Origin of the sequence: Sphingomonas melonis DAPP-PG 224 (genome assembly GCF_000379045.1) — a bacterium.
Classification (GTDB): Bacteria; Pseudomonadota; Alphaproteobacteria; order Sphingomonadales; family Sphingomonadaceae; genus Sphingomonas; species Sphingomonas aquatilis.
The window spans coordinates 2,051,363-2,163,708 of the sequence record NZ_KB900605.1 but is presented as its reverse complement, the minus strand read 5'-3'; the positions used below and the strand labels follow the sequence as shown (position 1 = coordinate 2,163,708).

The 112,346-nt window shown below is 67.5% G+C and carries 110 protein-coding genes and 4 tRNA genes (2 of these 114 running past the window's edge); 47 read left to right on the top strand and 67 right to left on the bottom strand.

What is annotated here, in order from left to right; translation table 11 throughout:
- The 8 genes from SPHME3_RS0110620 to relB all read right to left on the bottom strand — a co-directional run.
- Positions 1-791, bottom strand: partial view of an inositol monophosphatase family protein gene (locus SPHME3_RS0110620; RefSeq protein WP_017979185.1) — the 5' portion only. It extends 22 nt beyond the left edge of the window; only the first 791 of its 813 coding nucleotides appear in the window; its start codon is at positions 789-791; its stop codon lies off the left edge, out of view.
- Between the two features lie 148 nt (positions 792-939).
- The gene (gene efp, locus SPHME3_RS0110615) at positions 940-1,503 is read right to left on the bottom strand and encodes an elongation factor P (RefSeq protein WP_017979186.1); all 564 of its coding nucleotides are present in this window, start codon (positions 1,501-1,503) and stop codon (positions 940-942) included.
- Between the two features lie 63 nt (positions 1,504-1,566).
- The gene (locus SPHME3_RS0110610; protein ID WP_017979187.1) at positions 1,567-2,166 is read right to left on the bottom strand and encodes a M23 family metallopeptidase; all 600 of its coding nucleotides are present in this window, start codon (positions 2,164-2,166) and stop codon (positions 1,567-1,569) included.
- Between the two features lie 151 nt (positions 2,167-2,317).
- Positions 2,318-3,328 (bottom strand): L,D-transpeptidase family protein, encoded by a 1,011-nt coding sequence (locus SPHME3_RS0110605; RefSeq protein ID WP_017979188.1) that lies wholly within the window; start codon positions 3,326-3,328, stop codon positions 2,318-2,320.
- A gap of 141 nt (positions 3,329-3,469) precedes the next feature.
- Positions 3,470-4,153, bottom strand: coding sequence for a thiamine phosphate synthase (gene thiE / locus SPHME3_RS0110600; RefSeq protein WP_017979189.1), 684 nt, complete (start codon positions 4,151-4,153; stop codon positions 3,470-3,472).
- Positions 4,154-4,208: 55 nt separating this feature from the next.
- Positions 4,209-5,129, bottom strand: coding sequence for a class I fructose-bisphosphate aldolase (locus tag SPHME3_RS0110595; RefSeq protein WP_017979190.1), 921 nt, complete (start codon positions 5,127-5,129; stop codon positions 4,209-4,211).
- Between the two features lie 37 nt (positions 5,130-5,166).
- Positions 5,167-5,493, bottom strand: coding sequence for a type II toxin-antitoxin system PemK/MazF family toxin (locus SPHME3_RS0110590; protein ID WP_226341799.1), 327 nt, complete (start codon positions 5,491-5,493; stop codon positions 5,167-5,169).
- Positions 5,484-5,708: a type II toxin-antitoxin system RelB family antitoxin gene (relB, locus tag SPHME3_RS0110585; protein ID WP_029720425.1), complete on the bottom strand. Its 225-nt coding sequence runs from the start codon at positions 5,706-5,708 to the stop codon at positions 5,484-5,486. The genes SPHME3_RS0110590 and relB overlap by 10 nt, the downstream gene beginning before the upstream one ends.
- 116 nt (positions 5,709-5,824) lie before the next feature.
- On the opposite strand from relB, the gene SPHME3_RS0110580 reads away from it, so the two are divergent.
- Entirely contained in the window at positions 5,825-6,340 is a 516-nt protein-coding gene (locus SPHME3_RS0110580; protein WP_017979193.1) for a TlpA family protein disulfide reductase, read from the top strand.
- Between the two features lie 19 nt (positions 6,341-6,359).
- Here SPHME3_RS0110580 and SPHME3_RS0110575 read toward each other — a convergent pair whose 3' ends face one another.
- The 3 genes from SPHME3_RS0110575 to gap all read right to left on the bottom strand — a co-directional run bounded on the left by SPHME3_RS0110575 (position 6,360) and on the right by gap (position 9,160).
- Positions 6,360-7,550 carry a phosphoglycerate kinase gene (locus tag SPHME3_RS0110575; RefSeq protein ID WP_017979194.1) on the bottom strand — a complete coding sequence of 397 codons (1,191 nt, stop codon included), beginning with the start codon at positions 7,548-7,550 and terminating at the stop codon, positions 6,360-6,362.
- A gap of 18 nt (positions 7,551-7,568) precedes the next feature.
- A complete protein-coding gene (locus SPHME3_RS0110570) occupies positions 7,569-8,036 on the bottom strand; it encodes an MOSC domain-containing protein (RefSeq protein ID WP_017979195.1) in 468 nt (155 codons plus the stop codon).
- 113 nt (positions 8,037-8,149) lie between these two features.
- A complete protein-coding gene (gene gap / locus SPHME3_RS0110565; RefSeq protein WP_020486529.1) occupies positions 8,150-9,160 on the bottom strand; it encodes a type I glyceraldehyde-3-phosphate dehydrogenase in 1,011 nt (336 codons plus the stop codon).
- Positions 9,161-9,344: 184 nt separating this feature from the next.
- Between gap and SPHME3_RS0110560 the strand changes: the two genes are divergently transcribed.
- The 4 genes from SPHME3_RS0110560 to SPHME3_RS0110545 all read left to right on the top strand — a co-directional run bounded on the left by SPHME3_RS0110560 (position 9,345) and on the right by SPHME3_RS0110545 (position 10,840).
- Positions 9,345-9,551, top strand: a complete 207-nt coding sequence (locus SPHME3_RS0110560) for a hypothetical protein (protein ID WP_017979197.1) — start codon at positions 9,345-9,347, stop codon at positions 9,549-9,551.
- A complete protein-coding gene (locus tag SPHME3_RS0110555) occupies positions 9,551-9,859 on the top strand; it encodes a cell division protein ZapA (protein ID WP_017979198.1) in 309 nt (102 codons plus the stop codon). The genes SPHME3_RS0110560 and SPHME3_RS0110555 overlap by 1 nt, the downstream gene beginning before the upstream one ends.
- A gap of 241 nt (positions 9,860-10,100) precedes the next feature.
- Positions 10,101-10,637, top strand: coding sequence for a 5-formyltetrahydrofolate cyclo-ligase (locus SPHME3_RS0110550; protein ID WP_017979199.1), 537 nt, complete (start codon positions 10,101-10,103; stop codon positions 10,635-10,637).
- A complete protein-coding gene (locus SPHME3_RS0110545; protein WP_017979200.1) occupies positions 10,634-10,840 on the top strand; it encodes a DUF2842 domain-containing protein in 207 nt (68 codons plus the stop codon). The genes SPHME3_RS0110550 and SPHME3_RS0110545 overlap by 4 nt, the downstream gene beginning before the upstream one ends.
- Before the next feature lie 147 nt (positions 10,841-10,987).
- On the opposite strand, the gene SPHME3_RS0110540 is transcribed toward SPHME3_RS0110545, so the two are convergent.
- From SPHME3_RS0110540 to SPHME3_RS0110525, 4 genes are all read right to left on the bottom strand, one after another.
- A tRNA-Asp gene (locus SPHME3_RS0110540) sits at positions 10,988-11,064 on the bottom strand.
- 64 nt (positions 11,065-11,128) lie between these two features.
- Positions 11,129-11,205: transfer RNA gene (locus SPHME3_RS0110535), tRNA-Asp, on the bottom strand.
- 44 nt (positions 11,206-11,249) lie between these two features.
- Entirely contained in the window at positions 11,250-12,488 is a 1,239-nt protein-coding gene (locus tag SPHME3_RS0110530; RefSeq protein WP_017979201.1) for an AI-2E family transporter, read from the bottom strand.
- Between the two features lie 52 nt (positions 12,489-12,540).
- Positions 12,541-14,304 (bottom strand): class I adenylate-forming enzyme family protein, encoded by a 1,764-nt coding sequence (locus SPHME3_RS0110525; RefSeq protein ID WP_018250709.1) that lies wholly within the window; start codon positions 14,302-14,304, stop codon positions 12,541-12,543.
- A gap of 128 nt (positions 14,305-14,432) precedes the next feature.
- Here SPHME3_RS0110525 and SPHME3_RS0110520 point away from each other — a divergent pair, with 128 nt between their 5' ends.
- The 6 genes from SPHME3_RS0110520 to SPHME3_RS0110495 all read left to right on the top strand — a co-directional run bounded on the left by SPHME3_RS0110520 (position 14,433) and on the right by SPHME3_RS0110495 (position 22,568).
- Complete coding sequence (locus SPHME3_RS0110520) at positions 14,433-15,653, top strand: serine hydrolase domain-containing protein (RefSeq protein WP_017979203.1); 1,221 nt, start codon at positions 14,433-14,435, stop codon at positions 15,651-15,653.
- A gap of 53 nt (positions 15,654-15,706) precedes the next feature.
- A complete protein-coding gene (locus tag SPHME3_RS0110515) occupies positions 15,707-17,734 on the top strand; it encodes a 3-hydroxyacyl-CoA dehydrogenase NAD-binding domain-containing protein (RefSeq protein WP_017979204.1) in 2,028 nt (675 codons plus the stop codon).
- 151 nt (positions 17,735-17,885) lie between these two features.
- On the top strand, positions 17,886-19,205 hold the full coding sequence (locus SPHME3_RS0110510; protein ID WP_017979205.1) for an amidase family protein: 1,320 nt from the start codon (positions 17,886-17,888) through the stop codon (positions 19,203-19,205).
- Positions 19,202-20,392, top strand: a complete 1,191-nt coding sequence (locus SPHME3_RS0110505; protein ID WP_017979206.1) for an acyl-CoA dehydrogenase family protein — start codon at positions 19,202-19,204, stop codon at positions 20,390-20,392. The genes SPHME3_RS0110510 and SPHME3_RS0110505 overlap by 4 nt, the downstream gene beginning before the upstream one ends.
- Positions 20,393-20,532: 140 nt before the next feature.
- Entirely contained in the window at positions 20,533-21,660 is a 1,128-nt protein-coding gene (locus tag SPHME3_RS0110500) for an acyl-CoA dehydrogenase family protein (RefSeq protein ID WP_017979207.1), read from the top strand.
- Positions 21,660-22,568, top strand: a complete 909-nt coding sequence (locus tag SPHME3_RS0110495; RefSeq protein WP_017979208.1) for an acyl-CoA thioesterase — start codon at positions 21,660-21,662, stop codon at positions 22,566-22,568. The genes SPHME3_RS0110500 and SPHME3_RS0110495 overlap by 1 nt, the downstream gene beginning before the upstream one ends.
- On the opposite strand, the gene SPHME3_RS0110490 is transcribed toward SPHME3_RS0110495, so the two are convergent.
- From SPHME3_RS0110490 to SPHME3_RS0110465, 6 genes are all read right to left on the bottom strand, one after another.
- Positions 22,495-23,682, bottom strand: a complete 1,188-nt coding sequence (locus SPHME3_RS0110490) for an energy transducer TonB (RefSeq protein WP_017979209.1) — start codon at positions 23,680-23,682, stop codon at positions 22,495-22,497. The genes SPHME3_RS0110495 and SPHME3_RS0110490 overlap by 74 nt on opposite strands.
- 36 nt (positions 23,683-23,718) lie before the next feature.
- Positions 23,719-24,519, bottom strand: a complete 801-nt coding sequence (locus SPHME3_RS0110485; protein WP_017979210.1) for an SDR family NAD(P)-dependent oxidoreductase — start codon at positions 24,517-24,519, stop codon at positions 23,719-23,721.
- Entirely contained in the window at positions 24,519-25,283 is a 765-nt protein-coding gene (locus SPHME3_RS0110480) for an SDR family oxidoreductase (RefSeq protein WP_017979211.1), read from the bottom strand. The genes SPHME3_RS0110485 and SPHME3_RS0110480 overlap by 1 nt, the downstream gene beginning before the upstream one ends.
- 88 nt (positions 25,284-25,371) lie before the next feature.
- Positions 25,372-26,424 (bottom strand): phosphotransferase family protein, encoded by a 1,053-nt coding sequence (locus tag SPHME3_RS0110475; protein ID WP_017979212.1) that lies wholly within the window; start codon positions 26,422-26,424, stop codon positions 25,372-25,374.
- A gap of 166 nt (positions 26,425-26,590) precedes the next feature.
- Positions 26,591-27,673, bottom strand: coding sequence for a Zn-dependent alcohol dehydrogenase (locus SPHME3_RS0110470; protein WP_024310283.1), 1,083 nt, complete (start codon positions 27,671-27,673; stop codon positions 26,591-26,593).
- A gap of 142 nt (positions 27,674-27,815) precedes the next feature.
- Entirely contained in the window at positions 27,816-29,078 is a 1,263-nt protein-coding gene (locus tag SPHME3_RS0110465) for an acyl-CoA dehydrogenase family protein (RefSeq protein WP_017979214.1), read from the bottom strand.
- Positions 29,079-29,234: 156 nt separating this feature from the next.
- On the opposite strand from SPHME3_RS0110465, the gene SPHME3_RS0110460 reads away from it, so the two are divergent.
- Positions 29,235-30,494 carry a TetR/AcrR family transcriptional regulator gene (locus SPHME3_RS0110460; protein WP_017979215.1) on the top strand — a complete coding sequence of 420 codons (1,260 nt, stop codon included), beginning with the start codon at positions 29,235-29,237 and terminating at the stop codon, positions 30,492-30,494.
- Positions 30,495-30,592: 98 nt separating this feature from the next.
- Here SPHME3_RS0110460 and SPHME3_RS0110455 read toward each other — a convergent pair whose 3' ends face one another.
- Together SPHME3_RS0110455 and SPHME3_RS0110450 are read right to left on the bottom strand one after the other, a co-directional pair.
- Positions 30,593-31,657 carry an acyl-CoA dehydrogenase family protein gene (locus SPHME3_RS0110455; protein ID WP_017979216.1) on the bottom strand — a complete coding sequence of 355 codons (1,065 nt, stop codon included), beginning with the start codon at positions 31,655-31,657 and terminating at the stop codon, positions 30,593-30,595.
- Positions 31,658-31,712: 55 nt separating this feature from the next.
- The gene (locus tag SPHME3_RS0110450) at positions 31,713-32,933 is read right to left on the bottom strand and encodes an acyl-CoA dehydrogenase family protein (protein ID WP_024310284.1); all 1,221 of its coding nucleotides are present in this window, start codon (positions 32,931-32,933) and stop codon (positions 31,713-31,715) included.
- A gap of 140 nt (positions 32,934-33,073) precedes the next feature.
- Between SPHME3_RS0110450 and SPHME3_RS0110445 the strand changes: the two genes are divergently transcribed.
- From SPHME3_RS0110445 to SPHME3_RS0110420, 6 genes are all read left to right on the top strand, one after another.
- Positions 33,074-34,270: an MFS transporter gene (locus SPHME3_RS0110445; protein WP_172436179.1), complete on the top strand. Its 1,197-nt coding sequence runs from the start codon at positions 33,074-33,076 to the stop codon at positions 34,268-34,270.
- A 64-nt stretch (positions 34,271-34,334) separates the two neighbouring features.
- On the top strand, positions 34,335-35,129 hold the full coding sequence (locus SPHME3_RS0110440; RefSeq protein WP_017979219.1) for a thioesterase family protein: 795 nt from the start codon (positions 34,335-34,337) through the stop codon (positions 35,127-35,129).
- 205 nt (positions 35,130-35,334) lie between these two features.
- Positions 35,335-35,562: a hypothetical protein gene (locus tag SPHME3_RS0110435; RefSeq protein WP_017979220.1), complete on the top strand. Its 228-nt coding sequence runs from the start codon at positions 35,335-35,337 to the stop codon at positions 35,560-35,562.
- A gap of 116 nt (positions 35,563-35,678) precedes the next feature.
- Positions 35,679-36,197, top strand: a complete 519-nt coding sequence (locus tag SPHME3_RS0110430) for an EF-hand domain-containing protein (protein WP_231292025.1) — start codon at positions 35,679-35,681, stop codon at positions 36,195-36,197.
- Between the two features lie 85 nt (positions 36,198-36,282).
- Positions 36,283-37,002 (top strand): response regulator, encoded by a 720-nt coding sequence (locus SPHME3_RS0110425; protein ID WP_020486532.1) that lies wholly within the window; start codon positions 36,283-36,285, stop codon positions 37,000-37,002.
- Positions 36,999-38,396: a sensor histidine kinase gene (locus SPHME3_RS0110420; RefSeq protein WP_017979223.1), complete on the top strand. Its 1,398-nt coding sequence runs from the start codon at positions 36,999-37,001 to the stop codon at positions 38,394-38,396. The genes SPHME3_RS0110425 and SPHME3_RS0110420 overlap by 4 nt, the downstream gene beginning before the upstream one ends.
- A gap of 7 nt (positions 38,397-38,403) precedes the next feature.
- On the opposite strand, the gene SPHME3_RS0110415 is transcribed toward SPHME3_RS0110420, so the two are convergent.
- Positions 38,404-39,198 (bottom strand): Crp/Fnr family transcriptional regulator, encoded by a 795-nt coding sequence (locus tag SPHME3_RS0110415; protein ID WP_017979224.1) that lies wholly within the window; start codon positions 39,196-39,198, stop codon positions 38,404-38,406.
- Between the two features lie 167 nt (positions 39,199-39,365).
- Between SPHME3_RS0110415 and SPHME3_RS0110410 the strand changes: the two genes are divergently transcribed.
- The gene (locus SPHME3_RS0110410) at positions 39,366-40,805 is read left to right on the top strand and encodes a phospholipase D-like domain-containing protein (RefSeq protein WP_017979225.1); all 1,440 of its coding nucleotides are present in this window, start codon (positions 39,366-39,368) and stop codon (positions 40,803-40,805) included.
- On the opposite strand, the gene SPHME3_RS0110405 is transcribed toward SPHME3_RS0110410, so the two are convergent.
- The 20 genes from SPHME3_RS0110405 to SPHME3_RS0110305 form a co-directional block, all read right to left on the bottom strand.
- Complete coding sequence (locus SPHME3_RS0110405; RefSeq protein WP_017979226.1) at positions 40,802-41,434, bottom strand: tetratricopeptide repeat protein; 633 nt, start codon at positions 41,432-41,434, stop codon at positions 40,802-40,804. The genes SPHME3_RS0110410 and SPHME3_RS0110405 overlap by 4 nt on opposite strands.
- Positions 41,434-41,844: a cytochrome c-type biogenesis protein gene (locus tag SPHME3_RS0110400; RefSeq protein WP_017979227.1), complete on the bottom strand. Its 411-nt coding sequence runs from the start codon at positions 41,842-41,844 to the stop codon at positions 41,434-41,436. The genes SPHME3_RS0110405 and SPHME3_RS0110400 overlap by 1 nt, the downstream gene beginning before the upstream one ends.
- A complete protein-coding gene (locus tag SPHME3_RS0110395) occupies positions 41,841-42,359 on the bottom strand; it encodes a redoxin family protein (protein WP_017979228.1) in 519 nt (172 codons plus the stop codon). The genes SPHME3_RS0110400 and SPHME3_RS0110395 overlap by 4 nt, the downstream gene beginning before the upstream one ends.
- Positions 42,356-44,272 (bottom strand): heme lyase CcmF/NrfE family subunit, encoded by a 1,917-nt coding sequence (locus tag SPHME3_RS0110390; RefSeq protein WP_017979229.1) that lies wholly within the window; start codon positions 44,270-44,272, stop codon positions 42,356-42,358. The genes SPHME3_RS0110395 and SPHME3_RS0110390 overlap by 4 nt, the downstream gene beginning before the upstream one ends.
- Entirely contained in the window at positions 44,269-44,715 is a 447-nt protein-coding gene (gene ccmE, locus SPHME3_RS0110385; protein ID WP_017979230.1) for a cytochrome c maturation protein CcmE, read from the bottom strand. Before ccmE ends, SPHME3_RS0110390 begins: the two co-directional genes overlap by 4 nt.
- A gap of 97 nt (positions 44,716-44,812) precedes the next feature.
- Positions 44,813-45,538, bottom strand: coding sequence for a heme ABC transporter permease CcmC (gene ccmC, locus SPHME3_RS0110375; RefSeq protein WP_017979232.1), 726 nt, complete (start codon positions 45,536-45,538; stop codon positions 44,813-44,815).
- Positions 45,539-45,676: 138 nt separating this feature from the next.
- A complete protein-coding gene (locus SPHME3_RS0110370; protein ID WP_024310285.1) occupies positions 45,677-46,729 on the bottom strand; it encodes a Glu/Leu/Phe/Val dehydrogenase family protein in 1,053 nt (350 codons plus the stop codon).
- A 94-nt stretch (positions 46,730-46,823) separates the two neighbouring features.
- A tRNA-His gene (locus SPHME3_RS0110365) sits at positions 46,824-46,900 on the bottom strand.
- Positions 46,901-46,948: 48 nt separating this feature from the next.
- A complete protein-coding gene (gspN, locus tag SPHME3_RS0110360) occupies positions 46,949-47,662 on the bottom strand; it encodes a type II secretion system protein N (protein ID WP_017979234.1) in 714 nt (237 codons plus the stop codon).
- Positions 47,659-48,129, bottom strand: a complete 471-nt coding sequence (gspM, locus tag SPHME3_RS0110355; RefSeq protein ID WP_017979235.1) for a type II secretion system protein GspM — start codon at positions 48,127-48,129, stop codon at positions 47,659-47,661. The genes gspN and gspM overlap by 4 nt, the downstream gene beginning before the upstream one ends.
- Entirely contained in the window at positions 48,126-49,208 is a 1,083-nt protein-coding gene (gene gspL, locus SPHME3_RS0110350; RefSeq protein ID WP_017979236.1) for a type II secretion system protein GspL, read from the bottom strand. Before gspL ends, gspM begins: the two co-directional genes overlap by 4 nt.
- Positions 49,205-50,185, bottom strand: coding sequence for a type II secretion system minor pseudopilin GspK (gene gspK, locus SPHME3_RS0110345; RefSeq protein ID WP_017979237.1), 981 nt, complete (start codon positions 50,183-50,185; stop codon positions 49,205-49,207). Before gspK ends, gspL begins: the two co-directional genes overlap by 4 nt.
- Positions 50,175-50,834, bottom strand: coding sequence for a type II secretion system minor pseudopilin GspJ (gene gspJ, locus SPHME3_RS0110340; protein WP_081609158.1), 660 nt, complete (start codon positions 50,832-50,834; stop codon positions 50,175-50,177). The genes gspK and gspJ overlap by 11 nt, the downstream gene beginning before the upstream one ends.
- 140 nt (positions 50,835-50,974) lie before the next feature.
- Positions 50,975-51,355, bottom strand: a complete 381-nt coding sequence (gspI, locus tag SPHME3_RS0110335) for a type II secretion system minor pseudopilin GspI (RefSeq protein ID WP_017979239.1) — start codon at positions 51,353-51,355, stop codon at positions 50,975-50,977.
- Positions 51,355-51,816, bottom strand: coding sequence for a GspH/FimT family pseudopilin (locus SPHME3_RS0110330; RefSeq protein ID WP_026151825.1), 462 nt, complete (start codon positions 51,814-51,816; stop codon positions 51,355-51,357). The genes gspI and SPHME3_RS0110330 overlap by 1 nt, the downstream gene beginning before the upstream one ends.
- A 31-nt stretch (positions 51,817-51,847) precedes the next feature.
- Positions 51,848-52,288, bottom strand: coding sequence for a type II secretion system major pseudopilin GspG (gspG, locus tag SPHME3_RS0110325; RefSeq protein WP_017979241.1), 441 nt, complete (start codon positions 52,286-52,288; stop codon positions 51,848-51,850).
- An 8-nt stretch (positions 52,289-52,296) separates the two neighbouring features.
- The gene (gene gspF / locus SPHME3_RS0110320) at positions 52,297-53,520 is read right to left on the bottom strand and encodes a type II secretion system inner membrane protein GspF (protein WP_017979242.1); all 1,224 of its coding nucleotides are present in this window, start codon (positions 53,518-53,520) and stop codon (positions 52,297-52,299) included.
- Between the two features lie 95 nt (positions 53,521-53,615).
- Entirely contained in the window at positions 53,616-55,214 is a 1,599-nt protein-coding gene (locus SPHME3_RS0110315; RefSeq protein ID WP_017979243.1) for a GspE/PulE family protein, read from the bottom strand.
- Positions 55,215-55,350: 136 nt separating this feature from the next.
- Complete coding sequence (gspD, locus tag SPHME3_RS0110310; RefSeq protein WP_020486534.1) at positions 55,351-57,546, bottom strand: type II secretion system secretin GspD; 2,196 nt, start codon at positions 57,544-57,546, stop codon at positions 55,351-55,353.
- An 8-nt stretch (positions 57,547-57,554) separates the two neighbouring features.
- Positions 57,555-58,397: a type II secretion system protein N gene (locus SPHME3_RS0110305; RefSeq protein ID WP_017979245.1), complete on the bottom strand. Its 843-nt coding sequence runs from the start codon at positions 58,395-58,397 to the stop codon at positions 57,555-57,557.
- Positions 58,398-58,531: 134 nt separating this feature from the next.
- On the opposite strand from SPHME3_RS0110305, the gene SPHME3_RS0110300 reads away from it, so the two are divergent.
- Positions 58,532-59,188 carry a prolyl hydroxylase family protein gene (locus tag SPHME3_RS0110300; protein WP_020486535.1) on the top strand — a complete coding sequence of 219 codons (657 nt, stop codon included), beginning with the start codon at positions 58,532-58,534 and terminating at the stop codon, positions 59,186-59,188.
- A 165-nt stretch (positions 59,189-59,353) separates the two neighbouring features.
- Here the strand turns inward: SPHME3_RS0110300 and SPHME3_RS0110295 are convergent, their stop codons facing one another.
- The 6 genes from SPHME3_RS0110295 to lon all read right to left on the bottom strand — a co-directional run bounded on the left by SPHME3_RS0110295 (position 59,354) and on the right by lon (position 67,986).
- Positions 59,354-62,194, bottom strand: a complete 2,841-nt coding sequence (locus SPHME3_RS0110295; RefSeq protein ID WP_024310286.1) for a TonB-dependent receptor domain-containing protein — start codon at positions 62,192-62,194, stop codon at positions 59,354-59,356.
- 103 nt (positions 62,195-62,297) lie between these two features.
- Positions 62,298-63,941, bottom strand: coding sequence for a hypothetical protein (locus SPHME3_RS0110290; protein ID WP_017979248.1), 1,644 nt, complete (start codon positions 63,939-63,941; stop codon positions 62,298-62,300).
- A 517-nt stretch (positions 63,942-64,458) separates the two neighbouring features.
- A complete protein-coding gene (locus SPHME3_RS0110285) occupies positions 64,459-64,794 on the bottom strand; it encodes a hypothetical protein (protein WP_017979249.1) in 336 nt (111 codons plus the stop codon).
- Positions 64,795-64,979: 185 nt separating this feature from the next.
- Positions 64,980-65,054: transfer RNA gene (locus SPHME3_RS0110280), tRNA-Val, on the bottom strand.
- Between the two features lie 105 nt (positions 65,055-65,159).
- Positions 65,160-65,432: an HU family DNA-binding protein gene (locus tag SPHME3_RS0110275; protein WP_017979250.1), complete on the bottom strand. Its 273-nt coding sequence runs from the start codon at positions 65,430-65,432 to the stop codon at positions 65,160-65,162.
- 160 nt (positions 65,433-65,592) lie between these two features.
- A complete protein-coding gene (gene lon / locus SPHME3_RS0110270; RefSeq protein WP_017979251.1) occupies positions 65,593-67,986 on the bottom strand; it encodes an endopeptidase La in 2,394 nt (797 codons plus the stop codon).
- Positions 67,987-68,190: 204 nt separating this feature from the next.
- Here lon and SPHME3_RS0110265 point away from each other — a divergent pair, with 204 nt between their 5' ends.
- The 3 genes from SPHME3_RS0110265 to SPHME3_RS0110255 all read left to right on the top strand — a co-directional run bounded on the left by SPHME3_RS0110265 (position 68,191) and on the right by SPHME3_RS0110255 (position 72,060).
- Entirely contained in the window at positions 68,191-69,888 is a 1,698-nt protein-coding gene (locus tag SPHME3_RS0110265; protein ID WP_017979252.1) for a M1 family metallopeptidase, read from the top strand.
- Between the two features lie 223 nt (positions 69,889-70,111).
- Positions 70,112-71,815, top strand: coding sequence for a M1 family metallopeptidase (locus tag SPHME3_RS0110260; protein ID WP_017979253.1), 1,704 nt, complete (start codon positions 70,112-70,114; stop codon positions 71,813-71,815).
- Complete coding sequence (locus SPHME3_RS0110255; protein ID WP_017979254.1) at positions 71,788-72,060, top strand: hypothetical protein; 273 nt, start codon at positions 71,788-71,790, stop codon at positions 72,058-72,060. The genes SPHME3_RS0110260 and SPHME3_RS0110255 overlap by 28 nt, the downstream gene beginning before the upstream one ends.
- On the opposite strand, the gene SPHME3_RS0110250 is transcribed toward SPHME3_RS0110255, so the two are convergent.
- A complete protein-coding gene (locus SPHME3_RS0110250) occupies positions 72,047-72,496 on the bottom strand; it encodes a hypothetical protein (RefSeq protein WP_017979255.1) in 450 nt (149 codons plus the stop codon). The two genes, SPHME3_RS0110255 and SPHME3_RS0110250, sit on opposite strands and share 14 nt — an antisense overlap.
- A 111-nt stretch (positions 72,497-72,607) precedes the next feature.
- Entirely contained in the window at positions 72,608-73,096 is a 489-nt protein-coding gene (locus tag SPHME3_RS0110245; protein WP_017979256.1) for an SH3 domain-containing protein, read from the bottom strand.
- A 103-nt stretch (positions 73,097-73,199) separates the two neighbouring features.
- Between SPHME3_RS0110245 and SPHME3_RS0110240 the strand changes: the two genes are divergently transcribed.
- Positions 73,200-74,210, top strand: a complete 1,011-nt coding sequence (locus SPHME3_RS0110240; protein WP_017979257.1) for a 2-hydroxyacid dehydrogenase — start codon at positions 73,200-73,202, stop codon at positions 74,208-74,210.
- Between the two features lie 106 nt (positions 74,211-74,316).
- Complete coding sequence (locus SPHME3_RS0110235; protein WP_017979258.1) at positions 74,317-74,514, top strand: hypothetical protein; 198 nt, start codon at positions 74,317-74,319, stop codon at positions 74,512-74,514.
- Positions 74,515-74,537: 23 nt separating this feature from the next.
- Here the strand turns inward: SPHME3_RS0110235 and SPHME3_RS0110230 are convergent, their stop codons facing one another.
- The 3 genes from SPHME3_RS0110230 to SPHME3_RS0110220 are packed head-to-tail and all read right to left on the bottom strand — an operon-like array spanning position 74,538 to position 76,701.
- A complete protein-coding gene (locus SPHME3_RS0110230; protein ID WP_020486537.1) occupies positions 74,538-74,987 on the bottom strand; it encodes a nucleotidyltransferase domain-containing protein in 450 nt (149 codons plus the stop codon).
- An 8-nt stretch (positions 74,988-74,995) separates the two neighbouring features.
- Positions 74,996-75,295, bottom strand: a complete 300-nt coding sequence (locus tag SPHME3_RS0110225; protein ID WP_017979260.1) for a putative quinol monooxygenase — start codon at positions 75,293-75,295, stop codon at positions 74,996-74,998.
- Between the two features lie 2 nt (positions 75,296-75,297).
- Positions 75,298-76,701 carry an NAD(P)H-dependent flavin oxidoreductase gene (locus tag SPHME3_RS0110220; protein WP_017979261.1) on the bottom strand — a complete coding sequence of 468 codons (1,404 nt, stop codon included), beginning with the start codon at positions 76,699-76,701 and terminating at the stop codon, positions 75,298-75,300.
- Positions 76,702-76,890: 189 nt separating this feature from the next.
- On the opposite strand from SPHME3_RS0110220, the gene SPHME3_RS0110215 reads away from it, so the two are divergent.
- A complete protein-coding gene (locus tag SPHME3_RS0110215) occupies positions 76,891-77,358 on the top strand; it encodes a hypothetical protein (RefSeq protein ID WP_231376747.1) in 468 nt (155 codons plus the stop codon).
- 211 nt (positions 77,359-77,569) lie between these two features.
- Here SPHME3_RS0110215 and SPHME3_RS0110210 read toward each other — a convergent pair whose 3' ends face one another.
- The 3 genes from SPHME3_RS0110210 to SPHME3_RS0110200 all read right to left on the bottom strand — a co-directional run bounded on the left by SPHME3_RS0110210 (position 77,570) and on the right by SPHME3_RS0110200 (position 80,872).
- A complete protein-coding gene (locus SPHME3_RS0110210; RefSeq protein ID WP_017979263.1) occupies positions 77,570-78,703 on the bottom strand; it encodes a glycosyltransferase in 1,134 nt (377 codons plus the stop codon).
- A gap of 61 nt (positions 78,704-78,764) precedes the next feature.
- Positions 78,765-80,018, bottom strand: coding sequence for a DUF418 domain-containing protein (locus tag SPHME3_RS0110205; protein ID WP_231292026.1), 1,254 nt, complete (start codon positions 80,016-80,018; stop codon positions 78,765-78,767).
- Positions 80,015-80,872 carry an alpha/beta fold hydrolase gene (locus SPHME3_RS0110200; RefSeq protein ID WP_017979265.1) on the bottom strand — a complete coding sequence of 286 codons (858 nt, stop codon included), beginning with the start codon at positions 80,870-80,872 and terminating at the stop codon, positions 80,015-80,017. The genes SPHME3_RS0110205 and SPHME3_RS0110200 overlap by 4 nt, the downstream gene beginning before the upstream one ends.
- Positions 80,873-80,923: 51 nt before the next feature.
- Between SPHME3_RS0110200 and SPHME3_RS0110195 the strand changes: the two genes are divergently transcribed.
- Positions 80,924-82,282, top strand: a complete 1,359-nt coding sequence (locus SPHME3_RS0110195) for a protein adenylyltransferase SelO family protein (protein WP_017979266.1) — start codon at positions 80,924-80,926, stop codon at positions 82,280-82,282.
- A gap of 66 nt (positions 82,283-82,348) precedes the next feature.
- Positions 82,349-83,761 (top strand): succinylglutamate-semialdehyde dehydrogenase, encoded by a 1,413-nt coding sequence (astD, locus tag SPHME3_RS0110190; protein ID WP_017979267.1) that lies wholly within the window; start codon positions 82,349-82,351, stop codon positions 83,759-83,761.
- Between the two features lie 114 nt (positions 83,762-83,875).
- On the opposite strand, the gene SPHME3_RS0110185 is transcribed toward astD, so the two are convergent.
- The gene (locus tag SPHME3_RS0110185; protein WP_017979268.1) at positions 83,876-84,595 is read right to left on the bottom strand and encodes an EAL domain-containing protein; all 720 of its coding nucleotides are present in this window, start codon (positions 84,593-84,595) and stop codon (positions 83,876-83,878) included.
- A 211-nt stretch (positions 84,596-84,806) separates the two neighbouring features.
- Between SPHME3_RS0110185 and cobA the strand changes: the two genes are divergently transcribed.
- The 5 genes from cobA (at position 84,807) to SPHME3_RS0110160 (ending at position 88,950) form a co-directional block, all read left to right on the top strand.
- A complete protein-coding gene (cobA, locus tag SPHME3_RS0110180; protein ID WP_024310288.1) occupies positions 84,807-85,598 on the top strand; it encodes a uroporphyrinogen-III C-methyltransferase in 792 nt (263 codons plus the stop codon).
- A complete protein-coding gene (locus tag SPHME3_RS0110175; RefSeq protein ID WP_017979270.1) occupies positions 85,595-85,891 on the top strand; it encodes a DUF2849 domain-containing protein in 297 nt (98 codons plus the stop codon). Before cobA ends, SPHME3_RS0110175 begins: the two co-directional genes overlap by 4 nt.
- A 249-nt stretch (positions 85,892-86,140) precedes the next feature.
- On the top strand, positions 86,141-87,772 hold the full coding sequence (locus SPHME3_RS0110170) for a nitrite/sulfite reductase (protein ID WP_017979271.1): 1,632 nt from the start codon (positions 86,141-86,143) through the stop codon (positions 87,770-87,772).
- On the top strand, positions 87,765-88,199 hold the full coding sequence (locus tag SPHME3_RS0110165; protein WP_017979272.1) for a DUF934 domain-containing protein: 435 nt from the start codon (positions 87,765-87,767) through the stop codon (positions 88,197-88,199). Before SPHME3_RS0110170 ends, SPHME3_RS0110165 begins: the two co-directional genes overlap by 8 nt.
- Entirely contained in the window at positions 88,192-88,950 is a 759-nt protein-coding gene (locus tag SPHME3_RS0110160; RefSeq protein WP_017979273.1) for a phosphoadenylyl-sulfate reductase, read from the top strand. Before SPHME3_RS0110165 ends, SPHME3_RS0110160 begins: the two co-directional genes overlap by 8 nt.
- 7 nt (positions 88,951-88,957) lie before the next feature.
- On the opposite strand, the gene SPHME3_RS0110155 is transcribed toward SPHME3_RS0110160, so the two are convergent.
- The 4 genes from SPHME3_RS0110155 to katG all read right to left on the bottom strand — a co-directional run bounded on the left by SPHME3_RS0110155 (position 88,958) and on the right by katG (position 96,115).
- Positions 88,958-91,042 carry a TonB-dependent siderophore receptor gene (locus SPHME3_RS0110155; protein ID WP_017979274.1) on the bottom strand — a complete coding sequence of 695 codons (2,085 nt, stop codon included), beginning with the start codon at positions 91,040-91,042 and terminating at the stop codon, positions 88,958-88,960.
- 64 nt (positions 91,043-91,106) lie between these two features.
- Positions 91,107-93,179, bottom strand: coding sequence for a putative bifunctional diguanylate cyclase/phosphodiesterase (locus SPHME3_RS0110150; protein ID WP_017979275.1), 2,073 nt, complete (start codon positions 93,177-93,179; stop codon positions 91,107-91,109).
- Entirely contained in the window at positions 93,176-93,685 is a 510-nt protein-coding gene (locus SPHME3_RS0110145) for a GAF domain-containing protein (protein WP_017979276.1), read from the bottom strand. Before SPHME3_RS0110145 ends, SPHME3_RS0110150 begins: the two co-directional genes overlap by 4 nt.
- A 156-nt stretch (positions 93,686-93,841) precedes the next feature.
- The gene (katG, locus tag SPHME3_RS0110140) at positions 93,842-96,115 is read right to left on the bottom strand and encodes a catalase/peroxidase HPI (RefSeq protein WP_033374126.1); all 2,274 of its coding nucleotides are present in this window, start codon (positions 96,113-96,115) and stop codon (positions 93,842-93,844) included.
- Positions 96,116-96,367: 252 nt separating this feature from the next.
- On the opposite strand from katG, the gene SPHME3_RS0110135 reads away from it, so the two are divergent.
- The 6 genes from SPHME3_RS0110135 to fghA all read left to right on the top strand — a co-directional run bounded on the left by SPHME3_RS0110135 (position 96,368) and on the right by fghA (position 101,821).
- On the top strand, positions 96,368-97,078 hold the full coding sequence (locus tag SPHME3_RS0110135; protein ID WP_017979278.1) for a VIT1/CCC1 transporter family protein: 711 nt from the start codon (positions 96,368-96,370) through the stop codon (positions 97,076-97,078).
- Between the two features lie 87 nt (positions 97,079-97,165).
- Positions 97,166-98,410: a CaiB/BaiF CoA transferase family protein gene (locus SPHME3_RS0110130; protein ID WP_024310289.1), complete on the top strand. Its 1,245-nt coding sequence runs from the start codon at positions 97,166-97,168 to the stop codon at positions 98,408-98,410.
- Between the two features lie 78 nt (positions 98,411-98,488).
- Complete coding sequence (locus tag SPHME3_RS0110125; RefSeq protein ID WP_017979280.1) at positions 98,489-99,601, top strand: S-(hydroxymethyl)glutathione dehydrogenase/class III alcohol dehydrogenase; 1,113 nt, start codon at positions 98,489-98,491, stop codon at positions 99,599-99,601.
- Between the two features lie 140 nt (positions 99,602-99,741).
- Positions 99,742-100,125, top strand: a complete 384-nt coding sequence (locus tag SPHME3_RS0110120) for a VOC family protein (protein WP_017979281.1) — start codon at positions 99,742-99,744, stop codon at positions 100,123-100,125.
- Positions 100,122-100,991, top strand: coding sequence for a formyltetrahydrofolate deformylase (gene purU / locus SPHME3_RS0110115; RefSeq protein WP_020486539.1), 870 nt, complete (start codon positions 100,122-100,124; stop codon positions 100,989-100,991). The genes SPHME3_RS0110120 and purU overlap by 4 nt, the downstream gene beginning before the upstream one ends.
- Complete coding sequence (gene fghA, locus SPHME3_RS0110110) at positions 100,988-101,821, top strand: S-formylglutathione hydrolase (RefSeq protein WP_017979283.1); 834 nt, start codon at positions 100,988-100,990, stop codon at positions 101,819-101,821. The genes purU and fghA overlap by 4 nt, the downstream gene beginning before the upstream one ends.
- Before the next feature lie 132 nt (positions 101,822-101,953).
- On the opposite strand, the gene SPHME3_RS0110105 is transcribed toward fghA, so the two are convergent.
- On the bottom strand, positions 101,954-102,268 hold the full coding sequence (locus SPHME3_RS0110105; RefSeq protein ID WP_017979284.1) for a polyhydroxyalkanoic acid system family protein: 315 nt from the start codon (positions 102,266-102,268) through the stop codon (positions 101,954-101,956).
- 19 nt (positions 102,269-102,287) lie between these two features.
- On the bottom strand, positions 102,288-104,771 hold the full coding sequence (locus SPHME3_RS0110100; protein WP_017979285.1) for a glycoside hydrolase family 31 protein: 2,484 nt from the start codon (positions 104,769-104,771) through the stop codon (positions 102,288-102,290).
- Between the two features lie 275 nt (positions 104,772-105,046).
- Here SPHME3_RS0110100 and purL point away from each other — a divergent pair, with 275 nt between their 5' ends.
- The 3 genes from purL to bfr all read left to right on the top strand — a co-directional run bounded on the left by purL (position 105,047) and on the right by bfr (position 108,306).
- Positions 105,047-107,266: a phosphoribosylformylglycinamidine synthase subunit PurL gene (purL, locus tag SPHME3_RS0110095; RefSeq protein ID WP_017979286.1), complete on the top strand. Its 2,220-nt coding sequence runs from the start codon at positions 105,047-105,049 to the stop codon at positions 107,264-107,266.
- A gap of 245 nt (positions 107,267-107,511) precedes the next feature.
- A complete protein-coding gene (locus SPHME3_RS21540) occupies positions 107,512-107,682 on the top strand; it encodes a (2Fe-2S)-binding protein (RefSeq protein WP_081609139.1) in 171 nt (56 codons plus the stop codon).
- Between the two features lie 111 nt (positions 107,683-107,793).
- Entirely contained in the window at positions 107,794-108,306 is a 513-nt protein-coding gene (gene bfr, locus SPHME3_RS0110090; RefSeq protein WP_024310291.1) for a bacterioferritin, read from the top strand.
- Positions 108,307-108,348: 42 nt separating this feature from the next.
- Here the strand turns inward: bfr and SPHME3_RS0110085 are convergent, their stop codons facing one another.
- Together SPHME3_RS0110085 and SPHME3_RS0110080 are read right to left on the bottom strand one after the other, a co-directional pair.
- On the bottom strand, positions 108,349-108,723 hold the full coding sequence (locus SPHME3_RS0110085; protein ID WP_017979288.1) for a glycine zipper 2TM domain-containing protein: 375 nt from the start codon (positions 108,721-108,723) through the stop codon (positions 108,349-108,351).
- Positions 108,724-108,786: 63 nt separating this feature from the next.
- Positions 108,787-109,440 (bottom strand): peptidylprolyl isomerase, encoded by a 654-nt coding sequence (locus SPHME3_RS0110080; protein ID WP_017979289.1) that lies wholly within the window; start codon positions 109,438-109,440, stop codon positions 108,787-108,789.
- 392 nt (positions 109,441-109,832) lie between these two features.
- On the opposite strand from SPHME3_RS0110080, the gene SPHME3_RS0110075 reads away from it, so the two are divergent.
- The 5 genes from SPHME3_RS0110075 to panB all read left to right on the top strand — a co-directional run.
- A complete protein-coding gene (locus SPHME3_RS0110075) occupies positions 109,833-110,531 on the top strand; it encodes a type 1 glutamine amidotransferase (RefSeq protein ID WP_018250704.1) in 699 nt (232 codons plus the stop codon).
- 80 nt (positions 110,532-110,611) lie between these two features.
- On the top strand, positions 110,612-111,109 hold the full coding sequence (locus SPHME3_RS0110070) for a GNAT family N-acetyltransferase (protein ID WP_231372464.1): 498 nt from the start codon (positions 110,612-110,614) through the stop codon (positions 111,107-111,109).
- A gap of 44 nt (positions 111,110-111,153) precedes the next feature.
- Entirely contained in the window at positions 111,154-111,516 is a 363-nt protein-coding gene (locus SPHME3_RS0110065; protein ID WP_020486540.1) for an ArsC family reductase, read from the top strand.
- 54 nt (positions 111,517-111,570) lie between these two features.
- Entirely contained in the window at positions 111,571-112,008 is a 438-nt protein-coding gene (locus tag SPHME3_RS0110060) for a hypothetical protein (RefSeq protein ID WP_231372466.1), read from the top strand.
- Positions 112,009-112,033: 25 nt separating this feature from the next.
- A protein-coding gene (gene panB / locus SPHME3_RS0110055) for a 3-methyl-2-oxobutanoate hydroxymethyltransferase (RefSeq protein WP_017979294.1) crosses the window boundary here: on the top strand, positions 112,034-112,346 show its beginning. It continues 548 nt past the right edge of the window; only the first 313 of its 861 coding nucleotides appear in the window; it begins with the start codon at positions 112,034-112,036; its stop codon lies off the right edge, out of view.

The following is a 112,346-nucleotide window of genomic DNA, read 5'->3' as shown; positions in this document are numbered from 1 at the left end:
AGCTTGTGCAGCTTGACGTGCAGGCCGTCGTTGGCGGCGAGGAATTCGTTCTTTTCCATCGCCCGGTCGGCACCGCGGAAGTCGGTGACATAGCCGCCGGCTTCCTTGACGAGCAGCAGGCCCGCCGCCGTATCCCAGGGCTTGAGGCCCGATTCCCAATAGCCGTCGAAGCGACCCGCCGCGACCCAGGCGAGATCGAGCGCAGCCGAGCCGAAACGACGGATGCCGGCGACTTCGGGCGCGACCGCACCGAAGATGCGGCTCCACTGGACGAAATCGCCATGGCCCAGGAACGGAATACCCGTGGCGATCAGCGCTTCCGACAGATCGCGGCGCGCCGAAACGCGCAGGCGCTGGTCGGTCAGCCAGGCGCCGCGGCCCTTTTCGGCCCAGAAGCTCTCGTCGGTCAGCGGCTGGTAGACGAGCGCGGTCGTGATTTCGCGCTTGCCGGCCGGGGTCTGCTCCTCGACCGCGATCGAGATCGCGAAATGCGGGATGCCGTGGAGGAAGTTCGACGTGCCATCCAGCGGATCGATGATGAAGCGCGGCTTGTCGGGATCGCCCTTCACCTCGCCGCCCTCTTCCATCAGGAAGCCCCAGTCGGGACGCGCCTTGCGCAATTCCTCGAACAGGGTCTGCTCGGCGCGCTTGTCGGCGATCGACACGAAGTCGGCAGGCCCCTTGCGGCTGACCTGGAGGTGCTGAACCTCGTTGAAGTCGCGACGCAGCGCGGTGCCGGCCTTGCGGGCGGCGCGCTCGATGACGGTGAAGAGGCCGGAATGGGAGGGCATGGGATAATCTCTGTACCCCTCTCCCGGCGGGAGAGGGAGGGGCCCGCCGCCGTCAGGCGGTGGGAGGGTGAGGGTCGGATGAAGGCTCTGCCCTCACCCGACCTCGCTACGCTCGGCCACCCTCTCCCGATGGGAGAGGGATCATCAATCAATCCGCGCGGCGGACGTACGTCTGCTCGTAGACGTCGACGACGATGCGCGTGCCGGCACCGATGTGCGGCGGCACCATCACGCGGACGCCATTGTCGAGGATCGCGGGCTTGTAGCTGGACGAGGCGGTCTGCCCCTTCACCACGGCATCCGCCTCGACGATCGTCGCTTCGATCGTGCTGGGCAGTTCGACCGAAATCGGCTTTTCGTCATACAGTTCGAGCACGACGTCCATGCCATCCTGCAGGAAGGCCGCGGCATCGCCGAGGATGCCCGCGTCGAGCGTGATCTGTTCGTAGCTTTCCTTGTCCATGAAGGTCAGCTGGTCACCGTCGCGGAAGAGATACTGGAAATCCTTGGTGTCGAGCCGGACGCGCTCGACCGTCTCCGCCGAGCGGAAGCGGACGTTGTTCTTGCGGCCGTCGATCAGGTTCTTCATCTCGACCTGCATGTACGCACCGCCCTTGCCGGGCTGCGTGTGCTGGATCTTGACCGCGCGCCAGATGCCGCCTTCATATTCGATGATGTTGCCGGGACGGATGTCCACGCCGCTGATCTTCATGGGATTGAACCTACTGGAAAGAGCGAGTTTGGCGGGCGATGAGCCACGCCGGGTGGCGGCGCTTTACCGTGCGGGCGCCGACCCGGCAAGCATCGGGAACGGATTGACGTCCTCGCCCTGATACCAGCGATCACCCGCCGCCATGCGCTGCATGCCGAAATGGAGGTGATAATTGCCAGCACCCGCATCGCCGGTGTCGCCGACATAGGCGATCGTCTGCCCGGCCCGCACGGGCTGGCCGACGGCGATACCCGGCGCGTAGCCCGACAGATGCGCGTAATAATAGACCCAGCGGCGGTCGGGCGAGCGGATGTAGAGCGTCGTACCGCCGCGGCCGGACTGGAACAGCTTTTCGACGCGGCCGGCCGCGGCGGCGAGAACGGGGGTGCCGGCGGGGGCGGGAATGTCCGTGCCGTGATGGCCGCGGCTGCCGCCTTCGCGTGGGTCATTCCAGCTGTCCATGATCGTGCTGCGGGCAATGCCGGCGACGGGGACAGTGAGTTGGCCGGTCGGTGCCGGAGCCTCGGCGGCCGGTTCGGGGGCGCTCACCGCTGCCGTCGCGCGGCGCGCGGAGGGATCGGCCGTACCGAAGCGCGTCATGGCGACGAATGCCGCTACGAGCAGCACCAAGCCGATAAGGATGCCCCAGCCGAGGCGGGTCATGCGGCGATCCCTCCGTCACCCCGGACTCGTTCCAGGGTCCACCGGGCCGCAAGGGCGCGGCAGGAGGCCCTAGCCGCCCCCCTCGCCGCAGAGTGGACCCCGGAACGAGCCCGGGGTGACGGCGACTTTGGTGCGAGCGTCACCATCCCATTCACGCTTGGAACACCGCCTTGGTGCCCGGCTTCACCATCTGCGCCAGGCGCGCGACATCCCAGTTGGTCAGGCGGATGCAGCCATGGCTTTCCGTCCGGCCGATAAGCTCGGGGTGCGGTGTGCCGTGGATGCCGTAATGCTCCTTCGACAGGTCGAGCCACACCACGCCAACCGGACCGTTCGGCCCCGGCGGCAGCAACTCCTTCTCGTCGCCCTTCTTCGCGTCCCAGAACAGCGCAGGGTTATAGTGGAATTTCGGGTTATAGTCGGCGCCGTAGATCTTCCACGTGCCCAGCGGCAGCGGATCGTGCTCCGACCCCATCGTCGCGCTGAACTGCGCGATCAACTTGTCGTCCTTGTCGAGGACGCGGAGCACCTTGTCTGATTTGTCGACGACGATGTGATCGGCGACCGGCTGGTTGGCGTCGACGTTGAGCATGTTGAGCGTCTGGCGCCAGTGATCGGGCAGCTTGGTGTCGTAGTTGCGCGACGCGGGCAGCGCATTGGGGACGATGATCGTGTTGCCGACCTTCAGTCGCGTCGAGGGGGAATTGAGCGCGATCAGCGTCTCGGGGCTGGTGTGGAACATCTCCGCCAGCTTTTCCATCGGCGTCGCATAGCCGATCGTCGGCAGCTTCGCCTGCTCGCCGTAATCCTTGGGCAGCGGGTTGATATACGGCCCAGCGAGCGCCTCGCGCGTCAGCATGAAGCGCGCGGTCGGGCGCTTGGCACGATAGGGATAGAGCGCCGCGAGCGTCGCGGCGTCGGGCTTGCCGGTCTTGGGCAGACCCTTGGCTTCCTGGAACCCCTTTAGCGCGGCGGTGAGCGACTGGCCGCCCTTTCCGTCGAGCAGGCCGGGACCGAAGCCGAGCGAATCGAGGATGACCTGGACATGGAGCAGGTTGCGGTCAACGGGCTTGGCCGCCGGGGCGGCTTGGGGTGCCTGTGCCGTCGCCGACGCGGCGAGCGCGGCGCCCGCCATGAGTGCCGTGGTGAGTGCCGCCTTCATCAATCCGCTCCCTGACCGTTACGCAGGCGGATCAACGGGCGGAGGGGCTAAGGGTTTCGTGGAACAGCCGTTTTGTGCGGAGCGCTTCGCTTTCCGCCTCCGTCGCCCCGGACGGGTCCCGGGGCGACAGGAGTCAGCGGCTCAGCCGTTCAGCACCTTCGCGAATGCAGCCACGGCGGCGGCCTCGTCGCCGTTCCACACCGCGCCAGACACGGCGAGGAAGTCCGCGCCGGCGGCCACCAGCGGCGCGGCGTTGTCCGGCGTAATGCCGCCGATCGCCACGCTCGGCAGTTCGAACATCGACGCCCACCAGGACAGGATCGACGGCTCCGGCACGTGCTTCACCGCCTTGGTCGCGGTCGGATAGAAGGCACCGAAGGCCACATAGTCGGCACCGCCCTCGCCCGCCTCCATGGCGAGGTGACGGCTGTCGTGGCAGGTTACGCCGATCTGGACATTAGGCCCCAGCGCATCACGCGCTTCCCGCGGATCACCATCGTCCTGACCCAGATGGACGCCGTCGGCGCCCAAGCGCTTGGCAAGCGAGATGCTGTCGTTGACGATGAACGCGACCTCGCGGTCCGCGCACAGGCGCTGAAGCGGTTCCGCCAGCTTCGCTGCGGCGTGCTGGTCGATATCCTTCACGCGGAACTGGAAGGCCGCGACGGGGCCGGCGTCGAGCGCGCGCGCCAGTCGGTCGGCAAATCCACCCGCTACGTCGAGCGGCGAGATCAGATAGAGCTGGCACGGCGGCCGGCGGTCGTCACGGCGGAACTGCGCCGCGAATTCGGGATCGAGGGGGCCAAGCGGATCGTCTTCGGTCATGCCCGCCCCCTACCCCGATTGCCGCCGCGACGAAAGCCGCGGCGGCAGGATCGGCTTACGCCTCGCCCTTGTAGATCGCGACGAGCTTCGCGAGCATCTCCAACGCGTCTTCGCGGCTGCGCTGGAACGTGTTGCGGCCGATGATCGAGCCATTGCCGCCACCCGCCAGGATGTCGCGCGCGTCCTGATAGACCGCATCGGCGCCCTTGGCCGCACCGCCCGAGAAGACGACGATACGGCGACCGGCGAAGCTCGACTGGACGACGTGGCGGACGCGATCCGCCTGGTTCGACCAGTCGGTGCCCTCATACGCCTTCTTGGCTTCCTCCTGCTCGATATGCGCGGACGGCAGCTTCACCTTGATGATGTGCGCGCCGAGCAGCGCCGCCATGTGCGCGGCATAGGCTCCGACGTCGAGCGCCAGTTCGCCGTCCTTGCTGAGCTTGCCGCCGCGCGGATAGCTCCAGATGACGGTCGCGATGCCGACGGCCTTCGCCTCTTCGGACAGTTCGCGAATCTCTTCCATCTGCTCGAAAATCTGATCCGAGCCGGGGTAGATGGTGAAGCCGATCGCCGCGCAGCCGAGGCGCACCGCATCGCCGACGCTCGCCGTCACCGCCTGGTCGATGCTGGTCGCCCAGCTGTTCGAGCTGTTGACCTTCAGGATCGTCGGGATCTGGCCGGCAAAGGTATCGGCACCCGCCTCGAGCGGGCCGAGCGGCGCGGCATAGGCCGAAAGGCCGGCGTCCACTGCCATCTGATAGTGATAATGCGGGTCGTAGGCCGGCGGGTTGACCGCGAACGAGCGCGCCGGGCCATGTTCGAAGCCCTGATCGACGGGCAGGATGATGAGCTTGCCGGTGCCGCCCAGCTTGCCCTGCATCAGGATGCGGGCGAGGTTCGCCTTCACCGCGGGGCTGGTGGCTTCATACTTGTCGAGGATCGCCTTGACGGCGGGCGTGACGTTCGTGGTCATGAGTAGCTCCTTGGGGGCACGTCGTGAAATGGGGTCGTCAGAGCATCAGCCAGCGCCGCAGCGCCTGGTCGATCTGCTCCATGCGGGTGGGGCTGGCATCGCCGATCACGGCGGTGATGCGGTCGCGTGCGACGCTGGTGATCCGGTCGACCTCCACCTCGCATTCGGCGGTCAGGCCATTGTGTTCGCGCGGCGACATGACGACGCGGAACAGCGCCTCGCCTCCGATCACCGAGGTGAGCGGGCAGACGGTGATCGTCGCATGCGTCGCGTTGAACAGGTCGGACTGGACGACGACGCACGGCCGCGCCGGCGCGCCGTCGGGTCCATCGACCAACACGATGCCGCCATGCCTTATTTCCACGCGCGCGCATCCTGCCAGAAGATCACATCGTCACTCGATGCGCGCTGCGATGCACGGGTCGACTGGCGGCGGGCCTCGCGGCGATAGGCGTCATCGTGCAGGTCGACGTAGCGACGCACCGCCTCGCGCGCGATGTCGCTTTTGCTGCGACCCTGGGTGCGCGCGACCGCGGCGAGCCGCTCTTCCAATTCGGTGTCGAGTCGCACTCCTAGCATGCCGGCTCCCTGCCTGTTTAACGCGTTTAACCTACGGCGTGGCAGGACCTTGCGCAAGGGGCGAGTGCAGCCTTGACGGCACGCGCCAAAGGACGCTTGATGCAGTTCAAGGGGGAATGATCATGACACCAATCCGGCTGGCGATCGTCGCTGCGCTGTTGACCGCGAGCGGCGCGGGCGCGGCGGCGGACCGTTATGCGTCGCCGCTGGTCGGCAAGCCCGCGCCGGATGCGGAATTGACGCTAATCGATGGCAGCAAGGTACGGCTCGCCGATCTGCGCGGACAGGTGGTGATCCTGAATTTCTGGGCGACGTGGTGCGTGCCCTGCCGCGCGGAGCTGCCGCTGCTGGATGCCTATTATCGCACGCAGCAGAAGCACGGCCTGCGCGTGTTCGCGGTGGCGACCGAGGATTCGGTGCCGGTCTTTCGGATGAAGCCGCTGTTCGCGGCGATGGCGATCACGCCGACGCGGCGGGTAAAGGGCAAATATCCGCTGATCGGCAATGCGGTGCCGACCAATTACGTCATCGATCGTGCGGGGGTCGTCCGCTACGCCAAGGCGGCATCGCTCGACCTCGACGATCTCAATACGATCGTCGTGCCGCTGTTGAAGGAGACGCCGCCGACCTGAGCGGCGTCTCGCATTCGGGTCAGGCGGTGAGCGCGGCGACGCCGGGCAGCGCCTTGCCTTCCATCCATTCGAGGAAGGCGCCACCGGCGGTGGACACGAAGGTGAAGCGATCCGCCACGCCGGCTTGGTTGAGCGCGGCGACGGTATCGCCACCACCAGCCACCGAGACGAGACTGCCGTCCTGCGTCAGCGCCGCGGCGGTGCGCGCCAGGCTGACGGTGGCGACATCGAAGGGCGGCGTCTCGAATGCGCCCATCGGGCCGTTCCACACGAGCGTGCGGCAGTTCTTCAGCACATCGCCCAGCGCCTCGACAGCGCTCGGGCCGACGTCCAGGATCATCTCGTCCGCCGCGACTTCGTGAACGTTGACGGTGCGGACCGGCGGGTTGGCGCGGAATTCCTTCGCCACCACGACGTCATACGGCAGGTGAACGGTGCAATTGGCGCGATCCGCGGCCTCCAGGATTTCCTCCGCGGTGCCGGTCAGGTCATGCTCGCACAGCGACTTGCCGACATCGACACCCCGCGCCGCGAGGAAGGTATTGGCCATGCCACCGCCGATGATCAGGTGATCGACGCGGGTGACAAGGTGCTTGAGCACGTCGAGCTTGGTCGACACCTTGGCGCCACCAACGACGGCGGCAACGGGGTGGTCGGGGTTGCCGAGTGCCTTTTCGAGCGCGTCGAGTTCGGCCTCCATCGCACGACCGGCAAAGGCGGGCAGCACTTTGGCCAGCCCCTCGGTCGAGGCATGGGCGCGGTGCGCTGCCGAAAAGGCATCGTTGACGTAGAGCTCACCCAATTTGGCAAAGCGTGCAACGACTTGCGGATCGTTCTTCTCTTCGCCACCGAAGAAGCGCGTGTTCTCCAGAACCGCGATTTCGCCGGGTTGCAGCGTCGCGACGGCCGCCTCGTCGCCCTCCCAATCGATATAGCGGACCTCGCGTCCCAGCACGGCGGAATACGGGCGGACGATACGGCTGAGCGACATCTCAGGGTTTGGCGTGCCCTTCGGCCGGCCGAAATGGGCCAGGATCAGCACGATCGCACCACGATCGGCGAGTTCGGTGACGGTCGGCAGGGTCGCGCGCAGCCGCGTGTCGTCGGTCACCGCACCGTCCGCCATCGGGACGTTCAGATCCTCGCGCACCAGCACGCGCTTGCCACGAACTTCGCCCATATCGTCGAGCGTCTTGAAGGCCTTAGCCATGATATCGTCCTTCAGATCTTAAGAGAAAGAGACGACCGACACGGGATCGCCGATCGCGATCCGGCCGGGCACCTTCACGCGCGTACAGGCCCCGCCCCGCCAGTCGGGGGTCAGCGCCGCCTTCAGCCCGGTCGCGATCGTCTCCATGCGGCTGCACGGGTCGCATTCGACCGTAATCTCCAGCTCGACCGCGCCGATGCGCAGCCGCGTGCCGGGCACCTGCGGGATATCGAAGCCGTCGACCAGCAGGTTTACGCGCCGTTCCTGCCACGGGATCGTATGTCCGAGGTCCGCCATGGCGGCATCCCAGTCACCGCGCTCCATCAGCGTCACCTGCCGCTTGCCACGCCCGCCGGGCTTCACCGCGCCGCGGAAGTCGCCGTGCAGGCCGCCTTCGACCGTCACGTCGACCGCTTCGATCAGTTCCATCGGCGCCTTCGGAAAGGCGTGCCGGGCGATCCCGACCAGAGTGCCGGCAGTCATCATACCCGCCCCGTCATCGCGAGGACCGCAGCGACGCGGCAATCCGGAGCGTCGTGCGTGACGCTCTGGATCGCTTCGCTCCGCTCGCAATGACGGAATGGGTCATTGGCGATGCCTTAGAGGAACTTCGCCATGGCGGTCGCGGTGTCGACCATGCGGTTCGAGAAGCCCCATTCGTTGTCGTACCAGCTGACGACGCGGACGAGCTTGCCGTCGAGCACCGCGGTTTCCAGGCTGTCGACGGTCGAGGACTGCGGCGAATGCATCAGGTCGATCGAGACGAGCGGTTCGTCCGAATAGACGAGCACGCCCTTCAGCGGGCCGTCTTCCGACGCGGCCTTCAGGATCGCGTTGACCTCGTCCTTCGTCGTGTCGCGCTTCGGCGTGAAGGTCAGGTCGATCAGGCTGACGTCGGGCACCGGCACGCGGATCGCCGAACCGTCCAGCTTGCCCTTCAGCTCGGGCAGCACCTCGCCCACCGCACGGGCCGCGCCGGTGGTGGTCGGAATCATGCTCATCGCCGCGGCGCGGGCGCGACGCAGGTCCGGGTGGATCTGATCGAGGATCTTCTGGTCGTTCGTGTAGGCGTGAACGGTGGTCATCAGGCCGCGTTCGATGCCGACCGTGTCGTTCAGCACCTTGGCGACCGGCGCCAGGCAGTTGGTGGTGCAGGACGCGTTCGACACGATCGTGTGCTCGGCGGTCAGCTTGTCGTGGTTGACGCCGTAGACGACGGTGAGGTCGACGCCCTTCCCCGGGGCCGAGATCAGCACCTTCTTCGCGCCCGCATCGATATGCTTCTGGCACGAGACGTTGTCGGTGAAGAAGCCGGTGCATTCGAGCACCAGATCGACACCCAGTTCCTTGTGCGGAAGGTTGGCGGGGTCGCGCTCGGCGGTGACGCGGATGCGCTTGCCGTCGATGACGAGGTCGTTGCCTTCGGCGGTGACGGTGCCGGGATATTTGCCGTGAACGCTGTCACGGCTGAACAGCCAGGCGTTCGACTTGGCGTCGGCGAGGTCGTTGATCGCGACCAGTTCGAGGTCGCCGGCACCGCGTTCGATGATCGCGCGCGCCACCAGTCGGCCGATGCGGCCGAAGCCGTTGATCGCAACCTTCACCGTCATCTGCTTCACTCCTCGCAATGGGTCGCGGCGCATCGGATTCGGGGCCGCGTTAAACGTGTTAAAGCGGCCCCGCCTTTGCGAGGGGGAACGCCCGTCTGTCAACCGCGGGCGATGCGCGGATCGCGTTTGCGCGAAGCGGTTTGACGACTTGCCGCTGCCCCGGTGCGCGCCTAGGTCAGGAGGTATGGCCGAACCGCTTCCCGACACGCCCCCCGATACGCCGAGCGCCGTCGATCGCATCGACGCGGCGATCGCCCGAATCGAAACCGCGATCGCGGCCCGTGCCGCGGCCGGCGACGCGCTGGCGCGCCGCCATGCGGCGCTGAAGGCGCGCATGGCCGAAGCGGTGAGCGCGCTGGACGACGTGATCGCTCGTGGGACGCCGGCCTGATGGCGAACGTCTCGCTGCCGATCGGCGGTCGTCCGCACACCGTCGCCTGCCGCGACGGTGAGGAAGCCCATCTCGTGGAGCTGGGCAAGATGCTCGACGAGCGCTGGCCGGTGGCCCTGCGCGCCGCGGGCGGCGTACCGGGCGAGCGCGCGATGCTGTTCGTCGCCCTGATGCTCGCCGACGCCCTGGAAGACGTCCGCCAGCGCCCGCCCGAGGGCGCGGCGGTGAGCGAACCGGCATTGCAACGCATCGCCGATCGGCTGGAGGCGCTGGCCGACGCGCTGGAGCACGATCCGACGGCAGGATAAGGCCCCTGCCCCATTGCCAGTGCGCTCCGCCCATCCTAAATTGGTCGGCGGCGGGTTCTGCCCGGTACGAGCCTTACTTTATCCCTGAGGCTATTCATCATCCATGGGGGCTGTCCCTGCCCGGATCCTGGTCCGACGCACATGGTCCCCACCTGACGTTACAGGGCGTCAGTGGATATTTTGGCACACGGCCATGGCGGTCCCGCCACCCGCCCCTCTCCTCTCGTGACCGCGTGGAGCGATGACCGACAAGCTCGCCCTCCGCGCCCGCCTGCGCGCTGTTCGTGACGGCTTCGCGCCGCAGGCACCGATCGGGTTGTCAGCAGCGTTCGTTGCCCGCTTGCGGCCAGGATTGATCGTCGCAAGCTATAGGCCGCTGGGCAGCGAGGCCGATCCGGCGCCGCTGGCCGACGCGGCGCGCGCCGCGGGATGCACGCTGGCCCTGCCGCACGTTACGACGCGGGCCGCGCCGCTTCGCTTCCTGTCGTGGGACCCATCGCATCCGCTGGAACGCGGCGCCTTCGGTCTGCTGCAACCCGTGGCCGATGCGCCCGAGGTGTCGCCCGACATCATCCTGACGCCACTCGTGGGCTTCGACGACGCTGGAAACCGCCTGGGGCAAGGGGCTGGCCATTACGATCGCGCTCTTGCGGCAAATCCCGATGCATGGCGGGTGGGGATTGCATGGTCGGTGCAGCGAGTCGCTGCGCTGCCGGCCGATCCGTGGGATATGCCGCTCCACGCCATCGCCACCGAATCAGACTGGATCGCCTTATGACCCCCACGTGGCGCAAACCCGCTGGCATGCTCATCATCCTGAGCCTGATCGCGATCTGGTGCGTGGGGATCGTCAGCCTGTCGGGCTTCGTCGGCACATGGGCATGGTGGCTGCAGGCACCCTTCTATCTCGTCGCCGGGATCGTCTGGATCCTGCCGCTCAAGCCGCTGCTGCTGTGGATGGAGACCGGGCGCTGGCGGTAACGCAGTCCCCGCGCCCTGCGCGTGTCGAGAAGCACGGTAAGCACGTGTTTGGATAGCGGATGGACGCCGCCCGATCAGCTGACGCGAACCGTGACATATGGGGAAAGGATCGACGCCCTAGGGGCGGATACCACCGGTCCTGACCGGTGGCGCGAGTGACGGGGCTCGAACCCGCGACCTCCGGCGTGACAGGCCGGCGCTCTAACCAACTGAGCTACACCCGCGTGTTCGGCACGCGGCGCAATGCGCTATGCTTGTCTCGGCAAATCATACCATTCCGGGAAGGAATGGCGCGAGTGACGGGGCTCGAACCCGCGACCTCCGGCGTGACAGGCCGGCGCTCTAACCAACTGAGCTACACCCGCTGAAAGCGTTGAGGCGCGCCCACTAAGCGAGGGCGCGGGGGGTGTCAACGACCTTCTTCGCCCTCCCCCTCGCTCCGGCGTCGCCGGGCGCGTTCCTGATGCACCAATGTGCCGTGTTCGAACAGGAATCCGGCGATATCCGGCTTGCCCGCAGCGCCCAGCACGGTCTGGATGATGATCAGCAGCGGCACCGCCAGCACGGCCCCTGTGGTGCCCCATACCCAGCCCCAGAAGCTGATCGACACCAGGATCATCAGCGGGCTGATCGTCAGCCGATGGCCGACGATCAGCGGCGTGATCGCATTCGCCTCCACGAGGTGACAGCCGATCATCACGCCCGGCGGGATCAGCGCCAGCCAGATGTCGGTGAAGGTCATCAACCCCCCGATCGCGAGCAGGAACGCCGCAAGGATCGGCCCGAAATAGGGGATGTAGTTGAGCAGCGCGACGATACCGCCCCACATCAGCGGCGACGGCATGCCGAGGAAATACAATGCGCCCGCGACGATGCCGCCTAGAGTGAGGTTGATCAGCGTGATCGTGCCCAGATAGGCGGACACGTCGTCGACGACGTCCTGTATCACCCGGGCGGTCGCCATCGCGCCGTCAAAGCTGGTGCGCCCGGTGATCGTCTTCTTGCGCAGGCCGGTCCAGCCCGACAGGAAGAAGAAGACGATCAGGATACCGAAGAAGAACTGGACGATCACCGTCGGTGCCGACGTCGCGGCGAGCTCCAGGATCGAGCTGGGCGGCGCGACCGCGGCGGTCTGCGGCTGACGGACCGGTGTCGACGCGATCTGCCGGAACATCTTGTTCACCGATTTTTCGAGCGTCGAATACAGGTCGAGCAACGGCGACAGATTGTGCTGGATGCGCGTGATCCGGCTGGGCAGCAGCTGGAAGAAGTCTGTCGCCGGCACGACGATCGCCGCGATCGCGATATTGGCGATGATCAGGAACACTAGGATGCAGAACAGCGCTGCGATCGCGGATGGAATGCCGCGCCGTTCGAGCCATTCGAGCACCGGCACCAGCGCGATGGCGATCACCAGCGCCGTCGTCAGCGGCAGAAAGAATTCCGCGCCCGATTTGAGCGCGAAGGGCGTACCGAGCGCGAGGCCGATGCCCGCGATCAGCGTGAAGGCGGCGAGCAGACGATCGCGCCGCTGCGCGATGCGGCCGATCTCGCTGCGGGTGCCGGGCATCAGCGGCGCGCCGAGCGCGATCTGCTCCTCGGGCGTGATGGGGGGTGACGGGGGAGCAGGATCGGGATCGTCGGCCATCCCCCTGCTCTAGCGCATTTTCGCGCGCCGCCACCCTTCTGTTTGCACCCGCCTAAGCGGCGGCGGCGGAATGATCCTCGAACAGCGCTTTCAGCTCGCGTTTCAGGATCTTGCCATTGGCGTTGCGCGGCAGCGGCTCGGGCAGGAAGCGGATCGCGACGGGCACCTTGAACGCCGCCAGCCGCTCGCGCACGAACCCCTGCAATTCCGCCTCGGTCGCGGTGCAACCGGGGCACAGGTGGACGATCGCCGCCGGCTCCTCGCCCAGCGTCCGGTGTGGGATGCCGACCAGCGCGGCGTCGGTGACCGAGGGATGGGCGTAGAGCACGTTCTCCACCTCGATCGAATAGATGTTCTCGCCGCCGCGGATCACGATGTCCTTGGCGCGATCGGCGATGAACAGGAAGCCGTCGTCATCGATCCGCGCGAGGTCGCCGGTGCGCACCCAGCCGTCGACGAAGGTCGCGGCCGTTGCTTCGGGCTTGTTCCAATAGCCCTTCACGATCATCGGCCCGCGCGCCCAAAGCTCGCCGATTTCGCCGCGGGGCAGCACGGTGACGCCATCGTCGGCACGGATTTCGATATCCGCCGCGGCGACGGGCGCGCCCGCGCTCGCGGGGCGGTTGAGATAATCCTCGGCGCCATGTTGCGTGACGGTCGCGGTCGTTTCCGTCATGCCCCAGCCATTACCAGGCAGCGCGCCGAATTCCTGATAGATGCGCCGCACCAGCTCGGGCGCCGAGGGTGCACCGCCATAAGCGATCGTTTCCAGCGACGAGAGATCGTATTTCGCACGATCCGGGTGCTCGAGCAGCTGCCAGGCGATCGTCGGCACGCCGCCGGTCATGTTGACGCGCTCGCGCTCGATGATCTCAAGCGCGCGCGCCGTGTCCCAGCGGCGCATGTAGATCGTCGTCGATCCGGTCGCGATCGTCCCCATCATCCCCGCCGAACAGGCGGTGACATGGAACATCGGGATGACGGTGAGGCTGACGCGCGGTGTGGGATCGGGCGGCGTTTCGCCCCGGCGCAGATAGCTTCGGGCCGCGGTGAACCCACTCGACAGGATGTTGGTCATGAAATTGCGATGCGTGCCCAGCGCACCCTTGGGGGCGCCGGTCGTGCCGCTGGTGTAGAAGATGGTCGCCTCGTCATCCGGGGCGATGTCGGCGGGCGGCAGCGGCGTGGCGGGCAGGTTTGGCCAGTCGTGCGGCGTACCGATGATATCTTCGAGCCGCTCCACGCCCTCCGCCAGCGGCGTCGACGCGCGCGCGACGATCACCCGCTCCAACTGCGGCAGGCTGCCATAGACATCGTGCAATCGCGCGTGACGTTCGTCATCGACGATCAGCACGCGCGAACCCGAATCGCGCAGCCCGTAATCCAGCTCGGCACCCGTCCACCAGGCGTTGAGCGGGACCATGATCGCGCCGATCGATACGGCCGCAAAGAAGGCGACGGGCCATTCGGGCAGGTTGCGCATCGCGAGCGCGACGCGATCCCCCTTCCCCACGCCCAGGGCCACCAGATGCGCCGCAAGCGCGGCGACGGCGCGGTAATGCGCCTCATACGACACACGCTCATCCTCGTAGATAACGAACAACCGATCGCCGTGGCCGCGACTCGCCTCGATCAGGAATCGCATCGACGGCGGTGCGTTCTTCCACACTCGAGTCGGCACGCCGCGGATCACGACCTCGTCCATCTCGAACTTCGCGCCGGGCGCGGTCAGCAGCGCATCCACCTGGGCCAGCGGCATCGCCGGCCATGTCGGCGGCAGGGGTACGATCGGCTCGCTTGCGGGCGCGCTGGCCATGTCGGCATCCTCTCCATATCGTCCCGCCCGCGCTTGCGGTTACGGTGTTTCGATGAAAGGTTACTGTTGATTCCGCCGCCGCTCAAGGCAATAGAGCAGATAAGTTCGAAACTGGGGTATGTCACCGCATGGCCGACACCGATGCACGCGCACTGGGCTTCGACCCCGATCGGCTGGCGGCGATCGACGCGTTTCTGAAGGCGCGCTACCTCGACACCGGACGCCTGCCGAACGCGCAGCTGCTGATCGCGCGCGATGGCGAGATCGCCCATTTCTCGCATCAGGGGGCGGCGCGCGAAGGCGGGTCAAATATCGACGAACGTTCGCTCTTCCGCATCGCGTCGATGACCAAGCCGATCACCAGCCTCGCCTTCATGATGCTGGTCGAGGAGGGTAAGGTCGCGGTCGATACGCCTGTCCACCACGTCTTGCCGGAGTTCAAAGGTGTCGGCGTCTATGACGGCGGCGGTGGTGGCGTGCCGTTCGTCACCAAAGCGACTACCGAGCCGATGCGTATGCTCGATCTGCTGCGCCATACGGCCGGGCTGACCTATGGTTTCCAGAATCGGTCGAACATCGACGCCGCGCATCGCGAATCGAAGCTGGAGAGTTGGCACGGCAACCACGACCTCGACGGCTTCGTCGCGGCGCTGGGCAAGCTGCCGTTGGAATTCTCGCCGGGAACGGCGTGGAATTACTCCGTCGCGACCGATGTGCTCGGCGCAGTGGTGCAGCGCGTGTCGGGGATACCGCTCGACCAGTTCTTCGCCACGCGCATCTTCGGCCCGCTGGGCATGCACGACACTTTCTTTGCGGTGCCGGAGGACAAGACCGACCGGCTGACCGACTGCTATACATTGGTCGAGGGCAAGGGACGCGTGATGTACGATCGCGGCGAGGCGAGCGCGTGGAGCCGACAGCCGAAGCTGCTGTCCGGCGGCGGTGGCCTCGTGTCGACCGCGCTCGATTATCACCGCTTCTGCCGGATGTGCGAGAATGGCGGGACGCTGGACGGTGCGCGGATCGTCGGCCGCAAGACGCTCGAGCTGATGACGATGAACCACCTGCCGGGCGGCAAGGACCTTAGCAGCCTGTCGCGGTCGCTTTTCAGCGAGACGCAGAATGCCGGCACCGGCTTCGGCCTGGGCTTTGCCGTGACGCAGGACGTTGCCCGCACGATGATGCCCGGATCGAAGGGCGAATATTATTGGGGCGGGATGTTCTCGACCGCCTTCTTCATCGACCCCGTCGAGCGGCTGCACATGGTGTTCATGACGCAGCTGAGCCCGTCGGGCCTCTACCCGATCCGGCGCGAGCTGAAGACGATGATCTACGCCGCGCTCAATTGACCATTTCACGACCCCGGCGCCGACCGGGGGACGCCTTAGGAAGGACTGACCCGATGACCTCGCCGATCCGCACCGAACGCCACGACGACGTACTCGTCATCATCTCCGACAACCCGCCGGTCAATGCGCTGGGCGCGGCTGTGCGGCAGGGACTGGAGGCCGCGATCAAGGAAGGCGTCGCCGATGCCTCGATCGCGGCGATGGTGATCCGCTGCGATGGCCGTACCTTCTTCGCCGGCGCCGACATCACCGAGTTCGGCAAACCGATGGTCGAGCCGGGCCTGCCCACCGTGGTCGACATGATCGAGGCATCGACCAAGCCGATCGTCGCGGCGATCCACGGCACGGCGCTGGGTGGCGGGTGCGAGGTGGCGCTGGGCTGTCATTATCGCGTCGCTGTGCCCTCGGCAAAGCTCGGCACGCCCGAGGTGAAGCTCGGCCTGCTGCCCGGCGCGGGCGGCACGCAGCGGCTGCCGCGCATCGCCGGTGTCGCGCTGGCGCTGGAGATGACCGCCAAGGGTGATCCGATCAGCGCGAAGAAGGCGCAGGAGGCCGGCCTGATCGACAAGATCGTCGGAGAGGACAGCCTGGAGGCGGATGCGATCGCCTTTGCGAACGAGGTGAAGGCGAAGCGGCCGATCCCGCGTGCGTCGGAGCGGACGGTACAGCCCGACCCGGATGCGGTTGCCGCGTTCGAGAAGGCCAACGGCCGCCGCTTCCGCGGCTTCGATGCGCCCGCCGCCAATATCGCCTGCGTCGTGAAGGCGACCGAGACGTCGTTCGTGGACGGCATCGCCTTCGAACGGCAGGAATTCATGAAGCTGATGATGGGCAACCAGTCCGCCGCGCAGCGCCACATCTTCTTCGCCGAACGCCAGGCGGCCAAGATCGACGACGTTCCCGCCGACACCGTCAAGCGCCCGATCAAGCGCGTCGGCGTGATCGGCGCCGGCACGATGGGTGGCGGCATCGCGATGAACTTCCTGTCGGCGGGCATCCCGGTGACGATCGTCGAGATGGCGCAGGAGGCGCTCGATCGCGGCACCGGCGTGATCCGCAAGAATTACGAGGCGACCGCCGCCAAGGGCCGGATGAAGCCCGAACAGGTCGAAGCGGCGATGGGCGCGCTGACCCCGACGCTCGACTTCGACGCGCTGGGCGACTGCGACCTCATCATCGAGGCGGTGTATGAGAATATGGACGTTAAGAAGGAGATCTTCACGCGGCTCGACGGGCTGGCCAAGCCCGGCGCGATCCTGGCCAGCAACACCTCCTACCTCGACATTGACGAAATTGCCGCCGTCACCAAGCGGCCGCAGGATGTCGTCGGCATGCACTTCTTCTCGCCGGCCAACGTCATGAAGCTGCTGGAAGTGGTGCGCGGCGCGAAGACGGCGCCGGACGTGCTGGCGACGGTCATGGACCTTGCCAAGAAGATCAAGAAGGTCGCCGTGGTGGCGGGCGTTACCTATGGTTTCATCGGCAACCGCATGCTGATGCCGCGGCAGGTGGAGGCGAACAAGCTGCTGCTGGAAGGCGCGACGCCGGAACAGATCGACCGTGTCCACGTCGCCTTCGGCATGCCGATGGGGCCGTTCCAGATGGCCGACCTCGCCGGCGTCGACATCGGCTGGCATCGCGACCCGAACCGTATCGAGAACGTCCGCGACGCGCTCGCTGCCGAAGGGCGCTGGGGGCAGAAGAAACAGGCGGGCTTCTACGATTACGACGAGAAGCGGAACCCCACCCCCAGCCCCCGTGTCGCCGAGATCATCCAGGAATGGCGCGACAAGACCGGCACGCCGCAACATGAGGTGACCGACGAGGAGATCGTCGAGCGGACGCTATACACGATGGTCAACGAAGGCGCGCTGATCCTGGAGGAGGGCAAGGCGCAGCGCGCGAGCGACGTCGATGTGGTGTGGATCTACGGCTACGGCTGGCCGGTCTATCGCGGCGGCCCCATGTTCTGGGCGCAGAGCGAGGGGCTGGGCAAGATCGTGGCGGGGCTGGAGAAGCACGGTTTCACCGCGGCGAAGAGCCTGAATGATGCCGCGGCCAGCGGTGGGCGGTTGAAGTGAGGGCGATCCGAATTCCTCCCCCGCCAGGGGGAGGTGGCATCGCGTCAGCGCTGACGGAGGGGGCGGGCAGCGACGCACCGTCGAGGGGGCACCGTGTCCGCCCCCTCCGACGCGCTGCGTGCGCCACCTCCCCCTGGCGGGGGAGGAATCAATGACCCCGCCCTCCGCCCTCGCCACCGCCGCGGCCGTCCGTGCGGGGGACACGACCGCGCTTGCCGAAACCGAAGCCGCGATCGCGCGGATCGAGGCGGCGAATCCCGACCTCAACGCGGTGGTGGTGAAAGACTATGACCGCGCCCGCGATGCGGCCCGCGCGCTCGATGCACGGATCGCCGAGGGGTTCGACGCGCCGCTGCTCGGCGTGCCGATGACGATCAAGGAAAGCTTCAACGTCGCCGGCCTGCCGACGACGTTCGGCGTCGAGCAGTTCCGCGATTTCGTCGCTGCGGAGGATGCGGTCGCGGTGCGGCGGCTGAAGGCCGCGGGCGCGATCATGCTCGGCAAGACCAACGTGCCGCCGCGGCTCGCGGATATTCAGTCGAACAACCCGATCTACGGCCGCACGCGCAATGCGTTCGATCCGGCTCGCGTGGCGGGTGGGTCGTCGGGCGGATCGGCGGTCGCGCTGGCGAGTGGCATGGTTGCGCTCGAGTTCGGGTCCGACATCGGCGGCTCGATCCGCGTGCCCGCGGCGTTCAATGGCGTCTGGGGGCACAAGCCGACCTATGGCGTGCTGCCGACCGACGGGCATTTCTTTCCCGGCACCGATTTTGCCAAGTCGGTCCTGTCGGTGATCGGGCCCCTGGCGCGCGATGCCGACGATCTGGAGACGGCGCTGCAGATCGTCGCCGACCACCCCCTCGCGCCCGCCAAGCGCCATGGCGAGCAGTGGCGCATCCTGCTGTTGATCGATGCGCCCAAGGCGAAGGTGCAGCGCGCGATCCGGGATGCGATCGACGATCTTGCCGAGCGCTTCCGCGCGCAAGGTGCGACGGTCGATACGGCGAGCGACCTGCTGCCCGACCTCGAGCGGCAGAACGCCGCCTATGAACAGATGCTCAACATCGCGATGTCGGTGCGCGGACCGCAACCGCCGGGGCATGAGCCACCGACACTGGCGGCCTGGCTGCACCTGCATGACGAACAGGCACGCATGCAGCGCCAGTGGCGTCGCCTGTTCGAGACGTATGACGTCGTGATCGCGCCGACCGTCGGCATGACCGCATTCCCACACGACGACACCCCCCTGCCCCATCGGCGGCTGGACATCGACGGCGAGGATACGCCGTTCCTGCACCAGTTCGCCTTCCCCGGCCTCGCCACGCTGCCGATGCTGCCCGCGACCAGCGTGCCGATCGGCCGCGATGGCGACGGCCTGCCGATCGGCGTGCAGGTGATCGCCGATGTGTATCAAGACCGCACCGCGCTTGCCGCCGCCCGCGCGGCGCATGCGCTTGCCTGGAGCCAATGATGACCGATCTCGATCAATTCAGAGCCGATACCCGCGCGTGGCTGGAGGCGAACTGCCCGCCAGACATGCGGGAGCCGATCCGTGGGGATCAGGACGTGTGCTGGGGTGGGCGCCACTATGATCCCAATGCCAATCCGGCACAGGCGCAATGGCTGAAGGTGATGGGCGAACGGGGTTGGACCGTGCCCGACTGGCCGAAGGAATATGGCGGTGGCGGGCTGTCGCCAGCGGAAACCAAGGTGCTGCGCGAGGAAATGCGCGCGATCCGGGCGCGCAATCCGCTGAACAGCTTCGGCATCTCAATGCTCGGGCCGGCGCTGCTGAAATACGGCAGCGAAGAGCAGAAGCTGGACCATCTGCCGAAGATCGCGCGCGGCGAAATCCGCTGGTGCCAAGGCTATTCGGAACCCAATGCCGGGTCCGACCTCGCCGGCCTCGCGACCAGCGCCGAGGACGCGGGCGATCATTATATCGTCAACGGGCAAAAGGTGTGGACGAGCTACGCCGACAAGGCCGACTGGATCTTCTGCCTCGTGCGCACCAGCAAGGCGTCGAAGCAGGGCGGCATCAGCTTCGTGCTGTTCGACATGGAGAGCCCGGGCGTCTCGACCAAGCCGATCCTGCTGATCAGCGGCTATTCGCCCTTCTGCGAAACCTTCATGGACAATGTGAAGGTGCCCAAGGCGAACCGCATCCACGAGGAAAACAAGGGCTGGGACGTCGCCAAATATTTGCTCGGCCATGAGCGCGAGATGATCTCCGGCATGGGCTTGGGCGGTCAGGGCGAAAGCCCGCTGGTGGCGGGTGCGATTGCGACGATCGGGCTGGACCATGACGGCCGCCTCGCCGACCCGGTGCTGCGCACGCAGATCGCGCTGTTCGAGGTGCGGGCCAAGGCGTTCGCGGCGATGAGCGAGCGCTTCATCGACGAGTTGAAGGCGGGCCGCGCGCACCCGGCTCAGCCTAGCATGATGAAATATGTCGGCACCGAGCTGAACAAGGATCGCCACGAACTGATGATGGCAGCGGGGGGCTCCGACGCGCTGGAATGGGAGAGCGAGCGGTCGAATACCGGCGCCGCCCCGCGCGCGTGGTTGCGCACCAAGGCCAATTCGATCGAGGGCGGGACCAGCGAAATCCAGCTCAACATCATCGCCAAGCGCATCCTGGAACTGCCGGGGGCGTGAGCAACATGTCCCTCTCCCACCGGGAGAGGGAAGGAGCCGTACGCAGCACGGCGGAAGGGTGAGGGTCGGAAGCAAGCGTAAACGCTCCCCCACCCTCACCCAACCCTCTCCCACAGGGAGATGGCTTTGGAGAGATCGAAATGCCCCTCTACCTCAATGACGAACAGACGATGCTGCGCGATACGGCGAAGGACTTCGTCGCCGAACATGCGCCCGTCAGCCACCTGCGCGCGCTTCGCGACGCGAACGACCCCACCGGCTTTTCGCGCGACCTGTGGAAGCAGTTTGCCGAAATGGGCCTGAACGGCGTGCTGGTGCCCGAGGCGCAGGGCGGCCTGGGCCTGGGCCATGTCGAAGCGGGCGTGGTGCTGGAAGAGATCGGGCGCAACCTGTCCCCCTCCCCCTTCCTCGCCACCGCGGTCGCGGCGGTCGAGGCGCTGAAGGGCAGCGCGCAGGCGGACCGCTGGTTCCCCGGCATCGTCTCGGGCGACACGATCGCCGCGCTGGCGATCGACGAAGGCCCCAAGCATCGCGACCGGATCGCGATGACCGCCGAACGCGCCGGCAACGGCTTTCGACTTAACGGTGCCAAGCAGTTCGTCACGCATGGCCATGTCGCCGACCTGCTGATCGTCGCCGCGCGCACCGCCGGGTCGGCGGCGGACGCGGACGGCGTGACGCTGTTCGCGGTGCCGCGCGATGCCGCGGGTCTCGGGGCGTCGCCGGAGCGACTGGCCGATTCGAGCCTCGCCGCGCGGATGACGTTCGATGGCGTGACGGTCGATGCCGATGCAGTGATCGGCGAGGTCGATGGCGGACGCGGCGGGCTCGACCGGCTGCTGCGGGCCGGCCGGACGGGTGCGTCGGCCGAGATGCTGGGCGTCGCCGGCGGCGCGATGGATATGACCGTCGGTTATCTGAAGGAACGCAAGCAGTTCGGCACGCTGATCGGCAGCTTCCAGGCGCTGCAGCATCGCGCCGCCCACCTCTATAGCGAACTGGAGGTCGCACGCGCCGCGGTGCTGAAGGCACAGCAACTGCTTGACGCCGGATCGGATGAGGCGGACGAGGCGGTGTCGGTCGCCAAGGCGATGACCGGCATGGCGACGACGCTCAGCGTTCAGGAAGGCGTTCAGATGCATGGCGGCATCGGCATGACCGACGAATATGACATCGGCTTCTTTATGAAGCGCGCCCGGGTGCTTACCGAAATGTTCGGCGACACCGGCTTCCACGCCGACCGGCTGGCGCGCGCGGCAGGCTATTGATGGGCGACGAGGCCGTAGTCGAGCATCGCGAGCGCACGCCCGAAGAGCTGGCGGCGATGCTCGTCACGCTGCTCGACGTCGAGACGCTCGATACCGATCTGTATCGCGGCCCCCGCCAGCCCGGCGGCCGCGGTCGGGTGTTCGGCGGGCAGGTGATCGCGCAGGCGTTGCAGGCGGCGCAGCGATCGGTCGAGGGCAAAGACTCGCATTCGCTCCACGCCTATTTCATGCGACCGGGCGACGAGAATTTCCCGATCGTGTACCAGGTGACGCGCGACTTCGACGGCAAGAGCTTCGCGACGCGCCGGGTGGTGGCGATGCAGCAGGGCCAGCCGATCCTGACGATGACCGCCTCGTTCCAGGCGCCCGAGGACGGCCTGCACCACCAGGACACGATGCCCGAGGTGCCGGCACCCGAAACGCTGAAGTCGGAGCGCGAGCTGCGCCTCGCCGTCGCGGATAAGGTGCCGGAGAAGTTCCGGGATTTCTTCACGCGGCGGCAGAATGCGATCGAGATGCGGCCGCTGTACCCGCGCAGCTGGTTCCTGCCGGAGAAGCGCGCGCCGAACAACGCCGCCTGGTTCCGCACCGCCGCGCGGATCGGCGACGATCCGGCACTGCATCGCGCGGCCCTCGCCTATGCCTCCGATATGGCGTTGATGGCGACGAGCATGATGCCGCACGGCGTCAACTGGCTGATGCCCGAAATGCAGACCGCCAGCCTGGACCATGCTTTGTGGATCCACGAGCCGTTCCGCGCGGACGACTGGCTGCTCTACGTCACCGACAGCCCCTGGGCGGGCCATGCGCGCGGCATGAACCGTGGTAGCATCTTCACGCAGGACGGTCGGCTGGTGGCGAGCGTCGCGCAGGAGGGGTTGATCCGGAAGCGGGCTCCGCGCGGCTGATCGGCGTCAGCGTGACGACGGGCGGCGGCGCGGCTTTCGGCGGCTGGCCCGGCTTGCGGATCACGTAGCGCACGCGTTCGATGCAGCCGACATAGCCCGGGCCGGGCTTGAACGTCGCGCTGCGCAGCATGTTTTCGGCGGCAGTACCGAAATCGGCCGTCGGTTCGGCGGCCTGCGCATGGACGTTGCCGATCGCGCCCCAGGGCGCGACGTCGAACGTCACCATCGCCCAGCCTTCGATGCTGCGCGCATTGTAGTTGGTCGGATAGACGAGCTGCGGTTGCCGGTCCCAGACATGTTCGCGCGGGCAGGTTGTCGCGGCAGGGCGCCAGGCATCTTCTTCGGGCGCAGGCGGCGCGGGCAGCAGGGTCGGCGCCTTGAAATAGCCGAAGGTGCAGGCCTTGTGGGCGCCCTTCTCGAAGCGCGAGCGCGCCACCGCCTCACGCCCCGCCCGGTCGAGCGGCGCCGTGCCGCTGCTGTCGAGCGTGCGGATCGCCTTGGGCTTGCCATCGCCCGACACATCGAAGCCGATCAGCGTCCAGCTGACATAGCCCGGCTGATCGGGCAACGCCTTGAAATCCGGGAAGGCACGCAGCAGCGCCTGCGGGGCAGGATCGCCGCAATCGCCGCCGGCATGGATGCGATCCCAAATGCTGCGCGGCGGCGTGGTCCGCGGGGTCATGAAGGTCGCGATGACATCGTGTAGCGGCGCTCCAGCGACCGAGCTGACATCGGGTGTGAAGGTGACGACGCACCCCTTTCGCGCAGCACCCGCGGCGAAGCGGGTCGCGGCGAGCGCCGGGGCGATATCGTCGCCGTCCTGCAGATAGGCGCTGCCGCGGCGCACAATGGTCAGCGGCCGACCGCTGGCATCGATCCGGAAATCGAACGTCGCGGAGGCGCGGCCGTTGCCGGTCCAATAGAGGACCGTGCGGCGCGGTTCGGCGGCCATCACCGGCGGCTGGCTGCCCCCGTCGCGGCACAGCACCGGGCTCATCGTCCAGTGGAGCAGCCATTGCCCCGACTCCGGCGCGCGCGGGACGGACGACACCGAAATGATCGGCGGGGGAGCGGCCTGCGGGGCGGCGATAGCGGCGGCGAGGATCAGCAGCATGGCCGCATCCTGCGCGCACCGCGTGACGGCATCAAGTCAAACGGCGGTCTTGCCATATTCCTGCCGCGTGACCGGGTGGCTCGACGACAGCCCCCCGTCGACCGCCAGCGCCTGCCCGTTGACGTAGCTGGCGTCGTCGGAGGCGAGAAACAGGGCGACCTTGGCGAGTTCTTCCGGCTGGGCGCCGCGCCGCAGGGGGTTGAGGCGGCCGACGCGGTCCATCTTGCCCGCCTCTCGCGCATAATCGAACGTCGGCTTGGTCATGCCGGTTTCGGTAAGGCCGGGGCAGATGGCGTTGACGCGGACGTTGCTGCCCGACAGCTGCTGCGCGGCGACCGCGGCGAGGTTGATGACGCCCGCCTTCGACGCCGAATAGGCGGGCGAGCCCGCGCCCGAGCGGATACCGGCGACGCTGGCGGTCAGCACGATCGCCCCGCCTCCCCGCTCGGCAATGCGCGGCGCGGCGTGCTTGATCGCGAGGAAGGGGCCGATCAGGTTCACGCGCAACACGTCGGTGATCAGCGCGACGTCGGTGTCGAAGATGTTGGCCATGCCGCCCGAAATGCCGGCGTTGGCGAACATGATGTCGAGGCCACCGAAGCGTTCGCAGGCGAGGTCGATCGCGCGGACGACATCGGCTTCGCTGCCGGCATCGATGCGCAGCGCCTCTGCCGTGCCGCCGGCCTGACGGATCGCATCTGCCGTGGCGTCGGCCCCGTCGGTGAGGTCGGCGACGAGTACGCGGCCACCCTCTGCGGCAAAGGCGATGGCGGCGGCACGGCCGATGCCGCTGCCGGCGCCCGTCACGATGATCGATTTGTCGGTGAAGCGGGCCATCAGATCGTCACCCCGCCATCGACGACCATCGCCTGGCCGGTCATGTAGCGGCTGGCGTCGGACGCGAGATAGACGACCGCGCCGGCGATATCGATCGGATCGCCCAGCCGTCGTAAGGGCGTGTGGCGGCTGGAGCGCGTCTCCGCCTCCGGCGTGTCCCATAAGGCGCGAGCGAAGTCGGTCTTGATCAGGCCGGGCGCGATGCAGTTCACGCGGACGTTGTCGGGGCCGTATTCGACCGCATAGTTGCGGGCGAGCTGGAAGTCCGCGGCCTTGGACACGTTATAGGCGCCGATGACGTCCGACCCCTTCAGGCCGCCGATCGACGAGACGATGACGATCGATCCCTCGCGCCGTTCGCGCATCTCGGGTGCGACCATCTGGATCAGCCAGTGGTTCGACAGGATGTTGTTGTCGAGGATCTTGCGGAACTGGTCGTCGGCGATGCCGGCGAGCGGGCCGTAATAGGGGTTGGAGGCGGCGTTGCAGACCAGCACGTCGATCTGGCCCCATGCCGCGCGCGTCCGATCCACCAGTGCCTGCAATGCGGCCTTGTCGGAGATACTGGCGGCGATGGCGATCGCCCGGCCCTCCCCGAACGCGGCGTTGATCTCGGCAGCGACGGCGTCGCAGGCGTCCTGCTTGCGGCTGGAGATGACGACGCGCGCGCCGGCACGGGCGAGTTCGATCGCGCTCGCCTTGCCGATGCCGCGGCTGGAGCCGGTGACGATGGCGACTTTGCCGGTAAGGTCGAACAGCGACATGGAGGCCCTTTCAAAAGTCACTAAAAGTCACACGAAACCATCGTTTTCGCCTCGCACTTCATGCGAGCTATACCGCCCAAGCCGTTGATTAGGCGCCAGCCGCTTGTGCGAAGTGCCAGCTTGCCGCGGCGAGGCGGTGGACCTGCGCCGCCGACCGTTCGGCCTGCGCGCTGGACGCGGTGCCATCGACGATCCGCTTCTTGATGCCCTGAACGATGCCGGTCAGGCGGAACAGGTTGTAGGCGAAATACCAGTTGAGGTCGGGCACGCCGTCGCGCCCCGTGCGCGCGCAATAGCGGTCCACCATCTGCTCGATCGTCGGGATGCCGGTGTGGGGGCCGGTCTGCCCCTTCACGCCCGATCGGCCTTCCGGCTCCGTGACCCAACTCATCAGGAAGTAGCTGAAATCGGCGAGCGGATCGCCGAGCGTCGACAGCTCCCAGTCGAGCACCGCGATGACGCGCGGCTCAGTCGCGTGGAAGATCATGTTGTCGATGCGATAGTCGCCGTGGACGATCGACGTGCGCGTCTGGTCCGGCACGGTGCGTGGCAGGAAGTCGATGAGCTTCTCCACCTCCGGCATGTGTTCGGTTTCGCTGGCGCGATATTGCTTGGTCCAGCGTTCGACCTGGCGGGCGAAGTAATTGCCGGGCTTGCCGTAATCGCCAAGGCCCGCGGCGACGTGATCGGTGTTGTGGAGGTCGGCGAGCGTGTCGACCATCGCGTTGTAAATGCCGGTGCGCTGGTCGGGGGTATAGTCCGGCAACGTGCCGTCCCACAGGTTGCGCCCGTCGGCGAGGGCCATGACGTAGAACATCGCCCCGATGACGCTGTCGTCGGTACACAGGCCATAGGGCTTCGCAACCGGAAAGCCGGTCGGGTACAGGCCGGCAATCAGGCGATATTCGCGATCGACCGCATGGGCGGAGGGGAGCAACGGCCCGAACGGCTTGCGGCGCAGAACATAGGCGCCCGACGGGCTGTCGATGCGATAGGTCGGGTTGGACTGGCCGCCGGCGAATTTGGCGTAGGTGAGCGGGCCGGTGAAGCCGGCGACGTTCGCCTCCATCCAGCGGGTGAGGTTCGCCTCGTCGAGCCGGTCCTTGTCGGCGACGGCGATGGTGCCGGGGGGTGTGGTCATGCGGCTGCCTTTTGGAATGCGCGATGGACTGCCCCGCCTCCTCCGTCACCCCGGACTCGTGCCGGGGTCCACCGGGCCGCAAGGGCACGGCAGGAGGCTCGAACCGCCCCCCTCGCCGCGGAGTCCCCGGACCGAGTCCGGGGTGACGAGGTACTGTGGGTAGTCCTCACGCGAAGGTGATCACGCTGCGGGTGGCGTCACCCTTGCGCAGTTCGTCGAACGCGTCGTTGATCCGCTCCAGCGGCATGCGCTCGGCGATGATCGTGTCGAGGTCGAGGCTCCCGCGCATGTAGAAATCCACCAGGCGCGGGATATCGACGGGGAAGCGGTTGCTGCCCATCAGGCCGCCTTGCAGCTTCTTGCCCGACAGCAGGTCGATCGCCGACAGACCGACCTTCTCCGACGGCGGCAGCATGCCGAGGATCGTCGCGGTGCCGCCGCGGCGCAGGACCTTTACTGCGGTGGCGGCGCTCTGGGGACGGCCGACCGCTTCGATCGCGTGGTGGACGCCGCCACGCGTGATCTCGACCACCTCGTCCGCCGCCGTGTCGGATAGCGCGTCGACGCTGTGCGTCGCACCGAGCTTTTCGGCGAGCGCGCGCTTTTCCGGGACGGGGTCCAGCGCGATGATCTTGCCCGCGCCGGCGATCTTGGCGGCGTTCACCGCGGCGAGGCCGATGCCGCCGCAGCCGACGACGCACACCGTTTCACCGGGCGTGACGTCGGTGGTGTTGAATACCGCCCCGGCCCCCGTCGTCACCGCGCAGCCGATCAGCGCGGCGCGGTCCATCGGCATCTCCGGATCGATCGCGACGCAGGCATGTTCGTGGACCAGCATCATCTCGGCATAGGCCGACAGGTTGAGCATCTGGGCGACCGGCTGGCCGTCGAGGGTGAGGCGCGGCGCGGCGCCCTTGGGCCGGCGGACGCCCGCGTCGACGCACAGGAACATGCGCCCCGTGACGCAAAACTCGCAATGGCCGCAGAAGGCGCTGAGGCAGGTGACGACATGATCGCCGACCTTCACGGTACGCACTTCGCTGCCCACCGCCTCCACCACGCCCGCGGCCTCGTGCCCCGGGATGGTGGGGAGGGCGTGCGGGTAGATGCCGTCGACGAAGTGGAGGTCGGACCGGCAGACGCCGACTGCGACGGTGCGGATCAGGACTTCGTGCGGGGCCGGATCGGCGACGGCGACGTCCTCGATGCGGAGCGGGGTCTTGGGTTCGAAGAGGACGGCGGCTTTCATGGGAATGGCCTTTCCTGTTTCGTCTTCGTCATCCCGGCGGACGCCGGGATCCATGGTTTCGGCGTCGCTGGTGGAGCGCGCCCTCGTCAGGTCATCGCGTCCATGGATCCCGGCTTTCGCCGGGATGACGATAAAGGGCAGATCAGCGCGCCGGGCGCTCCGCGGCATAGTCGCCGTATTTGCCGAATTCGGCGCGGGCGATGGCGCGGTTGTGAACCTCGTCCGGCCCGTCGGCGAAGCGGAGCGTGCGCAGTGCCGCCCAGGCGTGGGCCAGATGGAAGTCCTGGCTGACGCCGCCGCCGCCATGCGCCTGGATCGCGTCGTCGAGGATCTGCAGCGCCATCGTCGGCGCGGCGACCTTGATCATCGCGATCTCGAGCTGCGCGGCCTTGTTGCCCGCCTTGTCCATCATGTCGGCGGCCTTGAGGCACAGAAGGCGCGTCATTTCGATGTCGATACGCGCCTTGGCGATCCGCTGTTCCCACACCGAATGGTCGGCGATGCGCTTCCCGAAGGCGACGCGGCTGAGCAGGCGCTTGGCCATCGCCTCGATCCCCGTTTCGGCGACGCCGATGGTGCGCATGCAATGGTGGATGCGGCCCGGCCCAAGCCGCCCCTGCGCGATCTCGAAGCCGCGGCCTTCGCCGAGCAGCACGTTCTCGACCGGCACGCGCACGTCCTTCATCACCACCTCGCCATGGCCGTGCGGCGCATGGTCGTAGCCATAGACGGTGAGCATGCGCTCGATCGTGACGCCGGGCGCGTCCATCGGCATCAGGATCATGCTCTGTTGCTGGTGGCGCTTGGCCGAGGTGTCGGTCTTGCCCATCACGATCGCGACCTTGCAGCGCGGATCGCCGACGCCCGACGACCACCATTTGCGGCCGTTGATGACGTAGTGATCGCCGTCGCGGACCATTGAGGTTTCGATGTTGGTCGCGTCCGACGAGGCGACGGCGGGCTCGGTCATCAGGAAGGCGGAGCGGATGTCGCCGTTCATCAGCGGCCGCAGCCATTGCTCCTTCTGCTCGCGCGTGCCGTAGCGGTGGAAGACCTCCATGTTGCCGGTGTCGGGCGCGGAGCAGTTGAACACCTCCGACGCCCAGCCGATCTTACCCATTTCCTCGGCGCACAGGGCATATTCGAGGTTGGTGAGCTGCGTGCCTTCGAACGCGAACGTGTCGTCGACATGGGTCTGGCCCGAATTGGGCGGCATGAAGAAATTCCACAGGCCGGCGGCCTTCGCCTTCGCCTTGCACTCTTCGATGACGGGGATCACCTTCCAGCGATCGCCCTCATGTTCCTGCGCGTCATGTTCGGCCTGGCGAGGGCGGATTTCCGAATCGATGAACTGGCGGACGCGGTCGCGGAAATAGGTTTCCCGCTCGCTCAGGGTGAAGTCCATGGGGCGTCTCTCCAACGTATGTTTGCCAGAGGTCTAGGCCGTACCGTACATTCGGTAAAGTCCCATCCGCCCGCTTCCGATGGCTTTTTCACGCCTGACGCCCGGCACCCCAAGAAAACACTGTTTCTTCGAAAGCGGCATTGATAGACTGGCCGGATGGAACAAACGGGGGCGGATGCCGGCGAAACCGTCGGGGCGGAGGAACAGGGCACCAAGCGCTTCCGGGCGAAGCGCGATGCGATCCTGTCCGCCGCAGCGGAGGCGATCAACGAACAGAGCGCGAAGGGCATGACCTTCGCCGACGTGGCGCGCCGCGTAGGGCTGAACACGACCAGCGTCACCTATTATTTCAAGCGCAAGGAAGACCTGGCGGCGGCGGCGTTCGAGCATACGCTCGACCAGCTGCTCGCCATGCTGGACGATGCACTCGCCCAGCCGACACCGCAGGCACGCGTGCGCCGCTACCTCGGCCTCATCATGGACCGGCTGGCCCGCGTGCAGCGCGGCGAGGATCGCGCGATGGCGGTCCTGTCCGACCTGCGCGCCAGCGAAGAGCCCAACCGTACCCGATTGCTGAATCGCTGGCGCGAGGTGTTCCGGCGGACGCGATCCCTATGGGGCCCTGCCGCCAGCCGCGCGGAGACGGACCTGTTCGGGGCGCGGGCGCACGTGCTGCTGGAAAACACGTTCTGGCTGCCGATCTGGGTGTTGCGCTACGAACCGGATCAATACGATCGGATCGAAGCGCGGCTGATGGACGTGTTCGAACATGGCATCGCCGCGCCGAACGCGCGTTGGGCGCCGCAGCCGATCGATCTGAGCCATGAAGAGACCGAGCCGGGGCGCGCGGCCTTCCTGCTCGCGGCCACGCGGCTGATCAACGAACTGGGCTACCGCGGTGCATCGGTGCAGCGGATCGCGGCGGAGCTGAACGTCACCAAGGGCAGCTTCTATCATCACCTCGATGCCAAAGACGATCTGGTCATCGCCTGCTATCGGCGCAGCTTCGACACGATCAGCGATGCGCAGCGACTGGCGGACGAGACCGGCGGCAGCCACTGGCAACGGCTGTCGAGCACGATCGCGACGCTGCTGGACGTGCAGTTCGCCGAGCGCGCACCGCTGCTGCGGACGACGGCGCTGTCGGGCCTGCCGGCGATCGTACGGACCGCGATGGTCGACCGCTCCAACCGGATCGCGCGGCGCTTCGCCGGCACGATGATGGACGGGATCGCCGAAGGATCGATCCGCCCGGTCGATGCGCTGGTGGCGGCGCAGGCGCTGATGGCCCTGCAAAATGCGGCGTTCGATATGCGGAAATGGGCGGGGACGATGCCGCGCGAACGCGCGGTGGCGATGTATGCCTCGACCTTGTTCTTCGGCCTGTTCGACGATCGGGCGCTTCACGACGCGTGAGCGTTAGCCCGCAGCGGCCTACGCGACGCAAGCACGGACGCGCGGAAGACCGGGGCGCAAATATTGGGCGGGGCGGCGCATCGGCCGCCCCGTAGCCTTCAATACCCGGCGAGCTGCGCGAAGCGTTCGCGATGGAAGGCGGCATTGCCCCACATCGCCTCCAGCACCGCCGCGCGCTTCATGTAGAAGCCGGCGTCATGTTCGTCGGTCATGCCGATGCCGCCGTGCAGTTGGATCATTTCGCGGCTGACGAGGCGCAACGTATCACCCGCCACCGCCTTGGCGAGGCTGACGCTCTGCGAAAGGTCGCTGCGGCGCGCATCGATCGCCTCCAGCGCCCCCTCCACCACCGATCGCATGAGTTCGAGTTCGGTCAGCATCTTCGCCATGCGGTGCTGCAGCGCCTGGAAGGTGCTGAGCTGCTGGCCGAACTGGACGCGCGTCTTGAGGTAATCGTTGGTCGTGGCGAAGGCCTGTTCGGCGAGGCCGAGCATTTCGGCGGTGACCAGCGCGGTAGCGTGGTCGACGATTTTGGCGGTGAGGTCCGTACCGCCGAGCCGGGTCGCGGGAGCCTTGTCGAAGCGGACTTCGGCATGGCTGCGGGCATCGGCCATGCGACGGGTGGAGCGGGTGACGCCCTCGTCGCCGGCCACGAGGTACAGGCCGTCGGCGGCAGCGACGACGAAGGCCGCAGCGCTGTCTCCCTCCGCGACGAACGCCTTGGTGCCGGTGAGGCGGCCATCCTCGACGCGGGTGCCGATGGCGCCACCGTGGAGCGGGCCTTCGTCGATGGCGAGCGTCGCCACCGCCTCGCCACTCGCGATGCGCGGCAGCCATTCGGATTTGGCGGCGTCGCTATCGCCGAGCACGATCGCGGTCGCCGCCGGGCCCGTGGAGCCAAGCGGGTGCGCGACGAGCGTGCGGCCGAGCTGTTCGATGACCATGCCGAGCGACAGATAGCCGAATTCGGAGCCGCCATGCGCTTCGGGCACGACGATGCCGCCCCAGCCCATCTGGCCCATGTCGCCCCAGGCGTTGACGTCGAACCCTTCCGCGGGCGCGGCATTCCTCAGGCGTCGGAAGGCGGTGACCGGGGATTCGTTGTCACCCCATTCGCGCGCCATGTCGCGCAGCATCGTCTGTTCTTCGGTGAGGACGGCCATGCCGTGAGCTCCTGAGTTTGGGTGCGCGGGTGTTGATGGCGGTTGTTCGTGCCAGTTACTGGTGGTCCAGCATCCCGAGGATGCGCTTGGCAACGATGTTGTTCTGGATTTCGGAGCTGCCGCCGTAGATCGACACCGCCTTGCCCCACAGCCAGGTGCGGGTCTGCGCCAGTTCGTCGTCGGTGAACCCCTCGCCTTCCCAGCCGAGGCCATTCATCCCCATGATTTCGATCGCGAGTTCGGCGCGGTCCTGCGTGATGCGCGCACCGACGTTCTTCATGATCGAGGTCGCGGCAGACGGTCCCTGGTTCGATTTCGCCTCGGCCGCGGCGCGGCGCAGCGTCAGGACGAACGCGCGCACATCCATCTCGTGGCGGATGATGCGGGTGCGCAGGTCGGGATCGGCGATGCGGCCCTGTTCGTCGGTGCCGCGATAGGCCTTGGCGATCTCGCTGAGCGGCTTGCCGGCGAGCAGGCGCCCGGCCGAGCCGCCGCCCCCCGACAGGCTGGAGCGTTCGTGCTGAAGCAGCCGCTTGCCGATCGTCCAGCCTTCGCCTTCGCGGCCGACGAGGTTGTCCTTCGGCACCTTCACGTCGGTGAAGAAGGTTTCGCAGAAGGGCGACGAACCTGAGATCAGGCGGATCGGCTTCACTTCGACGCCGGGGGCGTCCATGTCGATCAGCAGGAAGCTGATGCCTTCATGCTTCTTCGTCTTGTCGGTGCGGACGAGCGCGAAGCATTTGTCGGCCCATTGGCCGCCCGACGTCCAGGTCTTCTGCCCGTTGACGAGATAATGGTCGCCCTTGTCCTCGGCGAAGGTCTGCAGGCTCGCGAGATCGGAGCCGGCGCCGGGTTCGGAATAGCCCTGACACCAGCGCACCTCGCCGCGCGCGATGGCGGGGATATGCTCCTGCTTCTGGGCCTCGGTGCCATATTCGAGGAGCGTCGGGCCGAACATCATCACGCCCATGCCGCCGATCGGATTCCAAGCACCGATCCGCGCCATTTCCTCTTGCAGCACGCGGGCCTCGGCCCGGCTGAGGCCACCACCACCATATTGCGCGGGCCAAGTGGGGACGCCCCACCCCTTCTCGCCCATCGCCTTCGTCCAGGCGGCTTCGTCCGGCGTGGGATCGTGCGGGCCTTCGACGGCGGACATGCCGCCATCCTTATGCGCCAGGGCCTTGGGGAAATGCGCGGCCAGCCAATCGCGTGCTTCCTGCCGGAAGGCGTCGAGCGGATCGGTGGGGGCGTCGGCGGTGAGGGCAGTCGCCATCATGTCTCTCCTGATCCCGAATCTGAAGATCGGGTATGCTGTGGATAGCCATGCCATGAATGATCGGGCGTGCAAAGCCCCGCATTGGCTTGGTGCGCGGCTTGCGGCACAAGAGCGCCGACAAATGTGGGGAGTGGGGCATGCGGTTCGAGCATAAGGCGGTGCCGATCGCGCTGGCGGCGGTCCTGATCGACACGATCGGCTTCGGCATCGTCGCGCCTGTCTTCCCCGCGCTTCTGCGCAGCCTGGGCGAGACGGACATCGAACAGGCGACGCGGATCGCCGGGTGGATGCTCGTCGTCTATGCCGGCGCACAATTCTTTGCGGGGCCGGTGCTCGGCAATCTGTCCGATCGGTTCGGGCGGCGGCCGGTGCTGATCGCATCAATGGTGAGTTTCGGGCTGGATTATGCGGTGATGGCGATCGCGCCGAGCGTCGGCTGGCTGTTCGCCGGACGCGCGATCGCCGGGATCGCTGGCGCGGTCTATGGCCCTGCCGGATCGGTGATCGCCGACGTGACGCCGCCCGAAAAACGCGGAGGGACCTTTGCGCTGATCGGCGCGGCGTTCGGCCTGGGCTTCATCATCGGACCGGCGCTGGGCGGGCTGTTCTCGCTATGGGGACCAAGGGCGCCGTTCGTCGCGGCGGCGCTGCTGGCGCTGCTCAATGCGGTCGTGATGCTGGTGGCGATGCCGGAGACGCTGGCCCCTGAGAACCGGCGGCCGTTCCGCCTGCGCGACGCGCATGTCATCGGGGCGTTCCGGCCGCTGTTCCACGCTGGCAATGCCGCGCCGCTGCTGATCGCGATGTTCCTGTGGCAATTGGCGCACATGGTCTATCCGGCGACCTGGAGCTTCTGGGCCACCGCGCAGCTCGGCTGGGACGCCAAGGCGATCGGCTGGAGCCTCGCCTTCGTCGGCGTGGTGGCGACGATCGTCCAGGGTGGACTGACCGGGCCGGCCATCGCGCGGCTGGGGGAGCGGCGGGCGCTGCTGATCGGACTGACCGCGGCCGGCCTGTCGTTCCTGGCGTTCGGCGGCGTGACCCAGGGGTGGCAGGTCTATGCGCTGTTCGCCGTCAGCGCCTTCGATGGATTCGCCATGCCGGCGATGCAGGCCATGGTCTCGCGCATGGTCGACGCATCGCGGCAGGGCCAGTTGCAGGGCGGACTGGGTGCGATGGGTAGCGTGTCGGCGATCGTCGCGCCGCTGCTGCTGACGCAGGTGCTCGCGTGGGGCCTCGCCCACGGGTTTCCCGGCGCATCCTTCGTCATCGCCGGCGTGCTGGCGCTGGCGGCGGGCGCCATCGTGATGACGCGGGTGCGAGCGGCCGGGTGATGATGCCAGACGATTTCGAACATTGCGTATGGCGTCGGCGCGGACCTTGCCCTAGCCTTCGCCGATGAGCCCGACCACCCACCCCGCCCTCGTTCCTCTACGCGACGTCATCGCCGGTTTGCAGGCCGACGCGGGCGGCTGGACGGGCGTCGTGCCGGACAGCTGGTTGCAGGGCCGCACGGCGTATGGCGGCCTGTCGTCGGCGCTCGCCTTGCATGCTGCCATGGCGTCGGACAGCGATCTGCCCCCGCTGCGCTCGGCGCTGGTCGCATTCATCGGCCCGCTGAGCGGCGCCATCACGATCCGCGCCGAGCGGCTGCGACGCGGACGCAACGCCGCCTTCGTCCAGGCGGACGTGACGAGCGAGGCGGGCCTGGGCTTGCGTGCGACCTTCGTCTTCATGGGGCCGGTGCCGTCGCGGCTCGATCAGCGCGCGCCGGCCGGCCCGGCGGTATCGCCGCCCGGACCCGACGACCGGATCCTGCGCGGCCATCCCGCCGTGCCCTTCACCGGCAATTTCGAGTTGGTCGATGCGCCCGGCACCGGCCCTGCGGAGTGGCTGCGCTGGGTCCGGCTGAAGGATCGCGAGGGGCTGCACCCGATGGTCGAGCTGATGGCGGTCGCCGATTGCCTGCCGCCCGCCGCGATGAAGCTGCTCGGCGGGCCGGCACCGGTCAGCTCGATGACGTGGCAGCTGAACCTGCTCGCCGATACGCCGGTGACGCAGGATGGCTGGTGGCTGCTGCAGGCGGTCGCAGGCCATGCGCGCGACGGCAGTTCCAGCCAGCGCATGGGGATCTGGTCCGCCGACGGCACGGCGATCGCGGATCAGATGCAGAGCGTGGCGGTCTTCGCCTGATCGCCCTCTGCGGCGATGGAGCAATTCTGCCCTGCACCCGGTAGGTTTCCACTATTGATACTAAACCTGCCGCATCCCAGCGTTCGACGCAGGTGACGCCCCTTGTCTTAAGCGCCGGTTATCTGACGGAAAGGTGAACTATTGTTCACGGGACAGGACTCGGCGGCTCCCCTATATTGCAGCTCTTCGATGTGGAGAATGCACGATGCGTAAGCTTGCCTTTATCGCCATTCCGCTGATGATGGCCTCTGCCCAGCCCGCTCTGGCCAAGGGGTGCCTGCGCGGTGCCGCCGCCGGCGCGGCGGCCGGTCATTTCGTCGGCAAGGGTCACGCCATGCTCGGCGCCGCGGCGGGCTGTGCCGCCATGCACCACCATTATGCCAAGCAGGCCCGCGCGCAAAAGGCGCAGGCCAAGGCGGCGGCGCAGCACTGAGCCGCTGCGACAGTTTGCGACACAAATCCGCGCGGCCGACATGACCGCGCGACAGAGCTGATCGACAAGGCGCATCGTCGGGCGGGGGTTGGCCCCGCCCCCTGGAGACCAGGACGATGCGTACAGCTCTGATTACGATGATGGCGGCGGGCGGCCTGCTGGCAACGGCTGCGACGGCGCAGACCGCGCCACAGGCCCCCGCTCCTGCCCCCAATGGCGCCGCGCGTCCGCATGGCGGCATGATGCGCGCCGATGCCAATGGCGACGGCACCCTCACGCGGGCTGAAGTGATCGCGCAGGCGCAGGCGCGCTTCGACGCGATGGATACCAATCATGACGGCACCGTCACGCCGGAGGAACGCTCCGCGGCGCGCGCTGCGATGTGGGCCAAGCGCGGTGGCGGCACCGGCGACGCTCCGGCGATGAACCGCGGTGGCAACGGCGGTGGTCGCACCCTGACCCGCGCCGACGCCACGGCCCGCGCAGGTGCGCGCTTCGACCGGATGGACACGAACCACGACGGTAAGCTCGACGCGACCGAAATGGCGGCGGCCCGCTCCGCGATGCATCACGGTCGCCGTGGCGGCGCTGCGCCCGACGCGAGCCAGCCCGCCGGCACGCCCGACGCGCAATAAGCGTATTCTGACGGCAAGCGCCGGGCGGTCCCGATCGGACCGTCCGGCTTTGCAGGAGACGATTCGCGTGGCAGAGCTGGAGCTTATGGGAGACATGCAGCACCTGCTGCTCGTCGATGACGAGCGTTCGATCCGCGAGCCGCTGGCGCAGTATCTTACCAAGCAGGGCTTTCGCGTGACCCAGGCCGCCGATGCGGAAAGTGCGCGGATGCGGCTGGCGGCCTATGCGATCGATCTGGTCATTCTCGACGTGATGATGCCGGGCGAGGACGGCCTGTCGCTGTGCCGGCATATCGCCGCGACCAGCGACACACCCGTCATCCTGCTGACCGCCAAGGCAGAAGAGACCGACCGTATCGTCGGGCTGGAAATGGGCGCGGACGATTATGTCACCAAGCCCTTCTCGCCCCGCGAGCTCGCGACGCGCGTGAAGGTGGTGCTGCGCCGGCTGACCGCTGGCGGCGCGCGGCAGCATGCCCCCGAGAGCGGCTCCTATGCATTTGCGGGCTGGGTGCTGAAGACGGGCGAGCGTTCGCTGGTCGATCGCGAGGGCGTCAGCGTGCCGCTGTCGACCGGGGAGTATAATCTACTGTTGGCGCTGGTAACGCGGCCGCGGCAGGTGCTGACGCGCGACCAGCTGCTCGACCTGACGCAGGGCCGTGAGGCCGCGGCATTCGATCGCGCCATCGACAATCAGGTCAGCCGCCTGCGCCGCAAGATCGAAGCGGACGCCAAGACTCCCGATATCATCAAGACCGTCTGGGGCGGTGGCTATACGCTGGCCGCGGAAGTGACGCGGCTGTGACGCAGCCCGCCGCGGCGCCGGCACCGCGCGCCAAACGGCGGCTGTGGCCGCGCAGTCTTGCCGGGCAGATGGCCGTGCTGATCGCGCTGGCGCTGTTCGTGGCACAGGCCGTCAATTTCGGGCTGGCGCTGCGCGACCGCGCGCAATTCCGGCTCGCGCAGGCGGCACGGCCGGTCGCGATCCGCATCGCCGATGCGGTCGAACGCGAGGCGCAAGGCCTGCGACCGATCCTGCGCGACCGGGGCCGTGTGCGGCGGGCCGACAGTGACGCGATCCCGGCCGACCTGCCGCGCCTGCCCGCCTTTGCCGACGAGTTGCGCGACCAGCTGCGCGAACAGGGCATGGAGGTCGGGCGGATTGATACAGGCGTGCGTCCCTGGGCCGGAATCGACGATGCATGGCAGGCGCGCAATCCGATGCGGCCGGGCCGCTATCGCCGCCACGTCGAGCGGCCCGAGGCTGCGCTTCTGGTCGCGATCGAGCAGCCGGGCCACGGCTGGCTGGCGTTGACGGTCGCCTGGGGTGACAATGGCGGCATCCGGCTGTTCTGGCGTTTGTTCGCGCAGACGTTGATCCTGTACGCGGTCGTCCTGCTTCCGGTGCTGTGGATCGCGCGGCGTATCTCGCGGCCGTTGCGCGCGCTGACCGCCGCAGCCGAGCGGTTCGGGCGCAGTGGCGAAGGCGTGGTGCCGGTGCCCGTGCGCGGGCCGGCCGACATCACCGGCCTGGTCCAGTCGTTCAACCAATTGCAGACGCGCGTCACCGCGATGCTCGACGAAAAGGACCGGATGCTGGGCGCGATCGGTCACGATCTTCGCACCCCCCTCGCCGCGCTGCGCGTCCGGGTCGAATCGGTCGACGACGACACCGATCGCGCCCGGATGAGCGACACGATCGCCGAAATGAACCGGACACTCGACGATATCCTGTCGCTGGCACGCATGGGCCGGCCCAGCGAACCCGTCACCGAGGTCGATCTTGCCGCATTGGTCGATGCGGTGGTCGAGGATTTTCGCGATCTGGGTCAGGACGTATCGTTCGACGAGGCCGAGCGGCTGCGCATGCGGCTGCGCCCGTCGCTGATCCGCCGCGCGATCCGCAACCTCATCGAAAACGCCGTGAAATATGGTGGCGGTGCCGAGGTACGGCTGATCGCCGAGCCGCAGCGCGTCGCGATCGAGGTGGGCGACCGTGGGCCGGGCATCCCGGAGTCGCGGCTGGGCGATGTCTTCGCGCCCTTCACGCGCCTGGAAAGCTCGCGCAACCGCGATACCGGCGGCATCGGGCTGGGCCTCGCGCTCGCCCAGACGATCGTGCGAGAAGCCGGCGGCGAGATACGGCTTACGAACCGCGCGGGCGGCGGCCTGTGCGCGACGATCGAGCTGCCGCGCTGATCCGCCGTCAGACCTGCGGCACGGCGGTCGCCCAATTCCCCATGTCGGAATAGAGGTAATCGCTTTCGAATTCGGCGACAGCGGCAAGGCCGGTCAGGTCGAGAATTTCGACGTGACCGTTGCGGAAGACCAGCAGGTTCCTCTCGCGCAGATCGCGCAACACGCGATTGACGTGGACGCCGGTCAGGCCGCACGCCTCCGCCAGATCGGGCTGGGTCAACGGCAGCTCGAACCGCCCGGCCTGTGCCAGCCCCACCATGGTCAGGCGGGCGTTCAGTTCGCAGAAGAAGTGCGCCAGCCGCCCGTCGGCTCCCAGTCGCCCAAGCCGGAAAATCCATTCCCGGTGCATCGCCGCATCGAGCAGCGTCGAGAACCATAGGACCCGCGTGAGGTGCGGATGCCGGTCGGTGATCGCCGTCAGCGTCTGGTGATCGTACAGTGCCACCTTTACCGGCCCCAGTGTGCCGATATCGTGATCGAGCCGCCCCGTCGGGAAGCCATGCAGATCGACGAAGTCACCGGGCACGTGAACCGACACCAGCTGCCGATACCCTTCGCGATCGTCCATGTAGCGGGTGATATAGCCGTCGACGAGCAACATGCTTTGTTCGAGCCGCTCACCCCGGCGCACCAGATGCTGGCGCGCGGGGAAATCCTTCACCGTCTGGACGGCATCTTCCAGGATGCGATGCTCCTCGATCGAAAGGCGCTCTCGCCCCCGCCCCATCAGGAAGCGGCCGGTGAGGGGAAAGCGCCCGAGCGCGTCAGATCGGGGCAAGGCGCGGACAGCATCATCGATCATGACCCTGTCAAACACGGATCGGGGGCGTAACGTTCCCAGATCGACCGCAGCTGTTTTCGGAACACTTGCCCCCTCCCCCCGTTTCGATGCGAAGGCGGAACAGTTGATCCGCGATGCCCGTATGCCACATGGGGTGCGTGGCATATAAAACAGGGGGATATGGCCAAATGCTCGAACCGGATCGCAATGTCTGGCGGATCGAGCGGGCGAACCGCCTGTCGGTGATCGTCGATGCCGACCGCTATTTCGGTGTCGCCCGTGAAGCCTTCGCCGCGGCGAAGAAGCGTATCATGCTGGTTGGATGGGATTTCGACGCACGCATCCCGCTGGTGGGCGATGGCGTGGATGTCGACGGGCCGGAGACGGTCGGCGATTTCCTCTACTGGCTGGTCGAGCGCAATCCGGAGCTGGAGCTGTATCTGCTGCGCTGGGACATTGGCGCGCTGAAGTCGATCTTCCGCGGCAAGACGCTGTTTACCGTGTGGAAGTGGGCACGGCATCCGCGCATCCATGTGAAACTCGACGCCCATCACCCGACCGGATCGTCGCACCACCAGAAGATCGTGTCGATCGACGACTGCCTCGCCTTTTGCGGCGGGATCGACATGACCGCCGAGCGCTGGGACACGCGTGCGCATCGCGACGACGATCCCGGGCGGCGCCTGCCGGGCGGTGGGCTCTACAAGCCGTGGCACGATGCGACGACCGCGATCACCGGTCCGGCCGCGGCGGCGCTCGCCGAATTGTGCCGCAACCGCTGGCGGCTTGCGACGACGCATCGGCTGGCGCCGGTCGAGGGCAAGGTGTCCTGCTGGCCGGATTCGCTCGCACCGACGTTCGAGAACGTCGATGTCGGCATCGCGCGCAGCCAGCCCGAGATGCCGGGCGAGGCGCCGGTGACCGAGGTGGAGGCGATGTTCCTCGACCAGATCCGGGCCGCACGCCGGCACATCTATTGCGAAAGCCAGTATTTCGCCTCGCGCCGCATTGCGGAGGCGATCGCGGCGCGGCTGGATGAGGAGGACGGGCCGGAGATCGTCATCGTCAATCCGCTGACCGCGCAAGGCTGGCTGGAGCCGATCGCGATGGACACGGCGCGCGCGCGGCTGGTCGAAACGCTGAGGCGGCGCGACCGACACGGGCGGCTGCGACTGTACCATCCCTTCACGCAAGGCGGCACGGCGATCTATTGCCATGCCAAGATCACGATCATCGACGACACGCAGTTGCGGATCGGATCGGCGAACATCAACAACCGCTCGCTGCGGCTCGATACCGAATGCGACGTCGTGGTGGATGCGGCCCGGCATCCCGGCCGCGGGCTGGAGGCGACCATCGCGGACGCGCGCGCCGACCTGATGGCCGAGCATCTGGGCGTATCCCCCGCCACAGTGGCAGCGACGATCGAGGAGACGGGGTCGCTGATCGCGACGATCGAGCGGCTGCGAGGATCCGGCCGATCGCTGCGGCCCTATGAGGTCCCCGACCTGGACGGCGTGCAGGAATGGCTGGCCGACAATGAGATCCTGGACCCCGAAGGACCGGGCGAGATGTTCGAAGCGACCACCCACCGCGGGCTGTTCCGCGGGCGGTTGAAACGACGCTAGCGCGCGGGGGCCTGCTGGGCGAGCAGGCGGTCGAGCAAGGCGAGCCGGACGGCAATGTCCTTGCGATAGGATGCTCGCTCCGGCGTCAGTGCGAGCGCCTGCGCCCAATAGCGGCGCGCGAGCTGAAATTCGCCGGCGCGGATATAGGCAAGCCCCAGGAAGAATCGCGGCCCCGGATGATCGGGCGCAAGGCGCATCGCCTGCTGGAACGCAAAGAGGGCGGGCGGCGACACCACGTCGCGGTCATGCGCGGCCATGGTCGTACCCAGCGCAGTCCACAGCATCGCGCTGCTGCGATAGCGGTTGATCCCGCCCAAAAGCGCGATCACCGCAGACCGTCGGTCGCCGGACCGGGCGAGCGCATCGGCCGCGATCAGATAGGTGCCATCGGCGGTGAAGCGGCCGAACATCGCATCGCGCAGCGTGACGAGTTCGGGATCGTCGGCTTGCAGCGCCGCATTGCTCCGCGGCGCGGCACCGGGCCGCATCGGACTGCCCTGCCACGCATAGCCTGCCGCGCCGAGCATCAATGCAGCGCCGACCATCGACCATAGCCGCCGATCGACACGCAGCGCGACGAGCGCCGCAAAGCTCGCCCCGGCGATCAGCAGAAGCGCGATCCAGCCCATCAGTCGCGCCTCCGGCGCCGGAAGCTCGACCGCGCGATGCCGATGCCGATGGCGAGCAGGACCAACGGCGCGGCCCATAACGGGCCCGTCGCTGCGCCCAGCGGCGGATCGTAGCTGATGTAATCGCCATAGCGTTCGATCAGCCACGCGCGGATCGCCTGCGGCGTCTCCCCCGCGGCGATACGGCTACGCACCAGCGCGCGCATGTCGCCCGCCATGCTGGCGTCGCTGTCGGCGATCGACTGGCCCTGACAGACGACGCAGCGCAGCGTTTCCATCAGCGCGCGCGCCTTCGCCTCCTGCGCCGGATCGCGCAGTTGCGTGTCGGCGAGCGCGGCGGGCGGGGTCGTCGGATCGGCCAACGCGGGCGTGGCGAGCGTCGCCGCGAGGAGGATTGCCCAGCCCCTCATCGTGCCGCCTTCACCGCGGCGGCAATCCCCGCCACGTCGCTCGCACGGATATCGCCGACATGTTGCAGGACGATACGCCCCTGCCCGTCGACCACGAAGCTTTCCGGCACGCCGGACGAGCCGAGCGCCAGCTGCACCGCGCTCTGCCGGTCATCGCCAATACTGGCATAAGGGTCGCCGTTCTGGCGCAGGAAGGCGGTGAGCGCGGGCGTGGTGTCGCGGATCGCAATGCCTTCGATCGGCACGCCCAGGGTCTTGAGACGCATCAGCTGCGGCGCCTCCGCAATACAGGGGATGCACCAGCTCGCGAAGATGTTGATCAGGCGCGGCTTGCCGGTCAGCGTGCCGCTGCCGGGCTTGCCGGGGACGATGGCGGGCAAGGTGACGTCGGGCAGCGGCTTGCCGATCATCGCCGAGCGGACGGTACGGTCTGCGGGTCTGAACAGGCCGAACGCCACCACGGCCGCGATCGCGACGAACGCCGCGAGCGGCGCCCAGAGCAACCAGCGCTTCACGCCACGCCCTCGCGCAGCGCGCTACGCCGCTCGCGCCGCCAGCGACCGATCAGCGACAAGGCACCGCCCAGGGCGACCAGTGCGCCGCCCAGCCAGATCAGCGTCACGAACGGCTTCCACCATAGCCTGAGCTGCCAACGCCCCTGCGTGTCGGGCTGGCCGAGGACCGTATAGAGCTGGCCGTCCCACAGCGTCAGGATCGCGCTTTCGCTGGTGGTGGTGACCGGGTCGGAAAAGAAGCGCGATTGCGGACGCAGGATCACCGTGTCGTCGTCGCGGGTCGCGCTCAGCCGCGCCTCGAGCGCCGACCAATTCTGGCCGATGACGGGGCGCACGCCCTGAAGGCGGACGGTGAAGGGGCCGACATGGACGGGCTGGCCGACCCGCGCCGCGACCAACGTCTCCGACGTGTAGGCCGCATCGCATGCCATGCCGGCAAGGCTCACCGCGATGCCCAGATGCGCGACGACCATGCCCCAGGTGAACAGCGGCGTGCGCCACGGATTGCGGCCGAGCAGCGGCAGCACGCTCGCCACCGCCAAACCCGCGGCGAGTGACAGGCCGAACAGCGGCAGCACGCCCGGCGGTGCCAGCACGACCAGCCCGGCGCCCGTGAAACCCGCTGCCGCGACCGGCCACATCATCCGTTCGAGCAGCGCGTTCGCGCTGTCCCGCCGCCAGCGCAGCAGCGGCCCGGCCGCCATGACAACGACGAGCGCCAGCGCGACCGGGCCCGCGGCCTTGTTGAAGAAGGGCGGCCCCACCGACAGCTGCACGCCGAAGCCGGCGGCGACAAGCGGGTAGAGCGTGCCGATCAACACGATGCCGAGGATGACCGACAGCAGCAGATTGTTGAGGACCAATCCCCCTTCACGGCTGACCAGTTCGAACGTCGTGCCCGCGCGCACCGTGCCGATCCGGGCCGCGAACAGCGCCAGCGCCCCGCCGATGTAGATGGCGAGCAGCGCCAGGATGAAGGCGCCACGCTCCGGGTCGACGGCAAAGGCGTGAACGCTGGTCAGGATGCCAGAGCGGACCAGGAAGGTGCCGATCATCGACATCGAAAAGGCGACGACGGCGAGCATCACCGTCCACGCCCGCAAGCCATCGCGCGTCGCCAGCACCGTCACCGAATGGAGCAAGGCGGTCGCGGCCAGCCACGGCATCAGCGAGGCATTCTCGACCGGGTCCCAGAACCACCAGCCGCCCCAGCCCAGCTCGTAATAGGCCCAATAGGATCCCGCGGTAATGCCGAGCGTCAGGAACACCCACGCCCCCAGCACCCAGGGCCGCATCGCCCGCGCGAACGCCGGACCGACGTCCCGCGTGATCAGCGCGCCCACCGCGAAGGAGAAAGCGACCGAAATGCCGACATAGCCGATGTACAACGTCGGCGGATGGAAGGCGAGACCGGGGTCCTGCAACAACGGGTTCAGCCCCATGCCGTCGCGCGCGGGCATCGGCAGCCGCGCGAACGGATTGGAGGCGAACAGCAGGAAAGCGTAGAAGCCGAGTGCGATCCCCGCCTGCGCAGCCAGCGTCGCGATCAGCGTGCGTTCGGGCAGGCGGCGCTCCAGCACCGCGACCGCGCCGCCGGCAAGGCCCAGGATCGTCACCCAAAGCAGCATCGACCCTTCATGATTGCCCCAGGCACCGGCGAATTTGTAGATCCACGGCTTGGCCGAATGGCTGTTCTCGACCACCAGCTTGACCGACATGTCGGACGCGAGGAACAGCGTGATCAGCGCCGCCATCGCCAGCAGCGCCAGCGCGCCCTGGACGATCGCGACGGGGCGGACCGCGGCGATCGTCTCGGTGCCGCCACGCGACAGGCCGATCGCGCCGAGGGCCAGCTGCAACGCCGCCAGCGCGGCGGCGAGCCACAAGGCGGCAAGGCCGACCTCGGCGATCACGGTTCCAGCGTCCGCGTTTCGTGCATCGCCTTGCCGCCCTTTGCGGCGAGTTCGGGCGGCATGTACTTTTCGTCGTGCTTGGCGAGCAGGTTGGTCGCGGTGAAGCTGCCGTCGGGGTTGAAATGCCCCTCCGCGACGACGCCGGAGCGCTCCCGGAACAGGTCGGGCGCGATACCGGCGAAGGTGACGGGGGTGGTCGCGATGCCGTCGCCGACGACGAAGTGGATGGTGACCCCGTCGGGCGCGCGCTTGATCGACCCGGCCTGCACCATACCGCCGAGGCGCACCGCCCGGCCGAGCGGTAGGCCCTGCTTCGCGACGTCGGACGGCGCATAGAAGAACGATGCCTGATCCTTCAGCGCGGACATGGCGAGCAGCGCCGCCGCGATCACCGCGGCAAGGCCCAGCAGCACGAGTGTCAGCCGTTGATGCTTCGCCTTCATTTCTCGGCGCGCTTCATCGCGATATAGCTCACAAGCGTCAGCGCACCCGCCGCGCCGAGCGTGACGGCATACGCCGCGACGATGAACGGCCAGTGGTTCATGCCCGCGCCATCCGCCGCATCCGCGCTTCGGCCTTGGTTCGCGCAAGCGTCGTCCGCATGCGCATCAGGACGATCGCGGCGAACAGCGCGGTGAAACCGGCCATCGTAAAGCCCAGCGGCCACAGGATGCTGCCTGCGATGCTCGAACCGGTGAGGCCGATCGACGGGCCCTGATGGAGCGTATTCCACCAGATCACCGAATAGCGGATGATCGGCAGCAACACGGTTCCGGCAATGCCGTACAGGGCCGGAATACGGCCATCGCCGCCGCGTTCCGCGTCGGCGCGGGCGAGCGCCATGTAACCGCAATAGACGAAGAACAGCAGCAGCATCGACGTCAGCCGCCCGTCCCATTGCCACCACGTTCCCCAGGTCGGCCGCCCCCAGATCGATCCGGTGACGAGGCAGACGGCGGCGAACATCGCCCCCGGCAAGGCGATCGCGCGCGCCGCGACGTCGGCCAGCGGATGTCGCCAGACCAGAAAGGCGATGCTGCTGATCGCAAGGCCGCTCCAGCCGCCCATGCCGAGCCAGGCGGCAGGCACATGGATGTAGAGGATGCGGACGCTGTCCCCCTGCAGATAGTCGCGCGGACTTTGCGTCAGGCCGGCCCAGCAGCCGACGGCGATCAGCGTGACGCCCGCCCACAGCAGCGCCGGCGTCAGCACGCGGGCGAGCTTCAGGAAGCGGGCGGGATTGGCAAGGGCATGAAGGGTCGGCACGGTCGCCCAGCGTCATAGCAGCTTTGTAGCCGCCGTCATCCCGTCGGTTGCAGCGGCGCCGTCGGTCTTTGGACCAACACCGGCGGCAGCGCACCGCCGGTGTCGGCCAGACCACCGAGGCCGATCAGTCGGGGCCGATCAGCCGCGGCCGATCAGGCGCTGGGCGATCGTGTCGGCGACCTCGGCAGCGGGGCGGCCGGTGCGTTCGCTTTCGTCCCACACCTCGTTCAGGCGTGCCGGGATCTTGGCGATGCGGGCCATCACTTCGGCTTCGTCGCCCTGCCCCAGATATTCGAGGCCGACGTTGATGATGCCACCGGCGTTGATGACGTAATCCGGGGCATACAGGATGCCGCGATCGTGCAGGCGATCGTAATCCTCGCGCGTCGCGAGCTGATTGTTCGCGCCGCCCGCAACGACCTTGGCGGTCAGCGTCGGGATGGTCGCTTCGGTCAGGATCGCGCCCAGCGCGTTCGGGCTGAAGATATCCGCCTCGACGCCCAGGATCGCGCCGGCTGCGACCGTCTCGCCGCCCAGTTCCGCCGCCAGCGCCGCCGCACGGGCTGCATCGACGTCGGCGAGCGTCAGGCGCGCGCCGTCCTTCGCCAGCAGCCTGGCAAGGCCGCCACCGACCGAGCCAACGCCCTGGATCGCGACATGCACGCCCTTCATGTCGTCGGTGCCGAGGCCGCGCTTCGCCGCCGCCTTCACGCCCAGATAGACGCCGTGCGCGGTGTACGGGCCGGGGTCGCCACCCGCCGCGCCGCTTTCGACCGGCAGGCCGCTGACATACTTGGTCTCGCCCGCGATTACCTTCATGCGCGCTTCGGACATGCCGACGTCCTCGGCGGTGACGTAGCGGCCACCGAGCGATTCGACCGCGCGGCCGAACGCCTTGAGCTGCGCCTCGGGGATGATCGCACCGGGCTTGTCGGCCAGGATCACGCCCTTGCCGCCGCCAAGCGCGAGGCCCGCCATGGCGTTCTTGAAGCTCATGCCGCGCGACAGGCGCAGCGCGTCGGTGACCGCGAGGTCGCCCGAAGCGTAATGCCAGAAGCGCGCGCCGCCCGCTGCCGGGCCGAGGTGGGTCGAATGGACCGCGATAATCGCGCGCAGGCCCGATTCGCGATCGGTGAAGGCGTGGACGCCCTCATGATGGTCAAAGTCGGGAAGGTCCCACACCGAGGTCATCGCCTGCTCCATGGATCGAATATTGCGAATGTCCGCAATATTGTTTCCCAGCGGTTTTGGCTAGTCCCTGCGGTCCTGAAAAGGAGCGGGAAAATGGGGCGACCGACGGGACTTGAACCCGCAACTTCCGGCATCACAAGCCGGCGCTCTAACCAATTGAACTACGGTCGCCGCGAAGACGGGTGCCCCTAGCGGGCACTGTAGCGGCGGTCAAGGCCGTCAGAAGCGTCCTTCGACCGAAAGTCGGTAACCGCCGGGTCCGGCGACGAAACCCGTCGCCGCCAGCCGCTGCGCTGCGGCGTCGTCGCTGGGCGCGAGGCGCAGTGCGGCGGAGTAGCGGCCATCGCCGGTCAGCCGCAGCTCGATCGCCTCGGTCCCGGCCTTACTGGCGAGCGGCAACAACAAGGCGTTGCCGTCGCAGCGGGCAACGCCCGTCAGCTCGGTCGGCAAAGCGATTCCCGCCGCCTCGCCCACCAGCCGTGCGCGCACCCGACCCTCGGCCTGTTCGCACACATCGTCGGCAAAGCGGATGCTGACGTCTTCCAGCGTCAGCGCGGTGACGGGCAGCGGCGCAAAGGCGTTGCCGGTCGGGAAGGTCGCGGTCATCCCCTCGATCCCGCGCAGATGGCGGCCCAGCACGAAGGCGCCATGCACCGTCCCCGCCTGATCCTCGACCGATACGCGTGCGCGCCCGATCAGCAGCGCGAACGGCGACAGGCTGGCATCCAGCGTGCCCAGCGCAAGATCGCCGAACCGTGCATCGATCAGCCGACCGTCCCACACGCTGCCGGTGACGCTGCGTGCGCTGAAACCCTGCTCGCCGACGCCGGCCGCGCCCAGCACCAGCCGCATCGGGAGGAAGACGAGCAACGCCATGAGCATCATCGCACCGAACAGCGCCGCCGGCCCGGTGGTCAGTCTCAGCCGCCTCACGACGCGCGCGCCCGTGCGACGAAGTCGACGCCGACGCTGCCATCCGCATTGTCGCGCCACGCCGCCGATTCGATCAGGATGCCACTCGCCTCCAGCCCGGCGAACCAGCGGGCCAGCGCCGCCGGCCGAGCCGCGGTGATCGTCGCATGCACCCGGCCCGCACCCGATTCGTCGACGGTGGCGAGCGCGAAGCCCGCCGCCTCGGCGCGCCGCCGCACCGTGTCGGCGAGGCTGCCCTCGATCGGCGTGCGTCGCCCGGCGCTGCGGATCAGGTCGACCGCATTCTGCGTGCTGCCCAGCCGGACGACCGCATCGGCGTACCGCTCGCGCGCGCTCGACAGGCCGTCACGGACGGGCAGGATGATCCCGCCCCACAGCATGGTGACGACCAGCAGCGCGAGCATGACGAGGATCAGCCGGCGTTCGCGTAAGGATCGGCCGGCGAACCAGCTGCGGATGCTGCTCATGGCCGCGTCACCGTCATCTCGCCCGTCACCCTTCCGTTGGCCGACTGGAACGTGCCGGCGGTGACGGTGAAGCCCGCTGCCTCCAGTGCGCGCTTAAGGTCGGTCGGCAGCGATTCGCGCGCGGCACCGACGCCGATGCGCAAGGCGCCGTTCGACTGGAAATCGAGGCTGGTCAGCTCCGTGCCCGGCGTGGCGCGGACCGCGGCATAGGTCGCGGCGACCGTCCGGCTGAAGCCCAGACCGGGGCCGCGCACCGCCGACAGACGCTCGGCGAGCTGACGGTCGACGTCGGTCACCGTCTCGCCGCGCGGCAGGCCGGTTCGCGCCAGCGCTTCGGTCCGCGCGTTGATCGCATCCGCGCCGAAACTGTATTTGCCGATCCGCACCAGATCGATCGCCAGTGTCAGCGCGAGGATGCCGGCTCCCATGATCGCGAGACGCCGCACCAACGGCCAGTCGATCCCTATGCGGCGCCGACGCGCGAACGGCCCCTGCCGCAGGTCGAGCGGTGGCGTCGCCGCGGCGGTGGCGATCACCGGATCGAGCGCGCTGCGCGGCAGCGTCTCGATCGGCGCATCCCCCACGACCAGATCGGTCAGCCGCGCTTCGTCGGCAAAGCCGGACGTGCGGCCGCGCACCAGCGCCGCCCCGCCGACCATGGCGCGGAGATAGCCCTCCTCCGGGCGCGGCAGCAGCAGCGGCGCCGGAACCATCGCGGCGGGGTCGATCCCGAGCGCCGCAAGGTCCGCCAGCCAGGCCGCCATCACCGCGCTGCCCACCACGGCGATCGGCCGCTCGCCATTCCCCTCTTCCGCGTCGCCGACGGCGACGTGGAGTTCATGGATCGGCGTCGCGCTCGCGTCGGCGACCAGCAGGCGCGCGGCAGCGATGCTTTGCGCGAGCGAGCGGGCGGGCAGGTCCGCCCAGTGCAGCGTCACGTCCTGTGCGGGTGCGACCGCGACGATGCGCTCCTCAGGGACAGCAGGCAGCCCCTCGCCTTCGGCGATTTCGCCGTCTTCGGCCAGGCGCAGCCAGCGATAGGGGGCGTCGCCCGCGGGCAGGAAGAGCAGCGTCGTCATGATTCGTCGCCCCATTGCCGTGCCACGAGCCGCGCGGGAAGACGGCTTGCATCGATCAGCGCCCTTTCCTGCAATCGGGCGGACCCGGTGCTGACGTCGATCGCCAGCGCGAACCAGGTCGTTTTCACCCCCAGCCCGCCCCCGCCCTCCGGCGCGGCGCCGTTGCCGGCGAGGTTCAGGAACGTGCTGGCGTCGCGAAAGCCGTCAGGCGGCCGGCGCAGGATCATGCCGCGGGCAGCCTCGACGGAGAGCGTGCCGGGGAACAGCATCGCGACCAGCGGGGCCTGTTCGGGCGTCAGCGTGTTGATGTTGATCGTCGCCGGCTCCGCCTTGGGCAAGGTACAGATCCAGGGCCGCAACTTCGCGTAGATGTCGGGCGTCACGCCATCCACCGCGCGCAACTCGCTGGGATCGGCCATCAGCGTGCCCGCGGTGCGATAGGGCACGCTACGGGCGAGATAGACGGGGTCCTCGGCGCCATTGCCCTGCTGGTCGCCGTCGCTGTCGATCCAGTCGGCGGTGGCGGCGGCGATATGGTCGGCGGCCTGACTGGGCACGCCGATCGCCTGCATCAGCCGGACGAACTGCAATCGCTGCGCGAAGTTCTGCGACGAGGTGTAGAGATTGGGCGCAAGCCGGCTGACCAGACCGTTGAGGTTGAAGCAATTGCCGCCATCGCGAACCCGCGCGACGGCAAGCCCGCCGCCGGGCAGCGGCAAGCCGAACGGCCGCCCGCTCCAGCCACCCGCGAGCGTCACGCGATCGGGCGCATCGCCCAGCATCGTCGTGATCCGCGACGTCGCCAGCGCCTCCGCCGCGCGCGCAAAGCCGCGCGCCTGCTCGCCCGCCAGCGCATTGCCGGCGAGCCGGGTCGTCAGCCGCAGCCGTTCCAGCGCAGCCCCCGCCAGCACCGCGATGATCGCGACGAGCAGCAGGACGGTGAGCAGCGCGGCGCCGCGCTCGCGCTCAGATGGCACCGGGCGTTCCCGTCGGACTTGGCTGGGGCCCGGGCTGCCCACCCGGCTGGGCCGGGGCATAGCCCGACCCGACCAGCAGCATCAGCCGCAGCGCGCTGCCGTCGGTGCGCCGGATCGTCAGCTCCGCCGCCTGCGGCAGCGGCGCGCCCTGCGTGCCGTCCCAACGATCGCTCCACGCACCCTTGTAGCGATAGCGCGCGCCGACCCCGACGACCTTGCCCAGCAGCGCGACCGCGGGCAGCGGCGCCGCGCCATCGATCATCGGATAGGCGACGCGCTCCAGCGTGCCGTCGACGACGCGATAGGCGACCTTCTGCGCACTCGCGCGCGGGGCATCGTCGACATTGGTCCAGCCTGCACGCACGAACGCCAGGCGGCCGTCGCTTTCGCCCGTGAAGGCCGGGCGCGGTGTGCCCGCCTCGTCGCGCGCGGGCCGGTCGATCGCCTGCCCCAGATCGCCCGCGATCAGCGCGGCGGTGCGGTTGAGCGCCGCGATATCGCCGAACCGCGCGCCGGTGGCGGTCTGCGCGCGGACGCTGAAGGTCAGGATCGCGACTCCTGCCGCCGCGATCAGGCCGAAGATGAGCAGGGCCACCAGGACTTCGACAAGAGTGAAGCCCGCCTGCTGATGACGGTGACATCGCCCCACCACCACCGTCACCCCGGACTTGGTCCGGGGTCCACCGGGCCGCACGGGGACGGCATGTGCCTCCAGCCATCCCCCTCGCCGCGGTGTGGACCCCGGACCAAGTCCGGGGTGACGACAGGACAGAGGTGACCGCGTGGCCATCACGACACGTCCGGCGGCCGGATCGCCGTCGTCCGCCCAACCACCTGCCCCGCGCGATTGCTCACCGCGACGTCGATCCGCACGATGCTGGCATTGCCCGTCGGCGCCACCTGACGCACCCAGGTCCAGCTGCGACCGGCGTTCACCTCGCTGCCGCTCGTGCGCCCCACCACCGGCGGTCGCGCCTCGCTGACCGCTTCGTTGGCGACGTTGCGCGCCACGATCCCCGCCACCAGACTGTCGTCCAGCACGCGCGCACCGCGGATCGTCGCCGTCTCCAGCCGCAGCAGTGCGAGCACGGCCAAGCTGAACACCGCCAGCGCGACCATGATCTCGATGAGGGTAAAGCCCCCCTCCTGCCGGTCGCCGGCGCGGCCCATCAGCTCGCCACCCGCACGCTGCCGTCCGCGTCCATATCGATCACCGCGCGCGCGCCGCTGCGGGTCAGCGTCACCTGTGCCGGCCGGTCGGCAAGGCCGGTGGGATCATAGACGATCCGCAGCCGCCCGTTGGCGTCGCCGATCGCGGCGTCCGTGCCCGCACTCCAGCGTTCGACCCGCAGCGGCGTGTCCGCCACCGCGACCCATTGCCCCGCGATCCGCCGGTCGAAGCCATAGCCGCCCGCCGTCACCCACAGGCTGACGGGCCGCGCTTCGACGATCGCCGCATCATGCGCCGCCCGCGCGCGCACCGCGAAGCGCGCCGCCTCATCCGCCACCCGGCCGCGCGGATCGGGCATGTTCCACACTGCCACGGCCGCCGCCAGCCCGATGATGGTCACGACCACCATCAGCTCGATCAGCGTGAAGCCCTGTTGGGCTTTACACCAGACACGGCGCAATCCCGTATCCGAGAGGCGGCGGCGCGGCACGTTATTGCCAGCTGGTGATATCGGCGTTGGCGCCCTCGCCGCCTTCCTTGCCGTCCGCCCCCAGGCTCCAGACATCGGCCTCGCCATGCTGGCCGGGCGAAGCGTAGAGATACGGCCGGCCCCAAGGATCGTTGGGCAGCTTCTTGATATAGCCGCCCTTCTGATATTCGGCGGCATTCACGCCGCTCGGCGCGGTGACGAGCGCCTGCAGGCCCTGCGACGTCGTCGGATAGCCGTTCATCTGCAGGCGATACATTTCCAACGCGCCCTCGATCGTGCTGATGTCGGCCTTCGCCTTGGTGATCTTGCCCTTGTCGCCCGCGGGCAGGACATTGAACGTGACGATCGCGGCGAGCAGGCCGATGATGACGATCACGACCATCAGTTCGACGAGCGTGAAGCCCTCTTCGCGACGGTGCGGCTTTTTCTGCTTGATACGCATGATGATCCTTACTGGCCTGCCAGCGTGTTGAGCTGGAGGATGGGGAGCAGGATGGATAGCACGATCGTCGCGACGATGCCGCCCATCAGCACGATGATCGCGGGTTCGAGCAGCGACAGCGCGGTCGCGGTGAAGCGGTCGAACTCACGCTCGAGATAGTCGGCGGCGCGTTCGAGCATCTCGTCGAGCCGCCCCGCCGCCTCGCCGCTGGCCGCGAGATAGGTGAGCAGCGGCGGGAAGACGTTCGCGCGCCGCATCGCCGCCGACAGGCTGCCGCCCGAACGGATCGCCTCGACGATCTCGTCCGACGCGACGCGCAGGCGACGGTTGTGGATCGTGCTCGCCGTCAGCGTCAGCCCCTCCAGCAACGGCAGTCGGCTCGCGACCATCGTCGACAGCGTCCGCGCCATGCGCGCGGCATGCAGGTCGCGCAGCAGGCGGCCGAGCAGCGGCAGGCGCAGCAGCCCGGTATCGAACGACAGCCGGATCGCCGGATCGCGCATTGCATAGGCGCCGCCGACCCCGATCAGGCCGAGCACCAACGCCAGCACCCACCAATAACCGACCAGTATGTCGGACAGGGCGATGACGACGCGCGTCAGCAACGGCAGCTCCTGCCCCACGGTATCGAACTGCTCGACGACCTGCGGCACCACGAACATCATCAGCGCGGTAACGACGCCCAGCGCCACCACGGCCAGGATCGTCGGATAGGCGAGTGCGGTGATCAGCTTGCCGCGGATTTCCGCCTGCCGTTCAAGCAGCGCCGCCAGCCGATCGAGGATCGTCGGCAGACTGCCCGAACTCTCGCCCGCCGCCACCATCGCGCGGTACAGCGGCGGGAAGCTCTTGGGCGCGCGCGCCATCGAATCGGCCAGCCGCCGCCCCTCGACCACGCCGGCATGGACCTGTGATACGATCCCGCGGACGCTCTCCTGCTCGGTCTGGCGCGTGATGGTGCGCAGCGATTCCTCCAGCGGCGAGACGCGGTTCAGGGTCGCGAGCTGGCGCGTAAAGAGCGTCAGCTGCTTGTTGCTCATCTTTTTGGCGCCCAGCCGGATGCCGAATAGCGGCCGGCTCTGCGCGACCGGCGGCGCGCCCGGATCGAGCCGCACGACGAACAGCTTGCGCCGATCGAGCTGCGCCCGCGCCGCGTCCGCATCCGCCGCCGCGACATGCCCGCGCTGCTCCTGTCCGCGCGTGTCGATGGCGAGATAGTCGAAGTCAGCCATGCCGAGCCGCCCTCAACCTTCGCCGCCTTCAGCGGCTCTCCCCTCTCCCATTGGGAGAGGGTGGGAGCGGCGCAGCCCCGGAAGGGGGAGGGTCGTCACGCCTCCACCTCATCCACCACGTCCGTCGCATCGCGCCGGCTCACGCGGATAGCCTCTTCCGGCGTCGTCAGCCCGCGCCGCACCAGCGCCTCGGCCGCCTGCGCCAGCGTCGGGCTGCGCGCAAAGGCATGCGCGGCAATCGCGGTCTCGTCCGCGCCATCGTTGATGAAGCGGCGGATCGTATCGTCGACGCGCACCGCCTCGAACACGCCGATCCGCCCCTTGAAGCCGCTGTGGTTGCATTCCGCGCAGCCCACCGCCTCGTACACCGTCGCCTCGGGCTCGATCCCGAGCAGGCCCGCTACACTGCTCCCCTGCACCGGTCGCCGGCACGCCGGGCACAGCCGCCGCACCAGCCGCTGCGCGATCACCGCGCGCAGGGTCGAGGCCAGCAGGAACGGCTCCACCTTCATGTCGCGCATGCGGGTGATCGCGCCAATCGCGTCGTTGGTGTGGACGGTCGACAGCACGAGGTGCCCGGTCAGCGAGGCTTGCACCGCAATCTCCGCGGTTTCGCGATCGCGGATTTCGCCGACCATCACCACGTCGGGGTCCTGGCGCAGGATCGCGCGCAGCCCCGCGGCGAAGGTCAGCCCGACCTTCGGATTGACCTGCGTCTGCCCGACCCCCTCGACGGCATATTCCACAGGGTCTTCAACCGTCAGGATGTTGCGGCTGCCGTCGTTGAGCAACCGCAGCGCGCCGTACAGCGAGGTCGTCTTGCCGGAGCCGGTCGGCCCGGTGACGAGGATGATTCCGTTGGGCTCGGCTAGGGCGCCGCGCAGCAGCGCGTACATCCGCTCGTCCATGCCCAGCGCATCAAGGTCGATGCCGGCATTGTCCTTGTCGAGGATACGCAGCACGACGCGCTCGCCCGCGCGGCTCGGCAGCGTCGAGACGCGAACGTCGAGCAGCTTGCCGCCCAAGGTCAGCCCCATGCGCCCGTCCTGCGGCACGCGGCGCTCGGCGATATCGAGGCGCGCCATCACCTTGACGCGGCTGACGACGACGGGGGCGACGTGCGGCGGCATGCGCAACGTCTCGCGCAATACGCCGTCGATGCGCATGCGGACGATCAACCCAGTTTCGTATGGCTCGATGTGGATATCGCTGACACCGTTGCGCGCGGCATCGGCGATGATGCCGTTGATCAGCCGGATCGCCGGCGCGTCGTCGGCGGTGTCGAGCAAGTCCTCCGCCGTCGGCAGCCCTTCGGCGAGGCTGTCGAGTTCATCGCCCATGCCGACTGCGGCAAGCGCATTCGCCTGCCCGTCCATGGCGTAGCTGTCGGACAGCAAACGATCGAACGCGGGCGCCTCGACGATGACGACATCGAACGGCCGGGCGAGGTAGCGGCGGACCTCCAGCAGCGCACGCGGGTCCGCGCCGGTGCGCAGCGCCACGGTCAGGTGCGCGTCCGCCTCGGTATGTTGCACGACGACGCCGAACCGCCTCGCGAACGCATAGGGGATGGCCAGCATCGGCAGCGGATCGAGCGGCAACGGCGGCGTCGGCTCGACGACGGGCGCGACATCCGGGTCGGCCAGCGCGGCGGGTTCGTCGATTTCGGAGCCGGGGCGGATGATCATCGTCATACGATCCCCCTAGCCGTCATCCCGGCGTACGCCGGGATCCATGGACGCGCGACGCTCATGGCGCGCATCACTGCCGGAGACACCGCAACCATGGATCCCGGCGTTCGCCGGGATGACGGAGAGGCGAGAAACCGCCTCACCGGTCCCTCGGCCGGATAACCCTGGTCGTATTGTGCTGCACCGGCAGCGCAACGCGCGGGTCCTCGATATTCCCCGGCACCGGCGCGGACGGGATCGGCGGCGCGGCGCCCATATAGTCGCGCACCAGCTGGTCGATCGACGGCTCCTCGCCCGGCGACTGCAACCCCTGCTGCAAGCGCAGGTAACCGTAGCGCTGCTCGGCGACCCTCCGCGCATCCGCCGCCGATCGCAGGATGGTCGGGCGGATGAAGATCATCAGGTTCGTCTTGTTGCGCGATTTCGCCTTCGACTTGAACAGATTGCCCAGCACGGGAATGTCGCCGAGCAGCGGGATCTTCTCGATCGTCCGCCGTTCCTCGTCGCTCAGCAGACCGCCCATCACCGCAATCTGGCCTTCATCGACGGTCAGCACCGTCTCGATCTCGCGTTTGTTGAGGATCAGGTCGCTATTGTCGTTCGACACCGGCCCGGCGATCGAGCTGACCTCCAGACGCAGGTTCAGCTTTACCGTACCGCTGGAATTGACCTGCGGCCGCGCGGTCAGCTCGATGCCGACATTCTCGCGCTGGGTGGTGCGGAAGGTGTTGTCGAAATTGTTCGACAGCGCCTGCCCGGTGGTGATCGGAATTTCCTGCCCGACCAGGCTGTGCGCTTCCTGATTGTCGAGCGTGACGAGGTGGGGGACCTGCAAGAGGTTCGACGTCGTGTCGCTCTTCACGGCGTTGATGATCGCGCCGAAGATGAAGTCGCCGACCTTGCCGCCGAACCCGCCGAAGCCGCCCGACGATCCGATGATCGAGCTGATCGCGCTCTGCGTCAGCTGATCCGACGCATTGTTCGTCGTCACCGTCGTCGTCACGCCATTGGCGATCGTCGTCGTCGTGTTGCGCCCCAGCTCGCGCGCGCCGATCGCGCCAGCGATCTGGAGGATGTTTGGCGCGCTGTTCGAGAAGGTCGACGCCGCAAACGCCCCGCCCGACGGATTCGCGAGGATGAACTGCGCGCCGAGGCGATTGACCGTCGCGTCGGAGACCTCGGCGACGATCCCCTCGATCAGCACCTGCTCGCGCCGCGTATCGAGCTGGCGGACGACATCGGACAGCTGGCGCTGGATGTCCGCGGGCGCGGCTATGACGATCGCATTCGCGCCCTGAAAGCGCGTGACGACCGCGGCGGTGCGGCCGCCCTGGGTGGTGATCGCCGGCTGGCCGGTGGCGCCACCGCCGCTGCTCTGCTGTATCGGAGCGCTGGCGGCCGGCGGGCGCTGCACTGCCGCCGCACTGCCGGTGTTGGTGCCGAACCCCGTCTGCGTGCGCGACAGCGGCGTTTCCTGCACCGCATCGGGCGCCTGCCCGACCAGCTGCTGAAGCACCGGCAGCAGCTGCGCCGCATCGGCATTCTCCAGGAACACGACGCGGATTTCAGTGCCGTTCCTCGCCTTCTGGTCGAGATCCTGCGCCACCGACACCAGCCGCGCGACGCTGGAGGGATCGCCGCGGATGATGACCGAATTGCTGCTATCGACCGCGGTCACGCTCGTCCCGACGCCGCCCGGAACGCCTTGCCCGCCCTGCGCTCCGCCGGTGAGGCCCTGCAACGCCGCCGCAATCTCCTTGGCGCTTGCGTTCTTCAACGCGACGACGCGGGTCGAGGCATTGTCGCTGTCCACCCGGCGCAGCACTTCGCGGATACGCCGGATGTTGTCGGCGAAGTCGACGATGACGAGGCTGTTCGACCCGCGGTTGGCGCTGACCGAGCCTTGCGCGCTGACCAGCGGGCGTACGGTATCGATCGCCTGCTGCGCATCGACCGATCGCAGCCGCACGATCTCGGTCACGAAGCTGTTGCGCGCCGCGCCGCCCAGGCCGATGCGGCTCGGCTGGGACGCGGCATTGTCGATCGGCTGGATACGGAACGCGCCATTACCGGTGGGCACGGCGACCAGCCCGTTCGCGCGCAGCGTCGACAGGAACGTCTCGAAATATTCGGACTTGGACAGCGGCCGGTCGGTGACGACGGTCACCTTGCCGTTGACGCGCGAATCGATGATGAACGTGCGCCCGGTCACCCGCGCGGCATCGGCGATGAATGCGCGGATATCGGCATCGCGCACGTTCAGCGTCGTCTGCGCCATCGCCGGGATCGGCAGGCCGAGCGCCGCGGTCGACAGCAGCAGCGCGGAGTAAAACATCTTTATGGTCATTGCGGAGCGATCGTAAGGGCGAGCGCGAGCGTCTGCTGGCCGCGTTCGACGGTGATGGGAAGCGATCCGCCGCCGGCGAAATCGGCGGCGATGCGATCGAGGTCCTGCGGGCCGCTTACCGGCCGCCCGCCGATCGCGGTGACGACATCGCCTTCGCGCAGGCCCGCGGTGCGGAACAGCGTGCCCGACCCTTGCGGCCGAACGACCAGGCCAGAAATGCGGCCGCCATCGATGCGCGGGATGAAGCCGATCTCGTTGCGGATCTGGCTCGCCTTGATCGCCGGCGCGGCGTCCGTCACGGGCGGGGCGATCGGGGCACCGGCCGGCGTGGCAGGCATCGCCGCAGGCGCGCCCGCGCCCGGCGCATCCGACTGGACCAGATACAGGTCCTCCGCCGTGCCGCCGCGATCGATCGTGATATGATCGAACGACACCGACTTCAGCCGGACGCCGGGCAGAATTTCCTCGCCGACCGCGACGCTCTTCTGCACATTGTCCGGCCCCGCGACGATCGCCGAACCGCGGCCCGACGCCTCGTCGACGCGAATACCGAACAGGTTGAGCTGCAGCGACGTGACGGTGGCCTGCGCCGGCGCGCGCGTACCCAGACGAAAGAACGGATCGAAGCCCGCCAGCACGTCATACGGCCGCCCCGGCACCGCGACCTCCGCCGGTCGCCAATCGCCCAGCGGCGCGATCGGCGTGACGATCGTCCAGAACAGCCGCGCCGACTGGATGGCGAGACCACCGATCAGCACCAGCTCGGCGAGCGAGTAGACGTTCACGACGGGCAGCCGGCGCAGGATGCGCCGCGTGCGCGCGTCGATTCTCAAGCGCATGATGTCGTCCCGTCTCGCGTGCCTCGGCCTACGCATGCCATGTTACGCTTGTGCGTCAATGGGGTGCTATGCGCCTTACCCTCTTTTCGGCGCCCCCTTTCCGGCATGTCGTGGCCGGTGATATGACCCTCGCCATGACCGATATGACCCTGCTCGGCAATGGGCTGGAAGGCCAGGCGATCGCCCGCCGCATCCTGTCGCAGCCCGGCGTGCAGAAAGTGCCCAGCCCGAAGCTCGACCTGTTCCTGGTCCGCGACTTCCTCGACGCCGACACCTGCGCAGGCCTGATCGACCAGATCGACGCGGTGCGTCGCCCGTCGACGATCGCCGACCCCAATGGCGACGCCGCGTTCCGCACGAGCGAAACGGGCGACCTGTTCGCGGGCGATCCGCTGGTGCAGGCGGTCGAGGCGCGCTTCACCGCCTTCACCGGCCTTCACCCCGCGCATGGCGAACCGTTGCAGGGGCAACGCTATGCGGTGGGGCAGGAATTCAAGGGACATACCGACTATTTCGAACCCGATGGCGCGGACTATGACCGCTATTGCTCGGTCGCGGGCAACCGGACGTGGACGCTGATGGTCTATCTCAACGCGCCCGAAGCCGGCGGTGCGACCCGGTTCAAGGCAGTCGACAAGATCGTCCAGCCCGAAACCGGCAAGCTCGTCGCCTGGAACAACCGCCGCCCCGACGGGACGCTCAATCCTGCGACGCTGCATCAGGGGATGAAGGTACGCGCGGGGACGAAATACGTCATCACGAAATGGTATCGCGAGCGGGTGTGGGGGTAGGCCCCTCCCCGGCTCCCACCCGTCAGCCCGGACTTGGTCCGGGGTCCACAGGGCCGCAAGGGGACGGTAAGAGCCTCTAGCCTCCCCCCTCGCCGCGGAGTGGACCCCGGAACGAGTCCGGGGTGACGGATTGAAGGCGGAAACGCCGCCCCACCCTCTCGACGTTCAGAACGTCGCGCTCACCCCCAGGCTGAATACCCGGCCGAGGTTGTACCGGTTGATGTACACTTCCTTGCCGCTCGCGAAGGTCTGGCTCTCGTTATAGCGCGTACGCGTCAGGTTTCGCGCCTCCGCCTTGATCTCGAACTCCCCGCCGAGCAGCTTGACGCCCTGGCGCGCGACCAGGTCCAGGCGGATGCCGGGATGCTCGACGATATCGGGCTGGAAGGTGTTGCCGCCTAAGTTCGACGGCCCGCGGTTCGTCACGCGATCGCTCGCATAGTTGAACAGCAAGGTGATCTGCGACAGCGATTCCTTGTCCTCGATCCCGACCTGCACGTTGACCAGATGGTCCGACTGGCCGGTCAGCGGCGCGCCATCGCGGAACAGCAGCCCTGCCGGCCCCAGCTTAGAGCCGCAGCCCGCCAGGCCCGTCCCCGTCGAGCGGAAGTCGACCGCCGGGTTGGGCACGCAGGTGCCGTCCGCAGTGATCTTCGACTTGGTGTAGGTGTAGTTGGCGATCAGCAAGGCGCGCCGCGTTGCGAAGAAATCGCTGCCGGCGAACAGGTCACCGAGCGGGAAATACTTCTGCAGCTCGATTTCGCCGCCATACAGCACGGCCTTGGGCAGATAGGTGAAGCCCGTCTGCAACCGGTCGTCGGCGCCGGTGTAGAAGCCGACCTGTTCGATCGGGCGATCGATCCGCTTGTAGAAACCCGCCAGCGTAAAGCGCTGGTCGCGCTTGAAGAACCATTCGTAGCGCGCTTCGAGGTTGTACAGCTCGCTGTCGCGCAACAGCGGGTTGCCAAAGAACAGCCGGTCCGAATCGGGGTCGCGGAACTGCTGCGGTGCAAGTTCGCGGAACTGCGGACGTGAGATCGTCTTGGCGGCGCTCGCACGCAACTGCATGTCGGGCGCGAAATTCCACGTCAGCGTCGATGCCGGCAGGAAGTAGTCGTTGCGCAGCCGCGTACCGCCCGTAGTGACGCCGAACGGCGTGACCCGCTCGTCGCCCTTTTCGTAGCGCACGCCGATCACCGCGCGCAGGCCGTCGAACGCCTCCGCCTCGGCCTGGACATAGCCCGCATGCACGTTGAGCTTCGCATCGTAGCGATAGGCGCCCGCCTGCGTGTTGAATTGCAGCTGGATCGTGCAGGCGCCAGTGCCATCGAGCGGACACGCGTTGTTGAGCACGTCGGGGCTGAGCAGGTAATCCGGCCGCAGCAGATTATAGGGATAGCCCGGCGCGGTGCCGCCGCCCCGCGACGTCTGATAGTTGAAGACGAGCCGTGACGAACGGCGCTTGGTGTCCTGATAGAAATACCCCGCCGACAGCGTGATCGGACGATCGGCATCGATCTTGTACGACGCGTCCGCCTGACCGGTCCACAGATCCTCGTTCAGCTCGCTGAAGATGATCGAGGCGAAGGGCGTGAAGCGCTGCGTCACCTGATAGGCGCCGTTGCACTGGAAGCCGCCAGCCTGCTGGATGCCGTCGCTGGTGATCGGATAACCGTTGGTCGTCGTCGCCGAGCAGAGATAGTCGAACTGCCGCTCATAGGGCGCGTTGCGCTTCGAATTGGCGTAGGCGCCGCGCGCGTCGACCTTCAACGCGTCGGTGATCTTGAACTCGCCGACCAGCTGCGTCTCGATCAGCTGGCGTTCGAACCAGTTGGTGTTCTGCTGGAAGCGCAGACCGCTGGCGTTGTTGTACAGCTCCGCGGCGGACCCGCGCGCCTGCTTCAACGTGTCGTGAATATAGACGTTGGTCCAGCGCACCGTGTTTTCGCCGAACTCGAGGCCAAGGCCGATCAGCGCGTTGGCGACGATACGATTGTCGGTCAGCAGCGTACGGAAATCGTTACGCAGCGTGCCGTCCGCCGACACGCTGTCCTGCTGCACCGCCGATCGCGTGCGGAAGGTGTTGCTGGCGCTGAGCGACGCGATCACGCCGAGGCGCGACGACCCGATGTCGTAGACCGACCCACCGCTGATCTCGCCCGACCAGTTTGCGGGCAGCTGGTTGTTGCGCTGGAGCAGCGTCGTCGAGGCGTTGGACAGCTGCGCGACCTGCGCCGCCGGAATGATGCCGCTGCCTTTCGGGGCGTTGCGGATGAACGCGGGCACTTTCCGCGTGCCGTCGTCATAGCCGATCCAGTCCGCGCCACCGCCGTAATAGGTGTAGCCGAGCTCGCTCGTCGTCGAATCGTCGGCTGCGATCGATCCGCCGACCTGGACGAAATTCTTGTCTGGAATCGCCTTGGTCGTCAGGTTGATGACGCCGCCGCCGAATTCGCCAGGATAGTTCACCGAATAGGTCTTCTGGACCAGCGCCGATCCGACGATCGTCGTCGGGAAGATGTCGAGCGGCACCGACCGGCGCAGCGGCTCGGGGCTGGGCAGCGGCGATCCGTTGAGCAGCGACGACGAATAGCGATCGCCGAGGCCGCGCACGTAGACGAAACCGCCGCCGACGACCGACAGGCCGGTGACGCGGGTCAGCGCGCCGGCGATGTCGCCTTCGCCCGTGCGCGCGATATCCGCGGTCGACAGGACCGAGACGATCTGCGGCGTCGCGCGGACCACGTTGGGGATGTTGCGGCCGACGACGACGATATCCGCGCCATCGCCGTTCATGCCGGGCGCGGACACCTCGACGGGCGCCTCCTGCTGATCGGTCGAGGTCGGCGCCGCGCTCTGCGGGTCGGCCGCGCCGCTCGGGCTGGCGGTCGCGGGCGTCGAGGTCTGCGCCGGGGCGCCGGCGCCATTGGTCTGCGCCAGCGCGGCCGGCGCCACCAACGTGGTGGAAAGTAGAAGAAGGGTGGCGAAAGCGTGCCGCTGCGACATGACCGTCAATCCCGGACAGGAGGCTGTAGATACAGGTGTCCGGGGCGGCGTTGCCGCCACCCCGGAACCGATGCTGGCTGGGGACGGGTGCGTCCCCGCCGCATCAGCGGCCCTGGCAGGCGAAGTAGATCGAGTTGAACGTCGGCGGACCGAAGTCCTGCAGCGTGTCGTCCTTCGGCCGGATCGTCGTGCGGCCGCCGCTGGTCTGCTCGCCGGCCACCAAATTGATGCAGGCGACGTTGCTCACCGTCTTCACGATGCCGTTGACGTAGCGCATGTCCGACCCGCCACGCTGACGGATCGCAGCCGGCGCCAGCGCGGTCTGGATGAAGGTGAAGTTGGCGTAGGTCGAGAAGGTGCGCGGCAGCAGATCCTCGGCGTTGTTCGAGTCGATCTCGGTCGAGAAGCTGTCGACCGTCGCGCCGCCGACGCGCTGCGCCGCGATCATGAACTGCATGAAGCCGCGATAGCCGTTGTCGATGTCGAAGCCGTCGTCGTCGGCGCCGGTGACCGCGATATATTTGATGTTGGTGTTGCCGCCGAAGATTTCGATGCCGTCATCCGCCGAATTGTGGCTCTGGAGATGGTCGATGATCGTACCCGAGCCGGTGCCGCCCAGCGTCAGGCCCTGCAGTTCGTTGCCGTCGCTGATCGCGATGCCCGAATAGCGGATCTGGACGTAGGACATCTGGCCCGACGAGTCGGCCACGGTCGGCCCGCCGTAGAAGCGGCCGGTAACGCCCTCGATTGCCTGCTGGCAAGTGGTCGAGCTGCCCGCCGCATTGTTCGGGCCGGTGCCGCTGGCGCACACGCCGGTCGGCGCGCGGCCGAGCAGGATGATGCCGCCCCAATGGCCCTGGCTGGTTTCTGATTCGCCGGTCGCCGAGGTCACGTTCTGCTGCGAGGTGAAGATGATCGGCGCGTCGCGCGTGCCGATCGCCACCAGCTTAGACCCGCGGTTGACCAGCAGCAGGTCGTTGGTCGCCTCATTGGCGTTGGAGAAGACGGTCACGCCCGCCTCGATCGTCAGCGTCGCGCCGGTGCCGCCGGTCGAGCCCAGATCGGTGCCGACCTCGGTCTGGCCGGTCAGGCGATAGGCGATGCCGGGGATGCGCGGCAGCGTCAGGCTGGTGGTGATCGCCTGCGGGATGTCGCACACCTTGAACCCGCCGACCGTCGCCGCGGTCGCGGTGCCGCTGCCGCCGGTCGCGGTGACCGTGCCCGTCGGACAGGCGGTGCCGCTTGCCAGCGTGCCGATCGCCGGCACCGCGGTGCAGCGCGCGCCCGACCCGCCGAATTCCGCCGCGGTCGAGTTGCAGGTCCAGCCCTGGAAGCTCGTGTCGCTCGGGCCGTTCAGTGCGCCGACGTAATTGGTGCTGGTGAAGAAGCTGTTGATCGACGACGGGTCGGTCGCGGTGGTCAGCGACGTCGACGAGACGGGGTACACGCCGTTCATCTGCGCGCCGGTGCCGTTGGTATTATTGTTGCTGCCCGCATTCACGATCGCCAGCTGTTCGTCGGCGGTGATCGAGATGCCGTTCACCGTGGTGACGGCGGCGAACTGCGCCGCGGTGATCGCGCTGGGCGTCGGCGTGGGGGCGGTCGGCGTCGGCGTCGGGGCCGGCTGCACGATCGTCACGCTGCCCGCGCCGGGCGAAGCGACGTTGTCCGCGCCGCCGCAGCCGGCAAGCGCGAGGCAGGCGGCGGACGTCATGAGGAATTTGCCGTAGCGCGTGGTGGTCGCCATGATCGAAATGCTCCCGGTCGATATGCGTTGTCGCGAAGTCGGGCTGCGTGCCCGCGATCGACCAAGGTTCCCCCGTTCGCCGATCCCTGAAGCGGCGGTTAGGCGCGTTGAATGACGCCATCGTGAGGATTTCGAGACGGTTCCGTTACGATGATGCGACGGTTTCGTGACACTGCCGACGGGGTGCGGCGCGAGCTAAGCGATTAATATGCCTACAGTTGATGACCAATAAGGGGGGAGCCGCCGACGTATCTCGGCAAGCCGCTCTCCTGCGTAAACGCCCCCTCCACCACGCCCTCCGGGCGCGGTCCCCCTCCCCCGCTAAAGCGAGGGAGGACTTTTGACGCATGTCAGTCCTCCCCCGCCAGGGGGAGGTGGCAGCGCACAGCGCTGACGGAGGGGGAGGACACGGCCAGCTCGCCGATCCACGACACCCCAAACGCCACAAACGCCCGACAAACAAAACGGGCGCCCTCCCCACGGAGGACGCCCGTCGCATCACGCGAGAAGCGTGCGCTTACTTCTCGCCGTTGTCCTTCACGCCGACGGCGGGAACCGAGATCGTTTCCTTCTCGGTCTTCACCTTGGGCACTTCGACCGTCTTTTCGGTGGTGCCGACGACGACTTCCTTCGAATCGAGATCGACCTTCGGCAGCGAACCGCCCTTGGCGCTGACGTCGACCGACGGCAGCGAGCCTTCCTTCGTGACCTTGGCGCTCCAGAAGCCGGTCGCGAACAGCAGGCCGACGATCACGAGCGCGACGACCGCGACGATCGCCAGCACACGGCCTGCACCGCCGCGACGTTCCACCACGACGCGCTGTCCGGTCCGATCGGTCGTATAGTCCACCATCACCACTCTCCCTGAAATGTGAAGGCGTTAAAGCGCACGGGCCCCGCATTGTTCCCGAGGCGCAACGACAAAATGACAGGGATATGACACGAACGGGCAACAGGGCCGGCGCGTGATCGCCTCGCGGCCCGACGGACGCAGCGCACCAAAAAGCCCGCCGGTCGATGCGACCTGGCGGGCTGATATGGTGGGCGCGACAGGGATTGAACCTGTGACCCCACCCGTGTGAAGGGTGTGCTCTACCGCTGAGCTACGCGCCCGAAACAGTTCGGAGGCGGGCCTTTAGGGGGCGGCGTGGCCCCCTGTCCAGTGCAAAATCCTTGCGCGAAAAAATTTGCGCCCGAATATCGCCCCGCCCGCTGGGATCAGTTGACCGAATCCTTCAGGCCCTTGCCGGCCTTGAACTTGGGCTGGCTGGATGCCTTGATCGTCATCGGCTCGCCGGTGCGCGGGTTGCGGCCCGTCGACGCCTTGCGCTTCGACACCGAAAAGGTGCCGAATCCGACCAGGCGCACTTCGTCGCCCTTCTTGAGGCTTGCGGAGATCGCGTCGAACACCGCTTCGACCGCCTTGACCGCATCGCCCTTGGCGAGGCCCGACATGTCCGCGACAGTCGCGATCAATTCCTGCTTGTTCATCGAGTTACTGCCCCCTTTGGCATGAGCGTCAGAATCATTGCCCCGCCGGAACAGCGAATAACGCTGTCGCGGCCGGGCATGTCAAATGATTATGGCCGCGCCCTCTCCGACGCGGCCGTTCGATAGCGTTAATACACGGACCCTAAGGGTCGCCAAGTGCTCAGTGATGCAACTCGCCGCCCGCGGGCGCAACCCCTGCCGGGGGCAGCGCCGCAAGTTCGTCGGCGTCGGTCCAATCGATCGCCTCCAGCGGCTCGGTCAGCGCGAGCGTCAGCACCTCGTCGACATGGCTCACCGGAACGATGGTCAGGCCATCCTTCACGTTCTGCGGGATGTCGGCGAGATCCTTCTCATTCTCCTGCGGGATCAGCACCGTGGTGATGCCGCCGCGCAGCGCCGCGAGCAGCTTCTCCTTCAGGCCCCCGATCGGCAGCACGCGACCGCGCAGCGTCACCTCGCCGGTCATCGCGACGTCCTTCTTCACCGGCACGCCGGTCAGCGTCGACACGATCGACGTGACGAGGCCGATGCCAGCCGACGGGCCGTCCTTCGGCACCGCACCCTCAGGCAGGTGGATGTGGATGTCCTTGCGATGGAACAGCGAGGGCTTGATGCCATAGCTGGGGCTGCGCGCCTGGACGAAGCTGAAGGCGGCCTGCACCGATTCCTTCATCACGTCGCCCAGCTTGCCGGTGGTCTTCACCGCACCCTTGCCCGGCACCGTCACGCTTTCGATCGTCAGCAGCTCGCCGCCGACCTCGGTCCAGGCAAGTCCCGTCACCGCGCCGATCTGATGCTCGGTTTCGCTGAGGCCGTGGCGATACTTCTGCACGCCCGCGAATTCGTGAAGGTTGTCCGGCGTGATCGTGACGCTGCTCGCCTTGCCCTCCAGAATCTGGCGCAGCGCCTTGCGCGCAAGCTTGGCGATCTCGCGCTCCAACGTGCGCACGCCCGCCTCGCGGGTGTAGCGCTGGATGAGCGCGCGCAGCCCCTCTTGCGTCAGCGTGAACTCGCCCGCCTTCAGGCCATGCGCCTCGATCTGCTTCTCGACCAGATGGCGTTCGGCGATCTCGACCTTCTCATCCTCGGTATAGCCCTCCAACCGGATGATCTCCATGCGGTCGAGCAGCGGCTGCGGCAGGTTGAGCGTGTTCGCGGTACACACGAACATCACGTCGCTGAGGTCGATATCGATCTCGAGATAGTGATCGTTAAACTTGCCGTTCTGTTCGGGGTCGAGCACCTCAAGCAGCGCCGACGCCGGATCGCCACGGAAATCCTGGCCCAGCTTGTCGATCTCGTCGAGCAGGAACAGCGGGTTCGACGTGCCGGCCTTCTTCAGGTTGGTCACAATCTTGCCCGGCAGCGAGCCGATATACGTCCGGCGATGGCCGCGGATTTCGGCCTCGTCGCGCACGCCGCCCAGCGACTGGCGAATGAACTCGCGCCCCGTCGCCTTGGCGATCGACTTGCCGAGGCTGGTCTTGCCGACGCCCGGCGGGCCGACGAGGCACAGGATCGGCCCTTTCAGCTTGTTGGTGCGCGCCTGCACGCCGAGATATTCGACGATCCGGTCCTTCACCTTTTCCAGCGCATAGTGATCCTCGTCCAGCACCGCCTGCGCGGCGGCGATGTCCTTCTTGATCTTGCTCTTCTTGCCCCACGGCAGGCCGAGCAGCACGTCGAGGTAATTGCGCACGACGGTCGCCTCGGCACTCATCGGCGCCATGGTCTTCAGCTTCTTGAGCTCGCCCGTCGCCTTCGCGCGCGCTTCCTTGCTGAGCTTCAGCGTCGCGATCTTCTGGGTCAGCTCGGCGATCTCGTCGCCGTCGCCCTCGTCGTCGCTGTTCCCCAGCTCGCGCTGAATCGCCTTCAACTGCTCGTTGAGGTAATATTCGCGCTGCGTCTTCTCCATCTGGCGCTTGACGCGGCTCTTGATCTTCTTCTCGACGTGCAGGACGCCGAGCTCGCCTTCCATCAGCGCATAGGCCATCTCGAGCCGCTTGACCGGATCGAGCTCGACCAGCAGCGCCTGCTTGTCGGCGACCTTGACCTGGACGTTGGCCATCAGCGCGTCGGACAGCTTCGCCGCCTCGACCAGCTCGCCCAGCTGCTGCGCGGTTTCCGCCGGCAGTTTCTTGTTGAGCTTGGCGTAGGTTTCGAACTGCTCGACCGCCGAGCGCATCAGCGCCTCGACCTCAATGCCCTCGGCCACCCGCTCTTCCAGGATCTCGATCGTCGACTGCAGATAGCCGTCCGCCTCGGATAGCTCGACCAGCCGTCCGCGCGCCTTGCCCTCGACCAGCACGCGCACGGTGCCGTCGGGCAGCTTCAGCAGCTGCAGCACGGTCGCGGTGACGCCGACCTCATACAGGTCTTCGCGCGCCGGATCGTCCTGCGCGGGGTCGAGCTGCGCGACGAGGAAGATTTCCTTGTCGGCGTTCATCGCCGCTTCCAGCGCCGCGACCGATTTGTCGCGGCCGACGAACAGCGGCACGATCATGTGCGGGAAAACGACGATATCGCGCAGGGGAAGGACGGGAAATAGGGTCATGGATACTCCGACGCCGCCCGATACCGGGGCGGCCTTGTCGCCTATATGGGGTGGCTTGCGATAGGCATCAATCGTTACGGGTCGGTATGCAAGCCTGTGGGGTCGATCGGGTTCGAGCCAATCGCTTCGGCCCCCTCGCTTCGGACTTGTCATCGCCCGGCCCAGCGTGGAAACCGGCGCTCGCCTGTCCCCAGGGAGAAACCGATGTCGCCACGCCTGCCCTTCGCTGCCCTGCTGCTCCTGTCGACGGGGGTCCACGCTGCGGAAAAGGGCATGCCGCCGATCACCGCGCAGACCGCTTTGTCCGGTGGCCCGCTCGATCCGGCGCAGAAGAAGGTGACGCTCGATACCGCCGATCTCGCGATCGAGGTCGATCCGGTCCGCGAAGTGATCAACGGCACCGCGACGCTCACCTTCACCGCGCGCGACCGGATCAACAAGCTGGTCGTCGATCTCGACAAGAATTTTACCGTCACGGCTGTGCAGGTCGACGGCGTCGACGCGGGGTTCAGCAACCCCGAAGGCCGGATGACGATCACGCTCGCCAAAAAGGCGGCGAAGGACGCCAAGCTCACCGTCAAGATCGTCTACGGCGGCCGCCCGCACACCGCGGTGCGCGCGCCCTGGGATGGCGGCTTCGTCTGGGCGAAGACGCCCGACGGCCAGCCGTGGATCGCGACCGCGGTGCAGATGGAGGGCTGCGACCTTATCTGGCCGTGCATCGATTACCCGACCTATGAGCCGCAGAAGGTGACGCTGCACATCACCGTGCCCAAGGGGCTGTCGGCGCCGTCGAACGGCAAGCTGCTCGGCGTCGATCGCCTCGACGACGGCCGCTCGACGTGGAACTGGGAGGCGAAGCACCCGAACCTCTACGGCATCGCGCTGAACGTCGGGCCGTATGAACAGATCGCCGGCACCTACAAGAGCCGCTTCGGCAATGAGATCCCGATGTTTTATTGGTATCTGCCCGGCGAAAAGGAAAAAGCGGAGAAACTCTTCGCCGAGTTCGCCCCCACGATCGACTTCTACGAATCGACCGTCGGCCCCTACCCCTGGGCGGACGAAAAGGTCGGCGTGGTCGAGACGCCGCACAAGGGCATGGAGCACCAGACGATCAACGCTTATGGCAACAATTACGCCAAGGCGCCCGAGGGGTTCGACTGGCTGTTCCAGCATGAATTCGGTCACGAATGGTTCGCCAATCAGCTCACCGCGAGCAACTGGGACGACTTCTGGCTGCACGAAGGCTTCACCGCCTATATGCAGCCGCTGTACGGCCGCTGGCGCGAGGGCGATGGGCGCTACACCGCGATGATGCTGGCGAGCCGCCCGGCGATCCTCAACGAATCGCCCCTCGTCACCGGCAAGCCGCAGGCCGCCGAAGAGGTGTATGAGAAGGCGCCCGGCCGCGGCAGCGATATCTACAACAAGGGATCGTGGGTCCTCCACACGCTGCGCAACGCCGTCGGCGACGCAGCCTTCGGGGAAATCTTGCGGCGCGAGGTCTATGGCCGCCCCGATCCGGCGCCCGGCAATTTCACGCCGCAGTTCCGGACGACGCCCGAATTCATCGCGATCGTCAATCAGGTGACCGGGCAGGACTGGCAGTGGTTCTTCGACACCTACCTCTATCAGGCCGCGCTGCCGAAGCTGGTGGTCAACCGCAACGCGACGCAGCTGACGCTGAAATGGGTCGCCCCGACCGGCAAGCCCTTCCCGCTCCCCGTCGAGGTCGCCGTGGACGACGTCGTGCGCAAGGTGCCGATGACGGGCGGCCTTGCGACGATCACCGTGCCGGCCGGCGCGCATATCGTCGTCGACCCGATGTCCCGCGTACTGAAGCAGGACGACGCAGTGGATGCCTATCAGGCGTGGAAGAAAGACCAGGCGAAAAAGTAACGTTGTGGAGGGCGGCAAGCAGCCGCCCCCCGTCACCCCGGACTTGTTCCGGGGTCCACCGGGCCGCGGGGGGATGCTTTGAGCCTCCAGCCGCCCCCGCGCCGCAGAGTGGACCCCGGAACAAGTCCGGGGTGACGAAGAATTTGGGGCACTGCTGGCGAGCAGCGTCAGCACGCACTTTGCCCCCCTCCCCCGCGGCGGATCGGGCGCGTAAGAAAGCCCCATGCTTCTCCTCGCCCTGCTCGCCGCCGCCGCCGCCGCCGCCACACCGCTCCCCAAGAAGGGCGAGCCCGCGATCACGCCCCTTACCCAAACCTCGGGCGGCGTTCGCCCGGCCGAACAGCTCGCGCTCCGCTTCGACCATGCCGACCTGACGTTCGAAGTGCTGCCCGACACCGAAACGCTGAACGGCATCGCGACGCTGCGCTTCACCGCCACCGCGCCCGTCGCAACGCTGCTGATCGACCTCGACCGCAACCTGCCCGTCACCGCGATCACCATCGACGGCACGCCCCTGACGCCGACGAGTTGGTCGAACCCCGAAGGCCGCCTCGCCATCCGTCTGCCGCACGCGCTGAAAGCGGGAGACAGCGTCACCGCGCGCATCGTCTACGGCGGCCAGCCGCACGTCGCGGTGCGCGCGCCATGGGACGACGGGATGGTCTGGTCGAAAACGCCCGACGGTCGCACCTGGTTCGCGACCACATCCGAAGGCTATGGCTGCGACCTGTTCTGGCCGTGCCTCGACTTTCCGACCGGCGAACCCGCGCTGGTCGATATCCACATCATCGTACCCAAGGGCTTGAAGGCGCCCTCCAACGGTCGCCTGATCGGCGTCGACACCCTGCCCGACGGGCGCACCCGTTGGAACTGGCGAACGCGCAACCCCAACACCTACGCCATCGCGCTCAACGTCGGGCCGTATGAAGAGATCAGCGGCATCTACAAAAGCCGTTTCGGCAACACGATCCCCATGTCCTACTGGTATCTGCCCGGCGAGAAGGCGCAGGCCGAACGCCTGTTCGCCGAATTCGCGCCGACGCTCGATTTCTTCGAAACCATGGTCGGCCCCTATCCCTTCGGCGATGAAAAGGTCGGCGTCGTCGAGACCCCGCACAAGGGGATGGAGCACCAGACGATCAACGCCTACGGCAATGATTACGCCAAGACGCTGGAGGGCTTCGACTGGCTGTTCCAGCACGAATTCTCCCACGAATGGTTCGCCAACCAGCTTACCGCGGCCAATTGGGACGATTACTGGCTGCACGAGGGCTATGGCACCTACATGCAGCCTGCCTATGGCCAGTGGCGCGAAGGCCGCGCGCGCTATGACGCGATGATGCAGGCCGAACGCGACAAGATCGCGAACGCCCAGCCGATCGTGAAGGGCAAGGTCCTGACCGAAGAAGAGGTGTACGAACCCGACAAGGGCGGCGCGGGCCAGGACATCTATTACAAGGGATCGTGGATGCTCCACACCCTGCGTGGGCTAATCGGCGACGATGCCTTCTGGACGGTCACGCGACTGGCGGTGTACGGGCGCGCGGATCCGCGCCCCGGCAATTTCCGCCCCCGCTTTGGTTCGACCGCAGAATATGAGGCGCTCGTCCGGCAGGTGACGGGCAAGGACTATCGCTGGTTCTTCGACGTCTATCTGCGCCAGGCAGCCCTACCCGACCTCGTCGAGACGCGCGCCGGCGACCGCGTAACCTTCGCGTGGACCGTGCCCGGCGGCGGCGCCTTCCCCATGCCGATCGACGTGCAAATCGGCACCACCACCACGCGCCTGTCGATGACCGACGGCCGCGGCACGCTTACTATTCCGGTCGGCACGCACTACATCGTCGATCCCGACGCAAAAGTCCTGCGGCGCAGCGTCGCGGTAGAGGAGATGAGGGCATGGCGACCGACGCACGGCGCGCGCTGATGGGCAGCCCCTGGCCTGCCCGCGCGGCTGAGATGGCGGCGATCTTCATGGTCGGTGACGGCCTGATCGGCCTTGCCCAACCCGATCGCCATGTCGATTTATGGAAGGATACGGCGCTGGGCGCAGAGCGGGTGGTTCGACCGTTCGTCGGCCACCCGGTCCGTCGCCGGGTCTACGCTGTCGCGCAGATCGCCGCCGGACTGTGGCTCGCCAGCCGCCAGCGCCCCAAGCCTATCCGCGACTGAGCGGCGGTGCGGGCACCGGCATCGGCGCCGCGTCGCCATAGAGGTGCGATACGTCAGCCTTCCAACCCTTCAGGCAGGTCACGGCCTTGCCCTCGCACACCGGCATCGTGACCAGTCGCACCCAACGGCGCCCGCCATCGACCGGTCGAATCGCGATATCGAGCGTGAAGCCGCGCCGATGCCGGATCGCATGGGCGCGCAGCCGCTCCATCGCCGCCCGCGACGATTCCTCGTACAGCGTCACGACCTCTTCGCGCTGCGGACAATGGCTCGTGGGATAGCCGAACAGGCGGCGGACGTCCGTGCCCCAGTCAAGCCGCTGCCCGGCCAGTTCGCAGCTCCACGCGTTCGCGGACGTGTCGAGCGGAATTCGAACCGGGTCGGATGGCGCACTGTCCAGTTTGATCACACGCCCCAGATCGAAGCGCTCGGCCATCCAAAGGGGCCAGCTGTGGTGAAGCGGTAAAGGCTCGGTCGGGATCACGCGCGGCGGCTCCTATACCTCTGCGCGCTAACCCAAATTGCACTAACGGCTGGTTACCACCTTTTACGGAAGCCGTTCGGTGGGCTCGACGCCCCACAGGTGCGACACCTCGACATAGCCCGCCTGCCCCTTCACGTCGAAACGGCACCAGCCATTGCCGCATTCGCTAAGCCGCCCGACCACGCCTGGGGCTGCGCGCCACGACAGGCCGGCACCGGCGGACGGCTGCGCCCGCATATCGGCGGGTTGCTGGCCACGCACGATGCCGGTGCGGCGTTCGCTGAGCAGCGCCGCCAGCATCCAGCCCTGCGTGCCGTCCGGGTCTTCCACCTTGCGCCACTGCTTGAACACGGCGACCACCCGCACGGGCAGATCGGCGCGCTGATACAGCCAGCTCGCCGGATAGGTCTTGTCCGGCCCGGTCCGCATCCGCGCGCGGCCTGCGTTGATCGAGGCATAATATGGCAATGTCTTCTTGGCGTCGGCCGCCAGCGCGCCGCCTTCGATAGCGACCGCCGCCAGCACCGCTGCCGCCCAGATCCGATGGCGCATCGTCACTGTCCCTTTTTCTCGTATATCCTCTCTCTAGCGCCACCGCGCGCGGTGGCAACGATGCGTTGACGTTCGCCCGCACCTTCGCCAAGCCGGACGCGCGATGCCAGATACCAGCCCCCGTCCGCCGGCGCCGCGCGCGCCCCGCGTGATCGTCACGCGCGAGTTGACCGACTCGATCATGACGCGGCTGGAGGATTTGTTCGACACGGCGAACAACCGAGGCGATACGCCGATGACGCGCGATCAGCTCGCCGCGGCGATGGCCGACTGCGACGTGCTGGTCCCCACCGTCACCGACGAGATCGACGCGGCGCTGATTGAGGGCGCGGGCGAGCGGCTGCGCTTGATCGCCAATTACGGCGCCGGCGTGAACCATATCGCGCTGAAAGCGGCGCGCGCCCGCGGCATCATCGTCACCAATACGCCGGGTGTGCTGACCGAAGACACGGCGGACATGGCGATGGCATTGATCGTGTCCGTCCCCCGCCGGCTCGCAGAGGGCGAGAAGCTCGTCCGGTCGGGCGAATGGCATGGCTGGAGCCCCGGCGGCATGCTGGGCCGGCGGATCGGCGGCAAGGCGCTGGGCATCGTCGGCATGGGCCGCATCGGCCAGGCGGTCGCGCGCCGTGCCCGCGCCTTTGGCCTGTCGATCCATTATCACAACCGCCGCCGCCTGCCGGCGGTGGTCGAGGCGGACCTGGGTGCGACCTTCCACGCCGATCTCGACGACCTGCTCGGGCTCGCCGACATCGTGACGATCCACACGCCGCTCAACACCGACAGCCGCGACCTGATCGACGCGCGACGTATCGGGCTGATGCGGCCGCACGTCTATCTGATCAACACCTCGCGCGGCGGCATCGTGGACGAGGTCGCGCTGGTCGATGCGCTGGAGGCGGGTCGACTCGCCGGAGCCGGGCTCGACGTCTGGGAGCACGAACCGCGGATCGATCCGCGCCTGCTTGCGCTGCCCAATGTGGTGATGACGCCGCACATGGGCTCGGCGACACTCGAAGGGCGTCAGGCGTCGGGCGAGCGGGTCATTCAGAACATCCGCATGTGGGCGGACGGCCACCGCCCGCCCGATCAGGTACTCGACGGCTGGGTGTGACGCCTCCGGTGCGAATGTAACAAATCGTGATATTTCATGGGGTCGCGCAACCTTTGCTGCGCGGCAACATTGAACGCGGCACCCCATTTGACAGGATGCCTAACCCATGACGCTCAAACCGATCGCCGCCACGCTCCTTCTCCTCGGCACCGCTGCCGGCCTGTCGGCCTGCTCGACGCTCAAGGGTGCGGGCATCGGCGCCGCGGGTGGTGCGGGCGTCGCTGCGGCGACGGGCGGCAGCGTCGAAAAGGGGGCCGCGGTCGGTGGCACGGCCGGCGCCGTGGTCGGCACCGTCGCCAACTAACCTTATGGAGCGGGGGTCGAGCCTCAACCCGGCTCCCGCTCCTCCAACGCCGCGGCCCGCCGCAGGTCCTTAGGCCGCCCCATATGGCGCAGCAGCGCGATCAGCTCCGATCGTGCCGGCACAAACAGCGTCGCGTTGCGCACAACGATCGCCTCCCGCGTTGCGGGGCACACCGGCGACCATCCCTGCGGACCGGCGATGGCGAAGCCTGCCATGATCTCCACCGGCACATCCGCGCCCTGCCACACGGCAAAGATATCCGATCGGAAGAGCGGGTCCGGCGGCATCGCCAGCGGCGCTACCCCGGCCGCCGCCAGCACTGCGGCAGCATCCGCGCGATCAATCAGCACATCGATGTCGTGAACGTCGCCGGCCTCCGCGCCATGCAACACGACCGCGCCGCTGCCGATGATCCACCAGGGATGGCGCGCCGGCCGCATCAGTTGCGCTACATCAGCCAGCGCCGCGGCCACCCTTGGCGTCATGTGGGCGTGCCGTCGTCCGTCTCGAACAGCGTCAACGCACGCTCGCCGATGCCGAATTCCGGCCAGCACGCACGCCACGCGGCCAGGTGCGGCGTCGCGAAATGTCGCTCCAGCGCAGTGCGATCCCGCCAGCGCTCCGCGACGTGGATCAGCCCCGGCTCAAGCACGTCCTCGGCGTAGCTATAGCCAAGGCATCCACCCTCGGCCCGGCTCGCCTCAACCATCGCGCGCATCGCCGGGCGCGCCGCCGCCAGCCGGTCGGCGGGCAGGCGGATCGTCCCGGCAATCAGCAGCACGATCAGTCGCCGGTCAGGATGCGGTCGACCAGCTGCTTCACGGACGGCACGAAGCCATTCGAATAGAAGGGATCGCGCTTGAAGTTGTAGGCGGCGTGACCGGCGAACATCAGGTTCTGGTCGACGTCGCCACCGTGCGCGATGTCCTGCAGCGTCTTCTGGATGCAGAAGCTGCGTGGATCGGCAAGGCGACCGGTCGAATTCGTCTCGGTATCCGCCCAGCTCGAGAAGGCGCATTGTGACAGGCAGCCCATGCAGTCCGCCTGATCCTTGCGAATGACGCCCTTTTCGGTCGGCGTCACGAAAACGAGCGTATTGTCCGGCGTCTTCAGCGCATCGGTGTAGCCCTCGCCGAACCACTGGCGCGCGCGCAGCAGATCGTTGCGCGTCACCCAAAAATTCTTGCCCTTCACGCCCACGTCGAGCTGGAAGACGTGGTCGCCCGCCTCCTGGGTCGAGAAGGCGATCTGGCGTTCGGACCGCGCCTCCAGGTTGCGCAGGAACGGGTTGCGTACCGCCGACGAATAGAAGCCCGTCGGCGAGAAGCGATGCAGCAGGACATCGCCTTCCTCGATCTGCGTCAGGCGGGCCTTCCACTCTTCGGGAATCGGGCTTTCCTGCGTCAGCAGAGGGCGCGTGCCATACTGGAAGGCGATGGTGCCGAGCTCGGGATTATCGATCCAGTCGTTCCAGTCGCGCAGATACCAGACGCCGCCGGCCATCACGATCGGCGTGCTGTCGGGAATACCGCCTTCGCGCATCACGCTGCGCAGCTCGGCGACGCGCGGGTACGGGTCCTGCGGCTTCAGCGGGTCTTCGGCGTTGGACAGACCGTTGTGGCCACCGGCCAGCCACGGGTCCTCGTACACCACCGCCGCCAGCCAGTTCGCCGCCTTCGAATAGGCGCGCTTCCATAGTGCGCGGAAGGCACGGCCCGACGAGACGATCGGCAGGTACGACACTTCGTACGACGCCGCAATCTCGCTGAGCTTGTAGGGCATGCCCGCGCCGCAGGTGACGCCCGCGACCATGCCGCGGGTCCGCTCCAGCACGCCGTGCAGCACACGCTGCGCGCCGCCCATTTCCCACAACACGTTGATGTTGATCGCGCCCTTGCCGCCCGCGATCTCGAACGCGCGCTTCACCTGCTGAACGGCGCCTTCGATGGCATATTCGATCAGCTCTTCATGGCGGGCACGCCGCGTCAGCGCACGATAGACCTGCGGGATGATCTTGCCTTCGGGATCGTAGCTGTCGGCGTTGACCGCCGAGACGGTGCCGATCCCGCCCGCTGCCGCCCAGGCGCCCGCGGAGGCATGGTTGGTCGCGGCGACACCCTTGCCGCCCTCGACCAGCGGCCAGACCTCACGGCCATTATACACGATCGGCTTCAGGCCCTTGAACACGGAAAATCCAACCTCGCTGGGAACAAATCCCGCCGGCTATACAAGATGAACGCGGCGAAGCGAAGAAAATGCAACGTGTACTAACCGCATGCACCACCGGATCTGCGGCAGGCTTAGGCGGCGGTTAACCCGATTGCGGCAGAGAGGCGCGACACGACACGTCTTCTTCTGCCGAGGGATCATCGACCCATGGGGGTTCTCGACACTTTGATCGCGCCCAAGCGCACACCCCGTTCCCGCAAGCCTGCCCCCATGCCGCTGCCCAGCGGTCCGCTCGACGCCTTGCTGTCGGGCCAGTTCGCCGCTTTGGGCTATGCCGCGGGCGCGGTGCCGCATGGCGGCGCCACCGGATCGGCCTGGTCACGCGGCTATGTGCTGGGTGCCGCCTGCGCTTCGCTCCAGCACCGCCCGGCGGCTCCGGTCACCGATCGCGAATGCTTCGCCACCGCGCTCGCCGCCTTTGCCAGCGCCTATGGCAAGGATCAGGCGCGCGACATTCTCGCCGGCACGGTCGAGGCGGCCGAAGCCCAGGAACCGGAGGTCGAGGACGGCCTGCTTCAGGGCGCGAGCGATCTCGCCCTGCTCGCCCATGGCGAGGCCGATCCGGCAACGCTCGCCTTCGTGACGCGCAACGCGGTGGACCTGACGGAGATTTGATCGGCCAAGACGGATCACTCTTCGGCGTAGCGGATCATTCCTCCCCCGCCAGGGGGAGGTGGCGCCGCCGAAGGCGGTGACGGAGGGGGCGGAAAGGAACGTCCAGGATAACAGGCCGCTACCCTGACCTCCCCCTCCGTCATGCCTTACGGCATGCCACCTCCCCCTGGCGGGGGAGGAATGGGAACGCGACTTCGCATTTTTATGCGAACTACCCCAGCGCGCCGGGCCGCCCCAAAGCGTCCGCGTACAGCGTCCGGTAGCGCGCGATCATCGTGTCCGCATCGTAATCGGCCCGCGCCTTCGCCTGATTGGCCGCGCCGACCCGCCGGCGCAATGCGGCGTCCGACACAAGGGCCTGCAACGCATCGCGCAGCAGCACCTCGTCGCCGCCGGTGACGAAGGGCGCATTCTCCGCCGCGACCATGCGCGGCACATCGCCCACCGGCGTGCTGACGATCGGCAGCCCCGCCGCCATCCCCTCGACGACGCTGATCGGCAGCTGCTCGCTTTTCGACGCCAGCGCCATGATGTCGAACTGCCCGACGAAGCGATACGGCCGGTCGAGGAAGCCGGGCAGCACCAGCCGCTCGGCGATCCCCATCGCCTTGGCCGCGGCGAGGATCGCGTCTCGCTCGGGCCCTTCGCCGACGATCACCAGCTTGAACCGACCGCTCAGGCCGCCGCACGCGCGCACCAGCAGCGGCAGGTTCTTCACCTCGCGCAGGCCCGCCAGACTGCCAATCACCACGTCGCGGGGATCGCGCAGGAAGCCGGGGATCGCGCGCAATTCGGGCTTTTGCGTGTAGCGCGCCGTGTCGATGCCGTTGGCGATGCGGTGCACGCGGCCGGCCGGCTGTTTCCACGTCGTGCGCGCAATGCCTTCCAACACCTCCGACGGGACGACCAAGGCATGCGCCGCCCCCAAGGCCATGCGGCGATAGACGTTGCGTTCGATCTTCAGTCCGCCCGCCTCGTCGGCGTTGAACCCGTCTTCGTGGTGGACCAGCGGCGGCATGCCCTTGGGGAAGACGCGGCGCGCCATCACCCCGTCGATCGCGCCCCAATTATAGGTCAGCACCAGATCGAAGCGCCGCATGTAGCGCGCCAGCGCCTCATAGCGCGCGACCGATGGTCGCCCGGTCAGCGGCGGCGGGTCCTGCGCGATTTCGTAGCGGATGCCCTTCGCGATCTGCGCGCGCGCACCAAGCTGGTCGGGCATGCCGCTGACGATCGTGTGCCGCGCCGCGTCGCCGAAGGCGTTCATCAGGCGCACCGCGCGCGCTTCCTTGCCGCCTAGGCTGAAGCTGGAATGCAGGTGGAGGATATGGACCGGCTGGTGCATCGCGCCGGGCTGTACCCCGTTCGCATCGCCGACGAAACCGCTTTGCCCCGGCGAATCGCGATCAGCGCAGCGGCAGCATCCGCCGTTCGACGATCGACCGCCACGCCCATTCCACCGGCGCGATGCGGAAGTGACGGACATAGACATTCGCGCCCCACAGCAGCAGCGCGTTCACGGCCACCGCCACCGCCATCATCGCCGTCCAGTCGAGCCGACCGTACAGCCCCAGCCCGATCGGCGAGAAGATCAACCACGACACGATCAGAGTCTGCGCGACATAGAGCGTCAGCGCGGTCCGTCCCGCCGCGACGAACGGCTGCAACAGCCGCCGCCCCGGCGCCTCCTGTACCGCCAGCATCACCGCGGCGAGATGCCCCATCGTCATCGCGAGCCGGGCGAAATCCTCCCACAACCAGGCGACGTCGAACCCGCCCTCCAGCCGGGTCGCTTCCCACCCGCCGTACAGGCGCAGCGGCACACCGATGCCGTATCCCACCGCGAGCAGCCACCCATACCGCCGCCGCGACCAGGCCCCCTGCAACACGCCCCAGCGGAACAGCGCCGCGCCGATCAGCATCGTCGCCGCGGCTTCCCAGACGATCACCACTTCCTCGTTGCGCAGCCGATCCATCGACACCGCGCGCTGCCCGGCGGTCCATTGCGCCATCGTGCCGTGGCCGAACGCGTCTTCGCGCGCGACCGCCGCGTCGTCCGCCTTCGCGGTGCGGGTCGCACTCGCAAACGCGGCGGTGGGATCGGCGAGCCGGTGCGAGACGGTGCTCACCCCCAGCGCCATCGTGAACGTGGCATAGGACAGGCCCAGCACCAGCAGCGCCCGCGGCGGCAGCCCGCGAAACAGGCACGCGATCATCGCCGCCACCGCATAGCTGTGCAGGATGTCGCCCGGCCACAGCAGCAACAGCATGTGCGCCATGCCGAACGCCCACAGCACCAGATTGCGCCAGCCATAGCGCAGCGGAACGCTGAGCGGATCGCTCGACCGCGCATCGATGCGGTCGGTCAGGATCAGCATGCCCGCGCCGAACAGCATCTGCAGCATCGCGCGCGGCGTGCCCTCGATCAGGATCGTGCGCAGCCACCAGACGATCCGGTCGCTCGCGCTCCAGCCGAGATGGTGCAGGTCCGACCAATTGGCGGTCATCGACGCGCCCATCTCGCTGATGTTCATGAACAGGATGGCGAGGATCGCGATCCCGCGCAGGATATCCAGCGTCGCGATCCGCGGCGCCCCGTCTGGTTCATTGGCCGGTTCCTTGGCCGGCGGAACCGCCGCCGGCATTCCCGCTTCGCTCACGCGCGCGCCTGATCCAGCAGTCGGTCGATGGCATCGCGCAGCGGCTCTTCGGCGAGCGTCGGGGCGTGGCCGACACCGGGCAGCGTCACCAGCTCCGCCTGGTCGAGCGCCGCCAGCATCCGCTCGGCGACCGGCTGCGACAGCACGTCGGATCGGCCGCCGCGAACGATCAGTGTCGGCGTGTCTCGCAGCGCCGACAGCGCCGCCCACATATCCGCCCCCGCCTCGTTCCCCGGCGTGCGGAAGGGTTCGGCGATCTTCAGATCGTAGTCGAGCACAATGCGGCCGCTGCTGGTCAGGCGATACAGCCGCTTGGCCATCGCCAGCCAATCCTCGATCTCCCAATCGGGATAGACGTCGCCGTTCCCCTCGGCGAGCGTGCGCGCCGCGTGCATCCACGTCGGGCAGCTGCTGCCCTTGCCCACATAGCCGCGAATCCGGCTCAACCCCGCCGCCTCGATCTCCGGCCCGACGTCATTGAGCAGCGCCGCGGCGATCGGCGCCCCCGCCTGCGCGAGCAGCATCGTCACGATCCCGCCCAGCGACGTCCCGATGGCGACGAACCGCCCGATCCCCCGCTCCGCCAGCAGCGCCTGGACATCCGCGACATAGGTCGCCGGCACATAGGTCATCGGATCCTTGGCGTATTCGCTGCGCCCGCGTCCCCGAAACTCGACCGCGATCACCTGCCGCCGTCCGGCGAGCCTCGCGGCGAGCGCGTCGTAGTCGCGCGCGTTTCGAGTCAGGCCGGGGAAGCAGAGCACGGGCAGCAGGCTCTCATCGCCGGGATACAGGCGATAGTGCAGCTTCAGCCCGTCGGCCGACATCCAGTAACCGTCTTCGTACGCAGCCATGCGGAAATCCTCGGGGTTGCGGCCGGGGGGCAGCGCCCTCCATATCCACACATGCCCACCACCCCGCAAGCATACCGCCCCGCCACCGCCTTGCTCGAACTCGGCGACACGATAGCGACCCCGGTGGAGGCCGCCGATTTCCCGAAGACCCGGCTCCGCTTCCGCAACGATCGCGCCGCTGCGGAGGTCGGGCTGGCGACGCTGGACGATCGCGAATGGATTCAAGCCTTTGGTCGCTTCCAGCCGCTGCCGGACACGCTGCCGCAACCGCTCGCGCTGCGCTATCACGGCCATCAGTTCCGCCAGTACAATCCCGACATCGGCGACGGCCGTGGGTTTACCTTTGCGCAGATGTACGACGAGGCCGGTCGGCTGATGGACCTCGGCACCAAGGGGTCCGGCCAGACACCCTATAGCCGCTTCGGCGACGGCCGGCTGACGCTGAAGGGCGGCGTGCGCGAGATCCTCGCGACCGAGATGCTGGAGGCGCTAAACGTCCCCACCAGCCGCACGCTGTCGCTGATCGAGACGGGCGAAGAGCTGGTTCGCGGTGATGAACCCTCCCCCACGCGGTCGGCGGTGCTGGTGCGCCTCAGCCACAGCCATATCCGCATCGGCAGCTTCCAGCGCCTCGCCTACGAACGCGACGAAGCGGGCATGCGCGCGCTCGTCCGTTACGTCCTCCACAATCTGTACGCCGAGGAGTCCGACGATCCCATCCGCCTGCTCACCCATGTCGTCGAGCGCACCGCGCGGCTCGCCGCGCGCTATATGGCGGCAGGATTCGTTCATGGCGTGCTCAACAGCGACAATATCAACGTGACGGGCGAAAGCTTCGATTATGGCCCATGGCGGTTCGCCCCGACGTGGGACCCCGCCTTCACGGCGGCCTATTTCGATCACGCCGGCCTCTACGCCTTCGGCCGCCAGCCCGAGGCGATCCATTGGGACGTGATGCAACTCGCCGCCTCGCTGCGCCTGATCGCCGAGAGCGACCCGTTGATCGCCGCGCTCGAGACGTTCCCGGCGCATTATCAGCGTGAGATCGCCGACGCGCTGCTCTGGCGGATCGGCGTCACCCCGCGCGGCGGCGACGAAGACCGCGCGCTCGTTCGCACCCTCGAACGCACGATGCGCGCCAGCGAGGTGGCCATCGATCGCCTGTTCTTCGACGTGTTCGGCGGCGCTTTGCCGGACAGCTACGGCAGCGCGTGGGATGATCTGCGCGCCGCCCTCGCCCCCTACACACCGCGCAAGTCGCGCGACCACGCTTATTGGCAGGAAGGCCCGTGCAGCATGCTGATCGACGAGGTCGAGGCGATCTGGGACCCCATCGCGGAAGCCGACGATTGGTCTCGCCTGCACGCCAAGGTCGCCGCGATCCGCGACATGGGCGACGCGCTCGCCTGAGCGCCACCTTGCCGCCCCGCCGCCATTCGCCTAACCCCGCCCGCAGGAGGGCCGAAGCGCACACGCATGGTTGACGAGATCATCTCCCACGAACCCGCGACCGGGGCAGAGCTCTGGCGCGGCCCGATCGGCAACGCCGATGCCGAGGTGGAGGCCGCGCGCGGCGGCTGGGCCGCCTGGGCCGCGCTGCCGCTGACCGTGCGGATCGAAACGATGCGCCGCTTCGGCAACGTCGTGCGCCAACGCCACGAACAATTCGCAGACCTGCTCGCCCGCGAAACCGGCAAGCCGCTGTGGGAAGCGCGGACCGAGATCGACACGGTCATCGCCAAGGTCGACATTTCCGTCACCGCTTATGCCGAACGCACGGCGCAGCGCCGGCTCGACGCGCCGATGGGCAGCCGCATGGCGCTGCGCCACAAGCCGCACGGCGTGCTCGCGGTGCTCGGACCCTATAACTTCCCGGCGCACCTGCCCAACGGGCACATCGTCCCCGCGCTGCTCGCCGGCAATGCGGTGGTGTTCAAGCCCTCCGAAAAGACGCCCGCGACCGGCGCCTTCCTGATCGACTGCTATCGCGCCGCCGGCGTGCCCGAGGCGTGCGTCCGGCTGCTGCTCGGCGGCCCGGCGGAGGGTAAGGCGCTCGCCGAGCATGCCGATATCGACGGCCTGCTGTTCACCGGATCGGCGCGCACCGGCCTCGCGCTCAACCGCGCCTTTGCGAGCAAGCCCGAAAAGATCCTGGCGCTGGAGATGGGTGGCAACAACCCGATCATCGTCTGGGACACGCCCGATCTGCATTCGGCCGCCGTATTGGTGATCCAGTCCGCCTTCACCTCCGCCGGCCAACGCTGCACCGCCGCGCGCCGCCTGATCGTCGAAGACCGGCTGTACGATCCACTGCTCGAGCAGGTGAATGCGCTCGCCGGGCGGCTGATCGTCGGCGCGCCGCATGACGATCCGCAGCCGTTCATGGGGCCGGTGATCGACAACCATACCGCCGACATGCTGACCGAAAGCTTCCTCGCGCTGTCGATGCGCGGCGGCCGTCCGATCCGGCACATGGAACGGCCGATCGACGACAAGCCGTTCCTCAGCCCCGCGATCATCGACATGACCCACGCGACCGAACGGCCCGATATCGAGCTGTTCGGCCCGATCCTGCAGGTCTATCGTGCCGGCGATTTCGATGAGGCGATCGGCATCGCGAACGACACGCGCTATGGCCTGTCGGCGAGCCTCGTCAGCCACACGCCGTCGCTCTACGACCGGTTCTGGGCGGGCATTCGCGCTGGCATCGTCAACTGGAACCGCCCGACCAACGGCGCGTCGTCAGCGGCCCCGTTCGGTGGCATCGGCTGGAGCGGCAACCACCGCCCCAGCGCCTATTACGCCGCCGATTATTGCGCCTATCCCGTCGTCAGCAACGAAGCCGAAAGCGCGCGGGCGAATATCGGGATCGGGTTGCGGGACGCGTAAATCGCGACCCTCCTTCCGTCATTGCGAGCGTAGCGAAGCAATCCAGAGCCGGATCATGACGCCCTGGATTGCTTCGCTACGCTCGCAATGACGGGTCAAGATAGAAGCGCAGGTCTACAAACCCGCCACCGCCGCCGCGCGCGCGTCCGGCAGCACGGCCACCGGCAGCGTCCGAAACCCCGGCCGCGCCAGCAGATAGCCTTGGATGTAGCGCACGCCGAGGCCGCGCAGCGTCTCATATTCGGCGACCGTCTCGATCCCTTCGGCGATCAGCGTGATGTCGAGCGACGCGGCGATCCGCACCACCCCCTCGACGATCATCCGCCGCGGCAGGCTGGCGTCGATGTCGCGGATCAGCTCCATGTCGAGCTTGATATAGTCGGTCTGAAATTTGGCGAGCAGCCCCAACCCGGCATGCCCCGCGCCGAAATCGTCGATCGCCGTGCCGAACCCCATGGCGCGGTACGATTCGACGATCGTCTGGACATGCGCGGTGTCCGCCATCTCTTCATTCTCGGTGAATTCGAAGATCAGCCGATCGGTCGGCAGCCCCGTCGCCCGCGCGGTTTTCAGCGTCAATTGGATGCAGGCGAGCGGCGAATAGACCGCATTGGGCAGGAAGTTGATCGACAGTTTGGCACCCGTGTCGAGGATACCAGCCGCCACCGCCCCCTCGATCGCCGCAACCCGGCATTGCTGGTCGAAGGCGTAGCGATTGTCCGGTGTCACGCGCGCCAGCACCTCGGCCGCGCCCTCGCCGTTCCCCCCACGCACGAGCGCCTCATAGGCGAAGGGCAGGCCGGTGACCGTATCGACGATGGGCTGGAACGCCATCGCTATGTCGAAGACATGGGCTGCAGAGCGGCAGCCCTGACACCCGACGGGAGCGATGCTTGTCATACATAAGGGCTAGGTGACAAACCCTAACGCGGCGTGAACCACGCACCCGAAATGACATTGATGTAAATCAGCCACAAGCTTCCCTACCGTGGCCACAAGCATCGCTGCGTTGCCGCACGAGGGCGCAGAGGCCATGTCGGCGATCATGGCTACGCTTCTCGATCCGGGCGCCCGTGGGCGCGTCATCCTCGTTGGCGCCGGGCCGGGCGATCCCGGACTGCTGACCGTGCGCGCGGTGGAGGCGTTGCGGACCGCCGACATCCTCGTCCACGACGGGCTGATCGACCCGCGCGTGCTCGATCTCGCACCGCCGTCGGCCCAGCGCATCTCCGTCGCCAAGCGCCGCGCCCGTCACACGCTGCCGCAGGAGGCGATCAATGCGCTGATCGTCGCCCATGTGAAGACCGGCGCGATCGTCGTGCGGCTGAAGGGCGGCGACCCCTTCATCTTCGGACGCGGCGGCGAGGAAGTCGAAGCGGTCCGCGCCGCCGGCCTGCCCGTCGAAGTCATTCCCGGCGTCTCGGCGGCGCTCGGCTGCGCGGCGGAGGCAATGCTGCCGCTCACCCACCGCGATCATAGCAGCGCGGTCAGCTTCGTCGCTGGCCAGTGCAAGGGGCTGGCGGATCAGGACTGGTCCGGCCTCGCCGGTCAGGGCCGGACGCTGGTGATCTACATGGGCGTCGCGACGGCGAACGACATCGCCGACAAACTGATGGCGGACGGCGTCGCGCCCGACATGCCTGTCGCGGTGCTCGAGCGCGGCACGCTCGTCGGCAGCCGCGCGATCCGCACCCTGCTTGCCGACCTCGGTCCGATGGTGGAGCGGGAGCGCGTGCAAAGCCCGGCGATCATCGTCGTCGGCGAGGTCGTCGAACTGTCCGACGCCGAGGACAAGCTCGCTCGCTGGGCGCGCGTTGCGGAGGATATGTCGGCATGAGGCTCCTGACCGGCAACGACCTTCCCACCGGCGACGTGGTGTGGTGGACCGGCACCGGCTGGTCGCGCCATGTCGAGGATGCCGTCGACGTCGGCCACGAAGGCGAAGGCATCCTGCGGGCCGAGGAGGGCGCGCGCCGTGTCAACGTCCCCTATCTGATCGACGCGATCGCCACGCCCGAAGGCCCCCGCCCCGCGCATATCAAGGATCGCATCCGTGCGCTCGGCCCGACCGTGCGGCCGGACCTGACGCTCAAGCCGGCGGACCCCGAAGCCGGAAGCTGGGTAATATGATGAATGGCCCCACCCTCCCCCTCGTCATCCCGGCGAACGCCGGGATCCACGGACACGATGTCGCCGAGGGCATCGCGCAACCGCTGACCACGCCGCAACCATGGATCCCGGCCTTCGCCGGGATGACGAAGGTAAGCGAGCCGCAGCGCCCCGCCCTCTCCGCGTCTCCGCGTCTCCGCGCGAACCAAACCCTCTTCGCGTCTTCGCGTCGTCGCGCGAACCAAAACTCCGAAGGCCGGAAAGCCACGCATGTATAAATACGACCAATACGACCAGGCGATCGTCGATGCCCGCGTCGACGAATTCCGCGACCAGGTCGAGCGCCGCCTGTCGGGCCAGCTGACCGAAGACCAGTTCAAGCCGCTGCGGCTGATGAACGGCCTGTATCTTCAGCTGCACGCCTACATGCTGCGCGTCGCCATTCCCTATGGCACGCTCGACGCGCGTCAGATGCGCATGCTGGGGTCGATCGCCCGCGATTACGACCGCGGCTACGGCCATTTCACCACGCGCCAGAACCTGCAGTTCAACTGGATCAAGCTCGCCGACACACCTGATATCCTGGCGAAATTGGCGACGGTGCAGATGCACGCCATCCAGACCAGCGGCAATTGCATCCGCAACATCAGCGCCGACCAATATGCCGGCGCCGCGGCGGATGAGGTGACCGACCCGCGCCCCTGGGCCGAGCTGATCCGCCAGTGGAGCACCTTCCACCCCGAATTCAGCTACCTGCCGCGCAAGTTCAAGATCGCGGTCATCGCCGCGGCCGAGGATCGCGCGGCGATGCGCCTGCACGACATCGGCATCCAGCTGCTGGAGCGGAACGGGGAATTGGGCGCCGCGATCTACGTCGGTGGCGGCATGGGCCGTACGCCGATGGTCAGCCACCTGATCCGTGACTTCATCACCGCCGACGACCTGATGAGCTATCTCGAGGCGTGCCTGCGGATCTACAATCGCTACGGCCGCCGCGACAATATCTACAAGGCACGGATCAAGATCCTGCTCCACGAGATCGGCCCCGACGAATACCGCCGCCAGGTCGAGGAGGAATTCGCCCTCGTCAAACAGCTGGGCATCGACCCGCCGCGCGCCGAGCTCGACCGCATCACCGCGATGTTCGCGCCCCCCGCGTTCGACACCGGCCCGGCCGCTGCGGTCGACCGCAGCGATCCCGATTTCGCCGTCTGGCTCGACCAGAACGTGGTTGCGCACAAGCAACCCGGCTACCATATCGTCAACGTCAGCCTGAAGCCCGCCGGCGGTATTCCCGGCGATGCGACGGCCGATCAGATCGATCTGCTGGCCGATCTGGCAGAACGATTTTCTTTCAATGAGTTACGCGTCACGCACGCGCAAAACATCGTGCTGCCGCATGTGCACGGGCGTGACCTTTGTGACCTTTGGACCGCGCTGCGCGACGCCGGCCTCGCCGAGCCGAACCTCGACCTCATCACCGACATCATCGCCTGCCCGGGCCTCGATTATTGCAGCCTCGCCAACGCGCGCTCGATCCCGCTCGCGCAGAAGATCGCGAACCGCTTCGCTGATCGCGAACGCCAGCGGGACCTGGGCGAACTGAAGCTGAAGATCAGCGGCTGCATCAACGCCTGCGGCCACCATCACGCCGGCCACATCGGCATCCTCGGCGTCGACAAGAAGGGCACCGAAAACTACCAGCTCTCGCTCGGCGGCTCGGGGGCGGAGGACGTCAGCCTCGCCAAGATCACCGGCCCCGGCTTTTCGGAGGACGGCGTGGTCGATGCGATCGAGCGCGTGACCGACCGCTATGTTGCGCTCCGCGACGAGGGCGAACGCTTCCTCGACACCTATCGCCGCGTCGGCTTCGAACCGTTCAAGGAGGCGATCTATGGCTGATGCCGACACGCTGCTGCGCTTCCGCGACGACGAGCCGCACGACGAACCCGCCGTCACGCTCGACGCCTTCCTCGGCCAGACCAATGCCACTGCGGTTCGGCTGGAGGCAGGTGAGGACGCGCGCGCGCTGATCCCGCAACTGGGGCAGCTCGCGCTCGTCGAGGTCAGCTTCCCCACCTTCCGCGACGGCCGCGGCTACAGCGCCGCGCGCGTCTTGCGCGAGGCGGGCTATACCGGCGAGCTTCGCGCGGCGGGCGATGTGCTGGTCGATCAGCTGCCCCTGATGCGCCGCTGCGGCTTCGACAGCTTCGCGCCCGAAGCCCCGATCGACGGCGAGGCACTAACCCGTGCGCTCGACCGCTACGACTATCGCTATCAGGCCGCGGCGGACGCCGTCGCCCCGGTGTGGAAGCTGCGCCATGGCTGAGGCAGCACGTCAGCTCGACACGATCGATGTCGCGCCCGCCTTCACTGCTGCGGACGCCGCCGCGATGCAGATCCGCTTCGCCGGTATGCCCGCGCCCGAGATGCTGCGCGAGCTGCTGACCGGCGAACTGGCGGGCCGTATCGCCTCCGTGTCGTCCTATGGCGCCGAATCGGCGGTCCTGCTCCACATGGTGGCGCAGATCGACAAGGACGTGCCGGTCATCTTCACCAACACGCAGAAGATGTTCGGCGAGACCCTCGCCTATCGCGACGAACTGTCTGAGCGACTGGGCCTCACCGACCTGCGCGTCTTCCGGCCCGATCCGCGGTTGCTCGCCTTACGCGACGCGACCGGCATGCGCTGGTCCTACGACCCGGACGGCTGCTGCGAGATTCGCAAGGTCGAACCGCTCCGCCGGGCGCTCGGCCCGTTCGACGCATGGATTTCGGGCCGCAAGGGCTTCCAGGCCGGCACCCGTACCGCGCTCCCCCGCTTCGAAGAGGACGACGGGCGCCTGAAGATCAATCCGCTCGCCGACTGGTCGAAGGATCAGCTCGACGCCTATTTCGCCGAGCACGACCTGCCGCGTCACCCGCTGGAGGCGCAGGGCTATCTGTCGATCGGTTGCGCGCCCTGCACCAGCAAGGTCCGCCCCGGCGAAGACCCGCGCGCCGGCCGCTGGCGCGGCTGGGACAAGGTGGAGTGCGGCATCCATGTCTCCACCCTGCCCGGCGAGGACCCGACGTTCTAAGCCGACGTCAGCTGCTGACCCGTAACGACAGCCGGACGTTGCGCGGCTGCCCCGGATAGATCCACACGCGGCTATACGAGCTCTGCGCGTAGCGGGCGTCGAACAGATTGTCCGCCTCCGCCCGCAACGTCAGCCGCGGCGATACGGCATATTCGACGGCAGCCTTCGCCTTCAGATAGGCGGGCAGCACCACATAGTCGCGCTCGATCGACCCGGCACGGTCCCCCATGTAGCTGGCGCCGGCGCTCACCGAGACCCCCCGCCCGTCATCGTCGGTGAACCGCCCCAGCGCAAAGACCGTGCCGCTGTGATCGGGCACGTTCAGCGCGCGATCGGTCGGGAAGGCGCCGTCGTCCACCCGGGCGCGCGTCCAGGCGTAATTGCCGACGATCTGCCAATGTGGCGCGATCCGTACCGATGCGTCCCATTCGATCCCGCGGCTGCGCAGGCTGCCGACCGGCGCGTTGAAAGCGGGGTCGACAGGATCGTTCGCGAGGATGCCGCGCTTTCGGATATCGAACCACGTTGCGGCGACGTCGACACCCGCCCAGCGTCCGGCAACGCCGACCTCATATCCGACGCCGCTTTCGGGCGCGAAACCGTTGCCATCGCGACCCGTGCCCGAGTTGAGCACGAAGCTTTCGCCCCAGCTGGCATGGACCGCGATCGCATCGGTCGCCTGGTAGCGCGCGCCGAGTCTGTAATGCATCGGCGAGCCCACGGTACGCCCCACCTGCCCCGTGTTGTTGTTGCGGATACGCTGGCGATAGGCATCGAACCTGGCCCCGCCCGACAACGTCAGCCGGTCGGTCACATCCCACATGTCCTGCACATAGACCGTACCTGACCAGCGCTTTTCGCGATTGTTCGTGAAGGGCAGCAGCGTCGGCGGTGTCTGGCCGTAGACGGGGGCGAAGACGTCGATCGCATAGGGATTGCCGCCGCGCGCCGGATCGCCCGGATTGCGCCGCATCCAGCGTTCGGCATAATCCAGCGTGTAGCCCTTCAGCCCGATGCTGGGCCGATGCGAACCGACATGTCCGGCGAGTTCGATCCGCGCGGACAGATCGTCCACCTTGAAATCGCGCGAACGCCGCTGCCGCCACAGCGTCCGCCCGCCGACCAACCGCGACTGATCCGAGGAAAAGCCCTTTAGCGTCCCCGTCCGCCACGCGACGCCGCCCGTCACCGTCCAGTCGTTGCCGAGGTCGGCCAGCGCCGTCAGCTGGTGACGCTGGTTGCGGAAGCGGGTCTGGCCGTCGTTCGGCTCGCCATAATAGGCATCGCGCGGCACGGCGTTCGCGTTGCCGTCGAGCGCCGGAATGCCGCGATCGAACAGCGTGTCGAAGCGCGTGATCTCGCCGATATAGGTGACGCGCAGCTGCTCGCTGGGCCGCCAGGTGAGCGACGGCATCACCACCTGCCGATCCAGCCCGACGAAGTTGCGCCAGCCGTCCGACGTTTCCGCCGCGACGACGATCCGCGCGGCCAGCGTCCGCGACACGGGACCGGTCGCATCCAGCTCTACCCGGCGCGTTCCGAACGATCCCAGCGTGAACACCGCATAAGCGGCCGGGACGAAATCCGGCGTCTTGCTGACGATATTGACGCGGCCCGCCGGATCGATGTCGCCGAACAGCGCGCCCGCCGGCCCCTTCAGCAGCTCGATCCGTTCGGTGGTGGCAGGATCTCGGGGCGGCCCCATGCCGCGGTTGGCGAGGAAGCAATCGACGTAATATTCCCCACCGCCATCCGGTGTGCCCAGGAAGCCGCGGATGGCGAAATTGTCCATGACGCCGCCACGATTGTTCTGGTTGCTGACGCCGCTGACCAATTCGAGCGCGTCCGACAGGCGATAGGTCCCGGCGGCAGTCAGCAGGTCACGCTCGATCGATCGGCTCGACTGCGAGAGCGTGCGGGTGGCGATATCCGATGACAGCGTCCCGTCGCTGCGCGCGCGACGCGTGCCGAGCACGACGATATCGCCGCTGCCGACGGCGACGTCATCGGTGTCCTGCGCAGCGGCGGGGGTGATCGGAAGGCAGGCAATCAGCGGCGACAGGCAGGCGGCAACGCGGGATCGAAGAAGCAAAACATATTCCAGTGATGTTGTAACGTCCCAATGTTGAACCGCACCGGACCTGTCAACCGTCCCTTCATGCCGCGTTGGGGGTTACGGCCTGCTGCCGGAAGTCGACGACCACCGGACCGGCCCCGATCGCCATCGTCCGCCGTACCTCGTGCGGGTCCGACAAAGTGCGCGAGGGCCGGCCGACCAGGAAGCCCTGCACGCTGGCGCAGCCTTCGCGCGCCACGATGGCAAGCTGCGCTGGGCGCTCGATCCCCTCTGCCAGCACCGGCATGCGCAACAGCCCGCCGAGCGCCGTCACCGATCGCAGGATCGAAATCGCCTGATCGTCATATTCCAGTTCGGCGACGAACGACGCATCCAGCTTGATGCAATCGAACGGAAAGGATCGCAGGACGTCGATCGACGAATAGCCGACGCCGAAATCGTCGAGGACGATCGATACGCCCATCGCCTTCAATGCGTGCAGCTGTTCAAGTGCGAAGCGGCGATCGTGGATGATCGCGCTTTCGGTCAATTCCAGCACCAGCCGGTTCGGCGCGAGACCGCTGTCTTCCAGCGCCGACCGCACCGTCATCACCAGTCGCGGATCGGACAAATGCTTGGGCGACAGGTTGACGGACACCGGATAGCGATTGGGCCACAGCGCCGCCTCGAAACACGCCTGGCGCAGGATCCAGATGCTCAGCGGCACCACCTCACCGCTTTCCTCCGCCAGCGGGATGAACTCCGCGGGCGGCACCATGCCGCGCACAGGATGGTTCCAGCGCACCAGCGCCTCATACCCCTTGATCTCGCCCGTCTCGGTCGACGCCTGCACCTGGAAATGCAGTTCGAACGCCCCCCGGTCGAGCGCCCGCCGCAGATCGACGACCAGTTCGCGCCGGGCGCGCACCGCATCGTCCATCTGCGCGTCGTAGAAGCACGGCTCGCTCGAATGGATCGACTTGGCACGGTACATGGCGAGGTCCGCCTTCGCCAGCAACGCGTCCGCATCCCAGCCGTCATGAACCGCGAGTGCGACGCCGATATTGGTTCCGATTGAGGCAGTGAAGCGATCGAAGACGAAGGGTGCGTCGAAGACCGCGCGCAGCCGATCGAGGAAGTCGGTCAGTTCCTCAGCCAGATCGTAGGAAATAACCGCCGCGAATTCGTCGCCGCCCAGACGGCTGATGCACTCGTTGGGACCCAGCGTCGCCGTCATCCGCGCCGCTAGCGCCATCAACAGCTGATCACCCGCCAGATGGCCATAGGTGTCGTTGACCACCTTGAACCGCGACAGGTCCATCATGACGACGGCCATGCACAGATGCCCGCCCTTGCGGTTGAAACGGCGCTCCAATTCTTCGTTGAAGCTCATGCGGTTGGGCAGATCGGTCAGCCCGTCGTACATCGCCATGCGACGCAGCCGGCGATAGGATTCGCCCTTCGTATGCCCGTCGATCAGCGCGCTGATCGCAGCGCAGCCGACGATGATCAGCGACGCGACGGCCGTCGCCACGGCCAACGCGTTCATGGTCGACGGCGACAGGCCATCGCCCAGGCGGATGACGGTGATATGCATCGCCGCCATGCCGCTGAAGTGGAGCGTCACGACACCCAGCGCGAGCAGGCCCATCGTCCGCAAGGCACCCGCACGCCCCGCCTGCCGCGCGCGGGCGAAGGCGGCGGCGCTGAGCCCGACCGACAGCAGTATCGACACGGCGACGACCGGCCAGGTCCAGGTGACGATGCCGTCGACGTGATAGGCCGACATGCCGAGATAGTGCATCAGCGCAATGGCCGCGCCGATGACGCCGCCACCCAATACCCCCGCGCCCCGACGAGCTGAAGCGGCCAGCGCCAGGCCGGGCGCCGCTATACTGATGGCGACCAGAAGCGAACCGAGCGTCTGTATCGGATCGAGGACGACCGGCGCCGACGTGCGATACGCCATCATCGCGACGAAATGCGTCGCCCAGACCATCGTGCCGGTGGCCACTGCGGTCAGCATTACCCAGCCCAGCCGGCTGTAGCCATCCGCCGACCGGATGCAGTGGAACAGTTGAACGCTGGCCGCCGAGCCGATCAGGCAGACCAGCGCGGCCAGCAGGACGAGATGCACATCGTGCTGCGCGAAACACAGGGCGATGTCGGTCATGCGGCCCTCACCCCCCGGGCGCCGCGGCGCCCTTCCATCACCAGCGACACCTGTCGGGCCAGGCCGACGAGATAGGCCTTCTGATCCACCGATGCGGGCGGGCGCGGCTTGATATCGGCGACGCACAGCGCGCCGATCTCGATCCCGTCGATCAGGCGCAGCGGCGTACCGATATAATAGCGGATGAACGGTTCGCCGGTCACCGAAGGCAAGGCTGCGAAACGCGGATCGACGGTCGCGTCGCAGCATTCCAGCACATCCGAGACATCCAGCGTCAGGGTGCAGAATCCCTCCCGTCGCGGCAGGCAGCCGACATCGACGCCGCGGGCCGCGTGGATCGCCTGGATGTCGTCGTAGATCAGCGACAGGGCCGCGATCGGGGCGGCGAAGCCCTGCTGCGCGGCTTCGACATGGCGATCGAGTGCAGAGGCGCTCGCCTCATCCCCGCCGGTCAGGCCGCGCACGGCCCGCGAACGCAGGCGCTCGCGAAAAAGGTTTGTCAGCATCGGATTACAGGGGCTCGGTGAGTCATCGGTCCCGGCGCATGTGGGCCATAAAGCGTTAAGATGACGTCAGCGTAAAGCACCCGTTATGGGGCGGATTTTCCCCTGTTTTGAGGCGACTATCGGGGGAAGCTAACCTTCCCCCGATAGTCGGTGCGATTATTGATGCACGTCGTAGCGATCGAGCATCATCACCTTGTCCCACACCTTCACGAAATCGCGCACGAAGCGCGCCTGGCCATCGGCCGCCGCATAGACTTCGGCGATCGCGCGCAACTGCGAATTGGCGCCGAAGATGAGGTCGCAGCGCGTCGCCTCGAACCGGGCGTCGCCGCCGTCGCGAGCGACCAAGGTGAAGCGTGATCCCTGCTCATCCGCCTTCTTCCATTCGTAATCCATGCTGGTCAACACGGTGAAGAAGTCGTTGGTCAGCGCGCCGACGCGATCGGTGAAGATGCCGTCGGACGATCCGTCCCAATTGGCGCCCAGCGCGCGCAGGCCACCCGTCAGTACCACCCATTCGGGCGCGGACAGCGCGAGCAGGTCAGCCCGGTCGAGGAACAGCTGTTCGGGCGACAGGTCGGCGACGTTCACCGCGTCGAAGTTCGGATCGACATAGTTGCGGAAGCCATCGACCACCGGGCGCAGCCATTCGAAGCTGTCCGCATCGGTCAGCGCGTCCGTCGTGTCCATCCGGCCCGGGGTAAACGGAACCTCGGTCGCCGCGCCGGCCGCGGCCGCCGCCTGCTCGACCGCGACGCAGCCGGCGAGCACGATGAGGTCGGCAAGCGAGACCGCCTTGCCGCCCGTCGCATCGTCGGCAAATTCCGCCGCGACGCGCTTCAGGCTGTCGATCACCGGACGGGTGCGTGCGTTGATCGCCCAGTCCTTCTGCGGCGCGAGCGCGATGCGCGCGCCATTGGCGCCGCCGCGCTTGTCGCTGTGCCGGAAGGTCGACGCCGCGGAAAAGGCGGTGAAGGCCAAGTCCGACACCGAATGCCCCGCGGCCAGGATCGCCTGCTTCAGCGTCGCGATGTCAGCGTCATCGACCAGGGGATGGTCTACCGGCGGGATCGGATCCTGCCACAACAGATCGTCCTCGATCGTCCGCTCTTCGCCGAGGTAACGCTCCTTCGGCCCCATGTCGCGGTGAGTCAGCTTATACCAGGCCTTGGAGAATTGCTCGGTGAAATAGGCGAAGTCGGTCAGGAACCGCTCGCAGATCGGACGATAGACGGGGTCGACCTTCAGCGCGATATCGCTGGTCATCATCATCAGCGGGTGCGTCTTGCCCGCGATATGCGCGTCGGGGGTGTGCGGCGCGGTCTTGTCGACCGGCGTCCATTGCAGCGCGCCCGCGGGGCTGCGCGTCTGTTCCCATTCGAACTTGAACAGGTTTTCGAGGTAGCTGTTGTCCCATTGGGTCGGATCGGGCGTCCAGCTGCCCTCGATGCCGTTTGTCATCGTGAACTCGCCGGCGCCGGTGCCTTCGGGGTTGTGCCAGCCTAGGCCCATCTGCTCGATCGGCGCCATTTCGGGCGGCGCGCCGATGCGGTCGGCCTTCACCATGCCGTGACTCTTACCGAAGGCGTGGCCGCCCGCGATCAGCGCCACCGTCTCCTCGTCGTTCATCGCCATGCGGGTGAAGGTGACGCGGATGTCGTGCGCGGACGCCATCGGATCGCCGCTGGCATAGGGGCCCTCAGGATTCACGTAGATCAGCGACTGATGCGATGCCGCGAGCGGCTGTTCGAGGTCATAGTCGGCATCGCCGTTCTGCCCGCGCCAGCGCTTGTCGCGGTTCACCATCTCGTCGAACGACTTGACCGTCGTCATGTCGACATGTTCCGGCCCCCAATAGGTCGCGTCGTCCGCCTCCCACGCGTCATGCCGGCCGCCGGCGAAGCCATAGGTGGGGAAGCCCATGATCTCGAGCGCGCAATTGCCCGTCAGCACCATCAGGTCCGCCCAGGAGAGCGCGGCGCCGTATTTCTGCTTGATCGGCCAGATCAGCCGGCGCGACTTGTCGGTGTTGCCATTGTCCCACCAGCTGTCGATCGGCGCGAAGCGCTGCATGGCCTCGCCGGCACCGCCGCGCCCGTCGGCGATGCGATAGGTGCCGGCCGAGTGCCAGGCCATGCGGATCATCTGCGGCCCGTAATTGCCATAGTCGGAGGGCCACCAAGCGACCGAGCTGGTCAGGAACGCCTTGATTTCCGCCTTTAGCGCCTGAAGGTCGATCGCCTCGAACGCCGCCTTGTAATCGAAGTCCGCGCCCAGCGGATTGGCGCGCGGCCCATTGCGGTGCAGTTGCTCGACGCGCAGGCGATTGGGATACCAATCCTGCAGCGTCGGCTTGCCGGTCTGTGCTCCGCCGATCCGATCACCACCGAACGGGCACTTCCCGGCCAGGACGTCCTTATAGTCTTCCATGAACACGCGCTCCAGCATCCGCCATTGGGTGAAACAGGAGCGCAGCCGGGCGATGCAAGGGACCCGGCGTGCGACAGGGCGAGCCTGATCCACATCAAGCCGAAACGAGGAAGTCGCCGCGCCGTTGCCTGAAATTTAATTTAGATTTGTGCGCCCCCGCCTCTGCTATTGGCTGATGTCTCAACAGATTGGCTCGACGCTGCGACCGAGCGGTCCGTATAGCCGTCGTCGTTCAACACAGGTGCTTGCCCGATGACCGACTTGCCGCATGCCCCCGGCGAACATCACCTGGTCCACCGCACCGGCTGGCTGCGCGCGGCGGTGCTGGGTGCCAATGACGGCATCATCTCGGTATCGAGCCTGGTCGTCGGCGTCGCCGCCGCGCCGGGCGCCAGCGCAGCGACCATCCTGCTCGCCGGCGCGGCGGCGCTGGTCGGCGGCGCGTTGTCGATGGCGGCGGGCGAATATGTCTCGGTCAGCTCGCAAGCCGATACCGAACATGCCGACCTGACGCGCGAGGCTGCCGAGCTGCACCGCAATCCCGAGGCCGAAACACGGGAACTCGCCGCCATCTACGTCGGCCGCGGCGTCGCGCCCGCGCTGGCACAGACGGTCGCCGAACAGATGATGGCGCATGACGCGCTGGGCGCGCATCGCCGTGACGAACTGGGCCTTGCCGACGACGGCGGATCGCGCCCCGTGCAGGCCGCGGTTTTCTCCGCCGCCGCCTTTACCTCTGGCGCGATCCTGCCGGTAGTGATCGCCGCGCTGGCACCGCGCCACCTGGCCGTCATGGTCGTGCCAGTGGTGGCGATCGTGCTGCTCGCCATTCTGGGGGCGATCGGTGCCAAGGCCGGGGGCGCCCCGCAGGTTCGCGCGGTGGTGCGCGTCACCGCGCTCGGCGCGCTGGCGATGGCCGCGACGGCATTGCTGGGGCATCTGCTCCCCGTGGGTGCGCTGTAACCCTTTGCAGCACGACGCGCGGTCGCTAGCGCTTCCCCGATACACCGCCGGCATCGATCCGACGGAGGGACGCGAGAGGATCGCCACATGGGTGCGCTGACGGGATTGAGAGTGCTCGACATGAGCCGCGTGCTGGCGGGGCCATGGTGCGCGCAGACGCTGGCGGATCTGGGCGCGGAGGTCATCAAGATCGAACATCCCCGCCGCGGGGATGATACGCGCGAGTGGGGACCGCCCTGGATGGCGGACGCCGATGGCACGCCGACACGCGAAGCCTCGTATTTCCAGTCGGCCAACCGCGGCAAACAATCGGTCGCGATCGACATCGCCTCCGCAGAAGGACAGGCGCTGATCCGCGCGATGGTGCCGCAGTGCGATGTGCTGATCGAGAATTACAAGGCGGGGTCGCTGGCGAAATACGGCCTCGACCATGCCAGCCTGCGCGCGCTGCACCCCGGCCTGATCTATTGTTCGGTCACCGGCTTCGGCCAGACCGGGCCGCGCGCCGCCGAGCCGGGCTATGACTTCATCATTCAGGCGCTCGGCGGGCTGATGAGCATCACCGGCGAGCGCGACGATCTGCCAGGCGGCGGCCCGCAGAAGGTCGGCGTCGCGGTATCGGACCTGATGACCGGCCTCTATTCGGTCATCGCGATCCAGGCCGCGCTGCTGCACCGCGCGACGACAGGCCTCGGCCAGCATATCGATATGGCGCTGCTCGACGTGCAGGTCGCGATGCTGTGCAACCAGAGCCAGAATTACCTGACCACCGGCAAGGCACCCGGCCGATATGGCAACGCTCACGCCAATATCGTGCCCTATCAGGTCTTCCGCGCCGCGGACCGCGATTTCGTGATCGCCTGCGGCAATGATTCGCAATTCGTCGCGCTGTGCGAGGCGATCGGCCTGACCGATCTGCCCCGCGATCCGCGCTTCGCCCGCAACCCCGATCGCGTCGCGAATCGGGAAGCGGTCATCGAACGGCTCGCCGCCCATTTCCTGACCGACACCGCCGATGCGTGGATCGCGCGCATCCATCCCCGCGGTGTGCCGGTCGGCGCGATCAACAGCATCGCGCAGGCGCTCGACGAACCGCAGGTCGCGGCGCGCGCCATGCGCGTCACCATCCCGCATCCGCGCAACCCCGACTTCGAAACGATCGGCAGCCCGATCAAATTGTCCGATACGCCAGTGACCTACGATACGCCGCCACCGATGCTGGGCGAGCACACCGCCGCGGTTCTGGAGCGAATGGCCGGCGTCGACGCCGAGACCTTGGCCGCGCTGACCGCCGCAGGCATCGTCGCGGTGCCGGCGGACCCCAAGGCCTGAGCCCTGCCCTTTCGCTTGCTCCGGCCGCCCGTCCCGCGATAACCCCGCCGCGATCATTCCCTCCGGAGCAATAGCCCCATGAAGACCCGCGCCGCCGTCGCCTTCGAAGCGAAGAAACCCCTCGAGATCGTCGAGCTCGACCTCGAAGGCCCAAAGGCGGGTGAAGTCCTGGTCGAGATCATGGCGACCGGCATCTGCCACACCGATGCCTATACGCTGGACGGCCTCGACAGCGAGGGGCTATTCCCCAGCGTGCTGGGCCATGAAGGCGCCGGCATCGTCCGCGAACTGGGCGCGGGCGTGACCAGCGTTGAGGTCGGCGACCATGTCATCCCGCTCTACACGCCCGAATGCCGCCAGTGTAAGTCGTGCCTCAGCCAGAAGACCAACCTGTGCACCGCGATCCGCGCGACGCAGGGCAAGGGGCTGATGCCCGACGGCACGACGCGCTTCAGCTACAAGGGGCAGCCGATCTTCCATTACATGGGCTGTTCCACCTTCTCGAACTTCACCGTGCTGCCCGAGATCGCGGTCGCCAAGATCCGCAAGGACGCGCCGTTCGACACTAGCTGCTACGTCGGTTGCGGCGTGACGACGGGCGTCGGCGCGGTCGTCAACACGGCCAAGGTGCAGGTCGGCGACAATGTCGTCGTCTTCGGCCTCGGCGGTATCGGCCTCAACGTCATCCAGGGCGCGAAGCTGGCCGGCGCCAAGATGATCGTCGGCGTCGACATCAATCCGGATCGCGAAGAGTGGGGCCGCCGCTTCGGCATGACCCACTTCCTCAACACCAAGGGCATGAACCGTGAGGCTATCGTCGCGAAGGTGGCGGAGCTGACCGATGGCGGCGCCGACTATAGCTTCGACGCGACCGGCAATACCGAGGTGATGCGGACCGCGCTGGAATGCTGCCACCGCGGCTGGGGCACCAGCATCGTCATCGGCGTCGCCGAGGCGGGCAAGGAAATCAGCACGCGCCCGTTCCAGCTGGTCACGGGCCGCAACTGGCGCGGCACCGCCTTCGGCGGCGCGCGCGGCCGGACCGACACGCCAAAGATCGTCGACTGGTATATGGACGGGATGATCCAGATCGATCCGATGATCACCCACCGCCTGACGCTGGACGAGATCAACAAGGGATTCGACCTCATGCACGCTGGCGAAAGCATCCGCAGCGTGGTGATTTATTGAGCGCCACTGCCCCGTCACCCCGGGCTTGACCCGGGGTCCCGCTTCTTCTTCGACATCAGACAGGAAGAAGCGGGATGCCGGATCAAGCCCGGCATGACGTAAAACGTACCAAGACAACAATCGAAGAGAGGAAAACCATCATGTTCAGCCACGTCATGCTCGGCGCCAACGATATCGACGCCTCGAAGGCCTTCTACGACGCGACGCTCGGCGCGCTCGGTATCGCGCCTGGCCGCGTCGATCCCAAGGGTCGCGTCCTCTACATGCACCCGGGCGGCATGTTCCTGCTGACCAAGCCGATCGATGGTCAGCCCGCCTGCCACGCCAATGGCGGCACGATCGGTTTTGCCGCGAGCAGCCCCGAACAGGCCGATGCATGGCACGCCGCGGGCGTCGCCAACGGCGGCACCGCGATCGAGGATGCGCCGGGCGTCCGCGAGGCGCCGTTCGGCAAGCTCTACCTCGCCTATCTGCGCGATCCCGCCGGCAACAAGGTGTGCGCGCTGCACCGCGTCGCGGCATGACGGAGCGCCGCGCGGTCCAGATCCTCACCTTGGTGTGTCAGGACCGCGTCGGCATCGTCGCGGCGGTGTCGGGGGCGCTCGCCGGGATCGACGGCTTCATCCTCGACAGCCAGCAATATGCCGATCTGGAAACGGGCCGGTTCTTCATGCGCGTCGCCTTCGTCCGCGGCGGCGACCGTTATCCGGCAGAGGCTGAGGCGCTGCGGGCGGCGATTGCGCCCGTGGCGGAGGCGTTCGGCTTCGACTGGAGCCTGGATGCCGCCGAGGCACGCCCACGTGTGCTGATCGCGGTGTCGAAGGGCTCGCATTGCCTGAACGACCTGCTGCATCGCTGGCGCACGAAGACGCTGCCGGTGGATATCGCCGGCGTCGTCTCGAACCACGACAGTTTGCGCCCGTTAGTCGAATGGCATGGCCTGCCCTGGCACCATTTGCCTGTCGACGACACGAACCGCGACGCGCAGGAGGCCGCGATCCTGGCGCTGATGGCGGAGGCGCGGGCGGATTATCTGATCCTCGCGCGCTATATGCAGGTACTCGGCCCCCGCCTCGTCGAGGGACTGGCGGGACGCTGCATCAACATCCACCACAGCTTCCTGCCCGGCTTCAAGGGTGCGCAGCCCTATCACCGCGCGCATGCCCGCGGCGTCAAGCTGATCGGCGCGACCGCGCATTTCGTGACCGCCGATCTCGACGAAGGGCCGATCATCGAACAGGCGGTCGAGCGCGTCGATCATCGCGCCAGCGTCGACGACCTGATCCGCATCGGCCGCGATATCGAGGCGCAGGTGCTCGCACGTGCGGTCGCCTGGGTGGGCGAGCGGCGCGTCTTCCTCAACGGCAACAGGACGGTGATCTTCCGATGACTTTACAGACGGTGTCGGCCGCCAAGGCGTTCGGCGGCACGCAGGGCGTCTATACGCACATGTCCGCCACGACGGGCACGCCGATGACCTTTTCGGTGTACGTGCCCCCGCATGACGATGGCGCGATGCTCCCGGTGGTCTGGTATCTGTCGGGGCTGACCTGCACGCACGCGAACGTCACCGACAAGGGCGAGTATCGCCGCGCCTGTGCGGAACTGGGCCTGATCTTCGTGGCGCCCGACACCAGCCCACGCGGCGACGATGTGGCGGACGACGAGGCCTATGATTTCGGCAAGGGGGCAGGCTTTTACGTCGATGCGACCGAGGCGCCCTGGGCCCCGCATTTCCGCATGTGGTCCTATGTCACCGAGGAACTGCCGGCGCTGATCGGCGCGCATTTCCCCGCCGACATGTCGCGCCAGTCGATCATGGGCCATTCGATGGGCGGCCATGGCGCGTTAACGATCGGGCTGACGTTTGCCGATCGCTTCAAGGCGGTGTCGGCGTTCGCGCCGATCGTCGCGCCGTCGCAGGTGCCGTGGGGCGAGAAGGCGCTGGGCGGCTATTTGGGCACGGACCGGTCGCGCTGGCGCGCGCATGACGCGGTCGCGTTGATCGAGGATGGCGCGCGGGTGCCGGCGCTGCTGGTCGATCAGGGCGATGCGGACCAGTTTCTTGCCGAGCAGCTGAAGCCGGAGCTGCTGGCGGAGGCGTGCACGAAGGCGGGGATCGACCTGACGCTGCGGATGCAGCCGGGGTACGACCATAGTTATTACTTCATCTCGACCTTCATGGCCGATCATCTCGCTTGGCACGCGGCGCGGCTGTAGGCCGGAGCTGCCTCAAAACACCCCGTCACCCCGGACTTGATCCGGGGTCCCGCTTTTTCAACTGCCCGCGGAAGAAGCGGGACCCCGGCTCGAGGCCGGGGTGACGGGGTGTTGGGGCGATGGCCGGGGACTTTACGCCGCAGGCTTCGCCAGCATCTTCTCCGCGCTGGTCTTCACGAAGTCCGCGATCGGGCCGGACATCATGCTCAGCATCATCGGCACCTTCACCGTGCCAGCGATGCGTGTATCCTCGATATCCATTTTCGCCTCGACGCTCTGGCCCATGGCGATGATCGTGAGCGTCAGCGCGTCGGTGCCGGTCCAGTGATCGGACACGGTGCCGCCGCCCGGGATATGTTCCGCGAGCTTGGGCAGGCCCGCCTGGATGCGCGCGCGCGCCTCGTCGCGGCCGAGGCTGTGGGGAACGTCGAAGGGGATGGTGGCCATGGATAGTCTTTCGTGATCGTCAGCGGCGGGCGATCGTCACCTCGGCCGCCCGACGCTGATCGGGCAGGACGAAGCTGAGCGTACCCGCCGTGGCGTCCGACTGCGCTGCTACGGCCTTGCGCGCAAGCGAAACCGCGCCGTCGCCCGACCAGCCGTGGACGACGACGCGCAGCTGCTTCCACCACGGCGCATAGCGGCCCTGCCGCGCGCCGAAGGCCAGCGTCAGCCCATTGGGCGTCATGGTGCAGGTCATGCCTTGTCGCAGGAAGATGCCGCGGGTGAAGGCCATCGAATGGCCGTCGTCGGCGTACAGGTCACCGCGGCAATCCTCGCCGGGATAGACGTCGAGCTGCAGCGGGCCGGAGGGCGTTTCCGCCGTGCTCTGCACCAGGGGCTGGCGCGGCAGGATGGTGCCGGCGCGCACGAACACGGGCAGCGTATCGATCCGCGGCGTGACGCGCACCTTGTCGCCATGCTCGGTCGCCTGCCCCGTCGCCTGCGTCGCCGACTGGATCGGGCCATTGTCCGCGGCTTCGGGCGTGCCGGCCCGCTGGCCCGTCCAATAATCGTACCAGCCCCCCGCGGGCAGGCAGACGTCATAGGCCTGCGGCTGGTCGGGGTGCGGCGCGGGCGCGACGAGCAGCGAGCGTCCCACGGTGAACGTCCACGACTGGTCGCACGACATGCGCATGGCGGACGGGTAATCGTAGAACACCGGACGCAGGATGGGATCGCCCGCGCGCGCATTCTGTTCGGCGAGCGCGTAGAGATAGGGCATCAGCCGATAGCGTTCCTCGACGAAGCGGCGCCGGATCGCGAGGTGATCGGGCCCGTCGACCCACGGCTCGGCACGCGGCGTGCCCTTGGCGGCATGGTCGCGGAAGACAGGGTAGAAGGCACCGATCTGGAACCAGCGCGTCAGCAGATCCGGGCTAGGGCCGCCCGCGAAGCCGCCGACGTCGGCGGCGCCATAGGAAAAGCCCGACAACCCTAAGTTGATGATCTGCTGGATCGACAGCTTCAAATGGTCCCAGGTCGCAAGGTTGTCGCCCGTCCATGTCACCGCATAGCGCTGCCCCCCGGCATAGCTCGCCCGCGTCATCACGAAGGCACGCTCGTCGGGCAACAGCTTGCGCAGGCCGTCATAGGTCGCGCGCGTGTTCTGCATGCCGTAGACGTTGTGAATCTCGGCATGCGTCGCGGTGCGGGGGCCGAAGCCGTCGCTGTCGATGCGATGCATGACGTCCGCCGGCATCGTCTTGGTCGGCGTGTTGAAGATCGCCGGTTCGTTCATGTCGTTCCACGCGCCCGCGACGCCCATCTTCACCTGATCGGCGAACAAAGTGCCGTACCAGTCGCGCACCCTAGTCTCGGTGAAATCCGGGAACACCGACGGACCCGGCCACACCGGCCCGACATAGACCGAGCCGTCGGCACGGTGGACGAAGGCGTCGCGCTTGATGCCCTCGTCATAGGGGCGGTAGCCTTGGTCGGGCGCCTGAGCGACGTGCAGGTCGGTGATCGTCACCACCTTGAACCCGTCGCGCTTCAGGTCGGACAGCAGCGCCTTCATGTCCGGGAACGCCTTGCTATCGACGGTGAAGGGGCGGTTGCGATCCTGCCAGTCGATGTCGAGCCACAACACGTCGGTGGGCACGCGCTCCTGCCGCAGCCGAGCAGCGACGCCGCGCAATTCGTCCGCGGTCATGTAGCTGTAGCGCGACTGCTGATAGCCCAGCGCCCATTGCGGCACGAGCGGCGCCTTGCCGGTCAGGTCGGTGTAGCGGCGGACCACCTCTGCCGTGGTCGGGCCGGCGATCAGATAACAGTCGATGGGGCCATCCGGCGCGCCGAAGGCCAGCCGCGTGTCGTCGCGATGGCCGAAATCGAACCAGGCGCGCGTCGTATTGTCGAGGAACAGGCCATAGCTGCCCCCCGCTCCGCCGACGCCGATGAAGAACGGGATCGACTTGTAGATGGGATCGTCGCCGCTCCCGAAGCCGAACGCGTCGGTATTCCAGTCGACGAAGCTCTTGCCGCGGCGATCGAGCCCGCCGGTCTTGTCGCCCATCCCGAAGTAATGCTCGGCCTGCGGCATCGTCTTGGCGAGCGCGAAGCCCTTGCCGTCGAAGGCGACGGGTGCGGCGTCTTCGGAGATGAGGTTGCCGGCAAGATCCTCGATGCGCAGGCGGCCGTCGGCACGGAAACGGACGCGCAGCGCCTTGGTGGCGAAGCCGTCCGTGGCAGGTGTGACGGCGACATGCTGCGCGCGCGTCTTCGCATCGACGGCCCAGCTTGCATCCTCGGGCATCGCACCGCCGCGCCCGACGCGAATGCGCAGGATCGAATCAGTCAGCGCGACGACCCGGATCGTCGTGCCGGCGGTGGCGAGATCGGCCCCGTCGGCCCGCGCGGTTACGGCAGGCGCCGCCTGCGCGGAGGCGAGAGACGGCACCGTCGCGGTTGCAAGGGCGGTCAGGGCCAGCAGCATCGTGGCGCGCATCGTTCAGGTCTCTCCCGGTGTTATGTGACAGGCTGTGCGCGGGCGGCCGCAACAAGGTCAACCGTCGAGGGGAAGGCATACGTATGCAGCCAATATCCTACGTCACCCCGGACTTGTTCCGGGGTCCACCGGGCAGCAAGGGCGAGGCAAGAGGCTCATGCCAATCCCCTCGCCGCAGAGTGGACCCCGGAACAAGTCCGGGGTGACATAGGGATTTGGAGGTTTCCCACCGCGGGAGGTGACGAACCTCCCCCATCCCGCTAAGGGCGCGGGCCATGACCGAGATCACGCCCCAGATCGTCGCCGACCATGGCTTGTCCGAGGAAGAATATGCGCGCGTCCTGCACGCGCTGGGCCGCGAGCCCAATCTGGTCGAGCTCGGCATCTTTTCGGTTATGTGGTCCGAGCATTGCAGCTACAAATCGAGCCGCATCCACCTGAAGAAGCTGCCGACCGAAGGCCCGCAGGTGATCTGCGGCCCCGGCGAGAATGCCGGCGTGATCGATATCGGCGACGGTCAGGCGGCGATCTTCAAGATGGAATCGCACAACCACCCGTCGTACATCGAACCGTATCAGGGCGCGGCAACCGGCGTCGGCGGCATCCTGCGCGATGTGTTCACGATGGGCGCACGCCCCGTCGCCAACATGAACGCGCTGCGCTTCGGCCGGCCCGATCACCCCAAGATGCGCCACCTGATCAGCGGCGTCGTGCACGGCATCGGCGGCTACGGCAATTGCGTCGGCGTGCCCACGGTCGGTGGCGAGGTGAATTTCCACCCCGCCTATGACGGCAACATCCTGGTCAACGCGATGACCGTCGGCATCGCCGATCAGGACAAGATCTTCTATTCGGCCGCTAGCGGTGTCGGCAACCCGATCGTCTATGTCGGGTCAAAAACCGGCCGCGACGGCATCCATGGCGCGACCATGGCGAGTGCGGACTTCGGCGAGGATGCCGATGCCAAGCGCCCGACCGTGCAGGTCGGCGATCCCTTCACCGAAAAGCTGCTGATCGAGGCGTGCTTGGAACTGATGGCGACCGACGTGATCGTCGCGATCCAGGACATGGGCGCGGCCGGCCTCACCTCGTCGTCGGTCGAAATGGCGTCGAAGGGCGGCGTCGGCATCGAACTCGTCATGGACGACGTGCCGCAGCGCGAGACGGGGATGACCCCGTACGAGATGATGCTCTCCGAATCCCAAGAGCGTATGCTGATGGTGCTAAAGCCCGGCCGAGAGGCCGAGGCCGAGGCGATCTTCCGCAAGTGGGAGCTGGACTTCGCGGTCATCGGTCACGTCACCGATACCGAGCGCATGGTGCTGAAGTTCAAGGGCGAGACGGTCTGCGATATCCCGCTGGTTCCGCTTGCCGACGAAGCGCCGCTGTACGATCGCCCGCACGTGCCGACGCCCAAGCCGGCGCCGCTTGCCGATGCCCCCGAAAGCGACGACATCGCGCGCGACCTGCTGACGCTGATGGCCTCGCCGGACATCGCCAGCCGCCGCTGGATCTGGGAGCAGTACGACCACATGGTCGGCGCCGACACGGTGCAGGCGCCGGGCGGCGATTCGGCGGTCGTCCGCGTGCATGGCACCGACAAGGCGCTGGCGATCACCACCGATTGCACGCCGCGCTATTGCTTCGCCGACCCGGTCGAGGGTGGTAAGCAGGCCGTCGCCGAAGCATGGCGCAACCTGACCGCGGTGGGCGCGACGCCGCTCGCGATCACCAACTGCCTCAACTTCGCCAATCCGCAGCGGCCCGAGATCATGGGGCAGATCGTCGGCTGTCTCGAGGGCATGGGCGATGCCTGCCGTGCGCTAGATTTCCCGATCGTGTCGGGCAACGTCTCGCTCTACAACGAATCGAAGGCGACCGGCGGCGGCTCGGCGATCCTGCCGACCCCGGCGATCGGCGGCGTCGGCCTGCTGAAGGACTGGACGAAAAACGCGACGATCGCGTTCAAGGGCATCGGCGACGTCATCCTCGTGATCGGCACGCGCGGCGGGCATCTCGGCCAGTCGGTGTGGCTTCGCGAATGCCATGGCCGCGAAGAGGGCCCGCCCCCGCCCGTCGATCTCGCTGCCGAGCGCAAGACCGGCGACCTGATCCGCGACGCCATCGTCAACGGCCAGTTGAGCGCCGTCCACGACGTGTCCGACGGCGGCATTGCCGTGACGCTCGCCGAAATGGCGCTGGCCGGCAACATCGGCGCGATGATCGACCGCAAGCAGCCGTTCGGCTGTGCGGCGTCCTTCTTCGCCGAAGACCAGGGCGTCTATGTCGTCACCGTCCACGATCATGCGCTGCTCGACTTCCTGGGTGCGGCCCACGCCGCCGGCGTCGAGGCGGAGCCGCTGGGCCGGACCGGCGGGAAGCGCCTGATCTTCGAACGCCCGGATCGCGACGACGTGGTGGCGATCGACGATCTACGCCGCGCGCATGAAGGGTTCTTCCCCAAGCTGATGGGCGTCGACGCCGCTTTGGCGTAACTCCTCTTCACACCGTCATTGCAAGCGCAGCGAAGCAATCCAGAGCCGGATCAGGACGCCCTGGATTGCTTCGCTGCGCTCGCAATGACATCCAGGCGGGCCCCGACGATCATCCTCGCCGCGTAGCGCACTCTCCCGTCTCGGAATTGCGACGAACCGAAGGCCAGCGACTGCGAATCACTCGCAGATGGACTTGCGACCGTTTCGCATTAGCCCTATCCAAAGGGCGAAGCGAAGGAGCGTCCATGGTCGTCTGCGTTTGCAATGCCATACGGGAATCCCAGGTCCGCGACGCGGCCCGCAATGGATGCCGTACCGCGTGCCAGGCTTATCGATCGCTCGGCTGCCAGGCGAAATGCGGGCAATGCGTGATGGTAGCGCGAGCCATTATCGACACCGAACGCGCTGCTGCCTGACGTTCGCAGCGGCAAAAACCGCAGATTTCCGCCATTTTTTGCCTTGCCGTAGCCGCCGTACGGCGCCTACACCCCCGCCCACGACATTAGCGGAAGGCGAAGGATATGGCAGTGAAGGGCGACCCCAAGGTCATCGAATTTCTGAACGAGGCGCTCAAGAACGAGCTGACCGCGATCAACCAATATTGGCTCCACTATCGGATGCTCGACCATTGGGGCGTCTATAAGCTCGCCCAGTATGAGCGGATGGAATCAATCGATGAGATGAAGCATGCCGACTGGCTGTCGGAGCGCATCTTGTTCCTCGATGGCCTGCCGAACTTCCAGCTGCTGGGTCGCCTGCGCATCGGCGAGACCGTGGAAGAGGTACTGAAGTCCGACCTTGCCATGGAAATGGAAGCGGTCGAGCAGCTCAAAGGCGCGATCGCCTATTGCGAGCAGGTCAAGGATTACGTCAGCCGCGATCTCTTCACGCGTATTCTTGCCAGCGAAGAAGAGCATGTCGATACGCTGGAGCGGCAGTTCGACATGATCGAGCGGATGGGCATTCACAATTACGTGCAGCTGAATTCGATCAGCGAGCATGATTCGCCCAAGTCGGGCGCGGCGCCGCACCTCGCCTGACCGCGTTCGGGGCGGGCATCGCGCCCGCCCCGTATCGTTACCTCAGCGGCACTTCACATTGCCGCGGTCGATCGAGCGACCGAGCACCGCGCCGCCACCGGCGCCGAGCAGCGTCCCGAGCGTGCCGCCGCCGACCAGATTGCCGAGCACGCCGCCACCAACCGCGCCGACCACCAGACCGGTCGTGCCGTCGCTACGCCGGCAATAGGCGCGACCGTCACGCCCGCGATAGATGCGGTCGTTGCGACCCAGGCGCCGCTCGCGGTAGCGGCCTTCGCGATAATGATCGGCGGGCTCCCACCGGCCGTCACGATCACCGTTCCAACGATAGTCGCCGCGCTGCGCGATCGCCGCGCCCGTCGTCACCGGCGCCACCATCGTCACCGCGGCCAGCGCCGCAAGCCATGCCGTCTTCATCGTCAACCTCCTGCAAGACAAGGCGGACCAAGCGCTCGGGACGACGGATGGTTGCGCGCGCGGCTATTTGCGGCGGGCGGGATCGGCCTGCGTCTTCACCAGCCACGGCTTGACGATACCGGTCGGATGCGGCGTGCCGGTCAGGCGCACCGCGCGGACCAGCTTGACCGGGCGCAGCAGCAACTGCCCGCCCATGCCGCCGCCGGTCGGCTGCGCCAGGATCCGCTTCAGCACGGGCATCCCCGACACGACATGGCCGAAGGCGGCATAGCCCTGATAGCTGCCCTTCGCGTCCATGCTGGGCATCGCGCCGATCGTGATGAAGAAATTACCGCCCGCCGACCCGGCATCGGCACGCCGCGCCATCGAGATCGTGCCGTCGGTGTGCTTGATCCCCGTCATCGCCGTCGTCTCGAGCGGAAACGGCGGCAGGATGCGGCGCGCGTCTGTCCGGATCCCGCCCTGGACGAAGCCATAGGCCGGCGCCTGCCGGTTCCGGGCCGACCGATAGAAGGTCATGCCGTCGAATCGCCCGTCGTCGACATAGCCCATGAAATTGGCGACCGTGCGGGGCGCGTGCCGGGCGTCGAGCGCCAGCACGACCGGACCATAGGCCGTGTCCAGCCGGACGCGCACGATCGCCGGTTCGCGCGGCGGTGCAGCGGAGCCCGCCGATCCTAACGCTGCGACTGCGAGAAGAGCATGGAAAAAGCGCATGATGAACCCTGGTTTGCAATGGCCAGCCGAGGCGGGATCAGCCACCATCGCTTATGTGATACCGATAACGATTGCGCGATACAAAAGCGCGATTGCACGTTTTGCACTTGCGACAATCCGTGCTGCGATGCACAAAGACCGTGCCTTTCAGGCATCCTCTCCTAAAAACTTTCCGGCCGGTCTCTGACCGGCCTTTTTTTTGGCCGCGATCCGGCGTACGGGTGCTGCGCCTCAACCGCGCCGTCAATGAGATATACGGAGCGGAGCCTGCCGGTAAAACCGGCACCGGTGTGGTCGGGGTGCGGGGGATCGAGTCCAACCGGCGTATCCGGACTCTCCCCCGCCCTTCCTTTTCCCAGCGAGCGATGCGCCCTGTTGCGGGAGCGCCTGTCATGCATATCGGCATCCTCGAAACCGGCGCACCGCCGGGCGATCTTGCTGAAAAGCATGGCACTTACGCCATGATGATGGCCGCGCTGCTGGGGCCGACCCACCGCTACACACGCTACGACGTTCGCGGTGGCGAATTGCCCGTCTCGCCGGACGCGTGCGACGCCTATGTCGTCACCGGATCGGCGGCAGGCGTGAATGACGGCCATGGCTGGTTCGAATCGCTTGCCCGTTTCCTGCGCACCGCGCGTGGCACGGCACGGCTGATCGGCATCTGCTTCGGGCACCAGGCGATCGCGCATGCCTTCGGCGGCCGGGTGGTCAAGGCGCCGCAAGGCTGGGGCCTCGGCCTGACCCGCTATGATCTCGTAACCCCGATCGCGGGCTTGGGAGACAGCGTGACCGCCATGGCCTCGCATCAGGATCAGGTCGTGACACCACCGGAGGGCGCCGAGGTGCTCGCCCGCACGCCGTTCACGCCTTACGCCGCGCTATCCTATGCCGACGGCGATGCGCTGACGCTGCAATTCCACCCCGAGTTCGACGCGGCCTACGCACGCGCGCTGATCGCCGCCCATACCGCGCCCGACATCGATGCGACCTTGCGCGATCGGGCGACACGCTCGCTGAACGGCCCCAGCGACAATGCGGCGATCGGCGCGTGGCTCAATCGCTATCTGGCGAGCGGACGCGCCGCCTGACGGCCCAGCTGGCTGGACCGTTCAAAGGATCGTACGCCCCGACCATGGACGCACGCCCCCTTCCCGATCGGCCCCGGCTCGTGACCGAACGCCTAGTCCTGCGCCACCCGCAGCACCGCGACGCGGATGCGATCGTCGCGGCGATCGGCGATCGGGACGTGGCACGACGACTGGCGCGCGTGCCGCATCCTTATGGACCGGAGGATGCCGCCTTTTTCCTGGACCGGATCGTCCCGCACGAATGGGTGTGGGCGATCACGCGCACGCACGACGACACGCTGATCGGTGCCATCGGCCTGACGCCGTCCCCGGCGCCGGATGTCGCCGAACTCGGCTATTGGCTCGGCCGGCCGCACTGGGGGTCGGGACTGGCAACCGAGGCCGCGCGGGCGGTCCTGGCGTTCGGGTTCGACACGCTGGCGCTGCAGACGATCACATCGGGATATTTCCTGTCGAACCCCGCCTCCGGCCGCGTTCTGGATAAGCTAGGGTTCGTCGAGACGGGCCCCGCCATGCGCCCATGCCTGGTTGAGGGCGGCGACGTGCCATCGATGGAGGTGCGGCTGTCATCCCGCTGACCGCTTCCGCTCCGCCCCCGACGCTGGCAAAGGCCGGGCCGACCATGATGGAGACGACAGTGCCCCTTATTCTCTACGGCATCCCCAATTGCGACACGGTGAAGAAGGCGCGCGTCTGGCTGGATCAGGCGGGCGTATCGTATCGATTCCACAACTACAAAACCGATGGAGTCGATGAGGGGCGACTGCGGCACTGGGTCGATACGCTCGGCTGGGAGGTCCTGCTCAATCGCGCAGGCACGACGTTTCGCAAGCTGCCCGACGCCGACCGCACCGATCTGAATGCGGACAAGGCGATCGCTTTGATGATCGCGCAGCCCTCCATGATCAAACGCCCGGTGCTGGAGGGCGACGGCGTGCTGCTGGTCGGCTTCAAGCCCGATGCCTGGGCTGCCGCGCTGGGCTGACGTTGCGTCGCGGGGCGTGGCGCGGCATCCTGTTTCCAAAAGAGAGGGGATGCGATGACGCGCGGCAGACCGGCGACACCTATGTGGTTCGCCATCGTTGTGATGGTTCTGGTCATCTGGGGCGCAGTGGGCGTGTTCGCCTGCGTCCAGCAAATCCGCCTGGGCGCGGAAGCGATGGGGCCGGCGGACGCTTATTACCGACGGCTGTATGCGAGCTTCCCGATCTGGTACAATGGCGTCTACGCCCTCGCGACCGGCAGCGGCCTGGCAGCCGCGCTCGCGCTGGTGCTGCGGTCGGCGCTGGCCCGGCCGCTGTTCCTGGTGTCGCTGGTCGCCGTGATCGTGCAGTTCGGCTGGCTGTTCGTCGCGACCGACATCATCGCGGTGCGCGGCGCGGCGCAGGTCGTCCCCTTCCCGGTCTTCATCGCCGCCGTGGCGCTGTTCGGCGTCTGGCTGTCGGGCCATGCGCGTCGGCGGGGATGGATCGGTTGAGCCAAGGCGCGTAAGGCCTGCTGCCATGTCCACGACCTATACGATCGACACCGCGACCAGCCGTGCGAGTCCGACGCCGGCGCTGCGCAAGCGCCTGACCGTCCCAGCGATCCGCCAGCGCAAGGGGGCCGAGCCGCTGGTGATGCTGACCGCCTATACGGTGCGTACCGCCCAGCTGCTCGACGCGCATTGCGACATGCTGCTGGTCGGCGACAGCCTGGGCCAGGTGATCTACGGCTTGCCGTCCACCGTGCCCGTCACGCTGGAGATGATGGCGGCGCACGGCGCGGCGGTGGTGCGCGGCAGTGCGCATGCGGTGGTCGTCATCGACATGCCCT

Coding starts and splice junctions, on each gene's coding strand:
- efp (WP_017979186.1), bottom strand. CDS start 1,503: ATGAAGATCAGCGGCGTGGACATCCGTCCCGGCAACATCATCGAATAT.
- SPHME3_RS0110610 (WP_017979187.1), bottom strand. CDS start 2,166: ATGACCCGCCTCGGCTGGGGCATCCTTATCGGCTTGGTGCTGCTCGTA.
- SPHME3_RS0110605 (WP_017979188.1), bottom strand. CDS start 3,328: ATGAAGGCGGCACTCACCACGGCACTCATGGCGGGCGCCGCGCTCGCC.
- thiE (WP_017979189.1), bottom strand. CDS start 4,153: ATGACCGAAGACGATCCGCTTGGCCCCCTCGATCCCGAATTCGCGGCG.
- SPHME3_RS0110595 (WP_017979190.1), bottom strand. CDS start 5,129: ATGACCACGAACGTCACGCCCGCCGTCAAGGCGATCCTCGACAAGTAT.
- relB (WP_029720425.1), bottom strand. CDS start 5,708: ATGCTAGGAGTGCGACTCGACACCGAATTGGAAGAGCGGCTCGCCGCG.
- SPHME3_RS0110580 (WP_017979193.1), top strand. CDS start 5,825: ATGATCATGACACCAATCCGGCTGGCGATCGTCGCTGCGCTGTTGACC.
- SPHME3_RS0110575 (WP_017979194.1), bottom strand. CDS start 7,550: ATGGCTAAGGCCTTCAAGACGCTCGACGATATGGGCGAAGTTCGTGGC.
- SPHME3_RS0110570 (WP_017979195.1), bottom strand. CDS start 8,036: ATGATGACTGCCGGCACTCTGGTCGGGATCGCCCGGCACGCCTTTCCG.
- gap (WP_020486529.1), bottom strand. CDS start 9,160: ATGACGGTGAAGGTTGCGATCAACGGCTTCGGCCGCATCGGCCGACTG.
- SPHME3_RS0110560 (WP_017979197.1), top strand. CDS start 9,345: ATGGCCGAACCGCTTCCCGACACGCCCCCCGATACGCCGAGCGCCGTC.
- SPHME3_RS0110555 (WP_017979198.1), top strand. CDS start 9,551: ATGGCGAACGTCTCGCTGCCGATCGGCGGTCGTCCGCACACCGTCGCC.
- SPHME3_RS0110550 (WP_017979199.1), top strand. CDS start 10,101: ATGACCGACAAGCTCGCCCTCCGCGCCCGCCTGCGCGCTGTTCGTGAC.
- SPHME3_RS0110545 (WP_017979200.1), top strand. CDS start 10,634: ATGACCCCCACGTGGCGCAAACCCGCTGGCATGCTCATCATCCTGAGC.
- SPHME3_RS0110530 (WP_017979201.1), bottom strand. CDS start 12,488: ATGGCCGACGATCCCGATCCTGCTCCCCCGTCACCCCCCATCACGCCC.
- SPHME3_RS0110525 (WP_018250709.1), bottom strand. CDS start 14,304: ATGGCCAGCGCGCCCGCAAGCGAGCCGATCGTACCCCTGCCGCCGACA.
- SPHME3_RS0110520 (WP_017979203.1), top strand. CDS start 14,433: ATGGCCGACACCGATGCACGCGCACTGGGCTTCGACCCCGATCGGCTG.
- SPHME3_RS0110515 (WP_017979204.1), top strand. CDS start 15,707: ATGACCTCGCCGATCCGCACCGAACGCCACGACGACGTACTCGTCATC.
- SPHME3_RS0110510 (WP_017979205.1), top strand. CDS start 17,886: ATGACCCCGCCCTCCGCCCTCGCCACCGCCGCGGCCGTCCGTGCGGGG.
- SPHME3_RS0110505 (WP_017979206.1), top strand. CDS start 19,202: ATGATGACCGATCTCGATCAATTCAGAGCCGATACCCGCGCGTGGCTG.
- SPHME3_RS0110500 (WP_017979207.1), top strand. CDS start 20,533: ATGCCCCTCTACCTCAATGACGAACAGACGATGCTGCGCGATACGGCG.
- SPHME3_RS0110495 (WP_017979208.1), top strand. CDS start 21,660: ATGGGCGACGAGGCCGTAGTCGAGCATCGCGAGCGCACGCCCGAAGAG.
- SPHME3_RS0110490 (WP_017979209.1), bottom strand. CDS start 23,682: ATGCTGCTGATCCTCGCCGCCGCTATCGCCGCCCCGCAGGCCGCTCCC.
- SPHME3_RS0110485 (WP_017979210.1), bottom strand. CDS start 24,519: ATGGCCCGCTTCACCGACAAATCGATCATCGTGACGGGCGCCGGCAGC.
- SPHME3_RS0110480 (WP_017979211.1), bottom strand. CDS start 25,283: ATGTCGCTGTTCGACCTTACCGGCAAAGTCGCCATCGTCACCGGCTCC.
- SPHME3_RS0110475 (WP_017979212.1), bottom strand. CDS start 26,424: ATGACCACACCCCCCGGCACCATCGCCGTCGCCGACAAGGACCGGCTC.
- SPHME3_RS0110470 (WP_024310283.1), bottom strand. CDS start 27,673: ATGAAAGCCGCCGTCCTCTTCGAACCCAAGACCCCGCTCCGCATCGAG.
- SPHME3_RS0110465 (WP_017979214.1), bottom strand. CDS start 29,078: ATGGACTTCACCCTGAGCGAGCGGGAAACCTATTTCCGCGACCGCGTC.
- SPHME3_RS0110460 (WP_017979215.1), top strand. CDS start 29,235: ATGGAACAAACGGGGGCGGATGCCGGCGAAACCGTCGGGGCGGAGGAA.
- SPHME3_RS0110455 (WP_017979216.1), bottom strand. CDS start 31,657: ATGGCCGTCCTCACCGAAGAACAGACGATGCTGCGCGACATGGCGCGC.
- SPHME3_RS0110450 (WP_024310284.1), bottom strand. CDS start 32,933: ATGGCGACTGCCCTCACCGCCGACGCCCCCACCGATCCGCTCGACGCC.
- SPHME3_RS0110445 (WP_172436179.1), top strand. CDS start 33,074: ATGCGGTTCGAGCATAAGGCGGTGCCGATCGCGCTGGCGGCGGTCCTG.
- SPHME3_RS0110440 (WP_017979219.1), top strand. CDS start 34,335: ATGAGCCCGACCACCCACCCCGCCCTCGTTCCTCTACGCGACGTCATC.
- SPHME3_RS0110435 (WP_017979220.1), top strand. CDS start 35,335: ATGCGTAAGCTTGCCTTTATCGCCATTCCGCTGATGATGGCCTCTGCC.
- SPHME3_RS0110430 (WP_231292025.1), top strand. CDS start 35,679: ATGCGTACAGCTCTGATTACGATGATGGCGGCGGGCGGCCTGCTGGCA.
- SPHME3_RS0110425 (WP_020486532.1), top strand. CDS start 36,283: ATGGGAGACATGCAGCACCTGCTGCTCGTCGATGACGAGCGTTCGATC.
- SPHME3_RS0110415 (WP_017979224.1), bottom strand. CDS start 39,198: ATGATCGATGATGCTGTCCGCGCCTTGCCCCGATCTGACGCGCTCGGG.
- SPHME3_RS0110410 (WP_017979225.1), top strand. CDS start 39,366: ATGCTCGAACCGGATCGCAATGTCTGGCGGATCGAGCGGGCGAACCGC.
- SPHME3_RS0110405 (WP_017979226.1), bottom strand. CDS start 41,434: ATGGGCTGGATCGCGCTTCTGCTGATCGCCGGGGCGAGCTTTGCGGCG.
- SPHME3_RS0110400 (WP_017979227.1), bottom strand. CDS start 41,844: ATGAGGGGCTGGGCAATCCTCCTCGCGGCGACGCTCGCCACGCCCGCG.
- ccmE (WP_017979230.1), bottom strand. CDS start 44,715: ATGAAGGCGAAGCATCAACGGCTGACACTCGTGCTGCTGGGCCTTGCC.
- SPHME3_RS0110370 (WP_024310285.1), bottom strand. CDS start 46,729: ATGACCTCGGTGTGGGACCTTCCCGACTTTGACCATCATGAGGGCGTC.
- gspM (WP_017979235.1), bottom strand. CDS start 48,129: ATGAGCAGCATCCGCAGCTGGTTCGCCGGCCGATCCTTACGCGAACGC.
- gspL (WP_017979236.1), bottom strand. CDS start 49,208: ATGACGACGCTGCTCTTCCTGCCCGCGGGCGACGCCCCCTATCGCTGG.
- gspI (WP_017979239.1), bottom strand. CDS start 51,355: ATGGGCCGCGCCGGCGACCGGCAGGAGGGGGGCTTTACCCTCATCGAG.
- gspG (WP_017979241.1), bottom strand. CDS start 52,288: ATGCGTATCAAGCAGAAAAAGCCGCACCGTCGCGAAGAGGGCTTCACG.
- gspF (WP_017979242.1), bottom strand. CDS start 53,520: ATGGCTGACTTCGACTATCTCGCCATCGACACGCGCGGACAGGAGCAG.
- SPHME3_RS0110315 (WP_017979243.1), bottom strand. CDS start 55,214: ATGACGATGATCATCCGCCCCGGCTCCGAAATCGACGAACCCGCCGCG.
- gspD (WP_020486534.1), bottom strand. CDS start 57,546: ATGTTTTACTCCGCGCTGCTGCTGTCGACCGCGGCGCTCGGCCTGCCG.
- SPHME3_RS0110305 (WP_017979245.1), bottom strand. CDS start 58,397: ATGCGCTTGAGAATCGACGCGCGCACGCGGCGCATCCTGCGCCGGCTG.
- SPHME3_RS0110300 (WP_020486535.1), top strand. CDS start 58,532: ATGACCGATATGACCCTGCTCGGCAATGGGCTGGAAGGCCAGGCGATC.
- SPHME3_RS0110295 (WP_024310286.1), bottom strand. CDS start 62,194: ATGTCGCAGCGGCACGCTTTCGCCACCCTTCTTCTACTTTCCACCACG.
- SPHME3_RS0110290 (WP_017979248.1), bottom strand. CDS start 63,941: ATGGCGACCACCACGCGCTACGGCAAATTCCTCATGACGTCCGCCGCC.
- SPHME3_RS0110285 (WP_017979249.1), bottom strand. CDS start 64,794: ATGGTGGACTATACGACCGATCGGACCGGACAGCGCGTCGTGGTGGAA.
- SPHME3_RS0110275 (WP_017979250.1), bottom strand. CDS start 65,432: ATGAACAAGCAGGAATTGATCGCGACTGTCGCGGACATGTCGGGCCTC.
- lon (WP_017979251.1), bottom strand. CDS start 67,986: ATGACCCTATTTCCCGTCCTTCCCCTGCGCGATATCGTCGTTTTCCCG.
- SPHME3_RS0110265 (WP_017979252.1), top strand. CDS start 68,191: ATGTCGCCACGCCTGCCCTTCGCTGCCCTGCTGCTCCTGTCGACGGGG.
- SPHME3_RS0110260 (WP_017979253.1), top strand. CDS start 70,112: ATGCTTCTCCTCGCCCTGCTCGCCGCCGCCGCCGCCGCCGCCACACCG.
- SPHME3_RS0110255 (WP_017979254.1), top strand. CDS start 71,788: ATGGCGACCGACGCACGGCGCGCGCTGATGGGCAGCCCCTGGCCTGCC.
- SPHME3_RS0110250 (WP_017979255.1), bottom strand. CDS start 72,496: ATGGCCGAGCGCTTCGATCTGGGGCGTGTGATCAAACTGGACAGTGCG.
- SPHME3_RS0110245 (WP_017979256.1), bottom strand. CDS start 73,096: ATGCGCCATCGGATCTGGGCGGCAGCGGTGCTGGCGGCGGTCGCTATC.
- SPHME3_RS0110240 (WP_017979257.1), top strand. CDS start 73,200: ATGCCAGATACCAGCCCCCGTCCGCCGGCGCCGCGCGCGCCCCGCGTG.
- SPHME3_RS0110235 (WP_017979258.1), top strand. CDS start 74,317: ATGACGCTCAAACCGATCGCCGCCACGCTCCTTCTCCTCGGCACCGCT.
- SPHME3_RS0110215 (WP_231376747.1), top strand. CDS start 76,891: ATGGGGGTTCTCGACACTTTGATCGCGCCCAAGCGCACACCCCGTTCC.
- SPHME3_RS0110210 (WP_017979263.1), bottom strand. CDS start 78,703: ATGCACCAGCCGGTCCATATCCTCCACCTGCATTCCAGCTTCAGCCTA.
- SPHME3_RS0110200 (WP_017979265.1), bottom strand. CDS start 80,872: ATGGCTGCGTACGAAGACGGTTACTGGATGTCGGCCGACGGGCTGAAG.
- SPHME3_RS0110195 (WP_017979266.1), top strand. CDS start 80,924: ATGCCCACCACCCCGCAAGCATACCGCCCCGCCACCGCCTTGCTCGAA.
- astD (WP_017979267.1), top strand. CDS start 82,349: ATGGTTGACGAGATCATCTCCCACGAACCCGCGACCGGGGCAGAGCTC.
- SPHME3_RS0110185 (WP_017979268.1), bottom strand. CDS start 84,595: ATGGCGTTCCAGCCCATCGTCGATACGGTCACCGGCCTGCCCTTCGCC.
- cobA (WP_024310288.1), top strand. CDS start 84,807: ATGGCTACGCTTCTCGATCCGGGCGCCCGTGGGCGCGTCATCCTCGTT.
- SPHME3_RS0110175 (WP_017979270.1), top strand. CDS start 85,595: ATGAGGCTCCTGACCGGCAACGACCTTCCCACCGGCGACGTGGTGTGG.
- SPHME3_RS0110170 (WP_017979271.1), top strand. CDS start 86,141: ATGTATAAATACGACCAATACGACCAGGCGATCGTCGATGCCCGCGTC.
- SPHME3_RS0110165 (WP_017979272.1), top strand. CDS start 87,765: ATGGCTGATGCCGACACGCTGCTGCGCTTCCGCGACGACGAGCCGCAC.
- SPHME3_RS0110160 (WP_017979273.1), top strand. CDS start 88,192: ATGGCTGAGGCAGCACGTCAGCTCGACACGATCGATGTCGCGCCCGCC.
- SPHME3_RS0110150 (WP_017979275.1), bottom strand. CDS start 93,179: ATGACCGACATCGCCCTGTGTTTCGCGCAGCACGATGTGCATCTCGTC.
- SPHME3_RS0110145 (WP_017979276.1), bottom strand. CDS start 93,685: ATGCTGACAAACCTTTTTCGCGAGCGCCTGCGTTCGCGGGCCGTGCGC.
- katG (WP_033374126.1), bottom strand. CDS start 96,115: ATGGAAGACTATAAGGACGTCCTGGCCGGGAAGTGCCCGTTCGGTGGT.
- SPHME3_RS0110135 (WP_017979278.1), top strand. CDS start 96,368: ATGACCGACTTGCCGCATGCCCCCGGCGAACATCACCTGGTCCACCGC.
- SPHME3_RS0110130 (WP_024310289.1), top strand. CDS start 97,166: ATGGGTGCGCTGACGGGATTGAGAGTGCTCGACATGAGCCGCGTGCTG.
- SPHME3_RS0110125 (WP_017979280.1), top strand. CDS start 98,489: ATGAAGACCCGCGCCGCCGTCGCCTTCGAAGCGAAGAAACCCCTCGAG.
- SPHME3_RS0110120 (WP_017979281.1), top strand. CDS start 99,742: ATGTTCAGCCACGTCATGCTCGGCGCCAACGATATCGACGCCTCGAAG.
- purU (WP_020486539.1), top strand. CDS start 100,122: ATGACGGAGCGCCGCGCGGTCCAGATCCTCACCTTGGTGTGTCAGGAC.
- fghA (WP_017979283.1), top strand. CDS start 100,988: ATGACTTTACAGACGGTGTCGGCCGCCAAGGCGTTCGGCGGCACGCAG.
- SPHME3_RS0110105 (WP_017979284.1), bottom strand. CDS start 102,268: ATGGCCACCATCCCCTTCGACGTTCCCCACAGCCTCGGCCGCGACGAG.
- SPHME3_RS0110100 (WP_017979285.1), bottom strand. CDS start 104,771: ATGCGCGCCACGATGCTGCTGGCCCTGACCGCCCTTGCAACCGCGACG.
- purL (WP_017979286.1), top strand. CDS start 105,047: ATGACCGAGATCACGCCCCAGATCGTCGCCGACCATGGCTTGTCCGAG.
- SPHME3_RS21540 (WP_081609139.1), top strand. CDS start 107,512: ATGGTCGTCTGCGTTTGCAATGCCATACGGGAATCCCAGGTCCGCGAC.
- SPHME3_RS0110085 (WP_017979288.1), bottom strand. CDS start 108,723: ATGAAGACGGCATGGCTTGCGGCGCTGGCCGCGGTGACGATGGTGGCG.
- SPHME3_RS0110080 (WP_017979289.1), bottom strand. CDS start 109,440: ATGCGCTTTTTCCATGCTCTTCTCGCAGTCGCAGCGTTAGGATCGGCG.
- SPHME3_RS0110075 (WP_018250704.1), top strand. CDS start 109,833: ATGCATATCGGCATCCTCGAAACCGGCGCACCGCCGGGCGATCTTGCT.
- SPHME3_RS0110065 (WP_020486540.1), top strand. CDS start 111,154: ATGATGGAGACGACAGTGCCCCTTATTCTCTACGGCATCCCCAATTGC.
- SPHME3_RS0110060 (WP_231372466.1), top strand. CDS start 111,571: ATGACGCGCGGCAGACCGGCGACACCTATGTGGTTCGCCATCGTTGTG.